Origin of the sequence: Bartonella sp. CL70QHWL (assembly GCF_042194855.1) — a bacterium.
Lineage (GTDB): Bacteria > Pseudomonadota > Alphaproteobacteria > Rhizobiales > Rhizobiaceae > Bartonella.
This window is the reverse complement of record NZ_JBHINJ010000003.1, coordinates 1-105,458: the sequence shown is the minus strand read 5'-3', so window position 1 is coordinate 105,458 and position 105,458 is coordinate 1. Positions and strand designations below refer to the sequence as shown.

At 38.7% G+C, this 105,458-nt stretch carries 78 protein-coding genes and 7 pseudogenes; 39 read left to right on the top strand and 46 right to left on the bottom strand.

The annotated features are described in order from the left end of the window. Window positions 1-98: 98 nt before the first annotated feature. Both ACFIJZ_RS02415 and ACFIJZ_RS02410 read right to left on the bottom strand, forming a co-directional pair. Window positions 99-617, bottom strand: a complete 519-nt coding sequence (locus ACFIJZ_RS02415) for a DUF1465 family protein (protein WP_375630932.1) — start codon at window positions 615-617, stop codon at window positions 99-101. Window positions 618-796: 179 nt separating this feature from the next. After that, entirely contained in the window at window positions 797-1,939 is a 1,143-nt protein-coding gene (locus ACFIJZ_RS02410) for an OpgC family protein (RefSeq protein ID WP_375630931.1), read from the bottom strand. Window positions 1,940-2,304: 365 nt separating this feature from the next. On the opposite strand from ACFIJZ_RS02410, the gene ACFIJZ_RS02405 reads away from it, so the two are divergent. Both ACFIJZ_RS02405 and ACFIJZ_RS02400 read left to right on the top strand, forming a co-directional pair. Beyond that, a complete protein-coding gene (locus tag ACFIJZ_RS02405) occupies window positions 2,305-2,967 on the top strand; it encodes a thiamine phosphate synthase (RefSeq protein ID WP_375630930.1) in 663 nt (220 codons plus the stop codon). 311 nt (window positions 2,968-3,278) lie between these two features. Then, window positions 3,279-4,019, top strand: coding sequence for a TIR domain-containing protein (locus ACFIJZ_RS02400; RefSeq protein WP_375630929.1), 741 nt, complete (start codon window positions 3,279-3,281; stop codon window positions 4,017-4,019). A gap of 272 nt (window positions 4,020-4,291) precedes the next feature. Here ACFIJZ_RS02400 and ACFIJZ_RS02395 read toward each other — a convergent pair whose 3' ends face one another. Further along, complete coding sequence (locus ACFIJZ_RS02395; RefSeq protein WP_273790474.1) at window positions 4,292-4,600, bottom strand: type II toxin-antitoxin system RelE/ParE family toxin; 309 nt, start codon at window positions 4,598-4,600, stop codon at window positions 4,292-4,294. Beyond that, window positions 4,578-4,766 (bottom strand): antitoxin, encoded by a 189-nt coding sequence (locus ACFIJZ_RS02390; RefSeq protein WP_375613201.1) that lies wholly within the window; start codon window positions 4,764-4,766, stop codon window positions 4,578-4,580. Before ACFIJZ_RS02390 ends, ACFIJZ_RS02395 begins: the two co-directional genes overlap by 23 nt. A gap of 497 nt (window positions 4,767-5,263) precedes the next feature. Between ACFIJZ_RS02390 and ACFIJZ_RS02385 the strand changes: the two genes are divergently transcribed. The 8 genes and pseudogenes from ACFIJZ_RS02385 to ACFIJZ_RS02350 form a co-directional block, all read left to right on the top strand. Next, window positions 5,264-5,629: a helix-turn-helix domain-containing protein gene (locus tag ACFIJZ_RS02385; protein WP_375630928.1), complete on the top strand. Its 366-nt coding sequence runs from the start codon at window positions 5,264-5,266 to the stop codon at window positions 5,627-5,629. 364 nt (window positions 5,630-5,993) lie between these two features. Next, the gene (locus tag ACFIJZ_RS02380) at window positions 5,994-7,037 is read left to right on the top strand and encodes a tetratricopeptide repeat protein (protein WP_375630927.1); all 1,044 of its coding nucleotides are present in this window, start codon (window positions 5,994-5,996) and stop codon (window positions 7,035-7,037) included. A 606-nt stretch (window positions 7,038-7,643) separates the two neighbouring features. After that, window positions 7,644-8,012, top strand: coding sequence for a helix-turn-helix domain-containing protein (locus ACFIJZ_RS02375; protein ID WP_375630926.1), 369 nt, complete (start codon window positions 7,644-7,646; stop codon window positions 8,010-8,012). A 630-nt stretch (window positions 8,013-8,642) separates the two neighbouring features. After that, the gene (locus tag ACFIJZ_RS02370; protein WP_375630925.1) at window positions 8,643-9,041 is read left to right on the top strand and encodes a hypothetical protein; all 399 of its coding nucleotides are present in this window, start codon (window positions 8,643-8,645) and stop codon (window positions 9,039-9,041) included. Window positions 9,042-9,393: 352 nt separating this feature from the next. Beyond that, window positions 9,394-9,729: a helix-turn-helix domain-containing protein gene (locus ACFIJZ_RS02365; RefSeq protein ID WP_375630979.1), complete on the top strand. Its 336-nt coding sequence runs from the start codon at window positions 9,394-9,396 to the stop codon at window positions 9,727-9,729. A 478-nt stretch (window positions 9,730-10,207) separates the two neighbouring features. After that, the gene (gene efp / locus ACFIJZ_RS02360; RefSeq protein WP_015856958.1) at window positions 10,208-10,783 is read left to right on the top strand and encodes an elongation factor P; all 576 of its coding nucleotides are present in this window, start codon (window positions 10,208-10,210) and stop codon (window positions 10,781-10,783) included. An 11-nt stretch (window positions 10,784-10,794) separates the two neighbouring features. Continuing rightward, window positions 10,795-11,586, top strand: a complete 792-nt coding sequence (locus tag ACFIJZ_RS02355) for an inositol monophosphatase family protein (protein ID WP_273790481.1) — start codon at window positions 10,795-10,797, stop codon at window positions 11,584-11,586. Window positions 11,587-11,594: 8 nt separating this feature from the next. After that, window positions 11,595-12,298, top strand: a pseudogene (locus tag ACFIJZ_RS02350) (inositol monophosphatase family protein); the annotation flags it as partial. Between the two features lie 479 nt (window positions 12,299-12,777). Here the strand turns inward: ACFIJZ_RS02350 and ACFIJZ_RS02345 are convergent. The 5 genes and pseudogenes from ACFIJZ_RS02345 to rpmE form a co-directional block, all read right to left on the bottom strand. Then, window positions 12,778-13,965 (bottom strand): hypothetical protein, encoded by a 1,188-nt coding sequence (locus ACFIJZ_RS02345; RefSeq protein ID WP_375630924.1) that lies wholly within the window; start codon window positions 13,963-13,965, stop codon window positions 12,778-12,780. Beyond that, window positions 13,925-14,092 carry a hypothetical protein gene (locus ACFIJZ_RS02340; protein ID WP_375630923.1) on the bottom strand — a complete coding sequence of 56 codons (168 nt, stop codon included), beginning with the start codon at window positions 14,090-14,092 and terminating at the stop codon, window positions 13,925-13,927. The genes ACFIJZ_RS02345 and ACFIJZ_RS02340 overlap by 41 nt, the downstream gene beginning before the upstream one ends. Window positions 14,093-15,072: 980 nt before the next feature. Then, window positions 15,073-15,269: pseudogene (locus tag ACFIJZ_RS02335) on the bottom strand (ABC transporter); the annotation flags it as partial. Between the two features lie 266 nt (window positions 15,270-15,535). Beyond that, a pseudogene (locus ACFIJZ_RS02330) lies at window positions 15,536-15,714 on the bottom strand (ABC transporter); the annotation flags it as partial. A 246-nt stretch (window positions 15,715-15,960) separates the two neighbouring features. Continuing rightward, complete coding sequence (rpmE, locus tag ACFIJZ_RS02325) at window positions 15,961-16,182, bottom strand: 50S ribosomal protein L31 (RefSeq protein ID WP_005774581.1); 222 nt, start codon at window positions 16,180-16,182, stop codon at window positions 15,961-15,963. Window positions 16,183-16,368: 186 nt separating this feature from the next. Between rpmE and ACFIJZ_RS02320 the strand changes: the two genes are divergently transcribed. Further along, window positions 16,369-18,159: an ABC transporter transmembrane domain-containing protein gene (locus ACFIJZ_RS02320; protein ID WP_375630922.1), complete on the top strand. Its 1,791-nt coding sequence runs from the start codon at window positions 16,369-16,371 to the stop codon at window positions 18,157-18,159. A 1,993-nt stretch (window positions 18,160-20,152) separates the two neighbouring features. Here the strand turns inward: ACFIJZ_RS02320 and ACFIJZ_RS02315 are convergent. The 5 genes from ACFIJZ_RS02315 to tkt all read right to left on the bottom strand — a co-directional run bounded on the left by ACFIJZ_RS02315 (window position 20,153) and on the right by tkt (window position 27,323). Further along, window positions 20,153-20,494 carry a hypothetical protein gene (locus tag ACFIJZ_RS02315; protein WP_375630921.1) on the bottom strand — a complete coding sequence of 114 codons (342 nt, stop codon included), beginning with the start codon at window positions 20,492-20,494 and terminating at the stop codon, window positions 20,153-20,155. A gap of 756 nt (window positions 20,495-21,250) precedes the next feature. Beyond that, the gene (locus ACFIJZ_RS02310; protein ID WP_375630920.1) at window positions 21,251-22,282 is read right to left on the bottom strand and encodes a class I fructose-bisphosphate aldolase; all 1,032 of its coding nucleotides are present in this window, start codon (window positions 22,280-22,282) and stop codon (window positions 21,251-21,253) included. Between the two features lie 109 nt (window positions 22,283-22,391). Continuing rightward, on the bottom strand, window positions 22,392-23,585 hold the full coding sequence (locus ACFIJZ_RS02305) for a phosphoglycerate kinase (protein WP_375630978.1): 1,194 nt from the start codon (window positions 23,583-23,585) through the stop codon (window positions 22,392-22,394). Between the two features lie 521 nt (window positions 23,586-24,106). Beyond that, window positions 24,107-25,114 (bottom strand): type I glyceraldehyde-3-phosphate dehydrogenase, encoded by a 1,008-nt coding sequence (gene gap / locus ACFIJZ_RS02300; RefSeq protein ID WP_375611739.1) that lies wholly within the window; start codon window positions 25,112-25,114, stop codon window positions 24,107-24,109. A gap of 202 nt (window positions 25,115-25,316) precedes the next feature. Next, entirely contained in the window at window positions 25,317-27,323 is a 2,007-nt protein-coding gene (tkt, locus tag ACFIJZ_RS02295; RefSeq protein WP_375630919.1) for a transketolase, read from the bottom strand. A gap of 334 nt (window positions 27,324-27,657) precedes the next feature. Here tkt and ACFIJZ_RS02290 point away from each other — a divergent pair, with 334 nt between their 5' ends. Beyond that, window positions 27,658-27,933, top strand: a complete 276-nt coding sequence (locus tag ACFIJZ_RS02290) for a DUF4164 domain-containing protein (protein WP_005774573.1) — start codon at window positions 27,658-27,660, stop codon at window positions 27,931-27,933. 12 nt (window positions 27,934-27,945) lie between these two features. Then, window positions 27,946-28,329, top strand: a complete 384-nt coding sequence (locus ACFIJZ_RS02285) for a cell division protein ZapA (protein WP_273790489.1) — start codon at window positions 27,946-27,948, stop codon at window positions 28,327-28,329. A 1,474-nt stretch (window positions 28,330-29,803) separates the two neighbouring features. Here the strand turns inward: ACFIJZ_RS02285 and pyk are convergent. After that, window positions 29,804-31,240 (bottom strand): pyruvate kinase, encoded by a 1,437-nt coding sequence (pyk, locus tag ACFIJZ_RS02280; RefSeq protein ID WP_273790490.1) that lies wholly within the window; start codon window positions 31,238-31,240, stop codon window positions 29,804-29,806. Beyond that, on the bottom strand, window positions 31,237-31,725 hold the full coding sequence (locus ACFIJZ_RS02275) for a DUF1036 domain-containing protein (protein ID WP_273790491.1): 489 nt from the start codon (window positions 31,723-31,725) through the stop codon (window positions 31,237-31,239). The genes pyk and ACFIJZ_RS02275 overlap by 4 nt, the downstream gene beginning before the upstream one ends. Before the next feature lie 262 nt (window positions 31,726-31,987). Between ACFIJZ_RS02275 and ACFIJZ_RS02270 the strand changes: the two genes are divergently transcribed. Continuing rightward, entirely contained in the window at window positions 31,988-32,248 is a 261-nt protein-coding gene (locus tag ACFIJZ_RS02270) for a DUF2312 domain-containing protein (protein WP_005774567.1), read from the top strand. Window positions 32,249-32,786: 538 nt separating this feature from the next. Here the strand turns inward: ACFIJZ_RS02270 and rimJ are convergent. The 4 genes from rimJ to ACFIJZ_RS02250 all read right to left on the bottom strand — a co-directional run bounded on the left by rimJ (window position 32,787) and on the right by ACFIJZ_RS02250 (window position 36,905). Continuing rightward, a complete protein-coding gene (rimJ, locus tag ACFIJZ_RS02265; RefSeq protein WP_375630918.1) occupies window positions 32,787-33,350 on the bottom strand; it encodes a ribosomal protein S5-alanine N-acetyltransferase in 564 nt (187 codons plus the stop codon). A 570-nt stretch (window positions 33,351-33,920) separates the two neighbouring features. After that, window positions 33,921-35,783, bottom strand: a complete 1,863-nt coding sequence (locus tag ACFIJZ_RS02260; protein ID WP_273790552.1) for an ABC-F family ATP-binding cassette domain-containing protein — start codon at window positions 35,781-35,783, stop codon at window positions 33,921-33,923. Beyond that, complete coding sequence (locus ACFIJZ_RS02255) at window positions 35,783-36,169, bottom strand: hypothetical protein (RefSeq protein WP_273790493.1); 387 nt, start codon at window positions 36,167-36,169, stop codon at window positions 35,783-35,785. Before ACFIJZ_RS02255 ends, ACFIJZ_RS02260 begins: the two co-directional genes overlap by 1 nt. Before the next feature lie 100 nt (window positions 36,170-36,269). Continuing rightward, a complete protein-coding gene (locus tag ACFIJZ_RS02250) occupies window positions 36,270-36,905 on the bottom strand; it encodes a thiamine diphosphokinase (protein ID WP_273790494.1) in 636 nt (211 codons plus the stop codon). A 147-nt stretch (window positions 36,906-37,052) separates the two neighbouring features. Here ACFIJZ_RS02250 and ACFIJZ_RS02245 point away from each other — a divergent pair, with 147 nt between their 5' ends. Next, window positions 37,053-38,630 carry a M48 family metalloprotease gene (locus ACFIJZ_RS02245; RefSeq protein WP_375630917.1) on the top strand — a complete coding sequence of 526 codons (1,578 nt, stop codon included), beginning with the start codon at window positions 37,053-37,055 and terminating at the stop codon, window positions 38,628-38,630. A 309-nt stretch (window positions 38,631-38,939) separates the two neighbouring features. On the opposite strand, the gene ACFIJZ_RS02240 is transcribed toward ACFIJZ_RS02245, so the two are convergent. After that, complete coding sequence (locus ACFIJZ_RS02240) at window positions 38,940-39,851, bottom strand: RNA polymerase factor sigma-32 (protein WP_015856975.1); 912 nt, start codon at window positions 39,849-39,851, stop codon at window positions 38,940-38,942. A 577-nt stretch (window positions 39,852-40,428) separates the two neighbouring features. Here ACFIJZ_RS02240 and ACFIJZ_RS02235 point away from each other — a divergent pair. From ACFIJZ_RS02235 to ACFIJZ_RS02225, 3 genes are all read left to right on the top strand, one after another. Further along, window positions 40,429-42,009, top strand: coding sequence for a hypothetical protein (locus ACFIJZ_RS02235; RefSeq protein ID WP_375630916.1), 1,581 nt, complete (start codon window positions 40,429-40,431; stop codon window positions 42,007-42,009). A 21-nt stretch (window positions 42,010-42,030) separates the two neighbouring features. Next, on the top strand, window positions 42,031-42,372 hold the full coding sequence (fdxA, locus tag ACFIJZ_RS02230) for a ferredoxin FdxA (protein ID WP_273790498.1): 342 nt from the start codon (window positions 42,031-42,033) through the stop codon (window positions 42,370-42,372). A 304-nt stretch (window positions 42,373-42,676) separates the two neighbouring features. Continuing rightward, on the top strand, window positions 42,677-43,261 hold the full coding sequence (locus ACFIJZ_RS02225; protein ID WP_273790499.1) for a CarD family transcriptional regulator: 585 nt from the start codon (window positions 42,677-42,679) through the stop codon (window positions 43,259-43,261). Between the two features lie 903 nt (window positions 43,262-44,164). Here the strand turns inward: ACFIJZ_RS02225 and ACFIJZ_RS02220 are convergent. From ACFIJZ_RS02220 to rpmF, 3 genes and pseudogenes are all read right to left on the bottom strand, one after another. Then, window positions 44,165-44,886, bottom strand: a pseudogene (locus ACFIJZ_RS02220) (tyrosine-type recombinase/integrase); the annotation flags it as partial. Between the two features lie 1,466 nt (window positions 44,887-46,352). Beyond that, window positions 46,353-46,547: a hypothetical protein gene (locus tag ACFIJZ_RS02215; protein ID WP_273790502.1), complete on the bottom strand. Its 195-nt coding sequence runs from the start codon at window positions 46,545-46,547 to the stop codon at window positions 46,353-46,355. A gap of 131 nt (window positions 46,548-46,678) precedes the next feature. Beyond that, complete coding sequence (gene rpmF / locus ACFIJZ_RS02210) at window positions 46,679-46,858, bottom strand: 50S ribosomal protein L32 (RefSeq protein ID WP_005774555.1); 180 nt, start codon at window positions 46,856-46,858, stop codon at window positions 46,679-46,681. Window positions 46,859-47,283: 425 nt separating this feature from the next. On the opposite strand from rpmF, the gene ACFIJZ_RS02205 reads away from it, so the two are divergent. Then, entirely contained in the window at window positions 47,284-48,186 is a 903-nt protein-coding gene (locus ACFIJZ_RS02205; protein WP_273790503.1) for a polyprenyl synthetase family protein, read from the top strand. 1,681 nt (window positions 48,187-49,867) lie between these two features. Here the strand turns inward: ACFIJZ_RS02205 and ACFIJZ_RS02200 are convergent. The 3 genes from ACFIJZ_RS02200 to ispG all read right to left on the bottom strand — a co-directional run bounded on the left by ACFIJZ_RS02200 (window position 49,868) and on the right by ispG (window position 54,172). Further along, window positions 49,868-50,203, bottom strand: coding sequence for a hypothetical protein (locus tag ACFIJZ_RS02200; RefSeq protein ID WP_375630915.1), 336 nt, complete (start codon window positions 50,201-50,203; stop codon window positions 49,868-49,870). Between the two features lie 1,075 nt (window positions 50,204-51,278). After that, window positions 51,279-52,430, bottom strand: coding sequence for an MFS transporter (locus ACFIJZ_RS02195; RefSeq protein WP_375630914.1), 1,152 nt, complete (start codon window positions 52,428-52,430; stop codon window positions 51,279-51,281). Window positions 52,431-52,930: 500 nt separating this feature from the next. Further along, on the bottom strand, window positions 52,931-54,172 hold the full coding sequence (ispG, locus tag ACFIJZ_RS02190; protein ID WP_273790506.1) for a flavodoxin-dependent (E)-4-hydroxy-3-methylbut-2-enyl-diphosphate synthase: 1,242 nt from the start codon (window positions 54,170-54,172) through the stop codon (window positions 52,931-52,933). 849 nt (window positions 54,173-55,021) lie between these two features. Here ispG and ACFIJZ_RS02185 point away from each other — a divergent pair. Continuing rightward, window positions 55,022-55,306: a hypothetical protein gene (locus tag ACFIJZ_RS02185; protein ID WP_273790507.1), complete on the top strand. Its 285-nt coding sequence runs from the start codon at window positions 55,022-55,024 to the stop codon at window positions 55,304-55,306. Between the two features lie 2,028 nt (window positions 55,307-57,334). On the opposite strand, the gene ACFIJZ_RS02180 is transcribed toward ACFIJZ_RS02185, so the two are convergent. From ACFIJZ_RS02180 to ACFIJZ_RS02145, 9 genes and pseudogenes are all read right to left on the bottom strand, one after another. Further along, the gene (locus ACFIJZ_RS02180) at window positions 57,335-58,342 is read right to left on the bottom strand and encodes an HlyD family secretion protein (protein ID WP_375630913.1); all 1,008 of its coding nucleotides are present in this window, start codon (window positions 58,340-58,342) and stop codon (window positions 57,335-57,337) included. Between the two features lie 31 nt (window positions 58,343-58,373). Then, window positions 58,374-60,002 carry an MFS transporter gene (locus ACFIJZ_RS02175; RefSeq protein WP_375630912.1) on the bottom strand — a complete coding sequence of 543 codons (1,629 nt, stop codon included), beginning with the start codon at window positions 60,000-60,002 and terminating at the stop codon, window positions 58,374-58,376. A 23-nt stretch (window positions 60,003-60,025) separates the two neighbouring features. Continuing rightward, window positions 60,026-60,442: an ATP synthase F1 subunit epsilon gene (gene atpC, locus ACFIJZ_RS02170; RefSeq protein WP_273790510.1), complete on the bottom strand. Its 417-nt coding sequence runs from the start codon at window positions 60,440-60,442 to the stop codon at window positions 60,026-60,028. Window positions 60,443-60,550: 108 nt separating this feature from the next. Next, entirely contained in the window at window positions 60,551-62,176 is a 1,626-nt protein-coding gene (gene atpD / locus ACFIJZ_RS02165) for a F0F1 ATP synthase subunit beta (RefSeq protein WP_375611724.1), read from the bottom strand. A gap of 19 nt (window positions 62,177-62,195) precedes the next feature. After that, complete coding sequence (locus tag ACFIJZ_RS02160) at window positions 62,196-63,107, bottom strand: F0F1 ATP synthase subunit gamma (protein WP_273790512.1); 912 nt, start codon at window positions 63,105-63,107, stop codon at window positions 62,196-62,198. A 20-nt stretch (window positions 63,108-63,127) separates the two neighbouring features. Next, window positions 63,128-64,663 carry a F0F1 ATP synthase subunit alpha gene (gene atpA / locus ACFIJZ_RS02155; RefSeq protein WP_273790513.1) on the bottom strand — a complete coding sequence of 512 codons (1,536 nt, stop codon included), beginning with the start codon at window positions 64,661-64,663 and terminating at the stop codon, window positions 63,128-63,130. Next, a complete protein-coding gene (atpH, locus tag ACFIJZ_RS02150; protein WP_273790514.1) occupies window positions 64,663-65,244 on the bottom strand; it encodes an ATP synthase F1 subunit delta in 582 nt (193 codons plus the stop codon). Before atpH ends, atpA begins: the two co-directional genes overlap by 1 nt. A gap of 1,636 nt (window positions 65,245-66,880) precedes the next feature. Next, a pseudogene (locus ACFIJZ_RS10195) lies at window positions 66,881-67,085 on the bottom strand (hypothetical protein); the annotation flags it as partial. Between the two features lie 128 nt (window positions 67,086-67,213). Continuing rightward, the gene (locus tag ACFIJZ_RS02145; protein WP_375630911.1) at window positions 67,214-69,409 is read right to left on the bottom strand and encodes a primosomal protein N'; all 2,196 of its coding nucleotides are present in this window, start codon (window positions 69,407-69,409) and stop codon (window positions 67,214-67,216) included. A 1,150-nt stretch (window positions 69,410-70,559) separates the two neighbouring features. Between ACFIJZ_RS02145 and fsa the strand changes: the two genes are divergently transcribed. Further along, on the top strand, window positions 70,560-71,213 hold the full coding sequence (gene fsa, locus ACFIJZ_RS02140) for a fructose-6-phosphate aldolase (RefSeq protein ID WP_273790517.1): 654 nt from the start codon (window positions 70,560-70,562) through the stop codon (window positions 71,211-71,213). On the opposite strand, the gene lptE is transcribed toward fsa, so the two are convergent. Then, window positions 71,210-71,806, bottom strand: a complete 597-nt coding sequence (lptE, locus tag ACFIJZ_RS02135) for an LPS assembly lipoprotein LptE (RefSeq protein WP_375630910.1) — start codon at window positions 71,804-71,806, stop codon at window positions 71,210-71,212. The genes fsa and lptE overlap by 4 nt on opposite strands. After that, entirely contained in the window at window positions 71,793-74,435 is a 2,643-nt protein-coding gene (leuS, locus tag ACFIJZ_RS02130; RefSeq protein ID WP_375630909.1) for a leucine--tRNA ligase, read from the bottom strand. Before leuS ends, lptE begins: the two co-directional genes overlap by 14 nt. A gap of 165 nt (window positions 74,436-74,600) precedes the next feature. Here leuS and ACFIJZ_RS02125 point away from each other — a divergent pair, with 165 nt between their 5' ends. From ACFIJZ_RS02125 to ACFIJZ_RS02100, 6 genes and pseudogenes are all read left to right on the top strand, one after another. Then, a complete protein-coding gene (locus ACFIJZ_RS02125) occupies window positions 74,601-75,290 on the top strand; it encodes a YggS family pyridoxal phosphate-dependent enzyme (protein WP_375630908.1) in 690 nt (229 codons plus the stop codon). Between the two features lie 1,779 nt (window positions 75,291-77,069). Then, entirely contained in the window at window positions 77,070-79,013 is a 1,944-nt protein-coding gene (acs, locus tag ACFIJZ_RS02120) for an acetate--CoA ligase (RefSeq protein WP_375630907.1), read from the top strand. Window positions 79,014-79,549: 536 nt separating this feature from the next. Beyond that, a complete protein-coding gene (ftsE, locus tag ACFIJZ_RS02115) occupies window positions 79,550-80,209 on the top strand; it encodes a cell division ATP-binding protein FtsE (RefSeq protein ID WP_273723097.1) in 660 nt (219 codons plus the stop codon). Continuing rightward, window positions 80,202-81,155 carry a cell division protein FtsX gene (locus ACFIJZ_RS02110; protein WP_375630906.1) on the top strand — a complete coding sequence of 318 codons (954 nt, stop codon included), beginning with the start codon at window positions 80,202-80,204 and terminating at the stop codon, window positions 81,153-81,155. Before ftsE ends, ACFIJZ_RS02110 begins: the two co-directional genes overlap by 8 nt. A gap of 4 nt (window positions 81,156-81,159) precedes the next feature. Then, window positions 81,160-81,825, top strand: coding sequence for a YdcF family protein (locus ACFIJZ_RS02105; protein WP_273790525.1), 666 nt, complete (start codon window positions 81,160-81,162; stop codon window positions 81,823-81,825). A 1,240-nt stretch (window positions 81,826-83,065) separates the two neighbouring features. Beyond that, window positions 83,066-83,288, top strand: a pseudogene (locus ACFIJZ_RS02100) (Arm DNA-binding domain-containing protein); the annotation flags it as partial. 1,159 nt (window positions 83,289-84,447) lie between these two features. Here ACFIJZ_RS02100 and ACFIJZ_RS02095 read toward each other — a convergent pair. The 7 genes and pseudogenes from ACFIJZ_RS02095 to ACFIJZ_RS02065 form a co-directional block, all read right to left on the bottom strand. Then, entirely contained in the window at window positions 84,448-86,436 is a 1,989-nt protein-coding gene (locus ACFIJZ_RS02095; RefSeq protein WP_273790526.1) for a MacB family efflux pump subunit, read from the bottom strand. Between the two features lie 3 nt (window positions 86,437-86,439). After that, on the bottom strand, window positions 86,440-87,666 hold the full coding sequence (locus ACFIJZ_RS02090; protein ID WP_273790527.1) for an efflux RND transporter periplasmic adaptor subunit: 1,227 nt from the start codon (window positions 87,664-87,666) through the stop codon (window positions 86,440-86,442). Then, window positions 87,663-89,144 (bottom strand): efflux transporter outer membrane subunit, encoded by a 1,482-nt coding sequence (locus ACFIJZ_RS02085; RefSeq protein WP_273790528.1) that lies wholly within the window; start codon window positions 89,142-89,144, stop codon window positions 87,663-87,665. Before ACFIJZ_RS02085 ends, ACFIJZ_RS02090 begins: the two co-directional genes overlap by 4 nt. A 61-nt stretch (window positions 89,145-89,205) precedes the next feature. Then, window positions 89,206-90,021: an exodeoxyribonuclease III gene (locus ACFIJZ_RS02080; RefSeq protein ID WP_375630905.1), complete on the bottom strand. Its 816-nt coding sequence runs from the start codon at window positions 90,019-90,021 to the stop codon at window positions 89,206-89,208. 33 nt (window positions 90,022-90,054) lie between these two features. Next, window positions 90,055-90,663, bottom strand: a complete 609-nt coding sequence (locus ACFIJZ_RS02075) for an outer-membrane lipoprotein carrier protein LolA (RefSeq protein ID WP_273790530.1) — start codon at window positions 90,661-90,663, stop codon at window positions 90,055-90,057. Window positions 90,664-90,784: 121 nt separating this feature from the next. Then, window positions 90,785-91,043: pseudogene (locus ACFIJZ_RS02070) on the bottom strand (DNA translocase FtsK); the annotation flags it as partial. A gap of 722 nt (window positions 91,044-91,765) precedes the next feature. Beyond that, entirely contained in the window at window positions 91,766-94,207 is a 2,442-nt protein-coding gene (locus ACFIJZ_RS02065) for a DNA translocase FtsK 4TM domain-containing protein (protein ID WP_375630904.1), read from the bottom strand. Window positions 94,208-94,944: 737 nt separating this feature from the next. Here ACFIJZ_RS02065 and ACFIJZ_RS02060 point away from each other — a divergent pair. After that, on the top strand, window positions 94,945-96,222 hold the full coding sequence (locus tag ACFIJZ_RS02060; RefSeq protein WP_375630903.1) for a ubiquinone biosynthesis hydroxylase: 1,278 nt from the start codon (window positions 94,945-94,947) through the stop codon (window positions 96,220-96,222). A 1,571-nt stretch (window positions 96,223-97,793) separates the two neighbouring features. Here the strand turns inward: ACFIJZ_RS02060 and ACFIJZ_RS02055 are convergent. Then, on the bottom strand, window positions 97,794-98,081 hold the full coding sequence (locus tag ACFIJZ_RS02055; RefSeq protein WP_015857007.1) for an H-NS family nucleoid-associated regulatory protein: 288 nt from the start codon (window positions 98,079-98,081) through the stop codon (window positions 97,794-97,796). 128 nt (window positions 98,082-98,209) lie between these two features. On the opposite strand from ACFIJZ_RS02055, the gene ACFIJZ_RS02050 reads away from it, so the two are divergent. The 11 genes from ACFIJZ_RS02050 to ACFIJZ_RS02000 all read left to right on the top strand — a co-directional run. Next, entirely contained in the window at window positions 98,210-98,824 is a 615-nt protein-coding gene (locus tag ACFIJZ_RS02050) for a hypothetical protein (RefSeq protein WP_375630902.1), read from the top strand. Next, a complete protein-coding gene (locus ACFIJZ_RS02045) occupies window positions 98,824-99,453 on the top strand; it encodes a TrwN protein (RefSeq protein ID WP_375630901.1) in 630 nt (209 codons plus the stop codon). Before ACFIJZ_RS02050 ends, ACFIJZ_RS02045 begins: the two co-directional genes overlap by 1 nt. A 117-nt stretch (window positions 99,454-99,570) precedes the next feature. Further along, a complete protein-coding gene (korA, locus tag ACFIJZ_RS02040) occupies window positions 99,571-99,870 on the top strand; it encodes a KorA family transcriptional regulator (RefSeq protein ID WP_375630977.1) in 300 nt (99 codons plus the stop codon). Further along, on the top strand, window positions 99,833-100,156 hold the full coding sequence (gene trwL, locus ACFIJZ_RS02035) for a VirB2 family type IV secretion system major pilin TrwL (protein ID WP_375630900.1): 324 nt from the start codon (window positions 99,833-99,835) through the stop codon (window positions 100,154-100,156). The genes korA and trwL (ACFIJZ_RS02035) overlap by 38 nt, the downstream gene beginning before the upstream one ends. A 74-nt stretch (window positions 100,157-100,230) precedes the next feature. Next, entirely contained in the window at window positions 100,231-100,551 is a 321-nt protein-coding gene (trwL, locus tag ACFIJZ_RS02030; protein ID WP_375630899.1) for a VirB2 family type IV secretion system major pilin TrwL, read from the top strand. 74 nt (window positions 100,552-100,625) lie between these two features. Further along, window positions 100,626-100,943: a VirB2 family type IV secretion system major pilin TrwL gene (gene trwL / locus ACFIJZ_RS02025; RefSeq protein ID WP_375630898.1), complete on the top strand. Its 318-nt coding sequence runs from the start codon at window positions 100,626-100,628 to the stop codon at window positions 100,941-100,943. A gap of 227 nt (window positions 100,944-101,170) precedes the next feature. Further along, complete coding sequence (locus ACFIJZ_RS02020; RefSeq protein WP_375630897.1) at window positions 101,171-101,482, top strand: conjugal transfer protein; 312 nt, start codon at window positions 101,171-101,173, stop codon at window positions 101,480-101,482. A 12-nt stretch (window positions 101,483-101,494) separates the two neighbouring features. Beyond that, window positions 101,495-101,803 carry a type IV secretion system protein VirB3 gene (locus ACFIJZ_RS02015; RefSeq protein ID WP_175869113.1) on the top strand — a complete coding sequence of 103 codons (309 nt, stop codon included), beginning with the start codon at window positions 101,495-101,497 and terminating at the stop codon, window positions 101,801-101,803. A 2-nt stretch (window positions 101,804-101,805) separates the two neighbouring features. Further along, window positions 101,806-104,277, top strand: coding sequence for a VirB4 family type IV secretion/conjugal transfer ATPase (locus ACFIJZ_RS02010; protein ID WP_375630896.1), 2,472 nt, complete (start codon window positions 101,806-101,808; stop codon window positions 104,275-104,277). After that, a complete protein-coding gene (locus ACFIJZ_RS02005; RefSeq protein ID WP_375630895.1) occupies window positions 104,274-105,032 on the top strand; it encodes a type IV secretion system protein in 759 nt (252 codons plus the stop codon). Before ACFIJZ_RS02010 ends, ACFIJZ_RS02005 begins: the two co-directional genes overlap by 4 nt. Before the next feature lie 190 nt (window positions 105,033-105,222). Next, on the top strand, window positions 105,223-105,458 hold a 236-nt coding region (locus tag ACFIJZ_RS02000), incomplete at its 3' end, for a type IV secretion system protein (RefSeq protein ID WP_375630894.1).

Genomic DNA, 105,458 nt, shown 5'->3' with positions numbered 1-105,458 from the left:
TCAAGTTCCAATGTCGGTGTATGAAGTGACACTTTTACAATTTCTTTTTTTATTTGTTCTGATGACATTTCCCCTTCGCACAAAGCAAGGGAGTACCTCTAAGAACGCCCAAAGGCTGTTTTGAGCAATTCGATTTGTTTTCCCACTGGATTATCATCTTCTAGAGCACAGGAGGCCGCAGTTTCCCACCCAGCACGCATATAGGTTATCCGCGCTTCTAAACGCAATGAATGAGAAACAAATTGGCGAAAAACTTCTGGCAATTCATGCCAATGCGGGGTTTCAAGTTCCAATGTCGGTGTATGAAGTGACACTTTTACAATTTCTTTTTTTATTTGTTCTGATGACATTTCCCCTTCACGCTCTGCGCGAAGAAGAAGGAGTTGAGAAGCGATTTGCATAAGTCGTGTACTTAAATACATAGCCTCTTTTGCATAGATTGCAGAAACCTCTGCCGAAAGAGAGCGTGCTACTAATTTCCCTTCTGAGTCAATATACGCTGCGGTTTTTTCAATCAGCGCCATTGTTTCTTCATAGAGACGATTAAAAGCATTTTCAAAAGCATTATGCTCAATCATGATAATAGGTTCATCATATGGACGTTTATGTACACTCACGCTTTTATACTCCAAGTATCAGCACAAAATTATACCACTCAACGAACAGAGTATTAAAAAGTTTCTTTTGTTGCTGTATAGAACGCTTTTTTTAAAACTGCTACCTCTTTTAATTTTTTTGCGCAACGCACTTTTTATACTAAGGTTAACGTGCCCAACAAACACTATAGGAATGTTTTTTATAAACGGATCATTTTCCTTGAAAATGACCACTGCCAAGATTGCCGTTTTTCACAATAATAAGCGACTCCAAATTGCAAAGCAATACCCGTTATTATTAAGAGGGTATCGGAAAAAAACGTTTCTGTCATCACTGTTTTTATAATTTGTCCAAACATCGCAAAAATGGTTCCCGTTACAAAGACCGGTAAACTATGTTTTCCTAAAATTGCTAAAGGATGTTTCTGAGAGACATAAAACCATTTATTGATGCACGGCAAAGAAAGAATGAGAAAGGCTAATGCAAGAACATGGAGTAAACGTGGCAAGCTTAAAAAGGTTTTATTAAAGTTCAACAAGGGGGAAGACCAGCCAAGCCACCCCAAAATGCCCCACCAGTTTAAGCGAACCCATAACAGCGCCAACAAGAGATACGCTGCCGCACAAACAATCCAAAAAGACTGAAAAGCGATTTTTTTTCCTTGTTTAAGCGCTAAAGTACTGGTCAATCCTATGACAAATAAGAATTGCCAAGACAAAGGATTTAAAAACCACTTTCCCTTTAAAGGATAAGAAGGAGGAGCAATTTTATAAAATCCGCAGATAAGATACAGTGTAAAGGAGCCCAAAAGCAGCCATTTTGTCTGCTTACAACTCAAATAAAGGATAAAAGGCGCAAAAAACATCAAAACGATATAAAGAGGAAGAATATTATTATATCCCAATTGATGCCCAAAGCTTAAGGTACTCAAAAATGCGATACCAGGCTCTTTAAAAAAGAGTCCCACATTGTTCATCGATAAAAGTTTTTCTGTTTTCCATAATAAAAAGGCAGCAAAAAAAAGACTTAACGTGACAAAAGTAGTAAAAAGATATGCACCATAGAGCTGCAGAGCTCTGTACCAAAGTTTTCGGATAATAAAAGCAAAGGATTTTTGCTGTAACCGTCCATGAAAGCTTAACCCAAGAGCAATCCCTGAAAGCAAAACAAACACTTCTGCACAATCAGAAAAACCGAAATTTCTATGAGTAAAAGACTCATAGATCGTTCTGGGAATATGGTTGATGAAAATCGTCAATAAGGCTAAAGAACGAAAAACATCAATACGTGTATCACGGCGAAAAGGTTGAGTATTATGCTCAAGAATACCTTGGTATTTCATCAGTGGACTCCCACACGTCACACCCCCCTTGAAGTCCCATAAAAATGGTGCTTACCCTTATTGCCAACAAGCATGAACAGGATGAAATTTTAATTTTTAAGTGTCAAGTTTCATTTTAAGCGTTTATTTTTTAAAAGGCAAAAGTTTTTTAAAGGCAAAAGAACGAAAAGCGTCCATACGTGTATCACAACAAAAAAGCAACATATTATGCTTAAAAACACTTTTATTTCTCATAAGCAGGCTCCCACACACCCACAAATCCTTTAAATTACGTGAAAATGGTGGTCACTTTTATCACAAATAAGCATAATAGAATGAAACTTTAATTTTTAAGCATTATTTTTTCTAAGAAATAGGGATTTGACATGACACAACAAAAAAATAAACCAATTGATCCACCTCTTTTCCCTCAGTTGATTTTAACACTTGATGTTCGGCGCAACACCCCACACACATTTTTGCAGCAAATTTTGCAAACAAAGTCTTTTGCATGCGTTATCCTCTATGATTCTGAAAAGTTGAAAGATGATGGCTCTTTTTTACAACAACAAGCGCAAACTTACGCAGAAGATATTCAACATCATGACGCAGCCCTTCTCATCGCTGATGACAGCCGCATTGCTGGGCGCATAAAGGCTGATGGATTGCACATAGAAGATGATCTTAACGCTCTTGAAAGCTTCAAAAATCAGCAAAAGGAACAAAAAATCATAGGCTTTGGCAATTTACGCAATCGCCATAGTGCTATGCTTGCAGCGGAAACAGGTGTTGATTACCTGTTCTTTGGAAAACTCGGTGCTGATAAAAAACCCCAAGCGCACCCCCGCAATCTCCAGTTAGCAACATGGTGGGCAGAAATTATGCAAACCCCCGCCATTATCCAAGCAGGAAGCGATTTTTCAACCTTTGATGAAGTCTTAAAGACTGGATGTGAATTCATTGCTGTAGAAGAAGTGATTTTTGGGAACGACAACCCCTTAATACTGCTTAAAACAATGCAAGAAAAATGTGAAAACACCCCCTTGTAATATAGGAGGAGAATTTATAAATAAAGTGTTAACCTTCGTGCTTCTTATATAGAGCACATAACGGCATATACAAATAGGAGAAAAATTCGTTTCGTTCATTCACAATTCAATCAGATCGCTTCATCACGCAGTAAAATTTCCCATCATTTAGTCAAGTTTTCCCACGTTTCAATCAATTGAATGGAAGGTGACCGTCTCTTTTTGTGCATTGTATAAGAAAATGAAATCATAAAGCTATTTAAATTCAAATAGTTATAAAAATAAATCAACATTTTATATTAATAACCAGCGATATTGAAAGAATATAAACAGTGAAATATAGTGGCACCTTCGAAGACCTTAAAGATATAGTTAAAACAGCTGGATATAAAATCATAGAAACTAAGTCTCTATCACTTAATTCTTCTAAAGGATATCAGATCAAAACCTCCGAAGGAGGCGTTATTAATTGGTATGAAAGCACAGGAAAACTTCAAGTTCAAGGCAAAGAAAACATAAAACAAAAGTTAATAGAAGATTTAGCAAAGCATCTAGAAGAAACATCAACGATTCCTTCCTCAAAAACTGCCCCCAATCCCTCAAATAAAAAAATCTTTATCGTTCATGGCCATGACCATATTGCTCTAGAGCAACTTGAACTTATTCTTCGCAGGCTTGATCTCGAACCATACATCTTAAAAAATACTGGTGGTAATGGTTTAACCCTCATTGAAATTTTGGAAAAAGAAGCTTGTAACGATTCTATAGGATTTGGTATTGTGCTATTTACTCCCGATGATATAGGCTATGCTAGATCTGACAAGGAAAAAAAAGAACAATTTCGTGCACGACAAAACGTTATTTTTGAAATGGGCATGTTAACCGCTGCACTTTCTCGCAAAAATGTCGCTATTCTAAAAAAACAAGACCTTGAACTCCCTTCAGATTTTGGTGGGCTTAAATACATTCCTTTTAAAGAACACGTAAAAGAAACACTTCCGGATCTTATTGATCGACTATGTGAAGCCGGCTACAATTTAGATGCAAAAAAATTTGCTACAGCATCACGTTAAATTTGAATAATGCTTATGTTTATTTTTTAAAGCGCACGCCCAAAACCACATGCCACCCCACCACATTCCACAGACACACATCCTATAGCACAGAGAAACGATCACCCCCCCCTTCTTCAAACAGCAAGCGATTGTGCAAATTTTAATGAAGAGACCGCGCGTGAATTCACTACCGTGGAAGAAATCATTTTAGTCTCTTTGATAAACGCGGGGCTGATGTCATGATTTTGGTAATTGTTCCAGAAAGGTTTAAGAGGCAGCCTCTCATTAGATTAAAGAAAAATAGGAAATTCACGTCGGGCATGTACTACAGCTACAATTTCGATTTGATGTGCAGCTACTCGATACAATATAAGGTAATTTGGATGCGCTACAATTTCTCGTAATCCTAATACCTTCTCACTCTGTCTGTATAAATATGGATGTTCAGCCAATGGCAGTACGGATGCTTCCAAAAACCTTTTCATTCGGCGCGCAGCAGATGGATTTTCGCGAGCAATATAGGTAACATCTGACGCAAATTGTCGCGCGCCGAAGACAACCAAACAACCGGAAGCATCACTTGTCCTGTTCAGCTTCAAGCTGACTGATTATAACTTCCATTTCAGCCATAACCTCATCATGCGGAATAGGAGGATATGGATTTGCAAGACTGCTCGCTACCTTATCGCGCAGCCATGCAGTGTAGCTGCTTTCCTGTTCAACGGTTTCGAACTCTGAAATTAGCGGAGAAAGGGTGGGCTTCATAATATATGTCCTTTCTATTCCTGAATATTGGAGATAATTACTCTTGTCTATGTTGTCAATATTAGCGAATTGAAAATGTTTAACTTTTAAGCGTCCAAAGTTCTTTTGATCTTAAAACTTAAGGCTTTTTAACCCTCTCAAAAAACACGAAGGCTAATGTCATGATTTTGACAATCATTCCAGAGAGATTTAAGAAGCGGATAGCCTCTCATAAAAAAACAAATTTTGTAAGTAAAAAACTATTTTTATTGTAAATTTCCTAAAATTACTTTATGAATTAAAAGATGTTTTGGTCGCATACGCAACGACCAAGAGGGTCTTGAAAGCCCGAAAATCTAAACATGAATTTACCCCACTTTGTGGGTATCCCGGAATTCCGGGAGTTTTTGCTATGTCCAGGTGCTTTAAGCACTAAAAGCAAAAAAAGCTGATTAGATTTCAGTACTTTCAAGCTCCCGGAATACTCATGCGAGGGCGCTCGCAACCGGCGGGGAAAAATGCAATCTCAAAATCTTAATATTGATCTTTTTATTGGCAAAAAAATTCGTTTGAGACGAAAAATGCTAAAAATGTCTCAAACAACTTTAGGACACGCTTTAGGTGTCACTTTCCAACAAATTCAAAAATATGAAAAAGGCTTAAATCGTGTCAGCGCAGGGCGTTTAATGGAAATTTCTGATATTTTGAATGTTCCCATTGCCTTTTTTTATGCCGATATCATTACAAAACAACAGCCCCCATATCATCATGATGAAATCGCATCAAGCACAGAGGAATACCTGCTGCTCAAAAGATTTAGAGTTCTAACAACGGTAAAAAAGAAAGCCTTTTTACAGCTGATCTCTGATGAGAATGCAAGCTAACATCACACGGATAGCGTGCGCTATTCATAAGCATTCATACGTATTTTAAAAAGCAACCTCCATTGTAAGCATTTTTTCATTTTATGGGGATAAGCCATTGATATAATAGAAGATAAGCATCTTTACATACGATAACCCCTCATCATTATTATTTTTAACAGGACTGTATTATTTTTAACAGAACTGTTTTAAACAGTCTGTCTCTCGTCGACATTTATGCTACTTTTTTAACTTACCCAACCCTACCTTGAACCAAGACGAAAAACTGAGAGATAAAAAGTAATATAGAAATGAAATTCTTATACGGCTTGTAATGATGAAAAAAAAATGTGAAAATTCTGATCGGTAATGAGGAGAAAACACCATGATCAAGAGAAGCGTGAAGCTGCTTATCTTAGGCGTGATTGGGCTTGCAAGTTCTGCTGTAATTTCAGCGGGAAACACTGAAGAAATCTCAAATTCTGAAAGCTCTTTCAATACGATTCAAGAAGCTTCAAACACTCAAGAACCCTTTCAGCCCTTAAAAGCTGGAGACTATGACCAAGCCTATGACTATTACATCCAAGGTTATTATTTAAAAGCTTTTCGTGAAGCACTCCGACGTGCTGAAAAAAATGATCCTTTTGCACAAACTCTTCTTGCCCGAATTTATATGGAAGGATGTGCTGTTCCTATTGACGGTGCGCGTGCTGCTTTATGGTTTGAACGCGCTGCAAAACAGGGGGAACCCCAAGCACAACTACGCTATGGACTTATGTTGTTTGATGGTAACTTTATAAAACAAAATCAAGGACTTGGTGAGCAATTCATTCAAAAAGCTGTCAAAGCAGGCGTCAAGGAAGCCTATTTTTATTATGGACAACTGCTTCTTTATAAAGCCTCACAGGAAAAACAAGCTCTCCCTGGTGTTTCTTCCCAAAGTCGTGAAAATGAAGCAATAGAGCAAGCCTTAAAATGGTACTTAAAAGGTGCTGCTCTTGGCGATGCTGATGCTGCTTTTTCTGCTGCAAAAATTCTTTCCTTAGGCACGTTAAAGCGACCAAAAGATGATCGCAATGCCCGCAAGCTCATGGAGGTAGCGGCTCAAAACAATCACTTAAAAGCTCAACTTCATTTAGCACAATGGCTTGTACAGGGGCGTGGAGGAGAAACAGATTTTCAGCGTGCTTTTCATTTACTTCAAAGAAATGCGATCAACATGGTAGCACCAGCACAGATTTCCCTTGCAAGGCTTTATCGAGATGGCACAGGAACAAAAGGCGATATAATAATGGCAGCGGCATGGTATATGCTCGCAAAGGAGGCAAAAATGCAAGCTCCTGATCTTGAAATAATGCTCCAAGGCATGGATAAGGCACAACTAGAAAAAGCGCACAAAGAAGCAATAAAGCTCCTTCCTGTTTTTTAAAATACTCCTCTCTGCATCAAAAAGATAAAATTTATAGAAATTCCGGGAGATTTTGCTCTGTCCAGGTGCTTTAAGCACTAAAAGCAAAAAGGCTGATTTGAGTTCAGTATTTTCAAGCTCCCGGAATACCAATGCGAGGACGCTCGCAACCGGAGGGGGCTTTAAAATGCGAGCCAAAAATCTTGATAACGACATTTTCATTGGTAAAGAAAACGCACTGGTATCATTTGCTTAAGCAAACAATACCCAATAAGCAAAAGAGCTAGGCTATCCTGAAAATTCCGCAAGCTCTATTTTTTCATTCTTTTTGCTTGGACGAAAAACACGCCGTCTCTTATAAAAAAGCTATTTTTTATTGTAAATTTCCTAAAATTACTTTATGACTTGAAAAGTGTCTTGGTCGCATACGCAACGACCAATAGGGATCTAAAAACCCGAAAACTCAAACATGAATTGACCCCGCTTTGCGGGTATCCCGGGATTCCGGGAGATTTTGCTATGTCCAAGTGCTTTCAGCACTAAAAGCAAAATGCTGATTTGAGTTCAGTGTTTTTAGACTCCCGGAATACCAACGCGAGGGCGCTCGCAACCGGCGGGGGCTTTAAAATGCGAGCCAAAAATCTTGATAATGACATTTTCATTGGCAAAAAAATTCGTTTGAGACGAAAAATGCTAAAAATGTCTCAAAAAACATTAGGTCAACATTTAGGTGTTACTTTCCAACAAATCCAGAAATATGAAAACGGCTTAAATCGTGTCAGCGCAGGGCGTTTAAAAGAAATTGCCGATATCTTAAATGTTCCACTTGTTTTTTTCTATGCGGACACCTCAGCAAAACAACAGCCCCCATACCTTCATGATGAAATCGCATCAAGTACAGAAGAATACCTGCTGCTCAAAAGATTTAGAGTTCTAACCTCGATAAAACAAAGAGCCATTTTACAATTACTCTCTGATCAAAATGAAAGCTTTTAACATCATAATATAGGGCGCTACACTCTCTATTCTTGACTTGCCTCCCACCCCTCAAAGGACAGAAGCCCCTTCCCTATCCAGTTGGGAAACAATCCGTCTTCTCAGAACAGAACTCTTTTAGCTTCCCATTTTATGTGGTTCATTTCACAAGATTATCCGGACAAGCTCCCTCAAATATTCACCACACACTCTCATAAAAACATCACATGTGCAAAATTTGATACCTTATAGCACCACACCTCAAACGATAGTATTTTACAGCAAACAGGATAAGCATTCATACGTATTTAAAAAAAGACATCCCTCAAAAAGCAATGCTTGAAAATTTTTTTGATCAATCTGGAATAACACTTAACACATCATTTTATAATGGTGATAGAGGACATGATCTTAACATGCAAACGCAAAAAATTGCTTTTTTATCATAATCACTAAAAGCAGCTGTTTATTAAAATATACGCCACCAGAAGCACTTCAAACAGCCTTTACAGCTGAAACCATTATTCATTGATTAATTAACCGATTGATTAGATACCGATATGTTGTTAATGTGCTATAAGTAAAGTTGCTCTTATTTCTGGAAGAGGAGCTTCGCAAATAAAGAGCAACAATAAGTAAGGGGAATTAAAGATGTTAAAATATTTATTGCTGTCACCGGTTGTGTTGGTGGCTGGTTGCGCATCTGTAGGCAATTATTCATCAAATTATGTTGATCAAAGTCTTACAAAGCGTCAGGCACAATTAGTCGCTAACAAATTTATTAGCGATATCAAGAGATCTCTACCACCAGCTACAACCACACTTCTTATAAAGAAAAATAATACAGCAGACAGCTTTACTCCTTTATTTATCAATCTGTTGCGACGGAATGGATATAATGTGATCTATACAGATCAACCTCAAAAGCAGCAAAACATGGGTGTGAATTTGAGTTATAGAATACAATTAAATAGTAGAGTTATAGTGTCTCTTCTTCAGTATAATGTGAACGGAGAACCACGTGCTCATATAAGTACTCAGCCCAAATGAACCCGCTATTTAATGTAAACATTCTCTATATTTTACACGTAAAGACTTAAAAGCTCTTGCGAAAGGCAAAGAGATTTGCACCTCAATAAAAAACCTCATTTTTAGCCAGAGTGGATAAATTTTATTATAGATTGTGACAATACAAAATAGTGTAAATTATAGCTTTAAGATTTAAGAAAAGAAGAATACTAAAAATAATGAAAATGCCCCACACCCTAGTGAATTGTTACGCGAAGATGTAAATGCAAAACTTGGACTATCTGTGATTGAAGCAGCTGAAGAGTTTTCTATATCCCGTGTAGCATTTTCTAGGGTCTTGGTAAAATCCTTATAACGACATTTTCAGTGGCAAATTCATTGGCAAAAAATTCGTTTGAGACGAAAAATGCTAAAAATGTCTCAAACAACTTTAGGACACGCTTTAGGTGCCACTTTCCAACAAATCCAGAAATATGAAAACGGATTAAATCGTGTCAGCGCAGGGCGTTTAAAAGAAATGGCCGATATCTTAAATGTTCTACTTTCCTTTTTCTATGCTGATATCTTAACAAAACAACAGCCCCCATATCATCATGATGAAATCGCATCAAGTACAGAAAAATACCTGCTTCTCAAAAAATTTAGAGTCCTAATCTCGATAAAACAGAAAGCCTTTTTACAATTACTCTCTGATCAAAATGAAAGCTAACATCATACGATAACACACACCACGCTCTATCCCATGAGACACTCATAATAAACTCCGTATTCACATATTCTTAATTAAAAACACCTCATGGTTTTAGGGAACTTATATCATTACCATCAATTATATCATTGCCATCAATGATGATATTTTACGACACAACGGGATAAATTTCCCCAAAAATTCTAAAAAATTTTTGTGCAAATTTTTAAAAAGCTTGCGTCTGAGCGCTTTTTATGGTCTTGCAAAGAACTGAAAAGCAAAAATACATAAAGGTCGTTTTTTACTTAAGCTTTTCTCTTTGCAAAAAGCAGGAGAAAGCCCATAAAGAGCACACAGGACCATGAGAGAGCCGCAAGGTTAATCAAAGGGATTTTAGCCCGAAAATAACAAAAGAGCTTGACTGTTAAAGGCAGCAAAGAAAAGCGCCATAAAGACAACAAGAGAGTTCTTTTTGCAAGAATAGAATTGGATAGAAACGATGAAAATTAATGGCAATGAAATTCGCCCTGGTAATGTGATCGAACATCAAGGAAGTTTATGGGTTGCTGTTAAATGCAACGCTGTAAAACCAGGAAAAGGTGGTGCATTTAACCAAGTTGAAATGAAAAATTTGATTGATGGTACAAAACTTAATGAACGATTTCGCGCTGCTGAGACCGTTGAACGCGTGCGCCTTGAACAAAAGGATTTCACATTTCTTTATCAACAAGGGGATGCTTTGGTCTTTATGGATTCAGAATCTTATGAACAACTTGAACTTCAAAAGGATTTTGTTGGTGAACGTGCTGCGTTTCTCCAAGATGGGATGACTGTCACAGTTGAACTTTATCAAGAAAAGCCTATTGGCATCTCACTTCCTGATCAAGTTGCTGTCACGATTGCGGAAGCCGATCCTGCCATCAAAGGACAAACGGTTACCTCCTCTTATAAACCCGCCATTCTTGAAAACGGGATTCGTATTCTTGTTCCCCCCTTTATGAATGCTGGTGAACGTATCATTGTAGACACCAATGAGTTGATTTATTTGCGTCGTGCAAATGAAAAAGATAAATAAAGGAATAAAAAATGGCCCATTCTGCAGTCATGAATGTCATGGTGCAAGCTGCAATGAAAGCAGGACGCTCGTTGGTACGTGATTACGGTGAAGTGCAAAATTTGCAAGTGTCTTTGAAAGGACCAGCAGATTATGTCAGCCAAGCAGATCGCAAAGCGGAAAAAATTATTTTCAATGAATTAAGCAAAGCGCGCCCCAAATTTGGTTTTCTGATGGAAGAGTCAGAAGAAATCATTGGAGAAGATTCACAACACCGTTTTATTGTTGACCCTTTAGATGGCACCACAAATTTTCTCCATGGCATTCCTTTTTTTGCTGTTTCCATTGCCTTAGAAAGCCAAGGGAAAATCGTTGGTGGTGTCATTTACAATCCCGTGAATGATGAACTCTTCACCGCAGAACGCGGGTGTGGTGCTTTTTTCAATGACCGACGCTGTCGCGTTTCTGCACGGCGCAGACTAGAAGATTGTGTCATTGCCACAGGCATGCCTCATTTTGGTCGCCCAAATCATGGAGCCTATCTTATTGAATTACGTAATGTGATGGCAGAGGTTGCCGGACTTCGCCGTTTTGGTGCTGCTGCGCTTGATTTAGCTTATGTTGCTGCTGGAAGAACCGATGGCTTTTGGGAAGATAACCTGCAAATTTGGGATATGGCTGCTGGAATACTGATGGTTCGTGAAGCAGGTGGTTTTGTCACCGATAAAGAAGGCGGTAGCGATATATTCCGCAAAAAAAATATCATTGCCGGCAATGAACACATTCGCCTAAAATTAGAAAAAACCCTCAAAAAAGGCATTTAAACCTCAGAAAAGATCTAGCAGATTACGTCAGCCAAGCAGATCGCAAAGCGGAAAAATTATTTTCAATGAATTAAGCAAAGCGCGCCTCAAATTTGGTTTTCTGATGGAAGAGTCAGAAGAAATCATTGGCGAAGATTCACAACACCGTTTTATTGTTGACCCTTTGAGATGGCACCACAAATTTTCTCCATGGCATTCCCTTTTTTGCTGTTTCCATTGCCTTAGAAAGCCAAGGAAAAATCGTTGCTGGTGTCATTTACAATCCCGTGAATGATGAACTCTTCACCGCAGAACGCGGATGTAGTGCTTTTTTCAATGACCGACACTGTCGCGTTTCTGCACGGCGTAGACTAGAAGATTGTGTCATTGCCACGGGAAATGCCTCATTTTGGTCGTCCAAATCATGGAACCTATCTTATTGAATTACGCAATATAATGATGGAAGTTGCCAAACTTCGCCGTTTTGGTGCTGCTGCTCTCGAATTTAGCTTATGTCGCCGCAGAAAAAACCGATGGTTTTTGGGGAGATAACCTGCAAATTTGGGATATGGCTGCTGGAATACTGATGGTTCGTGAAGCAGGTGGTTTTGTCACCGATAAAGAAAGCGGTAGCGATATATTTCGCAAAAAAAATATCATTGCCGGCAATGAACACATTCGCCTAAAATTAGAAAAAACCCTCAAAAAAGGCTTAAACTTTATAGTCTTTTAAAAAGCCCCTTAAAATCAGTCCCCCTCCTTAGAATTTTATAAAATCCGAAAAAAGCAATGTAGAGAAAGGATTTTCAACTTTCTTTACAGACACAATAGAAAATGATGAATGAAACACCATCACCAATCATCAAGCCCCCATCCCCCCTAAAGATGCAATTATAGCTTAGCCAATGTTATTAAAGCTGATGTTTTTCTCAATCCCCCTGCAAACAAACTGAAAAAGGCAATAAACACAAATCCCATCATAACAAAACGCCACAAGAAGCAATTATCGTCCCCAAAGCAAGAACACAGTCTATTTACTCCTCAATATATGCTCTTTACAGTGCGCTATCCATTGATCGAAAATCTCCTCTCTCATAAAAGCTGCCGCATATGTTTAAGAGTTTTCACTCTTTTCCACCACTACATAATAGCAGAAATTTCAGAAAAACCACTGATTCAGTGGGCTGTTCTCTACCCCTTTATTCAACCGTTTTACAAATAGTTTATCAAATGCCGCCGACATTTATAATAATGAAAATCTTTGTTTTCCAAAATTGCTTTCTGCATTTCACTTGCAAGCTGCTCTTTATCTTTTTCAACAGCCTCTTTCAGCGCCTTTATCTTCTCATTACCGAAGATAATTTTTAATTTTTCTTTTAATTTTTTTTCCTCAACAAACTTCTCCCAAAAGATCAATCGGTTATCACATGTCTCATTTGCTGCTTTTATCCATTCTCTGGCTCCTAATTTGTAAGCTTCTTCAAATGTTGGATTCCCCTCAGCTATGGAAAGATTTTTTGCTCTATTTGTGTCATTCTCTTTACAAGTATTGATTACATCTCTAACTGTGACAGAATGGCAACCATTATCAAAGGCAACATAGCCTTTTTTCACTGTTTTAATAAGCTTCTTATAGTAAATGAAAGTTTCTCTTGCCGCCTTATAATCACTGGAAAAATCACACAACAACAACAACACTTTCTTTTTACAATATAATAATAAAATACACTCACCAGACCAAGATTCCGAAAGCTTTAGCATTTCCTCTATCTCTTCGTGTTCTGTACTTATAGATATGTTGTCCCACAAAGTATCTGTAAATTTTTTCTTTTTATCCTCCCCTGTAGAGTTGTTTTCCTTTTGGTGCTGTTTGCATTCAGCTGTAATCATATCATCAAGAACATATAACCACCAATGAAGTAATAACATCGTAGGTTGACTCCGTTTTTTGTTCGTAAGAGGATCTACAAACTTTTGCAGAGTTATTCCATTCTTTCTCATTAATCGCACTGCTTTTACAAAAAATTTCCTAAAATACGAGGTATCCAAGAGACTACATATTTTTTTGTAATGTTCATAAGTAAGTTTTTTTTCGAGTGCTTGTTTGTACAATAAACGCACTTCGTGCTCCCCTCGAACACAAATATCCTTTACAAATGGAAGCCGATCTCCACTGAATTTCATATCTTCCCTAGGATTTTTTATCCCCAGTACGTCTCTTTCCCATAGCCTTACTCCCTCATCCCATTGTTTCAACCATTCCTGCGATATTTTTTGAGTTTTTTTAACAAGCCTTTGTTCCCCTTGAGCAATAATATCTTGATATCCAGCGCACTCTTGCTCTTTTTGCTCAAGTTGTTTAGTTAAATGCTTGTTCTGATAAATTGCCAATGCAAGCATTAAGCTTCCCCCACAACACACTATCATTGCCAAACCGAACAAAAAATCCACTGAGTATCCCAAATACCACGACTTCCCCATCCATATGATGCACAAAATCATAACGCCGAATCTTCCGCTCCCACATTTTTTCCCCCATTTCCAAATGACCTTAATTGTAGCTATTATGAAAGCTATTGCCAATTTTATGTCTTCTTCCATTCTTGCTCTCTTTTATTCCCACCAATATTTAACGCAGCTCTTTTATCGATTTCTCGATATTGTATCATTATGTGTACATATGATTTGAAAATCACTACATATTATATTTTAATAAAAACAACACACAAAATATAGATATTTTTGTTTGTAAAATAAAACAATTTGTATTTAATTGTACTGCTCTAATGATTTATGCACTTTTAAGAAGAGCTTTATAATTCTTAAAATGCACTCCCACAATATTGGTTCAAAGTACTCAAAAGCCTAACACAGCAAAACATGGCTGCGTGCTCACCTTGTTTTATAAAATTGATAAAAAGCGTCTTTCTACTCATTTATCGGCTCTTTTTTAGTAAAGCGACATCATCATACACTTTCCTAATCCCCTCAATATTACTACAGCCCCTAAAACTTGAGACGCTTCATGAAGAAGACTTATTCTTTCTTTAAGTATTTTTACTTCACGCGAGCTCTCTCTGCTTGGTATATGCAAGAGACATGGTTTTGACTAATGCAACATAATCAAATTTGAAACGAGAAATTCCATGTAAGATCTTTCATGAAAAACAATGAGTTATCATTATAAATCAACGTGAAGATACTGTTATAAAGAGAACTCCTCGCTCATCTTAATAGTCCATAGCGATTTAACTGGATATCGTTTTATATTCTGTACACAGAAGTGTCTTTATAAAAATACTTCATCTCAGGCAAAAAAAAAAGAACAGCCTATTAAAAAAGAAAAACATCTCAATGCTTGCCTTTCTTTTTTCCATGAGAGTTTCAAATTGATAAGCCTGTCTGAAAAGAGTACTGTTTATGCCCTTAAAAATACTGCTCTTGTATCAAGATCACTTACTCAGATGAGAATTGCAGTTTAGCCAAATGCGCATAAACATTATTTTTTTATAATGAGTTGTGTGTTCCTTCTTCCACAAAAGCGCCTTTATCCATCACGAGAATACGATCTGCTTTTAAAACTGTTGCCAAACGATGTGCAATGACCAAGGTTGTATGATTTGCATCAATCCTTCTAAGGCATCTTGCACTAACTTTTCACTGTTTGCATCTAAAGAAAATGTTGCTTCATCAAGCAGTAAAAGTTTGATTTATAATAATAATTCATTGTTTTGTATGTTGAATGAGAATCCCGAATACCGTAAGATTCTCTCATTTCAAACCTGTTCCATGGTGAACCAATCAAAACCATGTCTTTTGCACGTACCAAGCGGAGAGAGCCCGCGTGAATAAAAAAACTATTAAGAAAGGACTTAAAATGCCTATAATAAATTATCTCAAGTGCCAAGGGCTGTAGCAACATCCACGAGTTGGCAAATACAATGATGGTGCCGGCTTGCAACAAGAGGGCTGCATTTCTTAAAATCGCCCGTGCAATACCGATGCGTTGTTTTTGCCCCCAGAAAGCATAGTACCACGTTCTTCTACTTGCGTATCAAAGACGTTTGGTAAAGCTTGAATAAATTCAAATACATTGGCAGCTTTAGAAGCGGAAAATACTTCCTCTCCGTGGGTATGTTCAGTTCCAAAAAAGAAGAAAAGTTTGCAATTATTTTATTTCAAGTCTTTATACTCTAGGGAAGAAAGGATTTTTGCGTGTATTTCAAAATGATTTTTGAATTTAAAAAACGCAACCACAATGATTTATAGACCCATCTGTTTATGTCGGATGCGTTTTTGAATTAATATTTAAAGTGCACTCTTTGATAGGATAAAAAATCCATCCATTTGCAATCGTTTTGTTTAAAACCCTTGTACCCCATAAAGAGGAGGCTTTTACATGCCAATATTACCAAAACGATTTTTGAATTTAGAAAGACGACCACCACGATCTACGAGCGTTTGGGAGCCACCTGTCCATGCCGGATGCGTTCTTGGATCAATATCTAGATTAAGAGTATCGCCTTCTTTTCCCCAAGTAGAGCGCGTCGTATATTGGGTTCCATCCGTCATAACAACGGTAATTTTGTGATAGTTGGGGTGAATATTCGCTTTCATGCGTCAAACCTTTTGCGTTTATAGAATGAAATAGCACTTGCTTGTTTTTTTAAGTGCACTTCCTTTGTCTTTTTGATACATTGATTAAAGTATTTATTCCTATAACTGAGCACGCATCAAAAAACAAGTGTTCAAGATACATCATTGTATCAAGTGTTACAAATCCAATACAGTGAGCAAAATTTTATGACATTACGTTCTCGTTCAGAAAAATCGACAAAGCCTTCCCCTAAGAAATCTTCATTCTCTTCGCTTGCAATTTTTGTTCCTTATCTTTTGCGCTATCGTTGGTTGTTTATCTTTGCTTTTCTAGCGTTATCTGTTGCTGCTCTTGTCACATTAGCTTTGCCTGTGGCTATCCGCCAAATGTTTGATCATGGGTTTTCTACTTCAAGCCATGGACATATCAATTTTTACTTTGGAATTTTGTTTATCTTAGCCTTGTTTCTCGCATTTGCTTCAGCAGCCCGTTATTACTGTGTTATCACCTTGGGAGAACGGATTGTTGCCGATTTACGGCGTGATGTGTTTGTCCATATTATGAAACTTTCTCCTGCTTTTTTTGATCGGTCACATTCAGGAGAGATTGTTTCAAGGCTTCTAACAGATACCACACAAATAAAATTAGCTGTGGGCTCTACCGCCTCTACCGCTTTACGTCAGCTGATTATCGTGATCGGAGCCGTCGTGATGATGGTGATCACCAATGCTAAATTGTCTTTGTTGGTTTTAGCGGCTATTCCTGTTGTGGCCATTCCCTTGGTAGTCTTTGGACGTAAAGTTCGCTCTCGTACCCGCACGGCGCAAGATCGTCTTGCAGATGCCAATGCTGTTGCTACAGAGCAGGTAAGCGCTATTCGCACTGTGCAAGCTTTTACCGCTGAAAAACTCGTTACAATACGTTTTTCACAATTGATAGAACGTGCTTTTCAAACAGCACGTGCTTCTGTAATCTTGCGCTCCTTTTTTACGGGGTTTGCAATTTTTTTGGTTTTTAGCAGTGTGGTTGCTGTTTTATGGATTGGATCGCGTGATGTTTTGAATGGAACGATGACAGGAGGAACATTAGGGCAATTTGTCCTTTATGCGGTTTTTGGAGCTTCTACTTTTGCGCAATTATCGGAACTGGGAGCAGAATTAATCCAAGCAGCAGGCGCTGCTGAACGGCTTGCCGAATTGTTACAAGAACAACCTACTATTGTAGCTCCTAAAAATCCTTTATCATTGGAGCAACCTGTTCGAGGTGAACTTGTTTTTGATCAGGTTGATTTTACTTATCCTTCTAGACCACAAGAGAAGGTTTTACGCTCGCTTTCATTTTCTGTAAAAGCAGGCGAAACGGTTGCTTTTGTTGGGGCTTCTGGAGCAGGAAAAAGCAGCATTTTTTCTTTGATCCTTCGTTTTTATGATCCGACAAATGGAACAATTCGGTTGGATGGCATGGAAATTAATCGCCTTTCTTTACAAGATTTACGCAGTGCAATTTCCTATGTTCCACAAGATGTCGCCATTTTTGATGGAACATTGCGTGATAATATTATTTTTGGAACTGAAACTACCCATGAAGAGGAAATCCTTGCTGCCGCTAAAGCGGCTAATGCACTTGAATTTATTCAAGCTTTACCAGATGGCTTGGATACGCAAGTAGGAGAACGTGGTACCATGCTTTCTGGGGGGCAAAAACAACGCATTGGTATTGCACGGGCAATTTTAAGAAATGCGCCCCTGTTACTACTTGATGAAGCAACATCTGCTTTAGATGCAAACAGTGAAAAGTTGGTGCAAGACGCTTTAGAAGGATTGATGCAAAATCGAACAACATTGGTCATTGCACATCGTTTGGCAACAATTTTAAAAGCAGATCGTATTCTTGTGATGGATAAAGGCGCCCTTGTGGAAGAAGGAACCCATGCCGAACTTGTGGCAAAAAATGGCGTTTATGCTTACCTCGCAAAACTCCAATTTTCGCCTGAGTAAGTGATCTTGATACAAGAGCAGTATCTTTAAGAGCATAAACAGCACTCTTTTCAGACAGGCTTATCAATTTAAATCTCTCATAGAAAAAAGAAAAGCAAGCATTGAGATGTTTTTCTTTTTTAACGGGCTGTTCTTTTTTCTGCGCAAGATGGAGTATTTTTATAAAGACACTTCTGTGTACAGAATAATACCCAGTTAATCTCTATGGGCTATTAAGATGTGCAAGGAGTTCTCTTCATAACAGCACTGTCACGTTGATTTATAAGGATAATTCATTGTTTTTCATGAAAGATCATGAATACCATAGGATTTTCTCATGTCAAACCCTCATAGTGAGTCAAACAAAATCTCTTGGCTTGCACATCACAAGCAGAGTTGGCGTGTGGAGTAAAACGGTACAAGAAAGAGGTAAAATACCTCCCTTGCCCCTTTACGTTCTAAGGGCTGTCAAAATATTGGGGCGCTGACAAAAGAGTATACGCTGGCAAAAAGTATAATAGGTGCTCGCTTTCTTGAAGCCTTTATGCGGCTCATTTGATAGGCTCTAGGGACACAAGCTCTATCCTAAAGACTGACCACACTCTTTAAAAAACTGAATATTAAAATTTTTTCATGCCCTCTCTCACCGCTCTAAACAATAGTGTTTACCGAAAATCATGACAAATTGTAACTCACAAATACGCTTCTCTCTATTGCAAGAGTATCCTTTTATGCTCTTTCAAAAACACGAACACTTTTTGAATATTGTTTGCAGATCCGTCTTATTGAAAAAGAGCAAAGACTTTTTTAGCACTTTTGGGCTTCTTATAACTTTTGTATGAGCGCGTATAAGCAACAGCTTTTATAATAAACTGGCTTTTGGCAAAATTGTAAAATTTTATCAAATTTATTGTTTTTAAATATCACCACGACCACTGTTCTGCTCTTGCAGACACGCAACCTCAAAACACTTTCTCTTTGCTCACAAATCGTCTCTCCAGCTCTCTCTTTCAGGCATAGCCCATAAAAATAAGGATAGAGTACTTCGATTGAACACCATCTTCTCACCCCCTGCCCCATATATTTTACAGCTCTCAATTTTATAGCATCCCCTGTCGTGCTTTAAGAAGGCATTTTAACGATGATAAGAACATGTACAAAGAGGATATATCTTTAGGGTATTTATGTTTTAAAGCTTGCACGAAATCGTAATTTTTTTGTATAGCGAGTCAAGCATATGCAGAACTGACACCCTAACCATTTCAAACCATTCAGCTGTTTCAGGAACAGATAAGCCAAGTTCTACGATTATATCTTCAACCATGCATTCACCGAAGTACGGAGGATTTTCATCATTTTTTAGCGCTCCCTCTTCAGTGATCCTCTAGATAATTAACTTCATTCAGCATCTATACCAGCAAAGCGAAATATTACGTGCTAATTTTCCTTTACATTCATTAGCCAAGCCCCCCTCAAAATGACCTTTTAATAAATAGAGCTAAAAGGATAAGTCTTCAAAACCATTTGGTGAGATAGCTATATCAAGAGCACCTAAAATACGCCTTAGTTTCTAAGATAGGTAACTTTCCCCCCTTTTATCGTATCAGTCTTGTAGAAGGCTTTAAACCCTTTATGTTTAAATCAATAAATCATAATTGGATTATATTGCATAAAGATGCTTTTTCTCATTTTTCCATTTAACACACGATAAGTTACCATTTAGGCACGATGAGAAGCTTGCCCCTTATATCATGATTTCAGAACCGCATGAGAAGAATAAAAGATGATGTGGCTTAATAAGAGAGTTTGTTCATAAGCCGTTTTTCTGTCTTAAGGTCAAGGATGCCGTTAGGCGCAACTTGTAAAGGGTTGCCTTGAGGCTTAAGGACCCAAAGCTTGTTAGCCCCTTCATTGAACGCGGGTCTGATGTCATTATTTTGGAGAGCGATTATTAAGAATTTGAGAGGCAGACAGCCTCTCATTTTGATTTGTATGCAAACGAATTGCACCCTATTTATTCAGGGAGAATAAGAACATACCCAGGAGGTGCTAAACGGAATAAGAGAGCGTCGTAACCCCACGCAGCAGACAGGCAGCAAATAGAAGAAACGCCTTCAGCAATTGCCATGAGTAATGCGAACGATATACCGGCTTCATCTGCTGTTGCGTCACGGCGTTCTAAGTAGTATCCGACAAAAAAGAAAAAGCACCCTATTCCACTCACCGACCCAAAAACTTTTAATGCGGTATGAACCGGTCCACGTATGCTGAGCAAGATAATAAAAATTATGAAAGTAAATACTGTAAAGATCCCTTCGAATACCCCACGCACCATATTGCACAATTTTCGCATCATAATTGCAGAAAAGCTCTGTTCTGCGTATCGATTTTTTCTTTTGATGCTTGTATTCTTAGAAGATATGCTGTTATTTTTAGAAGATATACCGTCCACAACTCCCCCCGTTTTAAGCCAAGATGCTATGAAGTTATTTATTTTTAATTATATCATCACAAAATACAAGAAAAATTTATCCATTTTAACGAAAAAATAGGTGTTTTATTGAGGTACAAATCTATTTTCTTTCGCAAGAGTTATTCAATTCGTTCGCCAATAGAAAAACTACCCCCATTGAAGAGGAAGCTATCCTGACGCAGAAAAGCTTCATAAGCTGTATTCCAATCCGCTCAGAAATCGCAACTCTCTAATCTACCCGCTTAATCCACCTTTGAAACTGCAATAAAATAAATTCTGCTGATGACAAGTAATGACAACATGAAAAAGAAAAAATATCACAATATCAAACTCTTCAATACAGTATGAGCTTTCTGATTTTCACTCAAAAAGCAAGTGCCCACCCATGAACGACACCATACTAAAGTGCTGTGCATTCACAAATTTCCTAGCATTATCTCCCCTTCTCGAAATTGCACCTCTCCCGCAATCTTATCTCTCGATAGCACCCATTAAAGACTTTTAAAAGGTCCAAGGAAAAAACTCTCTGAGAAAGCTTTCAAGTCTAAAACGCCCCCGCCATTTTTATCATGATGAGGGCACAAAAAATCACGCAGAAACATGCAAAATCTCTCCGCATTTAAAAACAGGGCTTGTGCTTCAATCGCACGCTTTTTCTTGTTCTCTTGTCCATTGTCCCAAAGCCGCAAGATGGTTCATCCGAGCCCGATGACGAAATGCCTTCTGTGCAACAGCAATATTTTCATCTTTTCCCGCCCATGCTTTTAAGGCAGCTGCTTGCAGTGCTCGTCCATAGGAAAAGGTCAATTTCCAAGGCAATACGCCCAAAGAATTCATGGCAGATAAATGCGCCGTTGCTTCCTGATCAGACTGCCCTCCAGAAAGAAAAGCAATTCCGGGAACAGCGGCAGGAACAGTCTGTTTAAGCACTTGGACAGTCTTTTCAGCAACTTCTTCAACAGAAGCCTTGCGAGCATCCTTTCCATCAATCACCATATTGGGCTTTAAAATTATCCCCTCCAAAAGAACACGAGCTTCAAACAATTCTTTAAAGACAGCTTGCAAAACAGTGCGTGTCACCTCAAAGCAGCGTGTAATTGAATGCCCACACGATGATCCATCCATCAACACTTCCGGCTCAACAATGGGCACAATATTGAACTCCTGACATAAGATAGCATAGCGTGCAAGAGCTTGTGCATTTTGTCTTATGGCGCCTCTTGTTGGCAAAGTGTGTTCATCAATAGCAATTACCGCACGCCATTTAGCAAAACGTGCTCCCAAAGCATAATAATTTTTTAGCCGCTCACGAAGACCATCCAACCCTTCGGTAATTGTTTCTTGGGGAAAAGCAGCCAAGGGTTTTGCACCGGTATCAACTTTAATCCCTGGCAAAGCGCCTGAATCCCGAATAAGATCCGTCAACATTTTCCCAGTTGATGTTTTTTGCCGAATGGTTTCATCAAATAAAATAACCCCAGAGATGGCGTTTTCCATCGCTTCTTTTGTACTAAAAAGCATTTCACGATAAGCACGGCGCCTATCTTCATTGGATTCAACACCAATGCTTTCAAAACGCTTTCCAATGGTCGCCGTACTTTCATCTGCCGCCAAAATACCTTTACCTGCATGCACCAAAGCAAGTGCAATATCTTCAAGCCGTTCATTCATAAAAAATTCCTCTTTATTTTGTCTTAATTTCTAAAAATGCGCAACACTATCAAAAAACACTCTACACGACTGTATAGTTTTTCTTTAACCTTCCCTTCAAAGAAGCCCTTTAAGCCTGCATGAGGGCAAGAATACCAGGAAGAGTCTTTCCTTCCATCCATTCCAAAAAAGCTCCTCCAGCAGTCGAAAGATAAGTAAAATCATTGGCAACACCGGCATGATTAAGGGCAAAAACCGTATCGCCCCCTCCCGCAATTGAAACCAACTTTCCCGTCAAACTACGTTCTGCTGCATGGCGTGCAACGGCAATGGTTCCCTTATCAAAGGGAGACATCTCAAAAACACCAAGGGGTCCATTCCACACAAGAGTAGCAGCTTCATCTATCGCAGCATTGATATGCGCAATAGAGCGCGTCCCAATATCCAATATCATGCCATCTTGTGGAATATCTTCAATGTCATAAAGACGATGCGGTGCATCTTTTTCAAAACGAAATCCAACGACAGCATCCTGAGGGAGCAGAAGCGTACAGTGACACTCTTGCGCTTTTTTAATGATTTTTTTTATCGTTTCCATCAATGCATGTTCACACAGTGATTTTCCTACATGGATACCTTGTGCAGCTAAAAAACTGTTAGCCATCCCCCCACCAATAATTAAGGAGTCAACTTTTTCCACCAAATGATTGAGCACAAAAAGCTTACTAGAAACCTTCGCTCCTCCCACAAGGGCAACCACAGGACGTGCTGGATTGCCAAGTCCTTTTTCTAATGCCTGCAATTCACCTTGCAAAGAGCGTCCTGCATAAGAAGGCAACAAATGCGTTATTCCCTCCACCGAAGCATGGGCACGATGAGAAACTGAAAAAGCATCATTAACATAGAGATCTCCATTATGAGCCAAAGCTTCTGCAAAAGAACAATCATTCTTTTCTTCACCAGCATAAAAACGAACATTTTCAAGCAGTAAAACACCACCATTTTGTAATGACTCAACTGCAACCTGCACCGCCGAACCGATACAGTCCGGAGCAAAAGCAACCGGCTGATTAATGATCTTTTCCAGCACTTGCACAACAGGACGGAGTGAAAACTCTTGCTCTACCTTTCCTTTGGGGCGACCACAATGAGAAAGCAGAATAAGTTTAGCACCACATTTTTGTAGCTCAATGAGTGTCTCTTTATGCCGTACAAGACGCGTCTCGTCACAAACTTTGCCCTGTGCCATAGGAACATTAAAATCTACGCGCACCAGAACACGTTTGCCCAAAACATCAACATCATCAAGTGTACGAAACCCCATCACTGCTTCCTCTTCACTTTCCATTGTTTCAAATAAAAACGCATCCAACAACCCTGCCCACTTTTCTTTCCACTTATCCCCCTCTTTGCTTTTACAAGAGATCCACGACAGCCTATCTCTCACCCTTTTCTTAATAAAAATCCAAAGCTTTTATCGTCAAATGTACAAAAGCCCACCATTGCTCTTAATCTTCATATTCCATTGTGGCAAACAAATGCATTGGCTCAACTTGATCTCTATTAAAGCTTCCTTTTACTTCTAGGAAAAAGAGTTTACATCTCCTGTTTCTGTTTTCTAACGTTTTCTCAAAAGGTATCTCGTTCAGATCTTACTTTTTAAAAGTTTACTCTTTCATGCATCTTTTAAAAGCACGTATTGACACAGTATTAAAACAAAACACATCATCAATTTTTCAATAGCCTCTTCTCTCTAGCGCATGAGAACAACAGCCTCTATCTATTTTTCTCAAAATTGCACAAAAATGAGACTTTTCCCTATAAAAAGAGGACCCTGAGGTCCTCTTATATTGTCTTAGCAAAAGCCACTGCCGTATCACTCATACGGTTAGAAAAGCCCCATTCATTATCATACCAAACCAGAACGCGACAGAGCTTACCATCAATCACTTTGGTTTGATCATTGTGGAAAATAGCTGAATGAGGATTATGATTAAAATCACAACTCACGAGTTTCTCTTCTGTAGTGTCCAAAACGCCCTTCAAAGAACCCTGTGCAGCAGTAGCAATAGCTGTATTAATTTCTTCGATTGTTGTGGAACGCTTAGCGATAAATGTCAAATCAACCACAGAAACATTAGGGGTCGGAACACGAATCGATACACCATCAAGCAATCCCTTTAATTCTGGCAAGACCAATCCCACAGCTTTTGCCGCTCCTGTTGAGGTAGGAATCATAGAAAGAGCTGCCGCACGTGCACGATAAAGGTCCCGATGCATTGTATCCAATACAGGTTGATCACCCGTATAAGAATGGATTGTTGTCATAAAGCCCTTTTCAATGCCGACCGTATTGTGTAAAACTTGTGCAACAGGCGCCAAACAATTGGTTGTACAAGAAGCATTTGAAACAACGCGATGCTCGCTGCTTAAAGATTGATGATTAACCCCATAGACGACCGTAAGATCTGCTCCTTCAGAAGGCGCAGAAATAAGAACACGCTTTGCCCCCGCATCTAAATGAGCACTTGCTTTATCACGCGCAGTAAAAATACCCGTACATTCCAAAGCAATATCGATATCCAAATCTTTCCAAGGCAATTGAGCAGGATCACGCTCTGCGCATACCTTTATTAAACCACCTCCCACATCAATAGCATCCCCTACCACCTTAACGATCCCAGGAAAACGCCCATGAACTGAATCATAGCGTAATAAATGGGCATTTGTTTCCACCGATCCCAAATCATTAATTGCAACCACTTCAACATCTTGTCGTCCACTTTCCACAAGTGCACGTAAAATATTGCGACCAATACGACCAAACCCATTAATTGCAACACGAACTGTCATTTCACATGTTTCCTCATCAATTTTTTAAGCACAACATTTAAAACACAATAAATGGGTATTTCACCAATCCAAAATCATTAATTCCCACAATGTCAATATCTTGATCACTCACTCACTTATCCACAATAATGCACAAGATCATCCACAATACTGCACAGAATATGATGCCCTACAATCACCCCATTCATGACAACATAAGCTGTCACTTTGTCTTTTCCTCTTTAATCTTTTCCAGCTCTTTTTCAACGGTGGCAACAACATTTTCCCAAGTAATACCAAAATGCGCATAAAGGGCATCAATTGTTCCACTTGCCCCAAAGCCCTCCATACCAATAAACACACCATCACAGCCAATAAAACGGTCCCATCCTTGGGCGACAGCAGCTTCAATGGCAATTTTAATCGGTGCATCTCCAATGAGAGCACGCTGATAGGAGAGAGATTGTTGAGAAAAAAGTTCAAAACAAGGCACAGAAACCACACGCGTTGGGATGCCTTTTTCTTCTAACACCGTATGTGCCTCCACTGCAATTTGCAATTCTGAACCAGAAGCAAACAGCGTCACTTGTGCATCATCGCTAGCTGTTAGGAATTCATAAGCACCAAGCATACAAAGATTTTCTTCTTCATACTCTTGACGCAAAAGCGGTAGATTTTGTCGACTTAAAGCCAAGGTAGAAGGCGTCCCGCGTGCTTTCAAAGCCAATTGCCAACACTCGACTGTCTCCATAGCATCGGCAGGACGAAACACAAAATGATTAGGCATTGCACGCAGGCAAGCCAAATGCTCCACGGGTTGATGGGTCGGACCATCCTCACCAAGACCAATAGAATCATGAGTCATGACATAAATCACCCGCAACCCCATGAGAGAAGACAAACGCATAGCAGGACGCATATAGTCAGAAAAGCATAAAAAGGTTCCCCCATAAGGAATAAAGCCGCCATAAAGGGCAAGACCATTCATCACAGCTCCCATTGCATGTTCGCGAATTCCATAATGCAGATAGCGCCCTGAAAAATCTTCAGAAGAGATACTTTTCATCTGGCTACTTTTTGTATTATTAGATCCGGTTAGATCAGCCGAACCACCAATAGTCTCACTAACGACCTCATTGATCACTTCAAGAGCCATTTCCGAAGCTTTACGCGTAGCAACAACGGGGCGCTCTTCAACCAATTTCTGTTTATAAGTATCAATAGCGCCATCAAATCCGCCCACGAGATCGCCCCGCATCAATCTTTCAAACTCCACACGCTCTGAGACAGGAAGATCAGCAAATTTTTCTTCCCATTTTTGGCGTTTTTTAGCAGCATTGAGACTAGCCAAGCGCCAATTATCGAGAATATCGGCTGGAATAACGAAAGGCTCAGCATCCCACCCTAAAGCGATACGGGTTTCAGCGATTTCTCGTGCGCCCAAAGGGGCTCCATGAACTTTATTGGTACCCGCTTTATTGGGTGCTCCAAAACCAATTGTTGTTTTACAAGCGATCAAAGTTGGTTTATCGGAATTTTGTGCCGCCTCAATAGCCCGCGCAATTGCTGCTTGATCATGCCCATTGACTTTATGTGTCTCCCAACCAGAAGCTTTAAAACGCGCAATCTGATCTGTACTGTCAGCAAGGGAAATCTCTCCATCGATAGAAATATTATTATCGTCCCACAACACAATAAGCTTATTGAGTTTCAAATGACCGGCAAGGGAAAGTGCTTCTTGAGATATCCCTTCCATAAGGCATCCATCGCCCACCAACGCATAGGTGTAATGGTTGATAAGATCACCAAAACGGGCATTTTGCAAACGCTCTCCAAGAGCCATCCCCACGGCATTCGCCAACCCTTGTCCGAGAGGACCAGTCGTTGTTTCGATTCCCGCCACATGCCCATATTCTGGATGCCCAGCAAGCTTTGCTCCTAATTGGCGAAAATTTTTGAGATCTTCAATGCCAATATCTTCATAACCAGAAAGATACAAGAGAGCATAAAGCAACATAGACCCATGTCCTGCTGATAACACAAAACGATCACGGTTAGGCCAGCGAGGTTTTTTGGGGTCATGAGCAAGGAATCTTGTATAAAGAACCGTAGCAATATCGGCGGCTCCCATTGGCAAGCCTGGATGACCAGAATTTGCTTTTTCAATCGCATCAATAGCAAGAAAACGGATAGCATTGGCCATCTGATTCTGTTGGTGGGTGTTTGTCATGAATAATCGACCATTTCGTTAAATACGTTATTCTGTTGCTTTTTCCGTATTCTCTTAAAATTCTCAAGAAATACTATTTTCTAACCATTAGCGTGAGACTTTTTGCCACCACTTCAATAACATTAATAACATTCCCCTCACGCGTCCTGTATATCCATGTCATTTATGCCAATACGCGCAAAAAATCCAGCTTTTAATTTATATCTATCCCCTGCTTTGCTTGCTAAAATATCTTACATACTTAAAAATAAAATGCACACAACACAAGAGTGAAAGTGATTCGTTTTTGCATAACACATTGATAAAGGATACAATTACCCAAAGGATAAAAGCAATGAACCAAGAGACTACAGTTCTACAAGATGCTTTAGAGCACCTAGAAAAGGCACTTAGAACTTTAGAGATCACCATAATAAACCGTAATGCCGTTATTGATAAAAATAACGAATGGGAAGAAGAAATCCAACGAATGAATGCTGACCGCAGCCATCTTGCCCAAGCGCTTGACAAAGCTGAAGCCCAAATTGAACGCTTAGAGTCCGTAAACAAAGAAGTTTCCAAACGTCTTATTAAAGCAATGGAAACAATTCGCGTTGTCATTGATAGATAAAGGTTTGAATGTATGGAAACTGTTTCCGTTACCATTGATGGTAAAATTTATCGCATGGCTTGTGACAAAGGACAAGAACGTCGTCTTATTGCGCTTGCTGCTCAATTAGATCAATATATCACACATTTAAAGAACAATTTTGGTGAAATTGGCGACCATCGTTTATCGGTTATGGCTGGCATAATGATTATCGATGAAATGGAAGAAATAAAACGAGAAAATAAAAAATTACAAGAAGACTACAATGCTCTTTTACGACTCCACAACGAAAGAGACCGCACCATGGGGAAAATTATGCGTGACACCACACAACGCATTGAAAATCTCACCAACCAATTGCTCAAAGATGATCAAAACCACACAAACATTCAAGAACAAGAACAGGAAGATTTCTAAAAAGTACATCAGCGCATAATAAACCAGAGACTTGACTTGTCCGCCACATCTCACAGGATAAAAATTCTTAAACCCACGCCAGTCTGTAAACAGTCTGGTTTCTTATAGGAAGGATTCCAGCTACTCACGACTTATGGGATTAACTTAAACCTCAACAAGAAAGCCCTACCCTGAATATTTCACCTCCGCACAAACGCTTCCTATATCAAGGAGGCTGCCTTATATCACCACATTTCAAATGAGATGTCTTTTAACAGCGCAATAAGATAACAAAACCAACATCATTGTAAAAAAATCATATAAATGACAACAGCAACAAACAAATAAAGCACCCTTCGAAAAAAAGAGCTATATTCATGTTCCCTATGAATGCATGTCCAAAATCCTTGCCCCTAGATAATATCAAGCAGATTCAATATATTAAAAAAATAACCTTATCTATTATACCGTAAAACACCGCCATTTAATAATATAAGCACCATGGAGTCTTTGCACCTAGAATGTCCATCCGATGAAACCCACCGAAAAGAACCGTATCATTTATAAACCAGCGTGAATTAAGTATTTTCATCCTTTAGAGCAAGAAAAAAGTCAAAACCGAAGAGTATGTTAATCTCATACAACCTCAAACATCATAAACAACAATAATAGCTCTTGAAAACATCCTCTACCGCTATTTTTATCCTTATAACAAATAATCCATATTCCTCTCCCCACCACCCAAAATCTCCAAGCTTAATAAAAGAGCAAGTCGGCACCATCATTATAACCAGCCCTCAATATTGCGACAGCCCCCTTGGCTCTTAAAACGGTTCATAAGAATTATGCCTTTCTTGTACAATTTTTACCCACATGTCCCACCCGCTTGTGACGTACAAGCAAAGAGTTATAATTAACAAAACATAAATAAATTGAAGAGAATTTTACGGAATTCGGGGTTCTAATTCAAGTTTAATAACGATAAATTATCATTATAAATCAATATGTTGCAAATGATCAGACAAAGCATATTTTAAAAACACATTCACCCATCACTTTTTCTCATAACATACCAGTACGATTTTTTAGGCACATAATTTTAATTTTATTCAATTCTGTTTGCAAAAGTTTAAAATGAGAACAATTTCAAGGCTCTCATTCAAAAAGAAAAAGAATAAATTCTCATTATCAATGAACATCTCGCTCGTATAAACTCAATAAAGCAATCCCCAATATGCCTTAATGAAATAAAAGGGGGGCTCCCATTAAATGCCCTACCGTAAAAGCAGCTTCCTCAGAACTAAAACAAAATCAACAGACAACATCACCGCATCTGCTCCCATCCCCAAACTGGACGACCTAATGCAACACCTTGCTATCTTACGATAGGAGATAAAAGAATAATGGGTTCTATGGAGGCATTCACAAGAGGCGCGCACCCGTTGTTTTTAAAGCCTGTTCAAAGGCGCATGAAAAAACACCATGCGTAAACGGCTCAAATCCCTTTCGTTCCATCTTGAGAGACAGAAGCAATACGCAAGAGATTTGTCGCACCGGGCGTTCCAAGGGGAACCCCAGCTGTCACAAGGAAGCGATCTCCTCCTTTGCAAAAGCCTTCCTGAAATGCAATAGCTGCTGCACGATCAACCATATCCTCTAAACTCCGTGCATCTTGCGTGACCACACAATGAAGCCCCCAAACTAAAGCCAAACGCCGTGCTGTTTCCACAATGGGCGATAAAGCAATAATCGGTCTATTAGGGCGTTCACGAGAGGCGCGCACCCCCGTTGTTCCTGAAGCCGTATAGGCAACGATAGCGGATAGAGCAAGTGTTTCAGCAATCTGACGCGCAGCAAGAGAAATCGCATCCGTTCCTGTTGATTCTGGTGCTGGATGTTGTGCCCCAACCTGAGCAGCATAAGTGTGATCCTGTTCGATTTGCCGCGCGATTCGGTCCATCATAAGCACAGCTTCTTCAGGATAGCGACCAGAAGCAGATTCAGCAGACAACATCACCGCATCTGTTCCTGCATAAACTGCTGTAGCAACATCCGACACTTCTGCGCGTGTGGGAACAGGAGATGTAATCATTGATTCGAGCATTTGTGTTGCCACCACAACAGGCTTTCCTGCTAAACGACAAGCTTTTATGAGCTCCATCTGAAGTGCAGGGACCTTTTCCAAGGGCATTTCCACTCCAAGATCACCCCGTGCAATCATAATACCATCGGATACCTCAATAATTTTCTCTATATGCTCCAAGGCTTGAGGCTTTTCGATTTTAGCCATCAAAGACACCTTGCTTTTCGTCAACTGACGCACCGCTATAATATCTTCTGGACGTTGAATAAAAGAAAGAGCAACCCAATCAACAGGCTGCTGTAAAAGAGCCTGAAGATCCTCCTTATCTTTTGACGTCATCGAATCAAAAGGCAAAATTGTATCGGGAAAACTGACACCCTTTCGATCAGAAATACGGGTTCCAGAAACCACGCGACACTGTACAGAATGACCATCACAAACTTGCGCACGCAGTTCCACCCTTCCATCATCAATCAACAACCGATCCCCTGGTTTAACAGCCGAAAATACATCCTCATGAGGGAAAAAAACACGCTGTGCATCACCAAGAACATCGCGATTATCTAATGTAAAGCTTTGCCCAACACGCAAATCTTCTTGCCCCTTAGCAAAACGCCCCACACGCAGTTTTGGCCCCTGAAGATCCACTAAAATACCAATGGGGCGTCGAACTGTTTTTTCAACTTCTCGTATAGACTTGACCAAATCACCCAGCATATCACGATCAGTATGGCTCATATTAAGACGAAAAACGTCTGCCCCTGCCCTAAAAAGCTTCTCAATCATCAAACGAGAAAAAGAAGAAGGACCAAGAGTCGCAATAATTTTTACTTTACGTGCACGTTTCACGGTGGAGAATTTCCTGAAAGAGAAGGTATAACTGAATTGTTTAACAAAGACTCATCCGTCAACTGTACCATCCAACTGGTTTGATTTCCGGTATCGATCTCTTTAAATTCAGCCTTTTGATATCCTCGAGGGAAACAATCATGAACCCCTTGAATGGTAAATTGGCTATCTTGTACACACATGGTCACAGAGCCTGCCCAGTTCCCTTTTTTTTGTGCCCCTTCCGCATAAAAATAATAAAACCGTGAAGCAAGAGGCCCCTCAATTAAAGTTTTACATTCCGTCACTGGTACCGTCCACCAGCCTTCGCTCACCCACCCTGAAAATGTACGATATCCAAGAGCAACCCCTACAGACTGTTGGGTTGTATTACACACTCTAAAGTCAGCTTTTGCAAAAACAACGAGGGGAAACAAGAGCAAAATACTCAAGAGAAAAACTTTTAATCCTTTCTGAAACACCCAATATCGTTTTTTTAAAATCACAAAACTTCCTCTATAATGTCAAATTCTCAAAACAAATTACACATTTCTTTTTTAAAAGCTTTTCAAGTCTAAAACGTATATTTTCATATTTTTCTTTTTATAGCCCTTTTATCAATGCATATATCTTAAAAATTTTACAAAATATTTAAAGTCAATTTGTAAAAAAGCTGTGTAGCTTGATTTACTTTTTATTTTCAAGCTTTTTTAACATAAATTCGTCGTCGAAAAACAACTTAAAATATATAACTTGGAGAAAAATACAATGAACGATACAGTAACCGATCAAACACACGCTATATCCGTAAACCAATTACGCTCTTTTATCGAACGTATTGAACGACTAGAAGAAGAGAAAAAAACCATTTCTGATGATATTAAAGACGTTTACACTGAACTTAAAGGCTCTGGCTTTGATAGTAAAGCTGTTCGAAGCATTATACGGCTGCGTAAAAAAGAAGAGCATGAAAGAATGGAAGAAGAAGCAATCATTGAACTTTATAAAAATGCGCTTGGTATGAATTAAACCATTGATAACATTGGAAATTTTCTTAAGAAAAGAAAATACAAAAAACAAATGGCAAAAAATAAATGAATGTATAAAAATTTCACCCAAACAATAAGCCGTTTGTGTAACTTGTAACGAGACTATCGGTCACAGAATACACAATATTGCAACAGCCCTCACATTTAAAAGGATTTATACAGAGAATTTTTATTCTTATTCTTCAATCATTGTTTATCCACATAAACCCTCACTTGTATGCCAACCCAGTTTGTGATGTGCAAGAGAGGTGTTTTTTATGATTAAACATCAATAAATTTGAAGTGAGAAAGTCTTCCGATATTGAGGACTCTCTTCAAATTGAAAAAAAATGAATTATGATGATAAATCAATTTATTATCTACGAAAAGAAACATATGAAAATGGTCAGCAGTTGAAATCCGCTAAACGAGATTCTAAACTATTTATAAAAGAAGAGGTGGTTAAAGATCTTAATCTTTGAGGATAGGGAGAAATTCAGCATATTTACACATTTGATAAAAAGACCCTTAACAAAACTTTATTGGAATCTATTAACGGACTCATAAAGATCATTGATTCGAGAGGTTAGAATGTGATCTCTCCATTTTCCAGAAATCATCAAATAGTCTTTGGCATAGCCCTCTTTTTCAAAATGAAGGCGTTTTAATAAACGTTCGCTTTTTATGTTCTCAGGTCTATAATTTGCCATCACTCTATGTAGATGATAAACATGAAAGATATGGCGTATTAGAGCCGATAAACTCTCAAACATGAGACCTTTGCCTTGTTGTTTTTCATCAAGAGAAAAACCAAGATGACAGGCTTGAAAAACACCCCGAACCACATTTGTAAAATTCACAACACCGATGACTGTGTTTTCATTTTTTAATCGTACAGCATATCGATATGCTTGTCCCTGTGCACTTTCACAAGCAAATGCATTGGCTCGTGTTTCCCAAGCTGTTAGGGTATGGTAATCATCAGATCTAACAGGTTCAAAAGGATGCAGATGATTCGCATTACGGAGGTAATAAGAAGACAGTTCAGCTGCATCTTCTAAACCGATCAATGTAGAAATTGTTCGCTTTGTTTTAATTGCCATCATTTTCTCCTCCTAGACAATGTCACAATAACACGTTGATTTATCTTAACAAATCATCATTTTTAAACTCAAATCATAATGTCGAATACAGTAAGCTTTCCTCATCACAACACTTCTTACGTTAGAATCAATGAGGATCATTTGCTTTTCCATCATAAGCGGAGGTGGTATGTTTAAAGCATAAGGTAAAGACAAGGGAATATTTCTTATGAATGCTCTCAAGTTCCAAGGGGCGCTGTAGCAACATTGGGGACTGGCAAAGTATGCAAGGGAACTGGCATATTTCCATATACGAAATTTTGAAAAAACTCACGGCAAAGATAGTTTTGTTTCTTTGCCTTGTAAGCTCAGAGCATGCTTGTTTTGCGCTACCATATCACTGCCCCCGTATACAAATCCCAATGACCATCGCCTTGAGGTGCTATATGTTACAGTGCGATCTAAAAAGTCTCTGCCATAACTCGTCAACAACACTGTTCCCGCAAAATCAGCCACAAACTCTTGTAACAAATCAAAGAAAAGCGATGATGCAATACGAATTAAAATGCTTAGATATTAATATCTAAAACATTACCGTGAACACGCTTCCATTTCTTCGCGTAAAATTTCAAGCTCTAACCATTCTTCTTCTTTTTGTGTGCAAGTATTTTTCTTTTTTTCCAACGTTGTTGATAAACGCTCAAAACGCTCTTTATCACTGCGATAGAGAGCTGGATCAGAGAGTTCTTGCTCAATTTTTTTGATTTCGTCCTGCAAAACAGCAATTTCTTCAGGCAATTTTTCCAATGCATAAACCTGCTTATAAGACAATTTACTTCGTGTTTTTTTCTCCCGCCCTATCAAGCCATGATCTGTTGATGTGTCCTGCTTTGAAAGCTCTCCCGCATGAGATTTTGAAGGTGCTTTACGCTGCGATAATTCTGTTTTTTTGCGTTGTAAACGAAGAGCATGCTGGTTTTGCGCCATCATATCACTGTAGCCGCCCGCATACAAAACCCAATGACCATCACCTTGAGGTGCCAACATATGCGTTACAGTACGATCTAAAAAGTCTCTGTCATGGCTGACCAACAATACAGTTCCCGCAAAATCAGCAATAAATTCTTGCAACAAATCCAAAGTTTCCATATCCAAATCATTGGTCGGTTCATCAAGAATCAAAAAATTTGCAGGACGAGAAAGAAGTCGTGCAAGCATGAGGCGTGCTCTTTCTCCCCCGGAAAATTCTTTAAGGGGAGTGCGTGCTTGTTCCGGTGAAAATAAAAAGTCTTTCATATAAGAAACCACATGCCGCTCCAGCCCATTGATCACAAGAGTATCACCTCTTCCTCCCGTTAAATAATGCGCTAAAGTTTCTTCTTCATTTAAAATACGTTGCTGATCAAGCAATGCCATAGAGAGGTTATAGCCATGCCTCACCGTTCCACTATCCACGGCTTCTTGCCCAATTAATGCAGAAAGGAGCGTTGTCTTTCCGATTCCATTGGGTCCCACCAACCCGATTCGATCACCCCGCTGAATGCGCAAAGAGAAATCTTTCACGATAATGCGATCACCATAGGATTTTGAAATTTTCTTTGCTTCAAGCACCAATTGCCCAGAATCATGACTTTTTGCTGCTGTCAAAAGTGCATTTCCCGGCTGCCCTTTATAGGTTTGATGACGCTGTCTTAAGTCTTTTAATTCGCCTAAGCGCCGTACATTACGCTTACGCCGTGCGCTCACGCCATAACGCAACCATTGCTCTTCACGAGCAATTTGGCGCCCCAATTTATGCTGTTCGATGGCTTCTTCTTCCAGTGCTTTATCACGCCAATTTTCAAACTCAGAAAAACGCTTTTCCAGTCTTTTGGTTGTGCCACGATCAAGCCATACCGTTGACCGCGTAACATTTTCTAAAAATCGCCGATCATGGGAAATCACCACAATCGCTGAACGCAAAGAAGCCAAAACAGCTTCCAGCCATTCAATGGTTGGTAAATCAAGATGATTGGTTGGTTCATCTAAGAACAAAATATCGGGTTTTGCAGCAATGGCCCGTAACAGTGAAACACGCCGCTTTTCGCCTCCCGAAAGCGTTTCCAATTTTTCCGCCCCAGAAAACCCTAAATTTGTGCGAAGCGTATTGATCCACTGGACATCAGATGTATCGTCCAGCCCCGCTTCCATATAAGCATTAATATCTTCAAATCCTGAACAATCCGGATTTTGTGAGACATAACGGAGCGTTACTCGCGGGTGGCGAAAAATTTCGCCACCATGAGGTTCTAATATTCCTGCGGCAATTTTTAATAGGGTCGATTTTCCACAACCATTACGGCCGACCAGCGCAATACGCGCCCCCTGCTCAACCGATAAACAAGCTTGATTGAGCAAAGGCGTTTTTCCAAAATTTAAGAAAATGCGGTCAAGCCGCAGAAGCGGCACCGCCATTAACGAACGCGGCGCGGACAAGGTGCTTTATACATCACCCCTCTTGCATCACGGTAAGCACATAATTGTCGTACAGGAACTCTCTGTCCACAAGGTGCTTGGTAAACATGCCCTCTACGACCACGATACGTGCACAATTGTGATACCTGTCTTTGTTGTTTTCTTTGATTTGCAGCTGCACCTGTTACTGTTCCAGCCAAAGCACCAAATGCTGCACCGGTCAGTGCTGCTCCAGGCGTACTTCCAGCAATAGCAGTTCCAGCCAAAGCACCGATTGCTGCTCCTCCTACGCCGTAACGTGCAACGCGTTCATCGTTTGTAGTACAAGCGACTGAACTGAAACCAATGGCTGAAACAACGGCCACTTTAAAAATTGATTTTAACATATCAAAACCTTTCCTTCTCAAGATCAATACATATATCGTTTATGTCGGCACTTCATCACTAGGCCCCCCCCTGCCTTATTCAAAATATATTGGAAGAGCTTTATGGAATAGGTACAGACACTAACAATATAGCTTTTCCAGAACCTAAATGGCAAGAAAAGGTTCCACAAATACGGTTAGAAAGTGTTAAAGAAGAGCCAAATGACACATTTTTGTCACAAATTGGCCATTTTACCCCTTTAAGAGTTAAACCTTTTAAATCAGAAAAACCGATAATACTAAACAAACATCCCTTAGGCAAATCATACGAACAAGGTTTTGACAAAACTGGCCAACCTTCTTCCAAACCGCTTGTCAACAACACTGAAATACCCCTTTCAGCCATCATCAACGCTTGCGTTATATGAGAAAGGCTGTGATCACTTCGCTCCCCTCCCAAAGCACCGCACAAAATAAGCTTTTTAGCGCCATTTTGCAGCGCTCTTTCACATGCCAGAGCACTATCTGTCATATCTTTATCAGAGGGAAAAACTTCACGCGGAACATGACTATATTGACGTATTAAATTCTCATCTGATGAATCAAAATCCCCTAACCACAACTCAGGCGTCGCATTAAGCGCTGCCGCATGACGCATACCACCATCAGCAGCAATTACCCGACTGTTTTGAATTTGATTAAGCAAACGATCAGTGATATGAACATCCCCATTTAATAATATCGTAAATGTTGTCATGCCATACTTTGCCTTTCACAAAATTTTCTTTACAGTGCATCTTTTTATAAGTGAGAGTCATTTTTTATAAACAAAAAGCATGATATAGCCAAACGAATCCTTATCTCTAATGCCTTTCTTAAAGAAACATACGATACAAAGATACAAATGCAATTTGCCAAATTACTCCGCAGAAATAATGTGCACCATGGTCCAACGCACCCCATTTTTCACCGCAATTTTCTTTTTCGCTCGTGCCTGTATAAAGCCACTCTCATAAGTTTAACGTTTCTCCTTTCGGCTTGTCATACACCACTTTCTCAAAATGATAGGCTTTCTTCCACTTCTTCTAAAACGATCAAACGTACCAACAACCACAATATCTATGTCACATTAAGCGCTCTGCAACACCCACGTATTCTGCAAATGTATGGTGGCGCTTATCATGATGCAAAACTTGAACACCTTTTAGCAAAGATTGTCCGTAAACTGGCAGTTGCATCACATAGTTCTCATCAAAGCTATTCTGTAACAATTTTAAACTCAGAAACTGTCAATGCCTTTGCGCTCCCCAATGGCTCGATCTACATCACTCGTGGTATGCTGGCATTAGCCAATGATTCTTCAGAAGTTGCAGCCATTTTAGCCCATGAGATAGCACATATCAGAGCTAATCATGGCATTTTACGCCTGCAAAAAGAAGCCCAATTAAAGATGACCAATCACATGTCTTCACGTCTTCTTTCTTCTATTGGCAAAAAACTTCATAACCCTATGCAAAACAAGCAACAACTCGCGCAATTTTCCCGCAATCAAGAGCTGGAAGCTGATTCCCTTGCACTCGAAATGCTCCAACAATCAGGATATGATCCATTTGCTTCACCGCGCTTTCTTCAAACAATGGAAGCCTATAGTGCTTTTCGTAATATCTCCGGCACCCAAAATGCCTCTCTAGATTTTCTAGCTTCTCACCCAACCACCCCTCAACGCATTCGGCTTGCGATAGAAAAAGCGCGTAAAATCAGTAAAGGGAATAGTACAATATCCGATCATGATTCTTTTCTCAAAAGCATTGATGGCATGATTTTTGGAGGAGGCTTTTATACAGGTTTTGTACGAGGCAACCAATTTATTCACCCACAATTGCGCATAGCTTTTTCTGTTCCAAATAATTTTACAATAGAACATTCAGCACACACTGTTTGGGCCAGTGGACCAGATAAAATTGCGATTCGTTTTGACGCTATTCCACATCCTGCTGAAATATCTGCGAGTGATTATTTGAAAAGCGGCTGGATTCTCGGGCTAGACCAATCATCTATCCGCCCCATCACAATTCAAGGGCTCCCCAATCAAGAATTTACGCGTCAAGGATTCCAAAGCCAAAGTTTACTTGGAGCACAGGCCTATGCTACCAATGATCAATGGCAATTTGATGTGGTTGCCATTCCATTCAACAACCACATCTTTCGTTTTTTGACGGCCGCTCCACATAATTCTCGAAATTTTGCAGAGGTTGCCAAAAAAACGCTACAAAGCTTTCATTCTCTTTCATCTTCACAGTTAAAAAAATTGCAGCCCTTAAAAATCCGTGTTGTTCGTGTTAAACAAGGAGAAACCGTTGCAAATCTTGCAGATAAAATGCAATACACACCATATAAAGAAAAACTCTTTCGCATCCTCAACGCCCTCTCACCAACGCAAACTTTACCCGCAGGTACCAAAGTGAAAATTATTACAGAATAAGCCCTTTTTCTCATCTGCTACAGTTTTAATTCTTTTCTATCTGTATCACGCCCTCCCCCTTAAAGCATATTCGAAAATAAGGAGGAACACTTTAAAATCCAATTTCATCATGCCTCTATAGGCCTCCGTGTGATACATATTTCCTCCAACTAACTCTGCCCCCTGTCTTCCTCTGTTTACCAGTAGCGCCCCCAAGGAGGCATATTCCTAAACAAATATGCCCCCCCCTAAAACTGACTTCATCATATTCTCATATGCCCCCACTTAATATATTCTCTTTCCTCCTCCCCCCCCAAAGCATTTCACTGCTTATATATCGTAAGCGTCTTCTGAATGAACCGTAAGGAGAGCAGAACGCAATTTTTGCAAAGCCCTAGCTTCAATTTGACGCACGCGCTCTTTCGAGATTCCTAACTTTTCACCCAAAACTTCGAGAGTCGCCCCCTCTTCATTTAAGCGACGAAAGCGAATAATTTCCAACTCCCGTTCGTTGAGAATTTGCAACGCATCGTAAAGCCACTGTGTACGCCGTTGACCATCAATGACTTGCTCAATTAAAGCATCAGGAAGAGGACTATCATCCACCAAAACATCCATCTTAGCAATGGGATTATCACTATTCTCAGAAACAGAAACACTCAAGGAATTATCAGAACTGGAAAAACGAAAATCCATCGTTTCAACATCGCGCACGGAAACGCCAAGCTTTTCAGCGATTGTGCGAAAAATATCCTGTTTTGACAAAGCACTATCATCTTGTATCAGTTTTGCACGCAAACGCCGAAGATTAAAGAAAAGTGCTTTTTGCGAAGAACTCGTTCCCCCTCGAACGATTGACCAATTTCGCAAAATATAATCTTGAATAGAAGCGCGTATCCACCACGTTGCATACGTTGAAAAACGCACTTCCCGATCAGGTTCAAAACGTGCAGCTGCTTCCAATAGTCCCACATACCCTTCTTGGACCAAATCTCCCAATGGCATTTTGAAACGTTTAAAGCGATTAGCAATAGCAATCACTAAACGCATATGAGCCGCTGCAATTTGATGCATGGCATCATCATCACGTTTGTCTTTCCACCGCAGAGCCAAATCATGCTCTTTTTGTCGTTCAAGATAAGGTGCTTGCATAGCAGAACGCATCATATTACGTCCTAAGCTTTTGTCTGCATCGCTATAATTTTTGCTGCTTTTATAAACAGCATTTGAAAGATTACCCATAATAACCCCTTGCGATTAAAATTATCAAAATTGATTTGGCAACGACATCATTGTTCTTTGCTTAAAAAGAACGCAAAAGTTGTTAACTTCTGTACCTGCTACTTTAACGTGTAATTTTATAATCGCAATTGTTTTTTTTACTGTCATGGTAAAACTTCTTGTCATAAGACACAATTTCACCTGCAAAATGCCTTTACAACATGCCTTTTAGCCTATGAAATATTTGAAAAAACTTTCTCTCCACTTTTCATGACAAAACAGCAAAAAAAATAAAGTGATCACGCAAAACAAATGCTGTTTTTTGATAACCAATTCCGTTTCCTTTTAAATTGAAGAATTTATTCATGCTTTCAGCTTTACAATACAACTAATAAGTGTAATTTGCAAATATAAAGCATCTAAACTGAATGAAAACTGAATAAAAAAAGAATCATTCAAGTTTTAAAGGCGCAAAGAAACAGCAAAAAATGACAAGAGTGATTGAAGCAAACGCAACAAACGTGTTAAAGAAAGAGCACCATTATGAAATTGTCGCAAAAAGCTTTTGACCAGTGTCACACTGAGAAAGAAAATGATCATGGATAGCAAGATTGTTCAACAGAATGAGATTCTTCAAGATGATATTCTCATTGAAAAACACGGAAGGGGTAAATTTGAAGGTTTTCGTTTTTATGCCAACAAAAACAGTACCGATCAAATAGCTGAGAAGCAAATTTCAACAGAGAATGAGAATTTGATTCTTGCTTTTTCCAAACGCGCGACACGTTTTTGTGCTTGTGCAAATGGAGATTTTACCCTCAGTTCTGATGGAATTGTGCGCTGGATTGGTCAACCCGTAGGACAACTTGTAGCAACAGAAGATTTTTTCAAACCAAAACTGATTGTTTTAGCAGATGAACAACTCACGGGAGAATCCCGCAATAACGTTGTGAAGCGATTAGAACGCTTTGTCACCTTTCATTTTGAAACGACTTTAAAACCCCTGTTTGATTTGCGCAATGCTGATAATTTAACGGATTCAACAAACAGTCTTGCTTTACAACTTTTTAACTCTTTAGGGATTTTACCACGCCGTGAAGTTTTAGACATTGTCAAAAAACTTGCGCAAGAATCACGTGCCGTGCTTCGGCGTCTAGGCGTGCGTTTTGGCGCTTTTCACATCTATGTTGCCGGAATGCTTAAACCTGCTCCGGTTCAAGCCATTACTCTCCTGTGGAATCTTCAAAATGCGGGACAAGATCAAACTGGTTTGGGTGAAATTTTTTCAGCATTATCTGCTGGTCGAACCTCTTTGATTGTTGACCCTACCTATAACCGCAAATTTTATCAATTAGCCGGCTACCGAATCTTAGGACAACGTGCTGTACGGATTGATATTTTAGAACGTCTTGCCAATCTCATCCGCCCCGCACTTCATTGGAAACAAGGAAGTGATCCCAGACCCGATGGAGCCTATGATGGCAAAAGTTTTTTTGTTACACCAGCCATGATGTCCATTCTTGGGGCCAATGGAAACGATATGGAAGAAATCCTCAAAGGACTTGGTTATCAATCGTACAGCATAAGCAATACTGTTTTTGAACAAAATCTCTTTGCACACCAAGCCTCTTCCCCTGTCAATAGGACAATGCAAGATGTTCCTGCAGCAGAATGCGTTGGAAGTCAATGGCAAACAATAAGCGATTTAGAAACAACACGAGAAGAAAAAAATACCTCATACCCAAACACTTTATCCTCTGGTATTGAAAAACATCTCCATAAAACCAATCGCTTACCAGCAGCTGAACCTGTTGGGAATTTTGCCAAATCCCCTCGCTCTACAGAAGAAGGTAAAGTTATTTTATTATGGCATTATAAGCATCAATTTCACCACCACGCACAAAAAAAACATGATAAATTAGGAAATAAGTGGCAAAATAAATCGAAGAACGCTGTAAAAAAAGCGGAACACACAAATGAAAATCCCCCTCAAGAAGCACTATCACAAGCAAAACGCTCTCATAAGTTCCACAAATCCCAAGGAAAACATGCAAATCATAAGCCTTTTCACAAAGAAAAGCGCCTTAATCCTGATTCACCTTTTGCGAAACTAGCTGTACTACGCGATCAACTCACCAATCATAAAAACACGCACCCACTTTCCTCTAAAGAGAATTAAAGTAACAAATGGAGTTTGATCTTGACCCACGTAGTAACCGACAACTGCATTCACTGCAAATATACGGATTGCGTTGAAGTCTGCCCTGTTGATTGTTTTTATGAAGGGGAAAATATGCTTGTTATTCACCCCGATGAATGCATCGATTGTGGTGTTTGTGTGCCAGAATGCCCAGCAGAAGCGATTTTACCTGATACAGAACCAGGATTAGAAAAGTGGTTAGAACTTAATCTTCATTATGCAAACAAATGGCCTAATCTAACCACCCGAAAAGATCCCCTTTCTCAAGCAAAAGAAATGGATGGCGTTCCAAATAAATTAGAAAAGTATTTTTCAGAAAATCCAGGAAGTGGCGAAGAGTAATGATACAGTGTACACCCTCCTCCTTCAACGACTGAAAGACTTCTCTTGTAAAAATAAAAAAATCCTTAAGCGAAATGATTGATTCTTTTAAAGTTTGATGTTAGTGTTATTTTAACATGATCATCTTTCTAAGTATTTTTCTTTGCTTTTTACAGTAAAGCAATGTATTTTTTTTGGATTTAAAAGTACTCGGCTTTTATGCTCACTTAATTGGTACAATATACTTGGTTAAAGAAAACTCAACCCTCAGGTTTATAACCTGTTTTCCGATACATTTGTTGATCATAAGGGAGTAAACTAAAATATGGCATCCCAACATGGAACGTCTTCCAAGACCAAAGAATTTGCAACCTCTGAATATATCGTCTACCCTACACATGGAGTAGGACAAATTATAGCGATTGAAGATCAAGAAGTTGCAGGACATAAATTGAAACTTTTTGTCATTCATTTCGCGAAAGATAAGATGGATGTCAAAGTCCCCATTGCAAAAGCCCTTTCCGTTGGAATGCGTAAATTATCTGCTAGTGACTCTGTCGAACGTGCCTTAAAAGTTTTACGTGGAAAAGCACGTGTTAAACGGACCATGTGGTCACGTCGTGCACAAGAATATGATGCCAAAATCAACTCAGGAGATCTTATTTGTATCGCCGAAGTGGTCCGTGATCTTTTCCGCTCTAATCTACAACCTGAACAATCTTACTCTGAGCGCCAACTTTATACAGCTGCTCTTGAAAGAATGGCCCGCGAAATTGCGGTTATTAATAGTCTTTCTGAAACAGAAGCTATCAATCTCATAGAGATGCATCTCTCCAACAAGCCGGAACGCGAGTTTAAAACTGAGAGAGAAGAAACAGATGAAAACAGTAAAGCTGTCTACGCTGCGTAATACACTCTTTCATCATAATGATGATATCTCGATAAAACCAGCGAAAGCTGGTTTTATTTTTTAACATCCTCTCTGCCCTTAAGGACAAAGTTTCTTAACCAGCGCCAATCTATAAACAATCTAACTTTTCGACAAATTCCTCCTCATTTTCTTTCTTCATAGATAACAAACTGATTAATCATCATAATCTAGCATTATTCATATTAAATTAGAATCTTGAATATGGTAAGATTACTCATTTCAAATTGCTCTCATGTTGAATTAATCAAATCACTTGCTTGTCAATCACAAGCGAGGCTGATCTGTGGGTAAAAACTGTACAAAAAGAGCAAGACACTGTCTCAAGCACCAAAGGATATACCGACATTGGAATCTGGCAAGATGTGTAAGGGGGCGGGACTTGATTTTTATTAAGCGTAAAGATCATAGTGCCGTTTATACACTACACCGAGATTTTACCATTTACCCTTCTACAAAACCATTATAACATTCAAAAACGCCGTCATAAAATGGATAGCACAAATATTGAAAAATATTCCTTTTAAAAAACGCGTGACGGTACAACATAAGCATATTTTGTCGTGGGCGCTCTATTTTGCATGAGAAGCATTCCCCCATTAAAGAACGCGATAAAAAAAACATGAACTAAAACCATCATCTCCATTCTGTAAAAGGCATTCCAAATACTTTTGAAAGCAGTAACGCTCACTTAAAAAATAACAATAAAAATGAACGTTGGCATTGCCCTTTCAATTTTATATTTTTCCCAAATGAGGTTATATTCTCATTTCAGAGATTACGAGATATACGCAATATTCTTACTCCAATCGGACACATAAAATCTAGAATGATTCATAGAACTCTTAAAAGTCTCAATCTCTGTTTCAAACAAACCGCTAAAGATTGGATATTCTCAGCAGGAATTGTCCATATATCATCTTCAATCTGATCTTCACGAATATGACGCAAAGGATTAGTATGAACGCCTGTCAGGATAAGTAAACGCAAAGCCAGTTGTGTTATGTTTTGTGTTTTACAGAGTAACTGATAAAAAACCGGCACATCTCTCCAATCCATAGCTGGTCTATTTTACGTTTTATGACGTTGTTTCCCTAAGAGCGCGCATGCTTTTATCGTTTCTTGTAAATCAACATCAAAACCCAAGGCAACCGTATGTTTAAGACAAAGATTAAGACGCTTCAGTGCTGTCTGAGCTGTTCCAGCTTTTGCATGCCAAATGGGAGAAAGCGTATTGCGTATCTCAGTTTGCGTAATCTCTGAAACGGGCAGACAGCCTAATTTAGGGAGAATATGGAGGCGTAAGTGTAAAAACCAATCACAAGCCTCACCATCATTTTTTAATTCAGCTTTACGGCTTTCAAAAGCATCTAGAGCAATATCTTTTAAATAATGGAGATTACTTATTGCCTCACGCTTTATGTTTATTGCGTTCTTTAATGGGATCACGCCCCTCACGTAAAACAGCCCGCCACCCAGTTGCCAATTACGGGCTTGTTTTAAAGAAACATCTCTCAAGGCACCCAAGCCCATTTCGCAGCCCCCGGAAAGGTATAACGGTAAATCCATTGACACCACCCCCATCTCTTACGTTTGTGAAGAAGCAAGCCGGCACCATCGTTATATTTGTCAGCTCGTGGGTGTTGCGCTACAGCCCTTGGCTCTTAAGACAATTCATAAGAGTCCTTTCTTATACAAATTTTATCCACACACTCATCCCGCTTGTGACGTGCAAGCAAGTGGTTTTGATTGATTCTAGATAGAGAGATTTGAAATGAGTGAATCTTACGTTATTCGGGGTTCTAATTCAATATGAAAACAGTGAATTATATATATAAATCAATGTGTTGTCTAGTAATGAACAGATAACAAAAAAATCATAAACTTAGGTAAGCACCACCATAAAATCACTCATAAACCAGCTATGAACTGGAGAGTCGTACCGGCTTTGATAAAATACTTTGCTCATCCCCATACACAACACATTTGGTTTTAAGTTTACTTATTTTTACAAGCTGTTCGCAACAAATCCCTTATATTCACAAAAATAAGAAAAATATATGGACAATTCTTAGTTCAAAAATATGAAAAGACAGCGTGATATTCATAGAAAAGTCTCATGTACCTTTATCAATCAAAAGCACTAAAGATCATTGAATGTGTACACCTTCTGTCTTGTAACGGTTGTCTCTTTTCTGCTCATAAGAAAGCACGCTGGCATCAGCATACACTTAATCCCAATGTTACAACAATTCTTACATTTGAAAGTATTCATTATAGACATTTTTTCCTTTTTTATAGAGTTTTTACTCACATACCATCCCCACTTGTGACCGAAAAGCAAGTGATTGTCATTGATTCAACATGAGAGAAATTTGAAATGAGAAAATCCTACGATAGACCTTCCATTCAAGGCGCAAAACAACAAATGATCTTTATAAATCAATGTGATGTCGATCTCTATTTTTTTAAGGAGAATCACATGTCACAATATAAGCCTATAGACAACCATTGCCTTAAATATTCTCATAAAAAACACCGATATGCTTAAAGCCTTACATAGATCAACTGCCTTAAACGATGATATTTTACGGTCTAATAGGATTCTCTCTATAATCAATAAAGATTAAGTGCGATACAAAATGATTCTATTACTGAGCTAACTTATATCAATACCCAAGCTCTTAACGAAGTCATCATAAAAGACACTGATACAAGTAGCCCTTTATAGCCTCTCAAGAAAACAAGAAAATCATCTCCCACAATAGAATCATTTCTCTACGGCAAAACTTTATCCCACATATGTTCCCAAGAAAAAGCGAAAAACGCATCTTACCCAATGCATTCACTAATGAATCAAGAGAAACTTACCACTGAAAGAGATAAAACGCTAAAGTTTTAACCACTAAAACAGAACGTCCACGATACATTCCCTGTTCCACATCGATAGAAGACGATGCAAGAGAACCTCAACATTCACCTTAAAGCGAAAATGCACGCCCCAAGCATGCATTGATCGATGAAATAAAAGAAGTTCACCACTGAAAGAGATAAAACGCTAAAGTTTTAACCACTAAAACAGAACGTCCACGATACATCCCCTGTTCCACATCGATAGAAGACGATGCAAGAGAACCTCAACATTCACCTTAAAGCGAAAATGCACGCCCCAAGCGTGCATTGATCGATGAAATAAAAGAAGTTCACCACTGGAAAAGAAAGAAAACGCTAAAGTTTTAACCACTAAAACAGAACGTCCACGATACATCCCCTGTTCCACATCGATAGAAGACGATGCAAGAGAACCTCAACATTCACCTTAAAGCGAAAATGCACGCCCCAAGCGTGCATTGATCGATGAAATAAAAGAAGTTCACCACTGGAAAAGAAAGAAAACGCTCAGTCTTTAACCACTAAAACGGAACGCCCACGATACATTCCCGTTTTCAAATCAATGTGATGAGGACGACGTAATTCACCAGAATTTTTATCTTCGATATAAGTCGGCGCCTTCAGAGCATCAGCCGAACGGCGCATGCCCCTCTTCGCTGGAGAGGTTTTTCGTTTAGGTACAGCCATAAAAAGACACTCCAAATCCATTAAAACAGAAAAAGCAATGTCAAAAATGACAATGCTTCATTTAAAAACACCATAAAATTTTAAGATATTATACACTGATAAAAAAGAAGAGGCAATGTCAAAATGATCCTCCTCTTACTAAAAATGACCTTCTTGTTATCAAAAATGGTGTCACAATAATCAAAGGAATATCAAAAACACTGCAAAATTTGAGAATTTTATACACCAATGAAAGCTTTTTTATAAGACCTTCATTCAATTTTTATTTGGTTTAAAAAGGGATTTGCGCATACAGTAGAGATACGGATAAAAAGAGAAGTTGATTTTTAATAAAAAACGACGCCAATTTATGAAAACAAGAAAAAGCGACAACCTTTCTCTTTAAACTTCATAATTTCATTTTTGTAAAAACAAAGGAAGCAAGAATGCACGAATTTACCACCCTTCTTGCAAAACATAGAGACACCGTTGAAAAGCGGCTTGATACCCTGTTAAGTGATCAAATCCAAAATGGTGAAATTTCACGCCCTAAAAACTTAATCAAAGCCATGCGTTATGGTGTGCTGAACGGTGGAAAACGCTTGCGTCCTTTTCTTGTAATTCAAAGTGCTGCACTTTTTGATGTCCCTGTAGAACATTCTCTTGATGTTGCATGTGCCTTAGAATGTATCCATTGTTATTCGCTCATTCATGATGATCTTCCCGCTATGGATAACGATATACTCCGGCGTGGAAAACCCACTGTCCATGTAGCATTTGATGAAGCAACAGCAATTCTAGCAGGCAATGCCCTCTTAACATTTGCCTTTGAAATTATTGCCCATAAAGCTAGTATTTTATCTACAGATATTAGAATCAAGCTGATCACGTCTCTTGCACAATCGGCAGGGCTTGGCGGTATGTTAGGTGGACAAATGCTGGACCTTGAAGCTGAAAAAAGACCGCAAGAAAGTACTGACATTATCACTCTACAACACATGAAAACAGCAGCCCTGATAAGCTTTGCTTGCCAAGCAGGTGCCATCATTGGCAATGCATCTAAAGAATTAACTGAAAAGCTTACTGATTTTGGTACCTATCTTGGTTTAGCCTTTCAATTAACCGATGACCTTCTTGATGTCACCGCCAACACGCAAACCCTAGGAAAAACGGCTGGGAAAGATGAAACGGCACAAAAAGCCACTTTTGTTCATCTTTACGGCATTAAAGAAACCCAAAAAAAGCGAGATACACTCATCAGTAAAGCAGAAGCATTCTTACATCCTTTTGGCGCTAAAGCACTCCCCCTCCAACAAGCAGCACACTTTAGTGCAATACGCCAAAATTAAACTTCATCCGCCATATTGTACATAGTGTACACCATCATATTTATTGAATGCATAATAGACTTTTCAAAGAAACGTTACCATTAATCTCCATTATAGTCCTTATCATGAAATGGGTGCGACAAATCTTAAGAAGAATTTCATTAAAACAAGCCGCGTGAATTTATAACACAAATGCATTCTGGGTATCCTATTTTGCATGAAAAATGCCTTCCATTAAAGAATGAAAGAAAATGTGAAACAATGCGCAATCACTATGCTTTAAAAGATATTACCGTAGATGCTTTAAAGCCAAATAAAAAACGACCGAAAGAGGAAAACTCGTTTTCTCCTTTATGTCTTTAATCTTCTAACGATAAGGCAAAAAATAAACAGAATAAGTATAAAACAAGGCATTTTATAAACCCGTAAAAAACAATAAAAGAAGTACAATGCTCTAAGTAAATGCCCTCAGTAGAGAATCGTAATTTTTATGCCTTTCCACGCTATCTTGTTGTAGAAGATCAAATATGGTTATATTCTGTAAATTCACTCGTGTATTGCTTGCTCTCTAAAAACACTTTTACAAAAGTGCTCGTTGTTTAGTTTAAGCATCATTTTTTTGAAGCTCGTATTTAAAATATCAGAAAAAAATGAACATAATGGCTATTTTGATTTTTATGCCACCCTCAAAGAACAAAGTCTTTTAACCTAATCTGCTCTGTAAACAGTCTAGTTTCCTACCGAGTAGGTTTCTCTCGCTTTCTACGCATGCGATTCACTTAAACTAAAGACGCAATAAACAAGACTTAAGAATATTCACCATGCACTTCTTAAAATACTTAATGTATCAAACAGGATACCTTCACCACCCCTCAAATGACAGTATGTTACGGCATAACAGGATAAATAAAACCACTAATTTCAATAGAACGAAAAACCAAAGCAGTATTATTACCGATCTCTCTTTTCTTAGCAAGAAAGATATAACACATTGATTTATAATGATAATTCGTGGTTGTTCAACTTGAATAAGAACCCTGAATATCATAAGATTCTCTCATTTCAAATCTGTGTATGTTAAATCAATCAAAATCACTTGCTTGCACGTCACAAGCGGGAAAAGCCGTGTGGGGCAAAACATCAAAGAAAAGACTAAAAAAATGCCTCTTATGAACCGTCTTAAAAGCCAAGGGCTGTCCGCAACATTAGGGGCGAGAAAAGTGAATGATTGTGTCGGCATGCTCCTTCAAAAGCAGAAACATTTTTATTTACAAAATTGTGTAATAACTTCAATTGAATAATAATCATGATCACTGTACAACTTTAATTCGTCACACTCTTTATCTCGTTTATTCAATTCATCGCATAAAAAGAGAATTGATAAGATTAAACAGAGAATGATCATTGCAACAGAAAGATAAAGAAAATCCTTATTATTATATATAATAGCGCAATCTAATTTGTGATAAGTAGTTTTTTCAATCCAAGTGCAAATTTCCTCCTTCAAGTGAAATTTTCTTATTAAAATGAAGAGCATCATTGTAAGTGAGCCTATACCTGTTGTAAAAGCTGGAAAATATGTCCACCTTTTGAAGCCATAATAAAAAAACATGCAACATGGCCAAGAAAATGCCGCGATTATCAAGAGTATTATAGCCATTTAATATCCTTCGAGAGAATTTTACCCATTACCCATTAAATGTCATTTGTAAATTCTTCTTGGTTTCATCATGTCATATATCGTGTTTAGCTCTATGCAAAAACGCGCTATTTGTTTAGTATTGTCATCATGACCAGCTCTCATACTAGACACAAGGTCAATAATTTGTGTTGTTGGGCTAATACCATTTCCACTTGAAGAATTAAGAAATTTTTTCGCATAATCAATCATGGGGTCGGTAGAATTCATAGACATATTATAAGCCCAGATAAAATCGCTTTCTCTCCAATTATAGTCATTCCGCAAACTGCTTATGACATTGGGTAGCATTGCCCATGACATCTCCTCATTATAATCACCGCGCAATAAATTAACCAAAACGTCCACATAAAACAATCAGTATGTGACGATGCCATATAATATCAAATTTGGGCGCTATATTCTGATAGCCACGGCTATAGACGAAATTTCTTGCTTGTTCCTGCTTTTGAAAATGTTCAAAAGTCTCGTATTTTTCACTTATATATTCTTCGTAAAGGTTATTGTACTGCTCTAGACTATCTACGCGCGTACATCCCAACAACACGGATACAAAAAAAAGAGTTATAAATGTTACAATATGCGTTATGGATAACGATTTCACCGCTTTATCTTTTAATAACTACAATTTGTACAGCCTAACAGATTCCTATCAAATATATCAATATGTGCTGGTTTCTTGTGGCTTATTTATAGCAAATTGTACTCAACAATATTTCTGTACTTGATTTTATTCCCTCTCAAAGAGGGGGCTGTCATTCAAAGTTTCCATAGATAAGTTTATTATCTGGATAAGAGTATTTTCTAACATCAGAAAATACAAAGCTAACGCCACAACCAAAGAGAAAATACTCAAAAATGAGCTATAATGAGAATGAAAGATGTAAGAAAATATCTCAACAAGATGATTGATATTTTAAAGGAGGCAATGGTAAAATCCGCTAAATATACCAACAATAAAATAGATCATCAAAATATCAAAATCGATCATAAGGGAATTCTTATGAGGACAGGCTATAAATTGTCCGACTGTTTAAATTAGCTCTAATGAGATAAAGTGTTACCAGCAAGGAACCAATGAAAATGGGGAAAACTGCTCCATCACCATTCCTTAATAAGCATATAATCCAGCACAATCATTTTCTTTATCAGCGTCCAATCTTATCAGCAACTCTTGGCGCAATATTCATGAGCAGCATTTTTATTTCCTTTTTAACGATTATTATGCCACGCCCACTTATAACGACAAGCGGATGACTTTGATTACTTCAACATACATAGATTTTAAATAAGAGTAACTGACACTATTCAGCTTTCTCATTCAACATGCAAAAACAACGATGTGCCTTAATAAATAAAAGCCTTGCCCCACTATGAAACCCTATAAAACACGTATCGTAATAAATTAATATTTTCACTGAACTTTTTTGAGAGTTCCTTCTAAAAAAAATACCGCCAACAAGTAAATCAATAAATAAATAGCAAAAATATAAACGAGTGAGAAAAAGCCAAATATATTGACCATATACGCACTCATGTAAAAAAATACCAATAAGCTAAATCTCCCAACGGTTGACAAGAAAGATTCATATGTAGCCCTGAAATGATCACTAATACTATCATGCAAAACAACTTCTACACGAAGATATGTATACTTAATGAGATAAAAAATCATACAGACTAAAATGACAGCAATTTCTTTTCTTGGTTCAAAGAAAGCAATGGTAAAAATCAGTGAAGCCGAAAGAAACAACAGTAAAATAAAATTCACTCTTTCACTTAGTTTTGTAAAGAGAAAACTAGCCAAGAGCTGAGAGAGCAATATCAATGAAAATGTCACACCAAGATCAAAATAAGTGACATTAATATCATAATCTTTAAATATCCACTGCCAATACTGCGAGAATATATTGAAAAAAATCAATGAAAAATAAAAGCATAAAGAGATATAAGGAACTTTAATAAAAATAGATAACATCTCCTTAGCTTCACAAATGAGAGAATTCGCTTTATTTGGTTTTTTCTCCCCCTTCAAGTCATCAAGAAAAAACAAACCAAATAGTGTTGTCATCAACATTAAAAACGCCGCGATATACCATATATATTGGCTAGAATAATCAGCAAAATATGCCCCGATTAAACTGAATATAAACATGCCGATGTAATTATATTGAGAGCTGGAACCAAGCACTTTTTTAGTGGATGTCACTTTTGCTTTTGCATATTGAACAAGTAAAGCATTATAAGCCCCAGCAATTAATGTTAGCGATAAGGCATTAAAAGTTTCTGCCAAAAGAAAACCATAAAAGCTTGTAGAAAATCCCATGAGAAAGAGCCATGTAGCAGCAAAAGCAGCTGCCAAAACGATCGATATTTTATAACTTTTTCGATCAGCAAAATATCCCAGAGGAATATCGGTAACCATCATAATAAAAGCCTGAAACGACTTAATGACACCTATATCAATAAGCGTTAAGCCTTTTTCAAGCATATAAAAGACAATAAAGGCGCCAGTTAAAATCCTTATACCATTAAATAAAAAGCCAAACGCTAATATACTTGTCATGCATTCCCCCAATAACGCCCAAAAAGGCACCCGTATACATCATTTTATATCAATATAAAAGCTTACATTTTACGACAAATAGGACTATAATCGCTATAAGGATTTCCAATCCTATCAATTTGATACCCCAAAAAATGCTGGGAAAATGCCTGAAAAATCAATAAACAATGTTCTTTCTATAATTTGACATTTGTCAAAATCCGTTAAATATTTTACTGTCTCAAGAGCAGCCCAAAAACCAGCAACAACATTTACGGATCTATTAAAGTATTCATATCGTTTTGCTTAATAGTCTTAACACACTTAAACTCATTAATATCCTTCATAAGCTTCTGATTCTAAAACAGGTATATCATCTGGTTTTACCTAAAATAATAAGCAACCAACAACAGTATTGACCATAGCTAAAGCAGCATACAACAGCACCCTCTTCACATTGAAGACAGCTTGTTTTAAAAAACGACACACCATTTTTACTTCAGCCTTATGCGATTTTTACCTCAACCTTGCCCAAAGCGTGTATGAATATAATCACTCAAAAGTGCTTCAAATTCTTCAGCAATGTGATCACCCCGCAAAGTTTTTACCTTTTGTCCCTCAATGAAAACAGGTGCCGCAGGACTTTCCCCCACTCCAGGCAAAGAGATTCCAATATCCGCATGCTTTGACTCCCCCGGTCCATTGACGATACATCCCATCACAGCAACCTTCAAGCTTTCAACGCCAGGGTATTTTTCACGCCAAATAGGCATATTTTTGTATAAATCTGCTTCAATTTTTTGCGCCAATTGTTGAAAGACCGTTGAGGTTGTGCGCCCACAACCAGGACAAGCCGCAACAACAGGCAAAAATTGCCGAAACCCCATCACTTGCAAAAGTTCTTGCCCCACCTTTACTTCTCGTGTCCGATCACCACCAGGTTTTGGCGTTAAGGAAATTCGTATCGTATCGCCAATCCCTTGCTGTAATAAAATACCCAAAGCCACCGAAGAAGCAACAACGCCCTTTGTTCCCATCCCAGCTTCCGTTAATCCCAAATGAAGAGCATAATCACAACGCGCCGCTAAGGTGGTATAAACAGCAATAAGATCTTGGACGTCACTCACTTTAGCAGAAAGAATAATTTTATCACGTCCCAACCCCATCTCTTCAGCGCAAAGAGCCGATTGCAGAGCAGACTGCACAACAGTTTCCCGCATCACTTCAGCAACCGATAAAGGATTTTCTTGCTGTGCATTTTCATCCATAAGCCGTGTTAACAATGCATTATCAAGAGAGCCCCAATTCACGCCAATGCGAATAGGTTTATGATACCGACAAGCAATCTCAATAATTTCTGCAAATTGACGATCTTTTTTTGCGCCAAAACCAACATTTCCAGGATTGATGCGATATTTTGCAAGCGCCTCAGCACACGCAGGATGCTCAGATAAAAGCTTATGACCAATATAATGAAAATCCCCAACCAATGGTACAAAAAATCCTAACCTCTCCAATCGCTCCCGTATTTTTGGTACAGCAGCCGCCGCTTCATCGCGATCAACAGTAATTCGAACCAATTGTGAACCAGCTTGCCAAAGAGCAGCCACTTGAGCAACAGTTGCATCAACATCAGCGGTATCTGTATTGGTCATTGACTGTACAACTATCGGGCTCTGCCCCCCAATGATCACATCACCAACAGCAACACCAACAGATCGACGACGCTCAAGTGGTTTAGATAAAAAATAGGTCGTATTCATCAAGTCCTCAAATTTTTAAAACCTGCGCTATCAATCATTACTTACATTGACTTCCTCCGCGCTTCAAAGGACGAAAATTACACCGCCCACCAATCTTAACAGATTGCTCTCAAAAGGTTCTACCTACTAACACTGATGCAATTCAACTCATAGGTGGATTCATTCTATAGACGCACCGGATAAGTTCTACTACTTCTGTTCAAGTTTATACTTCTACACTTGGTTGATTCAAAAAGAAACTGAAACCAAACAGAGACAATACTGTATTTTTTAGTTGCATGCCGATACCTTACATCAACGTCACCACAAAACAGTGTTTTACAACACAACAGATAACGCCTAACAAAACACCATTTTTAAAATGCATGAAAGACATCGCCAAATTAATCCAACATATTGATTTATAATAATCTATTTTTTACAAATTTGAATGCTAAACCCAAATATCGTAAGATTTCCTCATTTTAAATCTTCTTAATTGAATCAATCAATACCACTCCCTACAGCCACAAGAGAATATGTAGATAAAAACTCCTTATAAACTATTTCAAGTGCCAAAAGATATCCCAACACTTTAAACAAACAAAAAAATGAAGACATCGCCCACCATCTTTATGATGAATCTTACACCATTTTGTAAAAATTTTTACCTTACATCCTTAACAAAAACCATCATGAAATGAACTCGGACACATTAAAAAATGCCTCATTAAACTCAAACTCTTAATTTTCATCTCACCCACGCGCGGCATTATCAATGCAACTTTTCAATTTTCAAGCCGTTATAGCAAAACCCCAAACACAATTCCAACTGTCACGCAACAATTTAACACATGAAGGAGTCAATAAATGTGTCTATTTTCACCCCATAGAAAAAATGCTAAAATTAAAAAACGTATAGCACAATTAAAAAGAGAGCTGGTCCCCGTAAATCATTGGAGTTTTCAAAATGATAGCTTTGAAAACATTTCTGAGCTGTTTAACACATGGAAACAAAAAGGCCGTCACGCACTTTATCACCTCAACGAACATGCTACAGAATTAAAGAAAAAAGCGAAAGAAAATCCTAAAAAAACCCTCGCATTAGCAGCAGGAATTGTTTTAGTAAGCTTCTTGCTAATCCGTAAACATTAATAACACAATCAATAACCTTCCCTTTTAATGCCCGATTCAAAGCGGGCATTTTTATGGTTTACAAAATATAAACTTTACGTCTTTCTCCTAACTTTACGCCCTCTCCCAAAAGGATAAGTTTTCCAGCCATCCAGCCAGTCTATAATCCAGCTTTTGTCTATCGGAAACCTATCAACGCATGCGATTCACATCACCACCCCTCAAAGTAAAACATTTCTAAAGGCAACAAACAAGCCCTACAACGAATGTGCTCCCCACACAAACACTTAACGCATCAAAAAGATGCCTGATACCACACCTAAAATGAGGATATTCACGGGACAATAAGATAACAACTCAAATATTCAATCCAAAACTTCCCCCAATTTCCCAGCCTTCCCAAAACTTCATTGTGTATATAGACTAAAAATAAAGAATTAATACTGGAAAAGCTTACACTTTTACTCTATACGCCCCCGATTGTCATTTTAATTGGGGAAAGGGGAGGATATTTTGATATTGAAAACCCACACTCCTCTCACTACCAGGTATTTTTTATAAAAAATACCTTTAGACAAAAGAAATGTTTCTCAACAACAATCATTGCATTTTCCTTTGAATTTCACACGAGCGTATTTGCAATAATTCTTCTATTTTTTTCCAACTCATTTTGCCAAAATATAGAACAGATTAAACAAGAAAAACAACAGCTTGCACATTTTAAAAATCCACTCGATGAAATAAAAAAACGACATGGTTTCTTAAATAAAACATCCGCAGCTCTTCAAAGAACATTCAAAAAGCAAAAGAGTCATGGCCTCCATCGCTCTAATTTTAGTCACTTTCAAAAATTGACAGGTATCAGCAGCAGCAAAAATACTGAAAAGAGGAAAGAAAAATTCTTATACTAAAGAGCCATTAAAAAACGCAAAATCAAAAGCCGCAGTTGATATTTTTGATGAACAAAAAGCCAAAACACAACATAGAACAAGCTATTTACGAAAAAGCGCGTGAAAAACAAAAAAAACATAAAACAGCTTATTGATCAACTTAAAAGTCCTAAAGATACTGATCAAATTCAGCCCATTCAAACACTCTACGCAGCCCTACAGATTCACGAATACGAGTTCTACAAATGAAAGCCTCGGCAATAACCCAACAAAGAAAATTAGAAAACGACACAAAGATTATACCCAACCACTCTATAGTCATTAAACTAAAAAAAATTGTGAAAACGTACGAGTAGCTGATCATGAACTTGCCATAGAACGTCAGAAAAAAGCTGAAGAGGAAGCTAAACGAAAAGCCGAATATGAAAATGGGAAGCTGAAGCTGAAAAACGGAGAGCTGAAAGTGAAGCTAGAGGACGAGCTAAACTTTAAGAATTACAGTGAACATAACAAGAGAATATTCGTAAAATGTTTGGAACTGAAAAACAAAAAGAAAACGAAGGCATATTGACCTAGATAGATAACGATTTAGTCCCTTACAAAGACAAATAGACAACACCATTACACATCTTTCATCGGCTATATCTGCTCCGGTAACTACATTTTATACGCTCTATAGTGTGTCCCCATAAAGTACAATATTATGTATAAGCGTTTTTTAGCTAGATTATTGCGACAGTTTTCAAACTTAGCATCATTGTTATACACACAATACAGATTGATAATAACAACACATCTATCAGAGATAGATTTTTCAATGATCTGCCTCACATCATGCAAATATCACATAAAGAGTACACTCAGATAAAAAGAAGAACCTCCTTTCCACACCTCAAAAGATGATGTTGCTAGAAACGACAGGCAAAGCTTCCAATACTCCATCCCCCCCTACTGAGTTATTTCAAAAGAAATGGAAGTGAGTAAAGATGCATGCGCTTTAATATTCTAAGGCACATTATTTTACATCATGAAATAGAATAATAAGAAGCTTAAGAGCTTTAAAAGATGTAGTATAGCAAACCAAACGAAATCTTCTAACGTGAATATCCATTTGCTATAAGTAAATGACGCAAAAATTAAACTGAAAAAACCCAAAATTTTATCCTCCAGAATCGACTCGCTGCGAAGTATCTACATAGGTAACCACGGACATGCCAGGAATGAGTTTTTCAATCCCTTCCTGTCCAGGATCTAAAGCAATCCGTACTGAAATACGTTGCGCAATTTTGATAAAATTACCAATTGTCGTATCCGTTTTTAACAATGAAAACTCTGAGCCTGTAGCAGGTGCAAAACGAACCACACGCCCTGTTAACTTTTTGTTGTTCAATGCATCAACAGAAAAAACAACCGGTTGTCCCACACGCATCTGAGAAAGTTGCGTTTCCTTATAATTAGCAATAATCCAAATATCATCAGAAATAACAGAGACCAATTGTGTCCCCGGCATAACATATTGCCCTACCCGCGCTCCAACTAATCCAATATAGCCTGTTCGAGGAGATAAAATCTTTGTATGATCGAGATTAAGTTTTGCCAACTCAACACTCACCTTCGCTCCAGAAATTTCTGACTGTAAACTTTGCCGTTCAAGATCCAATTGTTTTTGCAATTGGCGTTTTGTTTCGAGAGCTGTCAAGAGTTGTGAAAGAGGACGAGAAACAGAACTTGCCGCATCACCAAAACCTAACTTTTTACTATCTGGAACAACATTGGAAAATGCTCGTGAACGCGCCAACTCCACCTCTGCTGTATTAATCTCGCCCTGCAAAAGCTGTGCTTGTAATTCAATACTTGCCAGTTTTGCATTTTTTGAATCGAGAACAGCCTGTGCCCGTGCAAGCTGCTGGCGAAAAAGAGAATCATCGAGCTCAAAGAGCAGCATTCCCTTTTCAACGCGTTGATAATCTTGCACATAAATCCGTGCAATCACCCCAGAGATCTGTGAACTAACCAGAGTAACATTGCCCTTAATGGAAGCATTATCGGTTATTTGAATGTTACTCACAAAAGGAGGAAGTCTCCAAGCCCACAAAATCAGCAAAACACCCGTAATACCCGATAGGAATGCAACAATCGTAGCTTTTGACCGTAATTTTTTTATCATTTTTTTGCACCCCTCTTTCTATGACATTACTCTACTTTTCTAATGCACGCAAAGAGCATGACTTAACAATCATTGTGACAAGAAAAATAACGAATACAACCATTGAAATATAAAAATAAAGCCGAAAAACGTCATCATAAGCAAAAATATTTGCTGTTAACTTAAACTTCTCTATCAACATAGAAGTACCCTGCTCACTTCTCAAGCCATTGGGAACAGAAACACCATAAGAAGGCGAAAATAAAGTATTCATCTCACCAGAAATAAGCGGATCAGTAATAATAATATTTTGTGTTAAGGACTCAAAGTTTTTATGGGCAAAATAAAACTGTAGGCTGCCAAAAAAAGCCGACCCCATCAATCCCCCTGTCACTTGCGTTAACAAAAAAACAGCAATAAAACTTAAAACGTAACGCGGTCCTCGCTCACCAGCGATCACAAACCCTTTGAAAAGAGCAGGAGGCAAAAAAAGTGCATAACTAAAACTCACCAACCCTTGGCTCAACATCATATCTTTCGGACGCGTTAAATAGTTTACATGACTGTCTAAATAAGCTCCCAACGCCAAACAACCTAAAGATAACAAATAAAAATAATCCTCACGCCCCGCCCGTAAAAAAAAGACACAAACAGCCCCCCCTAACAGAATCCCTAATGTCACCGCAAGATACATGGGCGCCATCTCACGATTGAGCAAACCAAAAAGATTAAAAAACCCTACGGGCAAATTTGACCGCTCCAATAAAAAAACATGAAAGATCAATAAAATAAAAACAGATTGGATCATTTCTTTACTGAAAATCCAACGTAAATCAATCAACGGTTTTTCTCTATTAAGCTCAATAATAATAGCAATAGCCAACGAGAAAATAGCAAGTGCGAGCCCCCAACCAATCCATGGTGCTTCATACCACCAATACAATATGCCAACAGACATGATCACAGCATTTAATCCAAGACCAAGAGCAATCAAACCATAGCTTATCCAATCTAATTTTTGAATAACCTTACTACGCACAACAGGAGTAAGAGGCAAAGTATAGATACAGACCAAGCTGATAAGAACCAACCCCATTTCCAGAGCGGAAAGACTGGAAAAACCACCATTTTCCAGCAAATCAGGAGAAATCAAACGTGATAAAGGTGCCGCTAAAGCCGCATTCATATAATTCAAACTAAGACCAATAGTAAACTTCTTTGCTGGAGCAAAAGCCTCCATCATATAAAGCAGCGCAAGCGAAGCCAAAGGAGCAGCAGCAATCCCAGCAAAAAAGCGAATAATCAATGCAGAACGCAAATCCGTAACAAAGAGCTGCAACACGCAAACCAAAACAAAGCCAAGAATTGATAATTCAGCAAAAGCGCGTAGCCCAAATTGATAGCGGATTTTGATCAACATAATCGCTACACTCACATTTGGCGCCATATAGGCCGCTACCAGCCATGTCGTCTCGGCCAAAGTTGCATGAAAATCACCCGTAAGATGGACAATATTAGACTGAACAATATTAGCCCCTAAACCATAAGCCCATTGCAAAATAAGAGAAGCCAAAATATAAACAAAGCACTTTGGCAAAGGTCCCGCAAAGACACGACCAGGACGAGGAAAGGGTTTTGCGCTCCTTTTAGCAGACACAACCGTACTCTTTTTTCCGCTCATGTCACCTTTTCCTGTATACTCTGCTACGCTTCTATCAATACAGCACCATCAGCTGACAACTGCTGGAAAAAAGACTCTATTTTATGATTGTCCTCATCACTTGTCCCTCCTTCTAACGTCGCTTGAATCTGCAAAATCTGCTGTTCTAATGCATCAAAAGAAAGATTCTCTACAGCCACAACGTGCTCTACCAATAAAGAGCAGCCCGAAAAGGTAATATTTGCAACGCCCCCGCATACAGCAAATAATTTTTCACCCAAAGAGGTGCGAACACGAACACTACCCAACACAATACTTGCCACCAATGGCGCATGATGCGCCATAACTGTCAAATAACCTGAGGCTGAAGGAAGAACAACAGACACTACCTGCTCTGAAAACACAATTTTTTCAGGCGATACAAGCTCAAATAAAAAATGCTCTTCTCTATTGTTTTCCACAAAAATCTCCACAATACCCGATATAAGGACTCTCTGTTTTCTTCAACGATGCGTCCTTTTTAACGAAAAATACCCATGACAGTTTTTTCTTGAATAAGAAGCTTCTTACTAAGAAGCCTCTGCCATGAGACGCTTTCCTTTTTCAAGTGCTTCATCAATCGAACCAACCATATAAAAAGCAGCTTCTGGCAAATCATCATAATCACCAGCACAAAGACCTTTAAAGCCTTTGATTGTCTCTTCTAAAGGAACGAGTTTCCCCGGCGAACCAGTAAAGGCTTCCGCAACATGGAAAGGTTGTGAAAGGAAACGTTCAATTTTACGCGCCCGCCCCACCAGCAACTTGTCATCTTCAGAAAGTTCATCCATTCCAAGAATAGCAATAATATCCTGAAGCGCTCTATAACGTTGTAAAATGGTTTGTACTTGACAAGCAACTGTGTAATGCTCTTCCCCCACAATCAATGGATCCAACATACGTGAAAAAGAGTCAAGCGGATCAACCGCCGGATAAATTCCCTTTTCCGCAATAGAGCGCGAAAGCACAGTTGTTGCATCCAAATGAGCAAAAGACGCTGCAGGCGCCGGATCCGTCAAGTCATCTGCCGGAACATAAATTGCCTGAACGGAAGTAATAGAGCCTGTTTTTGTACTGGTAATACGTTCTTGCAACGCCCCCATATCCGTTGCCAAGGTAGGCTGATACCCAACAGCAGAAGGAATACGCCCTAAAAGAGCAGATACCTCAGCTCCTGCTTGCGTGAAACGGAAAATATTATCCACAAAGAAGAGAACATCTTGTCCTTCATCACGGAAACTTTCTGCAATTGTCAATCCTGAAAGAGCCACACGCGCACGTGCTCCTGGTGGTTCATTCATTTGCCCGTAAACAAGGGCACACTTTGACCCTTCCGTTGAACCATTATTCTCTTTTGGATTCACATTCACGCGGCTTTCGATCATTTCATAATAAAGATCATTTCCTTCACGTGTACGTTCTCCCACACCAGCAAATACAGAATAGCCACCATGTGCCTTTGCAATATTGTTTATAAGCTCCATAATGAGAACGGTTTTTCCAACACCAGCACCACCAAACAAGCCAATTTTACCCCCTTTAGAATAAGGGGCTAACAAATCCACGACTTTAATACCGGTGACGAGAATTTCCGAAACAGTCGATTGCTCAACATATTCAGGTGCCTCTTGGTGAATAGAACGTGTTTTGGTTGAAGCGATTGGTCCCACATTATCCACCGGCTCCCCAATCACATTCATAATACGTCCCAACGTTGCTTCTCCTACAGGAACGCTAATTTGTGTGCCTGTATCCACAACCTTTTGGCCCCGCATCAAACCATCAGTCGTATCCATAGCAATCGTACGCACGGTATTTTCACCCAAATGCTGCGCAACTTCTAATACCAAGCGATTACCTAAATTCTCTGTTTCCAAAGCGTTGAGAATATTTGGCAATTCACCTTCAAATTGCACATCAACGACAGCACCAATAATCTGCTTGATTTCACCAACAGCGCCTTTTGCACGCTCTTCTTTTTTTGCGGATGTATCTTTTTTTACAGGTGTATCTTTAGCTGCATCACGCGCAGGTACAGAGGAAGCCTTTACATCCACTTGAGATTTCGAAGCGGCTTTTTTCACGCTGGAACGAGCAGCTGGTTTCTTTTTTTCACCTTTTTCTGTTCCTTTGCTTGAGGTTACTGCTTTTACCATCAATCCTTACCTTCTCCATTTAAAGCGCTTCAGCGCCCGCAATAATTTCGATCAATTCTGTCGTAATCTGTGCTTGACGTTGACGATTATAAGCCACCGTCAATTTACTAATCATTTCACCCGCATTGCGCGATGCATTATCCATAGCTGTCATCTTGGCGCCCATCTCACCAGCAACATTTTCCAGCAAAGCCCGAAAGATTTGCACCGAAAGATTACGTGGTACAAGGGCCTCTAAAAGAGACGCAGCATCAGGTTCATATTCATAAACAATCGATTGTGAACCTGTGTTATGATCGGTTTGCTCCACAACATCTATTGCCCCAACAGCTGCTTTTGGAGCAACCATTGGAATCAAATCCAAAGCTGTTGGACGCTGATTAATTACGGAAACAAATTCAGAATAAAACAGCGTACAGACATCGAAAGCGCCTTCATTGAATAAATCAACAATTCGTTGACTAATCATCACTGCCTCTGCAAAACCAATTCGCTTTACAGCATGCAAATCGATATGGTCAATTATCAAGCCTTTGTAATCACGCGATAAAATATCCGCGCCCTTTTTACCCACAGTGATAATTTTTACTATTTTATCAGCCGCCAACAATGCCTTAATCTGTTCACGTGCACGACGAGCAATTTGCACATTAAAAGCACCACACAAACCGCGCTCAGCAGTACACACCACCAAAAGATGCACATCATCGCGCCCCGTACCACGCATAAGAGCAGGCGCATCAACACCATCTACATCAGCAGCAACACTGGTCAAAATATCAGCCATTTTCTTCGCATAAGGGCGTGCAGACTGCGCTGCCTCTTGAGCACGATGCAACCTTGCCGCTGCAACCATTTGCATAGCTTTGGTAATCTTTTGTGTTGCTTTAACCGAAGCGATACGGTCTCTAAGATCTTTTAGTGAAGCCATTCAAGCATTCCATCAATTCATCACGAGAAATTTTTCGCATAAGTATCAAGAACAGTTATCAACTTATCTTTCAGCTCATCTGTTATTTGCTTTTGCTCAGCAATTGCCTTTAAGAGATCTTGATAATCACTACGCAAAAGCACCAAAAGTCCCTGCTCAAACCGCGCAACATCAGAAACCGCCAAAGCATCAAGATAGCCATTCACACCCGCGAAAATAACCACCACCTGTTCTTCTGTTTTGAGTGGAGAAAATTGTGGCTGCTTCAACAACTCTGTCAAGCGCGCACCCCGATTTAACAAACGCTGGGTTGACGCATCCAAATCAGAGCCAAACTGCGCAAAAGCTGCCATTTCACGATATTGCGCCAATTCACCTTTAATCGAGCCAGCAACTTGCTTCATCGCCTTAATTTGTGCGGCAGAACCAACACGCGATACAGAAAGACCAACATTTACAGCAGGACGAATTCCTTGATAAAACAAATTAGTCTCTAGAAAAATTTGTCCATCAGTAATCGAAATCACATTTGTAGGAATATAGGCAGAAACATCATTTGCTTGCGTTTCAATAACTGGCAAAGCTGTCAACGACCCAGATCCATTTTCCGCATTCAACTTTGCAGCCCGCTCTAAAAGACGCGAATGCAGATAGAAAACATCTCCCGGATAAGCTTCACGACCTGGAGGACGACGCAATAAAAGAGACATTTGACGATACGCTACCGCCTGTTTTGACAAGTCATCATAACCGATCAAAGCATGTTGCCCATTATCACGGAAATACTCACCCATAGCACATCCAGCAAGAGGTGCAATAAATTGCAATGGTGCTGGATCAGAAGCGGTCGCTGCAACAATAATAGAATATTCCAGCGCTCCACGTTCTTCTAAAACTTTAACGAATTGTGCCACCGTCGAACGTTTTTGACCGATAGCCACATAAATACAATAAACTTTATCTTGCTCTCGTCCAGCCCCTTTTTCATGAAAAGGTTTTTGGTTTAAAAATGTATCGAGCAAAATTGCTGTTTTTCCTGTTTGGCGATCACCAATCACCAATTCACGCTGCCCCCGTCCAATAGGGATGAGTGCGTCAATCGCTTTCAATCCGGTCGACATCGGTTCATGGACAGACTGACGCGGAATAATTCCAGGAGCCTTAACATCGACACGACGACGCTCTGTTGCTTTAATGGGCCCCTTACCATCTATAGGGTTTCCCAACGCATCAACCACACGCCCAAGCAAAGCGGGGCCCACAGGAACATCGACGATAGCGCCTAACCGCTTTACACAATCACCTTCACGAATATCACGATCTGAGCCAAAAATGACCACACCAACATTATCAACTTCCAAATTGAGTGCCATACCGCGCACACCGTTTGGAAAGGCGACCATTTCCCCTGCTTGGACATTATCCAAACCATAAACGCGAGCAATACCATCTCCCACAGAGAGAACCCAACCAATTTCTGAAACCTCAGCCTTTTGGTCAAAGTTTTTGATTTGCTCTTTTAGAATTTTTGAAATTTCAGATGGTCTAATATCCATCAGCTGACCTCTTTTTTCAATGCAAGCTTAAGCGAAGACAATTTTGTGAGAAGAGACGTATCAATTTGAGACGACCCCACACGAACGATTAATCCACCAAGAATTGTTGGATCCACAATGATGTGCAGCAAGACTTTTCCTCCAACAACACCTTCCAAAGCCTCACACAACTCTTGTCTTTGTTGAGAACTTAAGGGGCGCGCAGAAACAATTTGCGCAGTAACCTGCCTACGAGCGCGTGCAACACAACGCTGGAAAGCATGTAAAATACCAAATACGGCACTAAGCCTACGGTTTATTACAATAACGCGTAAAAAATTACCAATGACCTGCCCTGCGTTTTTATCAGCAAATTTGATGTTTGCACAAACAGATTGCATCACCTTAATTTGCTCTTTAACTGAAAAGAATGGACTGAGCACAAAGAATTTTAAATCCTTATTCTCCAAAACAAGCAAAAGATCCTCTACTGCCTTTTCAACCTTTTCGACGTTTCCGGCTTCTTGAACGCAATCAAAAAGCGCTTGCGCATAGCGTTGATCTACCAACGGCAGCGGTATGAGAGAAAATGAATCCGACACGAAATACCGCCTCTTTCCCTTGAGCGACTCTCTGATAGTTATCAGATGAAATGAAACAGACATTCTCAATCTTAAGAATCTTCTTCTTAAAACCTAGAACAAAAATCACTTGGTTTCTAGCATAGACATAGCCGACTCGCAACACCACAAATCGCTGCTTTTCAAAAATTTTAATAAAATATTCAAAATATTTTTGAAAAGCATTTTTTTAGATATACAGGATGGCATCACAGTTTTTTTATGCCTCTTTTTGACATTCTCTGAGCGATTTTTTCACTCTCTTTGATTTTTCTTCAAACGCTCTTGTCACCAAACGCTCTTGTCACCATAACAAAACATTCCCTTTATCACCACAAAACCTTTAACGAAAGACGACGGCGACTGAAAAAGTCTATTATTTCAAACTGATAAGAAAGAAAAAACAATGAATATCCTCCTAAAAATTAAAGAAAACATTGATCTTTTTTCTTCAAATACCCACTCCTTTTAAAAAATTTTACCAAGTAATATTTTCTTGTAAGCACACTCTTTTAATATACAAAACATTGATTTATAATGATAATATATCATTTTTCATACCGGATGAGCTTCAAATATCGAAAGATTCTCTCTTTTCAAATTTTTTTATCAAAATCACTCCCTTGCTTCATCACAAATAAAAAAGGAAATGATTAAAGAAAACAACACCTCTTATAAACGCTCTCAAGTACTAAGAGTTTTCGTAATACTCAAAGCTAAATAATAAATGGCGCCATTTTATACCTTTATGAAATAAAGATGGGGAGCCTTAACGTGGTTTTTTCATTCATGAAAGCTTTGATATTCTACACTCGAAAAACATCGTAAAATGAATTCGAGTATGCTGAGAAACATTTGCTTAAACAAGCATATGAATGTAGTAATACAATAGATGTTCTGTAATATTCCGCTTTGGGCGTTCTGCTTTACATGAAAAATGTGCCCCCATTAGAGAACGAAAGTAATAAAAGCATGAAACAATGGATAATCTCCATTTCACGACAACGCCTATGAATGCTATAATGGTAACCCCATTGAGCAGCCCCATCTTTACACTTATGAAAGAACAAGCCGGCACCATCACACACTTTGCCATCTCCCAATTTTACGACAGCCCTTAATTCTTGAGATGATTAGGTATTTTGGTCCTCTCTTGTATAGTTTTACGCGACACATGCTCCCCCATCTGTAACATGCAAACGAATGGTTTTGATTGATCAATATAAATAGATTTTAAATAAGAGAATCCTACGATAGTTGAGGCTATAATATGAATAACGGCATATTATCACTATAAATCAATATTTATTATTTATAAAAATTATTATTATGGATGCTTTTGAAAATTCTAGAGCCGAATGAATAAGGATGACAACGATGAATGCTCATTTTGACCTTCACGCTCCAAAATGAGTCCGTGTTCTCGTCAAAGATAAATAAAATAGATATATGCAATATTCTCGCCCTAATCTAGCATATAAACGCAGGTACGACTCGTACAGCGCTGATACATCTTATGAACGCCGCTTCATAAGGCTTTAAGGTCAAATAATATCAAAAACACGTCCCTCATTAAGCCCACATAGCGTCACTTTATATGGCACTATATTGCACTGATTTAGAAAAAGCATAGATCAATATCAATTTGAACGCGAACGGAACTGGGCATTTTGGGTGTACAGCTAAGCATTTTAAGCCCTTATAAAAAGAATCCGCCTATCAAAAGAATACTGTCCCTCATACAAAAAAGGAGTAAAAGCCGAAATGATAGTGCCCTCGAAGAAGAGAGGCGCTTCTGCTGGTTCTATAACAAAGATATTTTTTCCCGTAGCTCTACTTAATACAATGTACATGTATCATATTTTGCTGCCTGGATGCTTATTCTGAATAATATAAGAGTTCAAGTAAAGCACCTTAAGCAAAGAGACCTTCACTTTATGCGATACTGGTTTTAGAAAAAACTTTGCGGATCAATATCAATTTGAACCCGAACGGAACTGGGCATTTTGGGTGTACCACTAAGCATTGCACGTATAAACCCTTGTATATCAAAAGAACGCTGTCCTTGCAGCAAAAGCCGAAAACGATAACGCCCCCGAACCAAAGCCAAAGGCGCTTCTGCTGGTCCCATAACCGAGATATTTTTTTCCCGTGGCGCTGCTTGACGCAATGCGCGCGCATAATGTTCTGCTGCTTGGCGCTGTTGTGCAGAGATAATCAAAGAGGCAAGCCGCCCATAGGGAGGCAAATGATAATGCTGACGCGCTGCAATCTCACGTGTGTAAAAATCTTCTGGCTGGCATGCAAGTAAGGCTTTGATAACCGGATGATCTGGTTGATAAGTTTGCAATAATCCTAAACTTTTCAATCCCACACGCCCTGCTCTTCCGGTAACTTGAGAAAGCAGCTGATAGGTACGTTCACTTGCGCGTAAATCGCCATTGGCAAGACCAAGATCAGCATCAATAACGCCAACCAGAGAGAGCTTGGGAAAATGATGTCCTTTAGCGACTAACTGTGTTCCAATAATAATGTCCACATCGCCATTTGCAATGGCTTGTAATTCGCTTCGCAACTTCCCAATCCCTCCTTTGAGATCTGTTGAAAGGATCAATGATCGCGCTTGAGGAAAAAGCATTTGTGTTTCTTCGGCAATTCTTTCCACACCCGGTCCACAAGCCACGAGATGATCTAATGTCCCACATTCAGGACAGGCTTGAGGAAGTGGTTCATGATATCCACAATGATGACATTTCAGTTGCCCTTGCGCACGATGTTCGACCAACCAACTTGAACAATCGGTACAATGAAAACGATGTCCGCAAATTCGGCATAAAGTTAAAGGTGCATAACCACGACGATTAAGAAAAAGAAGAGCTTGTTCGCCCTTATCAAGCGTTTGTTTTAAAGCCCTTTCAAGAGCAAAGGAAATAAAGCGCCCCTTTTGCACCCCTCCTTGGCGCATATCAACCACCCGCAACTGTGGAAGTGCAGCTTCTTTAAAACGGGAAGGTAAATGCACCTTTTGATAACGCCCTTTTAAAACATTGGCTTGGCTTTCAATCGACGGTGTGGCTGAAGATAAAATAACAGGAAAATGCTCAAAAGAGCCCCGTGCAACAGCCATATCACGCGCATGATAAAAAATGCGCTCTTCTTGTTTATAAGCGCTATCATGCTCTTCATCGACAACAATCAAGCCAAGCTCATGAAAGGGAAGAAAAAGCGCCGAACGAGCCCCCGCAACAACACGCACCCGCCCTTCTGCAACTTGTCGCCAGACGCGTTCTCTACGACGTGGCGTCAAATCAGAATGCCATTCTGCTGCCGCAGCGCCAAAACGTGTATAAAAACGATCTAAAAACTGCTGTGTTAAAGCAATTTCCGGCAATAAAATTAAAACCTGCTTGCCCTCTTTAAAGGCTTGAGAAACCGCTTCAAAATAAACCTCTGTCTTTCCTGAACCCGTAACACCATTAAGCAAAAAAACTTGAAACTGAGAAGATAAAACACCTTCCCGCAATAATGTTGCTGCTTCACTTTGCGCTCCCTGCAACTGAGGGGGACAAAAATCAGGATCAGGCATTGCCACAAGATCAGGAGCAGGAACCTTAACATCTTCAAAAATTCCTAGCGCTTTTAAACCTTCAACAACAGAAACCGAAGTTCCAGCCGCATGTGCCAGACCAGAACGTGTCCATATCTTCTCATTACGCACCAATTCCAAAATCCGTGACCGCGCTGGTGTGAGACGTTCTACATTTCCACCACAATATCGCAAACCCAGCATCTGCGCTTCCGGCTCTAAAGCAGCCGGTACCGACAAAACCAATCGTGCTACAAGACCAAAAGGCGCCATTGTATAGCGACTAACAAAACGCAAAAATGTGATCATTTCTGCTTTTAATGGGGGGCAATCAAAAACATGAAGCAGAGAGCGTAATTTTTCACGCGCCACCGAAGCAGACTTGTGACCATCGGCTGTCTGCTCTCCAACATCTACAACAAAACCGCAAAGCTCACGCCCCATCAACGGAACCCGAACAAAGGAACCAACGTTCACCTCCATAGAAGATGGAACTTTATAACTATAAGCGTGAGCAACAGGAAGAGGAACCAATACGGATACAATCTTTTCCTCTATCATGTTTGAATTCATCTTGTAAACCAATCTACGACCTATTGAGCATCAACAAGTCTACACCTTATCTTTAAACACTCTTATAAAATTCATTGCAGGATTCAATCCCCCCTTATCACAACACTTTTCTAACAAAAATTCTTTTTAACACGCATTCCATCACCAAAGTGCCAATAAAAGGACCAATCTCATCGTCTATAATAAAAAACTCTATAGCAAAAAAACAGCACTATTCTTCTGTGTAAATAAAACGCATCACTATTAAGCATTCAACATGCTATCGGTTAAGTGCATCCTTCAACAAAGCGATCCCATAGTGTGACCTCTTCCCAACGCACACTTTTATTTTTTTACCGCCTCATATCTCAATTTATCTTCAACAAACTGATTTATAAAGATATAATCATCATTTTACCTATTGTAATAAAAACCCTCCATACGATGATTTTTTTTCATTTCAAACCCATCGAGGAACATTTGTAAATCCTTATTGATAAAAAAGTATCCCATGATTTTAATTATAAGGAGAATAATATTGCAAATGGAGCCGTTACAATATTCACCTTGGCTTTGTGCCAAAAAGTGAAAACACGTGTATACATCTTTCAGCTTGATTGAAAATCAAGCAACAATACAAGCAGCACAAAAGCGTATTTTTGAAGAATGGGGAAAACAGAATAAATCAATGTAATTGACCATAAAAAAACCCTTCATGCGTAAAATTTTACAGGCGTTCTTCAACAGTGTTTTACGACAAAATAAATCCATCCGCTTTCATCAAAAACAAAGTTAAACATACCCCCTAAAAAAGGAAGGTATCTTATGATGCACTCTCAAATATCAAGAGCAATCGCAAATAGGAAATGAGCAAAGTGTTTGATAATGCTAGCTTATTTCCATAAATATAAAAACACCGCTACGCAAAGATGCCAATACGCAAAAATGTTGGTACGCAATGAATTCTATGCCTTATCACGAGCAACACTATGAAATGGGTGTGGAAACGATAAATCATATTTCTTTACCGAAAACGGATACATGATTAACACCATAGCATTCTTGTTCTTTACACAGATATTAATTCTTTCTCTTGCTTTTGCAGTCAACAATAGCGCATAACAAAAAATAGGATAAAGCTAAAAAAAAGAGGTTAGAGATGAAATTTTTTGTGGATAGCGCCAATATTGAAGAAATTCAAGAGTTACAGAATTTAAGCCTTGTTGATGGTGTTACCACCAATCCCTCTCTTATCCTAAAATCAGGACGCAATATTCTTGATGTTACAAAAGAAATTTGTGCTCTCGTTAGCGGACCTGTTTCTGCTGAAGTTGCAGCAACGGAATTTGAAAGCATCATGAAAGAAGCAGCTGTTTTAGCAAAGGTTGCCGACAATATTTGTATCAAGCTTCCTTTAACACTCGATGGATTAAAAGCCTGTAAAGCTCTCACAGCAGCAGGACTAAAAACAAATCTCACACTTTGTTTTTCTGCCAATCAAGCCTTACTTGCCGCCAAAGCAGGCGCAACATTCGTTTCACCTTTTATTGGTAGACTTGATGATTGTGGAAATGATGGAAGTGAACTGCTTCATGAAATTCGCACAATTTATGATAACTATAACTTTGAAACACAAATCTTGGCCGCTTCAATCCGCACCGTTAATCATGTCAAAGAAGCAGCACTAAGCGGTGCTGACGTTGCAACAGTTCCACCAGCAATCTTAAAAGCACTAGTCAAACATCCTCTCACCGACAAAGGGTTGCAAATATTCCTCGACGACTGGAAAAAAACAGGACAAAATATTGCTTAATGTCTAGAAATTTTATTGGAAAGATCTTTTGAAAGTAACAAAAAGATCTGTTCAGCCAACTCTTCCGCAACACGTTTTTTTGCATCTTCTTCTGCTTGCAGCGTTGCATATTCTTGACGAAGTTGCTCAAAAGATGCATTCATCATTGCTGTTCCTTTTGCAACAAGAGTATTTTTCATATCCTGCAAAGTATAAGAAGCTCTGCTCATAACAGTTCCAACAGAAGGTCGTCCCTTTCTCTTTTTCTCGAAATCAACCTCTATCTGCATAGATTCTCTTGTAAAGACGGATATCTGTAATGCCAATTGATAAGCAGGTAGAGAAGGTTTAGCACCATTTCCATACAAAAGAAAAAGCAGATGATTGCGCACCATTTGACCAAAACGATCCGAAGGTTCTTCTACAACAATAGAAGCAAGCTTTTGCGCTAACCCCAAAGAAGCTTGTCCAGAAGCAGGATTCCCATAAGAAGCAGAATCCATTGTCATTGCACTCTGCAACTCTTGACGGTAAAGCGGTTCAACTTTGCATCCACACAACAGTGTGAATACACCAGCTAAAATGACAAGAATAGAACTTCTAAAAAACGACATTCACAATCCTTTGTGGAACAACAATGATTTTTTTCACAGGCTTTTCAACCAGTTGCGCCTTTACAAAATCTAACGCCAAAACCGCTTCTTTAATCATCACCTCATCAGCAGTTGCTGCAACGCTCACCTCACCGCGTTTTTTACCATTAATTTGTACTGGCAAAGTATAGCATTCCGCAACGGTTAACGCACGATCATAAACAGGCCAAGCAAGCGCAGACATTAAAGTTTTTCCTCCTAAAGCAGCATGACATTCTTCTGCTAAATGGGGCATCATGGGTGCAATCATGGCAAGAAAAAAATCCATAGCTTGACGTAAAGAAGCTTTCATTTCATCGTCAACACTTTCTATCCTATTTAACAACGGTGCCATAATATTCAAGAATTCATAAAGGCGTGCAATAGCCCGATTAAAAGCGAATTTTTCCAAATCATCTTCTACAGCGCAAAGCGTGCGATGTGCGACCTTTGAGAGTTCCAAAGCCGCCCCCTGATGCCCTGCACAAGGCGCCACATCCTTTAAAATAGAAGCACTCACAGCCACATGGCGCCAAACACGCTGTACAAAGCGATGTGCACCTTCAACACCAGATTCTGTCCAAATGACATCCCGCTCGGGAGGAGAATCTGACAACACAAACCAACGCACAGTATCAGCGCCATAAGATGCAATAATATCATCAGGATCAACGACATTCTTTTTTGATTTTGACATTTTCTCAATCAAACCAATCGTCACTTTACTTTGATCGGTTAATTTATAAGCACACCGCTTTCCATCTTTTTCAACAATCGAAATTTCTGCTGGAGAAACCCACCCTTGATCATCCCGATAGGTTTCATGCACCACCATCCCTTGGGTAAAAAGCCCCTTAAAAGGCTCATCTACCGTCACATGACCGACCAATTTCATAGCACGCATAAAAAAGCGCGCATAAAGAAGATGCAAAATGGCATGCTCAATTCCACCAATATATTGTTGCACAGGCAACCATTCAGCTGTTGCTTGTTTGTCAACAGGTCCCTGCGCAAAAGGAGCCGTAAAGCGTGCATAATACCAAGAAGAGTCAACAAATGTGTCCATGGTATCGGTTTCGCGTTTGGCAGGTTGACCACAGGAAGGACAAGTAACATTCTGCCACCTTTCATGTCGTGCAAGAGGATTTCCTGGTTGATCAAAAGTAACATCATCAGGCAACACAACCGGTAAATTGGCACGTGGAACAGGAACAACCCCACAAGTTGTACAATGGATCATCGGAATGGGGCACCCCCAATAACGTTGACGTGAAATCCCCCAATCACGCAAACGAAATTGCACTGTTTTCTTCCCTTGCGGTTGCCCATTGAGCATTTGTTTTTCAAGCTTTTTAGCAGCTTCTTCAAAAGCTTGTTGGGGTGTTAAACCATCCAAAAAACTGGAATTGATCATCACCCCATCACCCGTATAAGCTGTTTCAGTAATAACAAAATCTTCTGCTTGCTCTCCTTTTGGTAAAACCACCGGTTTTATTGGAAGATCATATTTACGCGCAAAATCGAAATCTCTCTGATCATGAGCCGGACAACCAAAAACAACCCCTGTTCCATAGTCCATAAGCACAAAATTCGCGATATAAACGGGAATATGTACTGTTGAATCGAAAGGATGAACAGCCAAAAGGGGCGTGAGAAACCCTTGTTTTTCAGCTGTTTCAAGTGCTGCTGTTGTCGTTCCACCACACCGACAATTTTCAATAAAAGCACTCAACGCTTTGTCTTTTTTTGCCAAAGCTTGTGCAATAGGATGATCAACAGACAGAGCCAAAAAGGAAGCGCCAAACAGTGTATCAGGACGCGTTGAATAACAAACAACCTCATCAAATTTCTCACAAACATCATCAGCATCACCCGCCGACTTTAAAGCCCAACGAATCAGCAAACCTTGTGATTTTCCAATCCAGTTTTTTTGCATGGTGCGAACTTTTTCCGGCCATTGGTTCAGCTCTTCAAGCCCAGCCAAGAGATCTTCACTAAAGTCGCTAATTTTGAAAAACCACTGCGTCAATTCACGCTGTTCCACCAACGCACCAGAACGCCATCCCCGCCCATCAACAACCTGTTCATTGGCCAAAACAGTATGATCAATAGGGTCCCAATTCACCTTAGCCACTTTACGTGCTACCAACCCCTTTTGATAGAAATCAAGGAACAACATTTGTTGGCGGTGGTAATATTCCACATCACAAGTTGCAAATTCACGCGCCCAATCGAGTGAGAGTCCTAATTGTTTTAATTGCCCGCGCATGACCGCAATATTTTGATAGGTCCAAGTTTTAGGATGCACTTTACTTTGCAGAGCAGCATTTTCAGCTGGCATACCAAAAGCATCCCACCCCATGGGATGAAGCACATTAAATCCCTTTGCCCTTTTATAGCGTGCAACCACATCCCCCATGGCATAATTGCGCACATGCCCCATGTGAATACGGCCAGAAGGATAAGGAAACATTTCTAAAACATAATATTTTTCACGAGCATCTTCTTGAAGAGTCTGAAAAATTTTCTTTTCATCCCAAATTTCTTGCCATTTTTTTTCTCTCGCACGTGGATTATAGCGTTCGCCTATATTATAATGTCCAATTGTCATTCCCATTATACTCTTTTAATAAAACAGAACCAAAAACTTGTTTTATTATGCTTGACCATGGATTAACCTCATCGTCAACATTTTCGTGAAATATTTCCCTAAGTATTTTATAAAACTTTAAAAAAAACGACCAACTCTTGAACAAAAAAGGTAAAGCACAAAAATATGAATACACAAACGCCCCTCGATGCCCCTTCCGTTGAAGCATGGCAAAACCTTCAAAAAGACATTGCAGCAATATGCCAAGAGCTACAACGCCCTGTAGAAGAAATTGAACTTATCGCTGTTTCAAAAACTGTTTCTGCTATTGATATACGACCCCTTTTGCAAGCAGGCCAATCTTTGTTTGCAGAAAACCGCGTACAAGAAGCAGCACAAAAATGGCCTGCTTTACGTCAACAATTTGAAAATATTAAACTCCATCTCATCGGTCCCCTACAATCAAATAAAACAGCAGAGGCGGTAAAACTTTTTGATGTCATCCAAACGGTTGACCGTGAAAAAATAGCCAAAAGCCTAGCTGAAGAAATGGAAAAGCAAAAAAAGCATCTCCCCTGCTATGTTCAGGTTAACATTGGCTTAGAACCGCAAAAAAGTGGTATCGCACCACAAGAAGCTACATCTTTTGTCAACCAATGCAAAAACAAGTATGGACTCGATATCATCGGACTTATGGGCATCCCCCCTGTCGACGAAAACCCCGGCCCCTATTTCGCACTGTTAGCAAAATTAGCAAAACAAGCAGGTCTTCCAAAGCTTTCCATGGGCATGTCCAGTGACTTCAAAACCGCTCTACAGTTTGGCTCTAACGTCCTTCGCATTGGCTCTGCTTTATTTGGAAAACGCCCTGTGTAAAGCAATTCCCCCTTCATATAAATTCCCATTGAAAATTCTACGAACAAACCAAAAACAGCAGAAATGAGAAAAAATATTTCCTTCAATATCAATAAAAGAGCAATTCTAGCAAAAAAGATTCCAGTCCCTCTTTCATCCTGTTAGCAGGATAAGCAAAAAAGCTGGTTTCTCAAATCTCTCACCGGCACATCCACAACACGTACAATAGCTTCAAGATAGCATTGCAATTTGGCTCTCATATTCTCGCACATTGGCTCTACTTTACTCCCCTCTGACCGCCTCTCCAGCAAAAGCAATATAAAAAATAAATCCTTATATAAAGGCAAAATGATAAGAGGGGCGTTGCGCATGAATGAAAAAACTGTCGCGAAATAAATAATTACAAAAGAATATTGAATAAGATCATCGCAATGATTTCCATTGAAAATCATGAATTCTCTTAACTTCTCCAACACGCGTAAACAATTTCCCCACATGCCAATGGTGTAAAGCAGACAAAAAGAGGCTTATGGCTGCATAATACAGTAACAAAACTCTTTCATGTAAGTCACTTGAGCAAAATAAACATCTCAAATACCCAATAGAGCACCAAGAACCGCGCTAAACAACATGATAGCAATCTATAAGGTCAACGATAGCATAGAGACTATCTATGCTCTACAAAGCGTAAAATACAGTCAATATCCGCTTGAAAAATAAAAGAACGAATCCCGTGCATATGCGCACAATACATACCCGCAAAACAATTGAAATGAGAACGATTTCAATAACGATATTCCTTTATCATTATTCCTTTGTCGATCTCGTAAACAAAGAGAAAACCTTCAACTTTTCATATGCCTAATTTTTCTAATTTTAAACTTTAATTAAGGAAAAACAGGGGATATTTCTTATATTTTAAAATATTGCAAATAATATTATTATCTTCTTAAGAAGAAGATTTCATGTATACATAGTATAGATATTATTTATACAGTATTTTTATTGTTATTTTTAAAATTTATCTTTGACATTTTTCTAAAAATACATGATAGACATTTGAAATGTATCATTATGATACTACTTTTAATGTAGATAATTAAGGAGAATTAATATTTTTGGTTCATGCAGCACATTCGGTCATATAGCGACAAAGATATCTCTCTGAAGTTAAATAATTTTGTAAGTATATTTGTAAGAATATACCAAATTAAATATCTACATCTGTGGATAAAATAATTTTCAGAGATATCTATTGTGGATCACATCTTATAATCAGAATTTTTTTATAATGAATATTTGTTATGAAATCGTAAGAATGTTTTGTATTCTCATTGTCTTTATCCCTATATATGCTATTGGTTTTTAAAAATGGTAGTTACATTTGGAAAGTAACTATAAAATAAACTTTATATACAGTAATTCTTTTCATTATTTTTGATATTTTGGTTTAATTAATTATTAATGAACTTATTCTTATTTGAATAAGGGAATACAAAATAAAAAACATTTAAAGCGATAATCAATAAAGCACCTTCATCTCCCTTTTTATATGATATTTTTTAATGCCTTTGTGCGTTTATAAAAGGCTCTATACCGCAATAGACTTTGCCACATTTAAATATCCTAAAAGCATAAAATACCTTTTTAAGAAAAACGTATCAGATTTAAAAATTGACTATTCTAATCTTTGTCATTTAGTCTAACCTCACAATGAAAAGCTTTTGGGAAAACTCTGCCACAAATATAACCATACAAAAATACAGAGGCAGATTTTCAAAACAATAAAAAGAGGGAAACATGACTGAAAAAATCTATCCAGTATCAGAAGAGATCAAAAAAAATACTTTACTCGATGAGGAAACTTATCAACAGTGGTATCGAGAAAGCATCGATGATCCAGAAAGCTTCTGGGCAAAACATGGTCAACGCATTGAATGGTTTAAACCTTTTACAAAAGTAAAAAACACTTCTTTTAACGGAGATGTCTCCATTCAATGGTACGAAGATGGGATAACAAATGTTGCCTATAATTGCATTGATCGCCACCTGAAAACCCATGGAGACAAAATCGCACTCATTTGGGAAGGAGATAATCCTTACCATGATAAAAAAATAACCTATAACGAGCTTTATGAACATGTTTGTCGTTTTGCTAATCTTTTGAAAAGTCGTGGCATTAAGAAAGGCGATAAAGTAACCATTTATCTCCCCATGGTACCCGAAGCAGCCTATGCTATGCTCGCCTGCGCCCGCATTGGTGCTATTCATTCGGTTATTTTTGCTGGCTTTTCTGCTGAGGCAATAGCAGGACGCCTTGTCGATTGTGAATCAACCTTCATTATTACCGCTGATCAAGGCTTGCGTGGCAGCAAACGGATCAACTTAAAAGACAATGTTGATCATGCTATTGAGATAGCAGCGCGCCAAAACGTGCATGTGGACCAAGTCATGGTTATACGGCGAACTTGTGGACCCATTCAATGGGTAGAGGGGCGTGATTTTTGGTACCACGAAGAGATAGCTCATGCCAAAACAGCTTGTCCACCAGAACCAATGAATGCTGAAGATCCACTTTTTATTCTTTATACTTCAGGCTCAACAGGCAAACCTAAAGGTGTTTTGCATACCACAGCGGGCTATCTTGTTTTTGCCTCGATGACTCACCAATATGTTTTTGATTACCACCCCAATGAAGTTTACTGGTGCACGGCTGACATTGGTTGGATAACCGGTCATTCTTACTTGGTTTATGGACCTTTATGCAATGGTGCGACCACTTTAATGTTTGAAGGCACACCAACCTTTCCTGACAAAGGCAGATTCTGGGAAATTGTCGACAAACACCAAGTCAATACGCTCTATACAGCACCAACAGCTATCCGCGCCTTAATGGGAGCAGGAAATTCGTTTGTTGAACACTCAAACAGAACATCGTTGCGTCTCTTAGGCACGGTAGGAGAACCGATTAATCCAGAAGCATGGGAATGGTTTTATCATATAATTGGAAATGACCGTTGTCCGATTCTCGATACATGGTGGCAAACGGAAACAGGAGGGCATATGATCACGCCCTTGCCCGGTGCAACACCCCTCAAAGCAGGATCGGCCACACGTCCTTTTTTTGGTGTTCAACCCCAAATTGTTGATGCCCAAGGCAATGTTTTAGAAGGTGAAGCAGAAGGCAATCTTTGTATCAGTGATTCATGGCCCGGACAAATGCGCACACTTTATAAGGATCATGAACGCTTTATTCAAACTTATTTTTCCTCCTATAAAGGAAAATATTTTTCAGGCGATAGCTGTAGGCGCGATAGCGACGGTTATTATTGGATCACAGGACGGGTTGATGACATTCTCAATGTCTCGGGGCACAGGTTAGGAACTGCTGAAATTGAATCAGCTCTTGTTTCTCATCCCGCTGTATCAGAAGCAGCTATTGTGGGTTACCCGCATCCCATTAAAGGACAAGGAATTTATAGTTTTGTGACTCTCATGGAAGGAACAGCGCCAAGTGAAGAATTGCAAAAAGACCTTATCAAGCATGTGAGACAAGAAATAGGCTCTATTGCCATATTGGATAAAATTCAGTTTGCTCCGCAGCTTCCCAAAACACGATCAGGGAAAATTATGAGACGTATTTTACGAAAAATCGCTGAAAACGATTTTGATACTCTCGGAGATATTTCAACCCTTGCCGAACCACAAGTTGTTGAAGATCTGATTGCCAACCGACAAAACTAAAAAACACGACGCAATACAACATACGGTGGTTTTTGTTTTTTTTGCTAAAATTATCTCAGCATTATTACGAAAACCACCAAGGAGAATAAAAAACAAAACAATGCATGAGAAGCTCAATCATTCTAACAACAAACGCTTTTTTTCATAACAGGTAAGAAATAATTTAAGCAAAAACCTCAAGATTGGGATGCGAACAAGAATAAGAAAGTAAGATAAAAAGAGCAACATAGCTTTTTAAAATCACCTAATGTCCACTCAATGCAAAAAAAAGCCTCTGAGTAAGAAGGAAAAATAGTTCTGATGTTTATGCTAGAATCCCTTTGAAATTCCTGCTAAAATCATAAATAAGGCTAAAAAAAGAAAGTATAAGTGATAATATTCTTGAGCAAAAATATTTATCGATAACGAGGGTGTATAAAAAATATTGAAAACCATGAAATCTAAAATAAACAAGCTTACAACAAAAATCTAAAGCAATGAAAGTAAGAGTTTTTAGAATAAATGATGCAATATAAAATCAGGAGTAATAATAAAAAGTGATTCATTTTGAAAATGTCGGCCTACGCTATGGAATGGGCCCTGAGGTCCTTCGTGATATTAGCTTTCATATTCCTCCTGGATCATTTCAATTTCTCACAGGTGCCTCTGGAGCAGGGAAAACGTCGCTGATGCGTCTTATGTTTTTGGCACTCAAACCCACTCGCGGTCATATTGATCTCTTTGGAACAGACACAGCATTACTCAAACGACAAGAGCTCCCTGCGCTGCGACAACGTATCGGTGTGGTTTTTCAAGATTTTCGTTTACTCGACCACATGACCACTTATGAAAATGTCTCCTTACCTTTACGCATTAAAGGACAAGAAGAAGCAACCTATCGCAGTGAAGTGGAAGATCTTCTCTGTTGGGTAGGTCTTGGAGATCATATTCATGTTTTACCACCGGTTCTTTCCGGTGGGGAAAAACAAAGGGTAGCCATTGCACGCGCACTCATTGATCAACCTGAAATTCTACTTGCCGATGAACCCACTGGAAATGTCGATCCGCCCTTGGCAAAACGCCTCCTCCGTTTGTTTATTGAATTAAACCGTTTTGGAACGGCTGTTATCATTGCCACCCATGATATTGCCTTAATGGAACAAGTTGCAGCACGGCGTATGCTTCTCCATAACGGACGGATGACGATTCATGAATAAGTCTTTCCCCATTTTTACAAGCAATAAAAAAAATACAACAGCGATTATTCCCAGTGGTAATATTTCTGGAAAAGCATTGGTTGCCGTAATTGCTATTATGACATTTCTTTCAAGCCTCACCTTAATCGGTGTTGATTTAGTCCAACATGCCGCCCAAAATTGGAGTAATCAGATTAGCTATGAAGCAACAATACAAATACGCCCCATTGACAATGTTGATATCAACAAAGCACTCCGTGATGCCGTACAATTGGTTAAAACATTTTCTGGTGTACAAGATGCAAAAATTGTTGACCAAAAAGCTACAGAAAAGTTACTGGAGCCATGGCTTGGAACAGGCTTCAATGTCAATGAACTACCCCTTCCCCGCCTCATCATTGTGACCCTGAATGGGGATGAAAAAATCAATTTTGCAGCCATTAATCACGCCATTAAAACCCAAATTCCAGGAGGTCAATTTGATGATCACCGTGTTTGGGTTCATCGTTTTGCGACCATGGCACACACCACTGTTTTCATTGGTTTTTCAATTTTAGCATTGGTTCTAGGTTCTCTTATCCTCACCATCATTTTTGCCACTCGCAATGCATTGGCAGAAAATACACATATTATCAATGTCTTATATTTCCTTGGTACTGAAACTCTTTTCATTGCTCGCCAATTTGACTGGCATTTTTTTAAAACCGCGCTGCGTGGTGCTTTATATGGTGGTCTTACAAGCATATTTCTGTTTTCAGCCTTTTGTCTCTGGACGAATTATAACTTGGGAAGAGTGGAAGCTAGCCAAATAACAGCTTTGTTTGGACATCTTTCCATAAGTTCCATCCCCTACGGAAAAATCATTTTTCTTATTATTTTCGTTTCTTTTCTTACCACCCTTACAAACCGCATGACTATTTTAACACAACTGAAAAAAATCGATCAATGTGAAAACGGTTTATTTTAATTTTATGACTCACAACACTTACAACTCATTGACGCAAAACAATTTAGAACGTCCTCTTCCAAAACGGCTCCACTATAGTTGGTCTCCCCGCTTTTTATTTCGCTATTTTCCACCGACAACCCTTACTCTTTCAATCATTGTTTTCATTTTCTGGAGCGGTTTTATTATTTTTTCTGAAAAAACTGAACGACTTTCTCCCCCACAGCCTCTCCCCAAAGCTGATGCCATCATTGTGCTGACAGGCGGAGAAAACCGAATAGAGACAGGACTTAATCTCTTACAAAGGGGGCTTGGTTCACGTCTCCTCATCAGTGGTGTAAATACCACAACCAACCTGAAAAGTCTCATGCATAACATGCATATTACCCGACGGCTTATCTCCTGTTGTATTGACATCGGGCATCAAGCGATTAACACCAGAGGAAATGCTAAAGAAAGCGCCGATTGGATCAAAAAACACCACTATAAAACCCTTTATATCGTCACCCATGATTACCATGTGTGGCGCTCGATGCGAGAACTTAAATATTTAATGCCTGATATCCATTTCATTGCCTATCCTGTTAAAAAGAACAATGCTGAAAGCGCAATACAACAGATCAATCAAATCCGCATTCTCATATTCCAATATATTAAAACGCTCCAAGTCTATATCAGAACCGCATTCTAATCTTTATCCCTCTGACTTTTTAAAAATCTTGCCATCTTCTGACCTCTTCATACCTTTCTCTCATACTCTTCCACAAGAGGTTGCTTCTATAAAAGCTCGACAGAGCTACCTTCATACAACACAGAACACCCCACAATACATGTATCACTGTATTGCACATTCACCCAAAACATCTCTTACATCCCAAACATATCTCACAGCACGGGATCTGTACATGCCATCTCAATATATAAGCTCTTGTAAATAGAGCCCCCAGACAACTATAAGATCTTCAGACTTGTTATAGAGATCTATTTATACCACCGTCTTTACGCTTCATAAAAATGCAAACCACCCCACCCTATATTTTGCCGCCCCCAAGTATTACGATAGCTCAAGCCTCTTGGGATGATTGGTAAGAGGCATGCATTACGCCTTTCTTAAACACAAACATACCAACCTCGTATGACATGCAAAGAAGTAATTTTAATAGATTTAAAATGAGAAAATTTATGATACTTAGATTTCTCATTCAACAGAGAGAATGTTAAACTATCATTATAAGTCAATATATTAGTAACAATCTCTTATTCTAAAAAGCATCTTCTTAAGAGCATTTTAGATCACAGATAGGAATAAGCTCAAAACGCACACAGCTACAAATACCCCACGTTTTTTATCGCAATCTTTTTTGAAATCATTTCGCTCTCTAAGATCACTTTTTATCTGGTTTCCTCCCAGAAAAAGAACGAAAATTTGTAAACTCTATTGATCTGTAAACAATAATAACTCAGCTTCTTGTCTAACGCATTCCACCTGCTCACTTCAATATCAGAACACCTCAAAAGACAGATTTCATAAGAATTGTGATTTCCTCTCAACATCTCAAAGGACGATGATTCCTATCAGCAACGATTTGTAAACAGTTCACTTTCTCTGGACAGGTTCCTCTCAGCTTCCCCATTTATATGGTTTACTCACATAAAGCTCGACAAGAAAACCCCTGCCTGAGAATATTCATCACTGCCGCTAAAGCTCATGCGTCATAATTTTAGTGACCTCACTGCCTAAGGTGCTTTATTACATACAACATATTGATTTATAATGAAATTTTATTACGCTACAACTTGAATGAGAGCTCTCAATATCATCAGATTCTCTCATTTCAAATCTGTTTATGTTGAATCAACTAAAACCACTTACTTGCACATCACAAGCGGGATGAGTGTGTGGATAAAAACTGTACAAGAAATGACTAAAAATGGCTCTTATGAACCGTCTTAATGCAAGGTCTATCGCAACACCCACGAGCTGGCAAATATAATGATGGTGCCGGCTTGTTACTTCATAAGCGTAAAGATGGAGGTGCTCAATGGATTTACCGTTGTACCATTCACGAGCGCCGTCGTGAAATGGGATTGGGTGCCTTAAGAGATGTCTCTTTAAAACAAGCCCGTGAATGTGCAAACCAATGGCGCTCTGTATCGGACTTGTAGCAGGAGGGAGAATAACCACCATACCAACTAGACATACCATTGCTCATCACTAGCGCCATTATGTTCTTTAGCAGCATAACTGCAGCTTGGTATTACGATGTTCTCTTACTTCATCTCACACCTGCTGAATATGAGCTTATTCTTTTTCAATAAATGAAAGCCCTTTTCATTGATACATCATTCAAAATAAGAAGCTATCCGCCTCTCAAACTTTTTGTCTTCCTCACCAAAACCATTAAATCAAACCCGCATTTCACGGTATTAGTTCTTAAGATCACGCCCCCCTACCGAGTATCTGACGGCATCCTTACCCTAGAAACTCAAATGGCTTGTTTATCCTTCAGCTCCAAAATCATGAGATAAGGCAGAAAAAAGCGATGCCTTAAACAAAATATTCTAAAGAAAGCTAAGTTACTCGCATAAAGGAACAGAAAATGGCTGTGTCTTAGGTCACATTTTAAAACTTGAGCACGATCATAATTTATTTGCATAAACCTAAACACCTATAATTTGCACCACCCTCTGCAAAACCAAAAGTGAGAAATACTCATAACCTCTTTTCCGAAAATCTTAAAAATACTAAACGAAACCTCTTAAACTTCTCAGCTATCTCGATACCAGTTCATTTTTTTGGAAGAATGGAAGTTTAAGCTGTTTTTGGCATCAACCTTCTTTTTTGTTCTTTTGTTTGTTAGCAGATATACTATTCACTTCCCCGCCTCTTTTTAAATTAAATCTTAAGAATCGTCGCGCAATCTATTTCATTTGTTCTCCTCTTCATATCTCAGAAGACGAAGATTTTTAACAAAATTCAGTCTGCAAGCAATCTCATTCTAACGGGTTCCATTTAACTTCTCCTTAACAGGATTTACTTCCATAAGACTCGACAAGAAAGATTTAAAAATATTCATTATGCATTCTCAAAACATTTAATGCCTCAAGAAGGCTTATATGCCTATCATATCTCACATGATGTAGTCTGCTATAAGAAACGTTCACCTCTAGTGGTACGCTCCACTTAATAAACAAAGCGTTTTCTAAAATAGAGCAGCAAATAATGCCAAACTTTTCCCATTCATGTTTCGCTTCATAAAAGCTTCATCCAAGTGGAAAGCATCACGAACAAACATGACCCAATTGATAAAGCTTAATCGCGTGAAAGAGCGACAACAGGGTCAAGCCGTGAAGCTTGCCGCGCTGGAGAAAAGCCAAAACATATTCCAATGAGTGTTGAAAAAGTAAGAGACATAATGATCGATTCAATAGTATAAACCAAATGGATAGGCGCCTTAAACAGAAGAAATAAGCCACCGATAGAAAGCCCAAGCAAGATCCCCAAACCACCACCAATCACACAAACCAAAATCGCTTCAATGAGAAATTGCTGTAAAATATCACTTTGCCGTGCACCAACTGCCATACGCACGCCGATTTCATTGATCCGCTCAGAAACAGTGACCAACATAATATTCATCACCCCAATACCCCCCACAATCAAGGAAATAGCTGCAATTGAAGAAATTAAAAGTGTTAAAATATTTGTACTCTCCATAACACGTTCACGGAAGAATTCAGAATTTCTAATGAAAAAGTCCTCCCCACCATGCCGCATAATGAGAAAACGTTTTATCATGGTCTCCGCTAAATGTGAATCAATATCATCAGCAATTCTAACAGTAATTGCACGAACTTCTGTTGTGCCAAGAAAACGTGTCTGCACTGTTGTATAGGGCAAATAAAGCTGTAACGTATTTGATGTATCTCCACTTGCATTATTTTGCGAATCAACAACACCAATAATACGCGCTGGAACATTCCCCACATGCACCACCTTTCCAAGGGGGCTTTCATAGCTATGGGGGAAAAGAACAGACAATGCTTCTTTCTCGATCACGAGATCAACCGCCCGATCATGGACACTTTTTTGATCAAAAAACTGTCCTTTGAAAACTTTGAGCCCCTGTGTCTGAAAAAATTGTTCTCCCACCCCCGCAATGACGGCATTGACTTCAACTGCACCAAAACGCACTTTCGAGCTTGCTGAAATCTGTGGTGTTACACCAGAAACATAAGGTAATCCAGACAAGGCTTCTGCATCAGCTTCAACCAAACTGGTTATTTTTTCTGCTTGTGGATCAGAAAAACTTTTACCAGGAAAAATGGTTAATGTATTAGTACCCAAACTTTTAAAATTTTCCAAAATTTTCTCTCGTGTACCATTCCCTAAAGCCACCATAGCAATAATCGCCCCAATACCGATAATCACCCCAAGCATTGTTAGAAAAGTCCGCATACGATGTGCATTCATTGCCAACAGAGCCATCACAAACGCCTCACGGAATCGCTCAAAAAAAGAACGAAAAAAGCCCAGTTTTTGTTGGCCTTTTAGATTTTGTTGTTCCTGAAGAGATTTTCTACCAACTTTTGTTTTTGCAACCCTTGACCGCTTATCAGCAATAATTTCCCCATCACTGATTTCGATAATACGCTCTGCTCTTTCAGCCACCTGCATATCATGGGTTACAATGATAATAGTACGCCCTTCTTGATGAAGTTCATCCAAAATATGCAATACTTCTTGCCCACTCTTTTTGTCCAATGCACCAGTTGGTTCATCTGCAAGAATGACCTCCGCATTATTCATGAGCGCCCGAGCAATAGAAACACGTTGTTGCTGACCACCGGAAAGCTGATTTGGACGATGATTTATCCGATCACCCATGCCCAAACGCGTTAAAAGATCCTGTGCACGCTTTTTTCTTGCTTCCACGGCACATCCCGCATAAATAGCCGGAATTTCAACATTACCAAGAGCTGTCAATTCATTCAACAAATGGTAGCGCTGAAAAATAAAACCAAAATGATTACGTCGTAAAGCCGACAATTCATCCGCAGAAAGAGAAGCTGTTTCTTTACCAGAGATCCAATAACGGCCAGAAGTTGGACGATCAAGACAGCCTAAAATATTCATCAAGGTAGATTTACCTGAACCGGAAGCACCTACAATTGCCACCATTTCACCACGTTTAATGGTAAGATTGATGTTTTTCAAAACGGTAACAAACGTTTCGCCCGCAGGAAATTTGCGCACAATATTTTCCAAGACGAAGACAGCATCTGCTTGATTTGTGCTCATGCTTTAACTCTCGTCTTCGCTATGCATGTTAGAAGACTCTGGCATCACTCCATCAGACGAACTGGTGATGACGACATCACCCTCGTTAAGTCCTGAAATAATCTCCGCCATAACCTTATTATTCAACCCAACACTCACCTGTTTAGTAACCACCTTATTTTCCCCCACCAAAACAGAAACCCATGCTTTACGCTCTCTTGTCTCATCGCGTAAAGCATCACTTGGAACCAACAAGACATTCTGCGCGCGCCCTAAGATAATATGAACTTGAGCAGTCATATAGGTTCGCAAAAAATTGTCCGCATTATCAACATGTAGAATTCCATTGTAATAGATAGCCGATGATATTAAAGCACTAGAACCACTCACCATACCAGGATTAATACTCACATCAGCACGAATTGCTTCAGGAGCCGGCTCTACTTTTTCTAAAACGCCTTCATAACGACGCTGTGAATTACCTAAAACTGTAAAATAAAGTGGTTGTCCAGCTCGGACTTTAAGAATATCTGCTTCTGAGATTTGCGCCTTGATCGTCATCTTTGATAAATCACCCAAAATAACAATTGTTGGCGCCGACTGAACCGCATTCACATTCTGCCCTTCTTCCACAACTGTTGCCAAAACCGTTCCCGCTGAAGGGGCAGTGATGCGTGTATAACCTAAATTAACCTCTGCACTCTCCACATCAATTTGTGCTTGCACAATCTGCTGACGAAGTTGTTCAATTTGCGCTTCGCGTATTTTCACCTGTGTCGCAGCCTCATCGAGGTTCGCCCGTGAAATCGCACGTGTTTCGATCATTTTTTTCTGACGCTCTAAATTTTTCTGTGCAAGAGAAAGATAGGCTTCTTGTTCTACCAAATTCGCATAATAATGCGATAATGCTGCTTTTTTTCTTTTTAAATCATTTTCCTGATCTGTAGGATCAATTTCTGCCAAGAGATCGCCTTCTTTCACAACACTCCCAGGGGAAACACGCATTGACACCACACGCCCTGTTGCACGCGCACCAACAGCCACCAACCGGTAAGGACGTACAAGACCAGAAGCTAAAACACTTTCCTCAATATCCCCACGCTTCACCACCGCTGTTATATAAGTTGGAGTAGATGTTCCAAAAAAAACAGAACGTAACCATAACAACAAGAGAATGAGAAATATAGCAGTTAAAAAGAAGGAAAGTTTTTTATGTTTTGTAATGAAATTTTTGAGTAAGTTTTTTTTCATTTCCCTACCTTTGCACGCGAACGAGGTGCATTATCAACGACTTCTGGACGCGATACATCAACAACGCCATCCCAGCCTCCCCCCAATGCTTTCATCAACGTGATATATTGCGTAACCAAAGAAACACGGCTATCTTTAAGCGCCATTTGTGCAGAATAATAAGAGCGATCAGCATTTAACAATTCAAGAAAACTAGTATTTCCATTCTCAAAAAGGCTCCGTGAAAGTTTTAAGGAATGAAGAGAAGCTTTATTCGCAACGATTAGCTTTTCTAAGCGTTGATGTTCCTTCGTTAATCTTACAAGCGCATTTTCTACATCTTCTAAAGCTTCCAACACAGCAGCTCGATAAGTAATAAAAGCTTGATCACGCTGCGCGCGCGCTACCGCAATAGAAGCCTCGACCTGACCTCCATTAAAAAGAGGAAAACGAAGACCAGGTCCAAAAGACCAGCCAATCGTTGAATTTTTCCATAATTGATCAATTGCCGTTGCTGCTGTTGAAATATTACCTGTTAAAGTAAGTGATGGATAACGATCTGCTTCACGTTGACCAATCCGTGCTGTCGCTTGCGCATATTGACGCTCTGCCCGTCGTAAATCCGGACGTGTTAACAAAATATCAGCTGGAATTCCTGCTGGTATCGGCCAGCGTGGTTGTGGAATCTTTGCATGCTTAGCATTTTTTTGTAAAAGATCCTTCAATGCCGTAGGCACACGACCAGTTAAGACAGAGAGGCGATGAACGCTCATTGCTACATTCGCTTCCATCTGTGATATATCTGCCTCTGTATTTGCCATTTGCGCTTGCGCATTTGAAACATCAAGCTCAGAGACATCACCAGCTGTTAATCTAGCGCGCATCAGTTCATAAGTTTTACGTTGTGAGACAGCAATTTGCCGCACAATAAACAACTTTTGTTGCCAACCACGCATTTGCACATAATTTGTTGCCACATCTCCTAGTAATGTCACCATGGTAGCACGCATATCTTCCACAGCCGCATCAAGGCCATAACGCGCTGCTTCAACCGCACGTTTATGCCCACCAAAAAAATCCAGCTCCCAGCTTGCATCAAAACCACTACTATACTGGTTTAACAATGCATCAGACTGTCCAGAACGACTACGGGTTCCTGAAATTGAATTGGACACATTTGGCAAAAGAGTTCCCACAACCTGCCCTAAACCCGCACGCGCCTCACGTACCCGAGCTTTGGCAACAGCAACATTATTATTTCCAGAAATAGCATAATCCATTAACGCATCTAGAACAGGGTCATTCAAATGCCGCCACCATCCGGCAAGCGCAACGGACTGCCCTGCAGTCTGTGCAGATTTTTCTCCCCAAACTGCTGGAACACGAAAAGATGTTTTCTGGTAATTAGGACCAACCATACATCCTGACAAAAGCAAACACAACAAGACACTAGAAAATAATCCACGAGAAGCGCCCCATTTGAGATTTCTGATATACATCCAGTCTCCCGCATTCTTTCAGAATCATTATTGAATATTAATACTTTATTTACCTCTTATTTCAAACTTGACGTGAAAAATCAAATACAGTTTGCACAGGAATATGATCTGAAGGACGTTCCCATCCGCGCGCATCACGAAAAATAGAAAGATCTACAACAAAAGGTGCTAAATCTTGAGAAGACCAAACATGATCAAGCCGCCGCCCATAATCGGTAAATGCCCAATCGCGAGCACGATAACTCCACCATGTGTAAAGCTTGGTAGGAACAGGAATATGCAACCGCATCAGATCAACCCATCCACCTTGACAACACAAATCCTGTAAACGCTCGGTTTCAATGGGAGTATGGCTTACAACCTTCAACAATTGCTGATGAGACCAAACATCGTCTGCCAAAGGAGCAATATTTAAATCTCCCACCAAAAGAGAAGAAAGACCATCGCCGTGATCCGCACGAATGGAAGACATTTCTTCTAAAAAATCAAGCTTATGACGAAATTTTTCATTCACATCAGCATCAGGGATATCTCCCCCAGCAGGAACATAAAAATTATGAATCCGCAAGCTTCTCCCATGGGCTTCCACAATAACTGAGATATACCGGCAATCTTGGTTTTGACAAAAAAAACGTTTTTCTACCTTTTTAAAAGGCAAACGAGAAACAATAGCCACCCCGTTATAAGATTTTTGTCCACTCAATGCGATATGCTTATAACCCGCTGCTTCAAAAGCCTCCACTGGAAATAAAGCATCTGGACATTTTGTTTCCTGTAGACACAAAACATCTGCGGAAAAGAGTTCCAAATACTGAAAAACCTGTGCAAGACGCAAACGAATAGAATTAATATTCCAAGTCGCAATACGAAAGAACATTTGTTTTAATCCAAATAACGTAACACTCTTTCTTCATTTCTTCGAAGGAAGCGTGAACATCCCATTAGCGAACCGGACGTCTGTCCGCACATTCATAACCTGCACAGTAGTTTCCAAATTTTGTTGGTCAACAATTGTCCACTGCCGCAAAGCAGAGCCTTTAGAATCAAAAACCATCCTTATTTGCCCTGCCCCAATCGTTTTATCACGCAGAACAATCGTCACAGCCCCTGGATCTTCGCGAAATGCCAACAAGCGCCCAGAAGATACATCAATTTTATCATCCAACAAAAACTTCATTGGCGTTTGCGAAAGTTGTGAAAAGTTCCAAGTATTCAAAGCCCGATTGTTAATACCCACAAATTGGCCATCTGCAATAATTTGTAAAGGCATTTTTTTGTAAATGAAACGAATTTTCCCTGGACGCTCTAAATAAAATGTCCCCTGAGACATTTTTCCCTTTGGACTAAACTGAATAAAATCACCTGTCATTGTTTTGATTGCCGCAAAGTGATTCACAACATTTTGCGCCTTTATCACTTTATTAGATACTTGCGAAAAAACAGGAAAAGTTAAACACCAAAAGATAATAATTCCCACCAACCCAAAGATTCTTCTTTGCGGTAAAAAAGACGTTTTCATAAAAAATGCTCCCAAGCAATACTTAATTAACTTTATAATTCATAACTTAAGTGATCAACGACGAATAAATACCTATCTTTATAAGATAAAGATATTGTTTGAAAAAAATATCAAAAGATTTTCAAAAGTATTCTTCTTCGACAGTCTCCAAAACTTTTTGCTTACCCATATCATTTACTGGACTAATGATGCCTTCTTCTTCCATCCTTTTAATCAATGTTGCAGCACAGTTATAACCAATGCCTAAACGACATTGAATATAAGAAGTCGAAGCCTTACGATCACGAAGCACAATAGCAACAGCTTGACAATAGGAATCATCTGCTAAAGAAACATCCCTCTTTATTTCTTGCGATCTCTTTCGGTATCGTTTCCAAATAACCAGTCTGCGTTTATGTTTCCGAAATCATCAAATTTTCCTGCTTTTCTGCTGATTTTCTAAACGCATAATATATTCTTTCCCACCCCTAATCTATGAAGCAACATAAATTATAGTCAATACATAATGGATTAAGGACTAAACATATTACTCGCGAACCTGAAAGCTCTTTTAAGTGTCAAAAATGCTTTTTTGACTTCCTTCCCACCCAAAAGAATAAAAATCTTCATCCGAACCACTCTGTAAACAGTTTGGAGTTTAGCAAATTTCACTTAGCTTCCCACCCCATATAATTCATTTATATTAAGACTCGACAGATCAGCCTTGCCCTAAATATTTAGAGCGCACTTAAAAAGACACTTAAATACCAAACCTTACATGCTTTTACCCCCTCTACACTCGCAATGACATTATTTTATACCAAGATATTGATTTATAATAATTTATCTTTTTAACTTAAATCATAACGCCAAAGACAATAAGATTCTCTCATCACATACTCTCTCATATTGAATCAATTCAAATCATTTGCTTGCACGTTACAAGCAAGGTTGGTGTATGGATAAAAGTTATATAAGATAAAGAATCCCCTTATAAGGAGTCTCAAGTACCAAGGAGCTATCGCAAATTGAGAGCTGGGATATGAAAATGCAGACTTTCTACGATACAATAGGATAAACACTTGTTTTACAAGGTATTATAAAAAACAACTATAAATATTTTTCAAAAGCGTTCTTCTTCAGCCGGCACTAAAATTTCTCGTTTCCCTGCGTGATTTGCTGGACTAATAATACCTTCTTCTTCCATCCTCTCAATCAATGTCGCAGCGCGGTTATAACCAATGCCTAAACGGCGTTGAATATAAGAGGTTGAAGCCTTACGATCACGAAGCACAATAGCAACAGCTTGACTATAGGGATCATCTTCTGAAGGAGAAGACAAAGAAACATCAGCACCATCCTCTTCAACTTCTTGCGTAATTGTTTCTAAATAATCAGGTCGTGCTTGCTCTTTGAGATGCGCAACAACCTGCTCCACTTCATCATCTGCAACAAAAGGCCCATGCACACGCTGAATACGTCCTCCTCCCATCATAAAGAGCATATCTCCTTGTCCCAATAATTGCTCGGCCCCCTGTTCGCCTAAAATTGTTCGGCTATCAATTTTGGAACTCACAGAAAAAGAAATGCGTGTAGGAAAATTGGCTTTGATCGTCCCGGTAATAACATCGACGGAAGGACGCTGTGTCGCCATAATTACATGGATACCGGCAGCACGTGCCATTTGTGCTAAACGTTGAACCGCTCCTTCAATATCTTTCCCAGCAACCATCATCAAATCAGCCATTTCATCAATAATGACAACAATATAGGGCATAAGACTAAAATCAAGTGTTTCCGTTTCATAAAGAGGCTCACCGGTCTCGCGATCAAATCCAACTTGAATTGTCCGCACCATTGTCTCTCCCTGACTTGCAGCTTCCCTAAGACGTGCATTAAACCCATCAATATTACGAACGCCTAGTTTTGACATTTTACTATAGCGCTCTTCCATTTCACGAACAGCCCACTTTAAAGCAATCACGGCTTTTTTAGGATCTGTCACCACGGGTGTTAATAAATGGGGAATGCCATCATAAACCGAAAGCTCAAGCATTTTCGGGTCCACCATAATGAGACGACATTGTTCAGGTGTCATACGATAAAGCAATGATAAAATCATTGTATTGATAGCAACAGACTTTCCTGATCCTGTTGTACCAGCAACCAAAAGATGGGGCATTTTTGCTAAATCTGCAACAACAGCTTCTCCTCCGATTGTCTTACCCAAAGCAAGTCCTAGCTTTGCTTTGCTGTCAATAAATTCTTGCGCCTGCAACATTTCTCGTAAATAAACCATCTCACGCTTTGCATTAGGCAATTCTATTCCAATAACATTACGTCCTGGAACCACCGCAACACGCGCCGAAATCGCACGCATCGAGCGTGCAATATCATCTGCCAAACCAATGATACGGGAAGACTTAATGCCTGCAGCCGGTTCAAATTCATACAAAGTTACTACCGGTCCAGGACAAGCATCTATAATTTTTCCTTTGACCCCAAAATCTAACAAAACCCCTTCAAGTTCCTGAGAATTTGCTCTTAAAACAGCAGGAGAAAGTTTTGCATCCCTAACAGACGGTGGTGGAACCGAAAGATAATCTACAAGAGGAAGAACAAAACCACCATTTGAAGAAGCTGTTAAAGACTTTCGATTTTTAACAGGAGAAACATAGGCTTTATTTTGATTTTTCTCACACTTTACTTTTTCACCCAAAAAAGTTGGCTCAATCCGATCAAATGGCTTTCCTTGCCCTTTACTCTGAAAACGCCTTTTGAAACAGAATAAACGAAAAAAACGCGCTTGTAAAAAATAAAAAAGATGCAAAAGAGCGCCACAAGTTGTCGCAAAAAAACCATGATTTTCATGATCCTCCTCTGCGGCATATTCCGTATCTTCTTCCAACTCAAAGACTGGATTAACGATTTCGTCTTTTGGAATGCTTTTTTCTTTTCTTTTCTTTGTTCGACGCCGCCATATCACATTACCAGCAAAAGCAGCGGTGAAAAAACCTAAAAGAATAAAAACAACACTGAAAAACACCGTGTAAGGAGGAGAAAGAAAAAGAGGAAAGACTGAAGAAGCAACACTTAAAACTTTATCTCCTAAAACCCCTCCCAATCCCATTGGCAATGGCCAATAAGTAAAAGAAGCAACAGGTGACATAAGGGCAAAAGCAATTAAAAAACAAATCGTTGATAGCACCCATAAAAAAAAGCGCAAAGTCAAATTGTAGATATTCTTTTGCGCCAACAAGAGAAAAGACCAAAATAACGGTGGCAACAAAACAGAAAGACTTGCCAAGCCAAAAAACTGCATAATAAAATCTGAAAAAATTGCCCCCATCCACCCCATAAGGTTTGTAACCTCATTTGTACTTGCATGGGTTAAAGATGGATCCGCAACATTCCACGTCGCCAAAGCAAACACACAAAAAATAATAAAGCCCAAAAGCCCAAGCCCAATAAATACCCCTATCTGACGTAAAAACATCTCAATAAGACGCGAACCTTGAGAATTTCGCACTTCTAATGAATCATAAGGAGAAGAACTTCGGTGCATCTATCAATTCCAAATACAAAAATTTCATATTTTAAAGAGTTATAACTCCCTCTCTCTCTTAAAAAAGCATGAAGCTTAAACTCTGTGCCGATTTGTAAACAAATAGCCTGTAAACAATCCGACTTCTTATCTAGCGCGTTCTACCTTCTAACCACTTCATATCATTCATATACCACCACCCTAAGAGACAATCCTTCATAAGGCGCACAAAAAGCTCTCCCTGAATATTTATCAAACGATCAACCAAAAAACACCTCATGTGTAAAGTGTTACATGGGTGCTATAGGCACCTTCCTAAACAGATGATGTTTTTTACGCTACATCATGATAACGGCAAAATATGAATACTGTTTTAACCATCACGAATGACCACAATTTTTTATCTACCATACTAACGAAATGTCCCCCTTCAGGACAGGTATACTGAAGTAACTCACACAACTTAAAAAATACACGACATCTTTGTTTATTTTTAGTTTTCTTTTTTATCAACCAAGTGTAAAAAGAATTGAAGATGATATTCAAAAAAAAGCTTATCCGATAAATCTGTAAAATGAATCACATAAATGATTAAGCAGAAAAACTCTGAAAAATTAATCTACCATAAGATTGGCACTAAAAAGGAACCTCATTTTTATAAAAAGAGAGAGAGAAAAGTAAAAGTTAAGTTATTTTAGGCAATGTAAAAAGATATTCTTTTTAAAAGAAAGCAAACTGTAAACAATGGAAGAAGTATTGTGTGTTCTAATCGCAATAAAGACGTACAACCCAATAAAAAAATTAAATCTCATAAAACTAAACAATGTGATCTGCTCATTGCCGGAGGGGCAGCTGTCGGTTTAACCTTAGCGATAGCACTCAAGCAAACAGCCCCTAATCTGAAAATAAAAATCGTTGATGCTGCTCCACAAGGAGATCCCCCTGCTTCTAACATACGAACCATTGCCCTTGCTGCTGCTTCTATTCGTATGTTAAAACAATTACAATGTTGGGAACCTATAAAACCCTATGCGCAACCCATTCATTCAATGATCATCACAGATGCAAGCACTAGTGATCCTGTCAAACCCACCCTTTTAACCTTTGAAGGCGACATTACCCCCGGTGAGCCCTTTGCTGCTATGGTAGAGCATAGAGAACTCATCAACACTTTAAAAAAACGTGTCAAAGATCTCAATATCCCTGTTATTACAAACACGCGTGTCATTGATTTTCATCAAGAACACCAACATACAACCGTCACTTTAAATAATGAAGAGGTTTGGCAAACAAAATTGCTTATTGCAGCTGACGGAGCCCATTCGAAATTACGCCAAAAAGCTGGTCTGAAAAATTTTTCTCATCCCTATAAACAAACAGCAATCATCTGCACAGTTGAACATGAAAAACCCCATAATGGTCAAGCAATTCAACATTTTTTACCTGCCGGTCCTTTTGCTCTTCTCCCTCTCAAAGGCAACCGATCCGCCATTGTGTGGAATGAAGATCATAAAACTGCGCAATATTATCTCAAAGCTGATGCACTTATTTTTGAAACAGAACTCGAAAGACGCATTGGCCATCGGTTAGGCAAACTCTCTTGGGATGGCGAACGTCAAGCTTTTCCTTTGAGTCTTTCTTTAACACGTCAATGCGTTAAACCACGTTTTGCTCTCGTTGGCGATGCCGCCCATACCATCCACCCCATTGCAGGACAAGGACTCAATTTAGGATTACGCGATAGCGCTGCCCTCGCTGAAGTGATTATTGAAACAGCACGACTAGGTCTTGACATTGGCTCCCTCACGGCTTTAGAGCGCTATCAAAGCTGGAGACGTTTTGAAATTGTCCGTATGGCTTTAAGCAATGATTGGCTTAATAAACTCTTTTCTAATGATAGCCTTCTTTTACGGATGCTCCGCGATACCGGCCTTGGAATCATTAATCAAGCGCCAAAAATAAAAAAATACTTCATTCAAGAAGCTGCCGGACTCACTCCAAATGCCCCACGTCTTCTACACGGCTTCCCACTTTAAGAAAAAATTCATACTATTTTACAACCTTTGCCTTCCTCCTTCAAAGAACAAAAAATTCCTATCTCATCCAATCTGTTTACAAACCGGATTCCTGTCGAGTAATTTTTTCTTGACTTCCTCCTCCCATATTTCACTCAACATAAGACTCGACAAGCAAGCTACATTATGAGAATATTCACTACGCACTGAAAAAAACGTTTAATGTCTCAAAGAGGTTGTTGCTTTATATCACCACACTTTAAAAGAAGCCATTTCACGGCATAATAAAATAAACAAGACTTTTTAGCACACAACACTTTTATTTATAATAATAAGTTCATTGTTCTCATATTGAGTGAGAAATCTAAAGATCATAAAATACCCTTATTTCAAATCTCTCTACATGTTGAAGCAATCAAAATCATTCGCTTGCACATCACAAGCGAAAGTGTCGTATAAATAAAAACAATTAAACAAAGCGACAAAAGCCTCCCTCTCTCAAGAACTAAGGACTTTAGCAATATTGGAGGCGAGTAAAGTGTATAAGGACGCCGGCTTATACTTTTTATTGAAGTAAAAATGGTGGTGTACAATGAATTTTATATGATCATAGGGGCTTTTACGTTATACTATTCACGAGAAGCGCCATAAAATAAGCTTAGTTGCATTGAAAAATTTTTCTTTTAAAAAAGCGCGTAAATTGGAAACACAAATGCATTCCGTTTGGGGCATTCTGTTTCTCAGACAAACCCTTTAACTTATTGTGGAATACCACACAATTTTAGAAAAAATATTCCGATATATAACAAAGTGTTCCGCACGCTATACCATCACACACAATTGTAAACCTGCATACCCCCCCTATTTCACACCATAAAAGAAGATAAACCGCAATAGAAATGATCCAATCCTTTTATTTTCAAATACACTCTTTATTCATTATTCATAAACGCTCATAAATGAATTTTAATCACAAACGCTCAGAAATATGTCATAAATTCTATAAAACCCATAACAGCCATAGAAATTTTCCATTTTCTACACACTCACTCATCTCAACTAACGATAAATAAAGTAAATGCCTCATATATAATCTTACAGAAAAAAGCCCAAACAAAATCTATAACATCAGGCTTGTTCTACAGAACAGTATTTCAAAAATATAAGTATACTAATTTATTAACATATTAATTGATAAAATTATCATTTTACATATTGAGTTAAAATCCCTATGCAATAAATTATTCTCATTTCGACCATTTTTGTAAATAATCAATAAAACTCTTTATTTACATAGACTAAAAAGAGCAACGTTAATGAAACGATAAAAAGAAGTAAAATACCCCCCTCTCTCAAATGCCAAAAGCAATTACAATATTTCAACCTGGCATCATCATTATGCTTGCCAGATTATGACAACAAGACCTTTTGCATTTAAATAAATTTGTTCACGCTCCCTATTGTCGTATTTGGTAACTCAATACTTTAATATATTTGTTCAGTATGTTTATACAATCAAATTACCCAAAAGAGCATACTTCTTGCATTTACATTCCTTAGTATTCCCTTATCTTGTAAATATCGCACACGTGTTACGTTACTTCGAGTTCATCAAGTGTATACCCATTCTCCAACCACTCTTTAATCCACTTAGGTCTACGTCCACGCCCATTCCATAATTCCCATTGGTTATTGGGATTTCTATAATGGCGCTCTTTGCTCACAAGATCAGCGATATCAATTCCATGGGCATTAGCAATTTCAAGAATTTTTCGTCGCGCATTTTGCTTTTCCTTTGCTTGCCGTTTTTTTAATTCCACATCGATTTGTGTACGCATCTCTTGTAGCTCATCAAAATTCATATTCTTGAGATCATTCACCTTAATTACTCCCCTTGCAAAAAAGAATTTCTTTTTGCCATATTTTAAACACAATTATAGACAATTTCTGTCCATTTATTATCGAAATTAAAATTACGATACATATATCACTTTGACGGAGATGTGCTTTGAGCCACAAAGAACTGTTTATTGGTATATCAACTACCACCACTGCATCTTTTTTCAGTTCAATTACTGGAACTACTAAATGCAGTGCTCAAACACCATCACACCTCTCTGACTCTCATGAATCAGTAGTCAAAAGTAAATATAAATCGTCACTCTATAAATTATGGCAATACGCAACAAAGAACAAGCCCTCTCTGTATAATGATAGTGTAGTTCATTATAACAGTAAAACCTCCCCTTACACACAACGGCTTTTTACTTCGTATAAATTTTTTTTGAAAAAATTTTTGCAACTAGAGAATTATATAAAACAAGCAGCTTCAATACAGTATCAAAGATTATTATTTTTTAAAAGCAGCGCCTTTTTTCGTGATTCCAATAATATTGGTTGGCGTAATGTGCTCTGTTTTATTCAACACTTTTATCTCGTTGGTTGGATATTCGCATATATTAGAAATCTTCTTAGAAGAGAACAAAGCAATAATCACAAGGAATATTCTAAGCTAAACAATCTCATTCTGCAAATTTATAAAATCAAAAGACAACGAGAAAAAGCACCACAAAGAATTAGCATTTTTATTAATAAAATTCTTCGTAATAAGGTGTATTGCTAATGATTGTTCCAGATTTCACATTTTTTGCTGCTGCATACATATCCAATACGCCCCCCATAGCATTTTCAGTTATCGCCAAACAAGAAGCGCGGGACAATGTCTATGTAACAGATGATAAAGATAACTTGTTCTATCAATCATCTCAGCTTAAGGAAACAATCGCAACAGCTGAACAGAGTGAACATAATTTTAACATAATTTTAGGGCAAATTGGTGTTGGAAATGTGAAATTGTTTTCTCTTTTTGATGCATTTGATTTTTGCAGAAATCTTACAGCTGCACAAAGCGCTTTAACTTACTGCTATGAACAAACAACATCAAAGTGCGTCTTTGAAAAAGCGACTTTGCAGTCTGTGCTGAATTTTTACAATACAGAAAACTCAAGCCACACCCGTATGCAAAAAATTACTTCATATGTTGGAGTAAAAGCTGCTGTGCGAGGAAATGAAGACTTGCAGGAGCCTGTAAAGCTTAAAAAAGAAGAACCAGAACAGACAACTAAAGTAGATTCTCTTTCTCTCTCTTCAAAAGGAGAAGAAGATGCGTTTACACATAAAGAAAGTAGCGCCCGCGATGCTTTTTCAGCTGAAGATTTTTCTTCATCGAGAAGATCGCAGAGTGAGGACTGATATTTTCACGAAACTCCAGAAATTTGATAGGATATTATAATGAAGGGTAGATAAGAAAATGTTAAAGCTCTAATTAGTAGGATTGAACAAAATCTCTTCTAATTGAGGGCAAAGATGATGAAAATGATAGAACAAAACAGCGTTGATATAGCATTTAGTCAAAAAGCAGCACGTGAGATTACAGTCGTGATGCTTTCAGAAAGAGAATGGTATTTCACGTTTATTTCCGACGATCCAATCACCGGAAAGCCAAATAAATATACGTTACTTACACAAAGAGGAAAACTAAGAACTTGGGCTGATCCAAAATATCTTTTTAAGTTTCTTCATGAACGAGGGGTCATTTGTGGGAGTTTTAATCTTAATCAGGATAAAGGACATGAAACAATTAAATATTCTTCACACAACAGCTCGTAATAAAATTGCTGCATTTTCTGCAGCTTTAACCGTATTTTTTATGGCCAGTTCTGCTCATGCACAAGCCAAAGTCAAAACTTTACAAAATGCATCGGACGCTCTAACAGCTTTACAGACAGACTTAAAAGTGATTATCCCTATCGCTGCTGCTGTTATACTTTTATGCCTAGCAATTGGTTATGCAGGGCGTTACATCGGAAAAGACACATTTGTACGGTGGGCAATCGGTGTTGTCATCGCAGGTTCTGCAACCCAACTTGTTACTTTGCTATTTAAAACAGCGTAATGATGGCATCAATTATAAAATACAATATATTTATTTGTATAAAAATATTATCTAGATTTTAATAAGAGTAAAATATGAAAAAATTAACTAGTATTCAATCGAAAAGTAACAACAAAATCATCGCAATTTCTGCTGCTATGACTGCATTCTTTATAAATAGTTCTGTTCATGCACAAGCCGCAAAAGTTTTAACAAATGCATCGACTGCTCTAAAGGATTTACAGACAGACTTAAAAATAATTATCCCTATCGCTGCTGCTGTTATACTTTTATGTTTAGCAATTGGTTATGCAGGGCGCTATATCGGAAAAGATACTTTTGTACGATGGGCAATCGGTGTTGTCATCGCAGGTTCTGCAACCCAACTTGTTACTATGCTATTTAAAACAGCATAATGATGGCATCAATTATAAAATATAATATGTTTATTTGTATAAAAATATTATCTAGATTTTAATAAGAGTAAAATATGAAAAGATTAAATAGTATTCAATCGAAAAGTAACAACAAAATCATCGCAATTTCTGCAACTATGATTGCGTTCTTTATGAATAATTCTGCTTACGCCGCCAAAGCGAGTGTTTTAACAAATGCAGAGGGCGCTTTAGAAGGTTTACAGACAGACTTAAAAGTGATTATCCCTATCGCTGCTGCTGTTATACTGTTGTGCTTAGCAATTGGCTATGCAGGGCGCTATATCGGAAAAGACACATTTGTACGGTGGGCAATCGGTGTTGTCATCGCAGGTTCTGCAGCCCAACTTGTTTCACTGCTATTTAAACCATAATAGCGTTAATTATAAATAATACAACACAATACGTTTATACGATAGATAGTCAGTTGTGCCCTCTACAACAAAACTTACTACAATACTATTGAAAGGTATTCATGAATCAGTATAATACGTAATGTTTTTAACATCCATCGATTATAGGTGTGTGCCAGTAATAATGTAGTCATACTGAAAAAAGGAATATTATTTATAGCAACTTTAATTAAAAGGGGATAAAGGATATGAAACAATCAAATACGTTTCAAGCGAAAACGTACAACAGGATTAATGTTATTATTATCACTTCAATGATGTTATTAATAACGCAATCTGCATATGCTCAGACGGAAACAGAGAGCTTGGATGCCTTCATAGGAATGCAATATGGATTAAGTATATTTATTCCTATCGTCGCTATCATTATTCTTTTATTACTTTTGCTTATTTATATATTTCGCATCATCGCAAGAGCTACATTTATGCGATGGGCATTCAGTGTCATTATTGCTGGTGCAGCCTTTTATATTAGCCACATATTATTTTACCTCCACTAACAAGAGCACCCCATGAAATCGCAAGAAAAAAAAGAATTCCCCCTATTCAAGGGAGCAACACGTGTTCCAACGATATGGGGTGTCCCCATGATGCCATTTATCGTTATGGTTATGGGGGTCGCTGTTATTGCCATGACAGTAAGTATCTTTTTGTGGATTATGGCACCTCCATTATGGTTCATTATGGTGCAAATTACTAAAAACGATGATAAGGCGTTTCGTATTTGGTGGTTATGGATAGATACTAAGTTTCGCAATCGCAATAAAGGTTTTTGGGGCGCATCAAGTTATAGTCCCTCTGATTATAGTAAAAGGAGATAAACATGACAGCTGTTGAAAGCAGCAAACGCCTTGCATCAGAGACACCTGTAAGCCTGTTTCTGCCTTATTCACATCATATTACAGATACGATTATTTCTACTAAAAATGCGGAATATTTGTCAATTTGGAAAATTGATGGGCGTTCGCATCAAAGCGCTTCAGAAGAAGATATTTTTCAATGGATAAAAGAGCTTAACAATACTCTACGGGGTCTTGCATCAGCCAATTTATCATTTTGGACGCATATTGTGCGCCGTCGTGTTTATGAATATCCCGATTCAACATTTGATCAAATGTTTTGCTATCAACTTGATGAAAAATATCGGCAAAGCTTTACTGGTTATAATTTGATGGTCAATGATTTATATCTGACTGTTATTTTTCAACCGATAGCGGATAAAATTATGTCGTTCTTTTCTCAACATGAACGAGAAACGCTTGATCAGAAAAAGATGCGACAAGACACATGTATCAAAGAACTCAATGACATCAACCGTACTTTAGGCCAATCTTTAAACCGTTACGGTGCAGAACTTCTTGGTGCTTATGAAAAAAATGGGCATGTTTATTCTTCTGCACTTGAATTCCTTGGAATGCTTGTCAATGGTGAATATCGCCCTATGCCAATTTGCCATGACCGTTTTTCCGACTATATGTCTATCAATCGACCTTTTTTCTCAAAATGGGGTGCTCTTGGTGAACTGCGAACAACCAGTGGAATGCGTCGATTTGGAATGCTGGAAATTAAAGAATATGATGCAACAACCAAACCAGGACAATTAAATGTTTTGTTGGAAAGTGACTTCGAGTTCGTATTGACGCAGAGCTTTTCAGTACTCTCTCGACATGCTGCTAAAGACTATTTACAACGGCATCAGCGTAATCTTATTGATGCACGAGATGTAGCAACGAGCCAAATTGAACAAATTGACGAAGCACTAAACCAGCTTATCAGTGGGCATTTTGTCATGGGAGAACATCACTGCACATTGACTATCTATGGTGATACAATTCAACAAGTACGCGACCATATGGCCAAAGCGAGTGCAGCATTACTAGACGTTGCGGTACTGCCCAAACCTGTAGACTTAGCGATAGAAGCTGGCTATTGGGCACAACTTCCTGGCAATTGGAAATGGAGACCACGTCCTGCTCCGATTACATCATTGAACTTTTTATCATTTTCATCTTTTCATAATTTTATGTCAGGAAAACCCACTGGCAACCCATGGGGACCAGCCGTCACAATTCTTAAAACAACCAGTAAAACACCGCTTTATTTCAATTTTCATGCCTCCAAACTTGAAGAGGACTCGACAGATAAACGTTTACTTGGTAATACCGCACTTATCGGACAATCTGGTTCCGGTAAAACCGTGTTACTCGGCTTTTTGTTAGCACAAGCACAAAAATTTAAGCCGACAACTGTTGTTTTTGATAAAGATCGTGGCATGGAAATTGCCATTCGGGCTATGGGTGGAAAATATTTAACATTCAAGCCAGGCAGGAGAAGTGGTTTCAATCCTTTCCAACTCCCACCCACACAAGAAAATCTTATTTTTCTGAAACAATTTGTTAAAAAATTGGCAGAAGCTGGTGGTGAGGTCACGCATCACGACGAGGAAGAAATTAACAAAGCGGTTATGTCTGTTATGAGCAGTAACATTGACCAATCACTCCGTCGTTTGTCCTTTCTGGTACAATTTTTACCAAATCCGCGTTTAAGTGATTATAATGCTCATCCTTCTGTTCATGCTCGCTTACTAAAATGGTGTGAAGGTGGTGATTATGGATGGTTATTTGATAATCCCCATGATGCTCTTGATCTCTCAACACATCAAATTTACGGCTTTGATATCACGGAATTTTTAGATAATTTTGAAACTCGCACTCCAGTGATGATGTATTTGCTTTACCGCACAGAAGGCATGATTAGCGGACAGCGATTTATGTATATCTTTGATGAGTTTTGGAAGCCTTTGCAAGATCCCTACTTTGAAGATTTAGCGAAAAATAAACAAAAGACTATCCGTAAACAAAATGGTATTTTTGTTTATGCAACACAAGAGCCTAGCGATGCCTTGGAAAGTAATATTGCCAAAACACTCATTCAACAGTGTGCAACTTACATTTTTCTAGCCAACCCCAAAGCAAACTATGAAGATTATACAAAAGGCTTTAAACTAACAGATAGCGAATTTGAACTCGTTAAAGGACTTGGTGAGTTTAGTCGCCAATTCCTCATTAAGCAGGGCGATCAATCTGCGCTTGCAGAACTGAATCTTGGTAAATTCCATCTGACACGCGATGGAAGAACCATCGAACACGACTTTAGTGACGAGCTCTTGGTGTTATCAGGTACACCTGATAACGCAGAATTAGCCGAAAGCATTATCGCGGAAGTTGGTGATGATCCAGCAATATGGTTGCCAATTTTCTTACAGCACGCAAAAAATGACAGGAGGGAAACATGAAAAAAAAGGTCATTTCAATAGTAGTTGTAATAACTTTAGGGATTCCAAACCCAGCAATGGCCTGGGTTTTTGGCGCTGGAGTAGCGGATTTGTCGGCATCAATTCCAACGACGTGGCCCAATTTTTTTGGGAGTTCAAAAACATCAAAGAAAACACCTCCACAACAAAAGAAAGCGCCACCTGATGCCCAACTTCTCGATATGCTAAAAAAACAACTTGAGGAAACAAAAAAGATATACGAATCTATAACGGGAAGCCAAAAACTCGACACTAAAAAACTTAAAAGTGCACAAACAGATCATAGCAGTTTTTTTCTCAAAAATCCAGAAACGCTCTACAATAGAAATGAATCTTCAGCGCTATCTACATCACTTAAAAAGATTTTAAAAGAAGAAGAAATTCCTATTTCTATCCATGAATCTAGCAGTTTTATCAACGATCGTATTCAATATGCAGCCATCACTGATAAAGCCGTAAGTTTAAAGACTTTTGAAGAAGCAAACTATCGTTTTCAGCAAATTGAAGAACTATTAAATGAAATCAAGACAACAAAAGATCTAAAAAGTATTGCTGAGTTACAAGCATATATAATTGGAATGCTCGCTAAGCTACAAAATGAAACAGCAAAACTACAAATGGTCGCACATTTACGCAACGCTGAACATGCACTTATCAAACAGCAGAAGGACAAACATAACATAAAAATTTTAAATAGTAAAAACACGAAAATGCCTACCATAAGATTTATTAGATAAAGCTTTTTGTAACAATATTTCGTTGTATTATTTTTCTTGTATGCTCGAAAAAAGAAAAAGTTAATGTATAATATTCAGTCCTTTCTCATAAACTGAAAAGGTCTATGAAATTTAATTCCATCCTAAAAAAATCAACAAAAAATGCTTAAAAATCATATAAAAAGTTGAAAATTCATTAAAGAGGAATTCCATGGACTTTACAGTGTTCACGCAACTTTTCAATAAAATTGATCAGATAACAAAAACATATGTCACGGATCTTTCCTCAAAAACAATAGCTACAATTACACCCTTTGTTTCAATCGGTATCACAATCGCTTTCATCATCTATGGTTGGCTCATCATTCGGGGCGCTATAGATATGCCTCTCTCCGGATTTGTAAATCGTTTCCTACGGATAAGTATTATTACTTCAATAGCTCTTAC

Excerpts from the sequence above, each read along its gene's own strand:
- rpmF (WP_005774555.1), bottom strand. The coding sequence starts at position 46,858 with ATGGCTGTACCTAAACGAAAAACCTCTCCAGCGAAGAGGGGCATGCGC.
- ACFIJZ_RS02355 (WP_273790481.1), top strand. The coding sequence starts at position 10,795 with ATGGCCCATTCTGCAGTCATGAATGTCATGGTGCAAGCTGCAATGAAA.
- leuS (WP_375630909.1), bottom strand. The coding sequence starts at position 74,435 with ATGACAATTGGACATTATAATATAGGCGAACGCTATAATCCACGTGCG.
- ACFIJZ_RS02090 (WP_273790527.1), bottom strand. The coding sequence starts at position 87,666 with ATGAAAAAAAACTTACTCAAAAATTTCATTACAAAACATAAAAAACTT.
- fsa (WP_273790517.1), top strand. The coding sequence starts at position 70,560 with ATGAAATTTTTTGTGGATAGCGCCAATATTGAAGAAATTCAAGAGTTA.
- ACFIJZ_RS02195 (WP_375630914.1), bottom strand. The coding sequence starts at position 52,430 with ATGACAAGTATATTAGCGTTTGGCTTTTTATTTAATGGTATAAGGATT.
- ACFIJZ_RS02255 (WP_273790493.1), bottom strand. The coding sequence starts at position 36,169 with ATGTTAAAATCAATTTTTAAAGTGGCCGTTGTTTCAGCCATTGGTTTC.
- ACFIJZ_RS02015 (WP_175869113.1), top strand. The coding sequence starts at position 101,495 with ATGAAATCGCAAGAAAAAAAAGAATTCCCCCTATTCAAGGGAGCAACA.
- atpD (WP_375611724.1), bottom strand. The coding sequence starts at position 62,176 with ATGGTAAAAGCAGTAACCTCAAGCAAAGGAACAGAAAAAGGTGAAAAA.
- ACFIJZ_RS02225 (WP_273790499.1), top strand. The coding sequence starts at position 42,677 with ATGGCATCCCAACATGGAACGTCTTCCAAGACCAAAGAATTTGCAACC.
- ACFIJZ_RS02005 (WP_375630895.1), top strand. The coding sequence starts at position 104,274 with ATGAAAAAAAAGGTCATTTCAATAGTAGTTGTAATAACTTTAGGGATT.
- ACFIJZ_RS02045 (WP_375630901.1), top strand. The coding sequence starts at position 98,824 with ATGATTGTTCCAGATTTCACATTTTTTGCTGCTGCATACATATCCAAT.
- rpmE (WP_005774581.1), bottom strand. The coding sequence starts at position 16,182 with ATGAAAGCGAATATTCACCCCAACTATCACAAAATTACCGTTGTTATG.
- ispG (WP_273790506.1), bottom strand. The coding sequence starts at position 54,172 with ATGAATACGACCTATTTTTTATCTAAACCACTTGAGCGTCGTCGATCT.
- ACFIJZ_RS02345 (WP_375630924.1), bottom strand. The coding sequence starts at position 13,965 with ATGCTTGCATTGGCAATTTATCAGAACAAGCATTTAACTAAACAACTT.
- ACFIJZ_RS02405 (WP_375630930.1), top strand. The coding sequence starts at position 2,305 with ATGACACAACAAAAAAATAAACCAATTGATCCACCTCTTTTCCCTCAG.
- ACFIJZ_RS02320 (WP_375630922.1), top strand. The coding sequence starts at position 16,369 with ATGACATTACGTTCTCGTTCAGAAAAATCGACAAAGCCTTCCCCTAAG.
- ACFIJZ_RS02205 (WP_273790503.1), top strand. The coding sequence starts at position 47,284 with ATGCACGAATTTACCACCCTTCTTGCAAAACATAGAGACACCGTTGAA.
- ACFIJZ_RS02080 (WP_375630905.1), bottom strand. The coding sequence starts at position 90,021 with ATGTTCTTTCGTATTGCGACTTGGAATATTAATTCTATTCGTTTGCGT.
- tkt (WP_375630919.1), bottom strand. The coding sequence starts at position 27,323 with ATGACAAACACCCACCAACAGAATCAGATGGCCAATGCTATCCGTTTT.
- efp (WP_015856958.1), top strand. The coding sequence starts at position 10,208 with ATGAAAATTAATGGCAATGAAATTCGCCCTGGTAATGTGATCGAACAT.
- ACFIJZ_RS02145 (WP_375630911.1), bottom strand. The coding sequence starts at position 69,409 with ATGATAGAGGAAAAGATTGTATCCGTATTGGTTCCTCTTCCTGTTGCT.
- ACFIJZ_RS02215 (WP_273790502.1), bottom strand. The coding sequence starts at position 46,547 with ATGTATCGTGGACGTTCTGTTTTAGTGGTTAAAACTTTAGCGTTTTCT.
- trwL (WP_375630899.1), top strand. The coding sequence starts at position 100,231 with ATGAAAAAATTAACTAGTATTCAATCGAAAAGTAACAACAAAATCATC.
- ACFIJZ_RS02245 (WP_375630917.1), top strand. The coding sequence starts at position 37,053 with ATGCAATTTGCCAAATTACTCCGCAGAAATAATGTGCACCATGGTCCA.
- ACFIJZ_RS02315 (WP_375630921.1), bottom strand. The coding sequence starts at position 20,494 with ATGATGCGAAAATTGTGCAATATGGTGCGTGGGGTATTCGAAGGGATC.
- ACFIJZ_RS02020 (WP_375630897.1), top strand. The coding sequence starts at position 101,171 with ATGAAACAATCAAATACGTTTCAAGCGAAAACGTACAACAGGATTAAT.
- ACFIJZ_RS02260 (WP_273790552.1), bottom strand. The coding sequence starts at position 35,783 with ATGGCGGTGCCGCTTCTGCGGCTTGACCGCATTTTCTTAAATTTTGGA.
- ACFIJZ_RS02305 (WP_375630978.1), bottom strand. The coding sequence starts at position 23,585 with ATGGGGTTTCGTACACTTGATGATGTTGATGTTTTGGGCAAACGTGTT.
- ACFIJZ_RS02175 (WP_375630912.1), bottom strand. The coding sequence starts at position 60,002 with ATGAGCGGAAAAAAGAGTACGGTTGTGTCTGCTAAAAGGAGCGCAAAA.
- gap (WP_375611739.1), bottom strand. The coding sequence starts at position 25,114 with ATGACAGTTCGTGTTGCAATTAATGGGTTTGGTCGTATTGGTCGCAAT.
- ACFIJZ_RS02375 (WP_375630926.1), top strand. The coding sequence starts at position 7,644 with ATGCGAGCCAAAAATCTTGATAATGACATTTTCATTGGCAAAAAAATT.
- ACFIJZ_RS02340 (WP_375630923.1), bottom strand. The coding sequence starts at position 14,092 with ATGTGGGAGCGGAAGATTCGGCGTTATGATTTTGTGCATCATATGGAT.
- ACFIJZ_RS02390 (WP_375613201.1), bottom strand. The coding sequence starts at position 4,766 with ATGAAGCCCACCCTTTCTCCGCTAATTTCAGAGTTCGAAACCGTTGAA.
- ACFIJZ_RS02075 (WP_273790530.1), bottom strand. The coding sequence starts at position 90,663 with ATGAAAACGTCTTTTTTACCGCAAAGAAGAATCTTTGGGTTGGTGGGA.
- ACFIJZ_RS02310 (WP_375630920.1), bottom strand. The coding sequence starts at position 22,282 with ATGAATGAACGGCTTGAAGATATTGCACTTGCTTTGGTGCATGCAGGT.
- korA (WP_375630977.1), top strand. The coding sequence starts at position 99,571 with ATGAAAATGATAGAACAAAACAGCGTTGATATAGCATTTAGTCAAAAA.
- ACFIJZ_RS02105 (WP_273790525.1), top strand. The coding sequence starts at position 81,160 with ATGACTCACAACACTTACAACTCATTGACGCAAAACAATTTAGAACGT.
- ACFIJZ_RS02235 (WP_375630916.1), top strand. The coding sequence starts at position 40,429 with ATGGATAGCAAGATTGTTCAACAGAATGAGATTCTTCAAGATGATATT.
- trwL (WP_375630900.1), top strand. The coding sequence starts at position 99,833 with ATGAAACAATTAAATATTCTTCACACAACAGCTCGTAATAAAATTGCT.
- ACFIJZ_RS02010 (WP_375630896.1), top strand. The coding sequence starts at position 101,806 with ATGACAGCTGTTGAAAGCAGCAAACGCCTTGCATCAGAGACACCTGTA.
- ACFIJZ_RS02370 (WP_375630925.1), top strand. The coding sequence starts at position 8,643 with ATGTTAAAATATTTATTGCTGTCACCGGTTGTGTTGGTGGCTGGTTGC.
- trwL (WP_375630898.1), top strand. The coding sequence starts at position 100,626 with ATGAAAAGATTAAATAGTATTCAATCGAAAAGTAACAACAAAATCATC.
- ACFIJZ_RS02160 (WP_273790512.1), bottom strand. The coding sequence starts at position 63,107 with ATGGCTTCACTAAAAGATCTTAGAGACCGTATCGCTTCGGTTAAAGCA.
- ACFIJZ_RS02125 (WP_375630908.1), top strand. The coding sequence starts at position 74,601 with ATGAATACACAAACGCCCCTCGATGCCCCTTCCGTTGAAGCATGGCAA.
- ACFIJZ_RS02185 (WP_273790507.1), top strand. The coding sequence starts at position 55,022 with ATGTGTCTATTTTCACCCCATAGAAAAAATGCTAAAATTAAAAAACGT.
- ACFIJZ_RS02380 (WP_375630927.1), top strand. The coding sequence starts at position 5,994 with ATGATCAAGAGAAGCGTGAAGCTGCTTATCTTAGGCGTGATTGGGCTT.
- ACFIJZ_RS02410 (WP_375630931.1), bottom strand. The coding sequence starts at position 1,939 with ATGAAATACCAAGGTATTCTTGAGCATAATACTCAACCTTTTCGCCGT.
- acs (WP_375630907.1), top strand. The coding sequence starts at position 77,070 with ATGACTGAAAAAATCTATCCAGTATCAGAAGAGATCAAAAAAAATACT.
- atpA (WP_273790513.1), bottom strand. The coding sequence starts at position 64,663 with ATGGATATTAGACCATCTGAAATTTCAAAAATTCTAAAAGAGCAAATC.
- ACFIJZ_RS02110 (WP_375630906.1), top strand. The coding sequence starts at position 80,202 with ATGAATAAGTCTTTCCCCATTTTTACAAGCAATAAAAAAAATACAACA.
- ACFIJZ_RS02240 (WP_015856975.1), bottom strand. The coding sequence starts at position 39,851 with ATGGGTAATCTTTCAAATGCTGTTTATAAAAGCAGCAAAAATTATAGC.
- ACFIJZ_RS02250 (WP_273790494.1), bottom strand. The coding sequence starts at position 36,905 with ATGACAACATTTACGATATTATTAAATGGGGATGTTCATATCACTGAT.
- rimJ (WP_375630918.1), bottom strand. The coding sequence starts at position 33,350 with ATGGCAATTAAAACAAAGCGAACAATTTCTACATTGATCGGTTTAGAA.
- ACFIJZ_RS02085 (WP_273790528.1), bottom strand. The coding sequence starts at position 89,144 with ATGTATATCAGAAATCTCAAATGGGGCGCTTCTCGTGGATTATTTTCT.
- ACFIJZ_RS02095 (WP_273790526.1), bottom strand. The coding sequence starts at position 86,436 with ATGAGCACAAATCAAGCAGATGCTGTCTTCGTCTTGGAAAATATTGTG.
- ACFIJZ_RS02065 (WP_375630904.1), bottom strand. The coding sequence starts at position 94,207 with ATGCACCGAAGTTCTTCTCCTTATGATTCATTAGAAGTGCGAAATTCT.
- ACFIJZ_RS02385 (WP_375630928.1), top strand. The coding sequence starts at position 5,264 with ATGCAATCTCAAAATCTTAATATTGATCTTTTTATTGGCAAAAAAATT.
- ACFIJZ_RS02285 (WP_273790489.1), top strand. The coding sequence starts at position 27,946 with ATGGAAACTGTTTCCGTTACCATTGATGGTAAAATTTATCGCATGGCT.
- ACFIJZ_RS02290 (WP_005774573.1), top strand. The coding sequence starts at position 27,658 with ATGAACCAAGAGACTACAGTTCTACAAGATGCTTTAGAGCACCTAGAA.
- lptE (WP_375630910.1), bottom strand. The coding sequence starts at position 71,806 with ATGTCGTTTTTTAGAAGTTCTATTCTTGTCATTTTAGCTGGTGTATTC.
- ACFIJZ_RS02180 (WP_375630913.1), bottom strand. The coding sequence starts at position 58,342 with ATGATAAAAAAATTACGGTCAAAAGCTACGATTGTTGCATTCCTATCG.
- ACFIJZ_RS02270 (WP_005774567.1), top strand. The coding sequence starts at position 31,988 with ATGAACGATACAGTAACCGATCAAACACACGCTATATCCGTAAACCAA.